This window comes from Haloferax marisrubri (assembly GCF_001469875.2).
Classification (GTDB): domain Archaea; phylum Halobacteriota; class Halobacteria; order Halobacteriales; family Haloferacaceae; genus Haloferax; species Haloferax marisrubri.
In genome coordinates this window covers 762,026-856,547 of the sequence record NZ_LOPW02000010.1, presented here as the reverse complement: position 1 = coordinate 856,547, position 94,522 = coordinate 762,026, and the positions used below count along the sequence as shown (strand labels likewise).

The 94,522-nt window shown below is 67.6% G+C and carries 115 protein-coding genes and 3 tRNA genes (1 of these 118 only partly in view); 76 read left to right on the top strand and 42 right to left on the bottom strand.

What is annotated here, in order from left to right; all coding sequences use genetic code 11:
* Window positions 1-543 precede the first annotated feature (543 nt).
* On the bottom strand, window positions 544-1,434 hold the full coding sequence (map, locus tag AUR65_RS11415; RefSeq protein ID WP_058566992.1) for a type II methionyl aminopeptidase: 891 nt from the start codon (window positions 1,432-1,434) through the stop codon (window positions 544-546).
* Between the two features lie 183 nt (window positions 1,435-1,617).
* On the opposite strand from map, the gene AUR65_RS11410 reads away from it, so the two are divergent.
* Both AUR65_RS11410 and ppk1 read left to right on the top strand, forming a co-directional pair.
* On the top strand, window positions 1,618-2,319 hold the full coding sequence (locus AUR65_RS11410) for a metallophosphoesterase family protein (protein WP_058566991.1): 702 nt from the start codon (window positions 1,618-1,620) through the stop codon (window positions 2,317-2,319).
* A 78-nt stretch (window positions 2,320-2,397) separates the two neighbouring features.
* Window positions 2,398-4,644 carry a polyphosphate kinase 1 gene (gene ppk1, locus AUR65_RS11405; protein WP_058566990.1) on the top strand — a complete coding sequence of 749 codons (2,247 nt, stop codon included), beginning with the start codon at window positions 2,398-2,400 and terminating at the stop codon, window positions 4,642-4,644.
* 15 nt (window positions 4,645-4,659) lie between these two features.
* Here the strand turns inward: ppk1 and AUR65_RS11400 are convergent, their stop codons facing one another.
* The 3 genes from AUR65_RS11400 to AUR65_RS11390 all read right to left on the bottom strand — a co-directional run bounded on the left by AUR65_RS11400 (window position 4,660) and on the right by AUR65_RS11390 (window position 7,068).
* The gene (locus AUR65_RS11400) at window positions 4,660-4,920 is read right to left on the bottom strand and encodes a lipoyl domain-containing protein (protein ID WP_058566989.1); all 261 of its coding nucleotides are present in this window, start codon (window positions 4,918-4,920) and stop codon (window positions 4,660-4,662) included.
* Between the two features lie 73 nt (window positions 4,921-4,993).
* Window positions 4,994-6,034: an alpha-ketoacid dehydrogenase subunit beta gene (locus AUR65_RS11395; protein ID WP_058566988.1), complete on the bottom strand. Its 1,041-nt coding sequence runs from the start codon at window positions 6,032-6,034 to the stop codon at window positions 4,994-4,996.
* Window positions 6,034-7,068 (bottom strand): thiamine pyrophosphate-dependent dehydrogenase E1 component subunit alpha, encoded by a 1,035-nt coding sequence (locus AUR65_RS11390; RefSeq protein ID WP_058567001.1) that lies wholly within the window; start codon window positions 7,066-7,068, stop codon window positions 6,034-6,036. Before AUR65_RS11390 ends, AUR65_RS11395 begins: the two co-directional genes overlap by 1 nt.
* Window positions 7,069-7,234: 166 nt before the next feature.
* Here AUR65_RS11390 and AUR65_RS11385 point away from each other — a divergent pair, with 166 nt between their 5' ends.
* The gene (locus tag AUR65_RS11385) at window positions 7,235-7,876 is read left to right on the top strand and encodes a dienelactone hydrolase family protein (RefSeq protein ID WP_058566987.1); all 642 of its coding nucleotides are present in this window, start codon (window positions 7,235-7,237) and stop codon (window positions 7,874-7,876) included.
* A 49-nt stretch (window positions 7,877-7,925) separates the two neighbouring features.
* Here AUR65_RS11385 and AUR65_RS20445 read toward each other — a convergent pair whose 3' ends face one another.
* Entirely contained in the window at window positions 7,926-8,057 is a 132-nt protein-coding gene (locus AUR65_RS20445) for a hypothetical protein (RefSeq protein WP_269844093.1), read from the bottom strand.
* Window positions 8,058-8,147: 90 nt separating this feature from the next.
* On the opposite strand from AUR65_RS20445, the gene AUR65_RS11380 reads away from it, so the two are divergent.
* Window positions 8,148-9,959: a formate/nitrite transporter family protein gene (locus tag AUR65_RS11380; protein ID WP_058566986.1), complete on the top strand. Its 1,812-nt coding sequence runs from the start codon at window positions 8,148-8,150 to the stop codon at window positions 9,957-9,959.
* Between the two features lie 114 nt (window positions 9,960-10,073).
* A complete protein-coding gene (locus tag AUR65_RS11375; RefSeq protein ID WP_058566985.1) occupies window positions 10,074-10,706 on the top strand; it encodes a DsbA family oxidoreductase in 633 nt (210 codons plus the stop codon).
* A gap of 67 nt (window positions 10,707-10,773) precedes the next feature.
* Here AUR65_RS11375 and AUR65_RS11370 read toward each other — a convergent pair whose 3' ends face one another.
* The 3 genes from AUR65_RS11370 to AUR65_RS11360 form a co-directional block, all read right to left on the bottom strand.
* A complete protein-coding gene (locus AUR65_RS11370) occupies window positions 10,774-11,202 on the bottom strand; it encodes a DUF7522 family protein (RefSeq protein ID WP_058566984.1) in 429 nt (142 codons plus the stop codon).
* A gap of 69 nt (window positions 11,203-11,271) precedes the next feature.
* Entirely contained in the window at window positions 11,272-12,207 is a 936-nt protein-coding gene (locus AUR65_RS11365) for an oxidoreductase (protein WP_058566983.1), read from the bottom strand.
* 84 nt (window positions 12,208-12,291) lie between these two features.
* On the bottom strand, window positions 12,292-13,254 hold the full coding sequence (locus AUR65_RS11360) for an isoaspartyl peptidase/L-asparaginase (protein ID WP_058566982.1): 963 nt from the start codon (window positions 13,252-13,254) through the stop codon (window positions 12,292-12,294).
* Window positions 13,255-13,372: 118 nt separating this feature from the next.
* Here AUR65_RS11360 and icd point away from each other — a divergent pair, with 118 nt between their 5' ends.
* Complete coding sequence (gene icd / locus AUR65_RS11355; RefSeq protein WP_058566981.1) at window positions 13,373-14,632, top strand: isocitrate dehydrogenase (NADP(+)); 1,260 nt, start codon at window positions 13,373-13,375, stop codon at window positions 14,630-14,632.
* Window positions 14,633-14,799: 167 nt separating this feature from the next.
* Here the strand turns inward: icd and AUR65_RS11350 are convergent, their stop codons facing one another.
* The 3 genes from AUR65_RS11350 to AUR65_RS11340 all read right to left on the bottom strand — a co-directional run bounded on the left by AUR65_RS11350 (window position 14,800) and on the right by AUR65_RS11340 (window position 16,519).
* Window positions 14,800-15,255, bottom strand: a complete 456-nt coding sequence (locus tag AUR65_RS11350) for a hypothetical protein (protein WP_058566980.1) — start codon at window positions 15,253-15,255, stop codon at window positions 14,800-14,802.
* A gap of 172 nt (window positions 15,256-15,427) precedes the next feature.
* Window positions 15,428-15,931 carry a hypothetical protein gene (locus tag AUR65_RS11345; RefSeq protein WP_084816429.1) on the bottom strand — a complete coding sequence of 168 codons (504 nt, stop codon included), beginning with the start codon at window positions 15,929-15,931 and terminating at the stop codon, window positions 15,428-15,430.
* 243 nt (window positions 15,932-16,174) lie between these two features.
* Window positions 16,175-16,519, bottom strand: a complete 345-nt coding sequence (locus AUR65_RS11340; protein WP_058566978.1) for a cupin domain-containing protein — start codon at window positions 16,517-16,519, stop codon at window positions 16,175-16,177.
* Window positions 16,520-16,668: 149 nt separating this feature from the next.
* Between AUR65_RS11340 and AUR65_RS11335 the strand changes: the two genes are divergently transcribed.
* Window positions 16,669-17,208 carry a DUF5817 domain-containing protein gene (locus AUR65_RS11335; RefSeq protein WP_058566977.1) on the top strand — a complete coding sequence of 180 codons (540 nt, stop codon included), beginning with the start codon at window positions 16,669-16,671 and terminating at the stop codon, window positions 17,206-17,208.
* Window positions 17,209-17,256: 48 nt separating this feature from the next.
* On the opposite strand, the gene AUR65_RS19735 is transcribed toward AUR65_RS11335, so the two are convergent.
* Window positions 17,257-17,406 carry a hypothetical protein gene (locus tag AUR65_RS19735; RefSeq protein WP_158250836.1) on the bottom strand — a complete coding sequence of 50 codons (150 nt, stop codon included), beginning with the start codon at window positions 17,404-17,406 and terminating at the stop codon, window positions 17,257-17,259.
* Window positions 17,407-17,616: 210 nt separating this feature from the next.
* The gene (hmgA, locus tag AUR65_RS11330; protein WP_058566976.1) at window positions 17,617-18,828 is read right to left on the bottom strand and encodes a hydroxymethylglutaryl-CoA reductase (NADPH); all 1,212 of its coding nucleotides are present in this window, start codon (window positions 18,826-18,828) and stop codon (window positions 17,617-17,619) included.
* A 150-nt stretch (window positions 18,829-18,978) separates the two neighbouring features.
* On the opposite strand from hmgA, the gene AUR65_RS11325 reads away from it, so the two are divergent.
* From AUR65_RS11325 to AUR65_RS11295, 7 genes are all read left to right on the top strand, one after another.
* Window positions 18,979-20,616 carry an amidohydrolase gene (locus AUR65_RS11325; RefSeq protein WP_058566975.1) on the top strand — a complete coding sequence of 546 codons (1,638 nt, stop codon included), beginning with the start codon at window positions 18,979-18,981 and terminating at the stop codon, window positions 20,614-20,616.
* 210 nt (window positions 20,617-20,826) lie between these two features.
* Entirely contained in the window at window positions 20,827-21,984 is a 1,158-nt protein-coding gene (nadA, locus tag AUR65_RS11320; protein ID WP_058566974.1) for a quinolinate synthase NadA, read from the top strand.
* Window positions 21,981-23,573 carry an L-aspartate oxidase gene (locus tag AUR65_RS11315; protein WP_058566973.1) on the top strand — a complete coding sequence of 531 codons (1,593 nt, stop codon included), beginning with the start codon at window positions 21,981-21,983 and terminating at the stop codon, window positions 23,571-23,573. The genes nadA and AUR65_RS11315 overlap by 4 nt, the downstream gene beginning before the upstream one ends.
* Window positions 23,560-24,366, top strand: coding sequence for a carboxylating nicotinate-nucleotide diphosphorylase (nadC, locus tag AUR65_RS11310; RefSeq protein ID WP_058566972.1), 807 nt, complete (start codon window positions 23,560-23,562; stop codon window positions 24,364-24,366). The genes AUR65_RS11315 and nadC overlap by 14 nt, the downstream gene beginning before the upstream one ends.
* A 63-nt stretch (window positions 24,367-24,429) precedes the next feature.
* Complete coding sequence (gene pyrF / locus AUR65_RS11305; protein ID WP_058566971.1) at window positions 24,430-25,227, top strand: orotidine-5'-phosphate decarboxylase; 798 nt, start codon at window positions 24,430-24,432, stop codon at window positions 25,225-25,227.
* Between the two features lie 90 nt (window positions 25,228-25,317).
* Complete coding sequence (locus tag AUR65_RS11300; RefSeq protein ID WP_058566970.1) at window positions 25,318-25,896, top strand: J domain-containing protein; 579 nt, start codon at window positions 25,318-25,320, stop codon at window positions 25,894-25,896.
* Between the two features lie 142 nt (window positions 25,897-26,038).
* On the top strand, window positions 26,039-27,643 hold the full coding sequence (locus tag AUR65_RS11295; RefSeq protein ID WP_058566969.1) for a GTPBP1 family GTP-binding protein: 1,605 nt from the start codon (window positions 26,039-26,041) through the stop codon (window positions 27,641-27,643).
* A gap of 40 nt (window positions 27,644-27,683) precedes the next feature.
* Here AUR65_RS11295 and AUR65_RS11290 read toward each other — a convergent pair whose 3' ends face one another.
* The 3 genes from AUR65_RS11290 to AUR65_RS11280 all read right to left on the bottom strand — a co-directional run bounded on the left by AUR65_RS11290 (window position 27,684) and on the right by AUR65_RS11280 (window position 29,539).
* Window positions 27,684-28,175 carry a hypothetical protein gene (locus AUR65_RS11290; protein WP_058566968.1) on the bottom strand — a complete coding sequence of 164 codons (492 nt, stop codon included), beginning with the start codon at window positions 28,173-28,175 and terminating at the stop codon, window positions 27,684-27,686.
* Window positions 28,172-29,104 carry a methenyltetrahydromethanopterin cyclohydrolase gene (gene mch, locus AUR65_RS11285; RefSeq protein ID WP_058566967.1) on the bottom strand — a complete coding sequence of 311 codons (933 nt, stop codon included), beginning with the start codon at window positions 29,102-29,104 and terminating at the stop codon, window positions 28,172-28,174. Before mch ends, AUR65_RS11290 begins: the two co-directional genes overlap by 4 nt.
* Window positions 29,105-29,224: 120 nt before the next feature.
* Complete coding sequence (locus AUR65_RS11280) at window positions 29,225-29,539, bottom strand: MTH1187 family thiamine-binding protein (RefSeq protein WP_004062408.1); 315 nt, start codon at window positions 29,537-29,539, stop codon at window positions 29,225-29,227.
* A gap of 111 nt (window positions 29,540-29,650) precedes the next feature.
* On the opposite strand from AUR65_RS11280, the gene AUR65_RS11275 reads away from it, so the two are divergent.
* From AUR65_RS11275 to AUR65_RS11255, 5 genes are all read left to right on the top strand, one after another.
* The gene (locus AUR65_RS11275; RefSeq protein ID WP_233194354.1) at window positions 29,651-29,818 is read left to right on the top strand and encodes a hypothetical protein; all 168 of its coding nucleotides are present in this window, start codon (window positions 29,651-29,653) and stop codon (window positions 29,816-29,818) included.
* Window positions 29,819-29,893: 75 nt separating this feature from the next.
* On the top strand, window positions 29,894-30,952 hold the full coding sequence (locus AUR65_RS11270) for a YihY/virulence factor BrkB family protein (RefSeq protein WP_058566965.1): 1,059 nt from the start codon (window positions 29,894-29,896) through the stop codon (window positions 30,950-30,952).
* A 38-nt stretch (window positions 30,953-30,990) separates the two neighbouring features.
* Complete coding sequence (locus AUR65_RS11265) at window positions 30,991-31,275, top strand: DUF7130 family rubredoxin-like protein (RefSeq protein ID WP_058566964.1); 285 nt, start codon at window positions 30,991-30,993, stop codon at window positions 31,273-31,275.
* Between the two features lie 72 nt (window positions 31,276-31,347).
* On the top strand, window positions 31,348-31,602 hold the full coding sequence (locus tag AUR65_RS11260; RefSeq protein WP_058566963.1) for a hypothetical protein: 255 nt from the start codon (window positions 31,348-31,350) through the stop codon (window positions 31,600-31,602).
* Between the two features lie 180 nt (window positions 31,603-31,782).
* Entirely contained in the window at window positions 31,783-32,073 is a 291-nt protein-coding gene (locus AUR65_RS11255) for a hypothetical protein (protein WP_058566962.1), read from the top strand.
* Between the two features lie 260 nt (window positions 32,074-32,333).
* Here the strand turns inward: AUR65_RS11255 and AUR65_RS11250 are convergent.
* Together AUR65_RS11250 and AUR65_RS11245 are read right to left on the bottom strand one after the other, a co-directional pair.
* Window positions 32,334-32,404 (bottom strand) — tRNA-Gly (locus AUR65_RS11250).
* Window positions 32,405-32,416: 12 nt separating this feature from the next.
* A tRNA-Gly gene (locus tag AUR65_RS11245) sits at window positions 32,417-32,487 on the bottom strand.
* Between the two features lie 289 nt (window positions 32,488-32,776).
* On the opposite strand from AUR65_RS11245, the gene AUR65_RS11240 reads away from it, so the two are divergent.
* The 31 genes from AUR65_RS11240 to AUR65_RS11090 all read left to right on the top strand — a co-directional run bounded on the left by AUR65_RS11240 (window position 32,777) and on the right by AUR65_RS11090 (window position 51,997).
* On the top strand, window positions 32,777-33,619 hold the full coding sequence (locus tag AUR65_RS11240; RefSeq protein ID WP_004974908.1) for a putative RNA uridine N3 methyltransferase: 843 nt from the start codon (window positions 32,777-32,779) through the stop codon (window positions 33,617-33,619).
* A 4-nt stretch (window positions 33,620-33,623) separates the two neighbouring features.
* Entirely contained in the window at window positions 33,624-34,640 is a 1,017-nt protein-coding gene (locus AUR65_RS11235; protein ID WP_058566961.1) for a 50S ribosomal protein L3, read from the top strand.
* 3 nt (window positions 34,641-34,643) lie between these two features.
* A complete protein-coding gene (gene rpl4p / locus AUR65_RS11230) occupies window positions 34,644-35,390 on the top strand; it encodes a 50S ribosomal protein L4 (RefSeq protein ID WP_058566960.1) in 747 nt (248 codons plus the stop codon).
* Window positions 35,387-35,638, top strand: coding sequence for a 50S ribosomal protein L23 (locus AUR65_RS11225; protein ID WP_058566959.1), 252 nt, complete (start codon window positions 35,387-35,389; stop codon window positions 35,636-35,638). Before rpl4p ends, AUR65_RS11225 begins: the two co-directional genes overlap by 4 nt.
* A gap of 2 nt (window positions 35,639-35,640) precedes the next feature.
* Window positions 35,641-36,366, top strand: coding sequence for a 50S ribosomal protein L2 (locus AUR65_RS11220; protein ID WP_058566958.1), 726 nt, complete (start codon window positions 35,641-35,643; stop codon window positions 36,364-36,366).
* Window positions 36,367-36,368: 2 nt separating this feature from the next.
* Window positions 36,369-36,791: a 30S ribosomal protein S19 gene (locus AUR65_RS11215; RefSeq protein ID WP_042663557.1), complete on the top strand. Its 423-nt coding sequence runs from the start codon at window positions 36,369-36,371 to the stop codon at window positions 36,789-36,791.
* Window positions 36,792-36,794: 3 nt separating this feature from the next.
* Window positions 36,795-37,256 carry a 50S ribosomal protein L22 gene (locus AUR65_RS11210; RefSeq protein ID WP_004042608.1) on the top strand — a complete coding sequence of 154 codons (462 nt, stop codon included), beginning with the start codon at window positions 36,795-36,797 and terminating at the stop codon, window positions 37,254-37,256.
* Window positions 37,256-38,167, top strand: coding sequence for a 30S ribosomal protein S3 (locus tag AUR65_RS11205; RefSeq protein ID WP_058566957.1), 912 nt, complete (start codon window positions 37,256-37,258; stop codon window positions 38,165-38,167). Before AUR65_RS11210 ends, AUR65_RS11205 begins: the two co-directional genes overlap by 1 nt.
* Window positions 38,168-38,380 carry a 50S ribosomal protein L29 gene (gene rpmC / locus AUR65_RS11200; protein ID WP_004062417.1) on the top strand — a complete coding sequence of 71 codons (213 nt, stop codon included), beginning with the start codon at window positions 38,168-38,170 and terminating at the stop codon, window positions 38,378-38,380. It begins immediately after the preceding gene.
* A gap of 1 nt (window position 38,381) precedes the next feature.
* Window positions 38,382-38,813, top strand: coding sequence for a ribonuclease P protein component 1 (locus tag AUR65_RS11195; RefSeq protein WP_058566956.1), 432 nt, complete (start codon window positions 38,382-38,384; stop codon window positions 38,811-38,813).
* On the top strand, window positions 38,804-39,148 hold the full coding sequence (locus AUR65_RS11190; RefSeq protein WP_042663561.1) for a 30S ribosomal protein S17: 345 nt from the start codon (window positions 38,804-38,806) through the stop codon (window positions 39,146-39,148). Before AUR65_RS11195 ends, AUR65_RS11190 begins: the two co-directional genes overlap by 10 nt.
* Window positions 39,148-39,546: a 50S ribosomal protein L14 gene (locus AUR65_RS11185; protein ID WP_004042597.1), complete on the top strand. Its 399-nt coding sequence runs from the start codon at window positions 39,148-39,150 to the stop codon at window positions 39,544-39,546. Before AUR65_RS11190 ends, AUR65_RS11185 begins: the two co-directional genes overlap by 1 nt.
* 1 nt (window position 39,547) lies before the next feature.
* Window positions 39,548-39,904 (top strand): 50S ribosomal protein L24, encoded by a 357-nt coding sequence (rplX, locus tag AUR65_RS11180; protein ID WP_058566955.1) that lies wholly within the window; start codon window positions 39,548-39,550, stop codon window positions 39,902-39,904.
* Complete coding sequence (locus AUR65_RS11175; protein WP_058566954.1) at window positions 39,901-40,602, top strand: 30S ribosomal protein S4e; 702 nt, start codon at window positions 39,901-39,903, stop codon at window positions 40,600-40,602. Before rplX ends, AUR65_RS11175 begins: the two co-directional genes overlap by 4 nt.
* On the top strand, window positions 40,599-41,117 hold the full coding sequence (locus AUR65_RS11170; RefSeq protein ID WP_004974920.1) for a 50S ribosomal protein L5: 519 nt from the start codon (window positions 40,599-40,601) through the stop codon (window positions 41,115-41,117). Before AUR65_RS11175 ends, AUR65_RS11170 begins: the two co-directional genes overlap by 4 nt.
* Window positions 41,114-41,290 carry a 30S ribosomal protein S14 gene (locus tag AUR65_RS11165; RefSeq protein WP_004042587.1) on the top strand — a complete coding sequence of 59 codons (177 nt, stop codon included), beginning with the start codon at window positions 41,114-41,116 and terminating at the stop codon, window positions 41,288-41,290. Before AUR65_RS11170 ends, AUR65_RS11165 begins: the two co-directional genes overlap by 4 nt.
* Before the next feature lies 1 nt (window position 41,291).
* Window positions 41,292-41,684 (top strand): 30S ribosomal protein S8, encoded by a 393-nt coding sequence (locus tag AUR65_RS11160; RefSeq protein ID WP_004042581.1) that lies wholly within the window; start codon window positions 41,292-41,294, stop codon window positions 41,682-41,684.
* 4 nt (window positions 41,685-41,688) lie between these two features.
* Complete coding sequence (locus AUR65_RS11155; protein WP_058566953.1) at window positions 41,689-42,225, top strand: 50S ribosomal protein L6; 537 nt, start codon at window positions 41,689-41,691, stop codon at window positions 42,223-42,225.
* Window positions 42,225-42,932 carry a 50S ribosomal protein L32e gene (locus tag AUR65_RS11150; protein WP_042663566.1) on the top strand — a complete coding sequence of 236 codons (708 nt, stop codon included), beginning with the start codon at window positions 42,225-42,227 and terminating at the stop codon, window positions 42,930-42,932. Before AUR65_RS11155 ends, AUR65_RS11150 begins: the two co-directional genes overlap by 1 nt.
* Window positions 42,932-43,387, top strand: coding sequence for a 50S ribosomal protein L19e (locus AUR65_RS11145; RefSeq protein ID WP_008095301.1), 456 nt, complete (start codon window positions 42,932-42,934; stop codon window positions 43,385-43,387). Before AUR65_RS11150 ends, AUR65_RS11145 begins: the two co-directional genes overlap by 1 nt.
* Entirely contained in the window at window positions 43,387-43,941 is a 555-nt protein-coding gene (locus AUR65_RS11140; protein ID WP_004969595.1) for a 50S ribosomal protein L18, read from the top strand. The genes AUR65_RS11145 and AUR65_RS11140 overlap by 1 nt, the downstream gene beginning before the upstream one ends.
* Window positions 43,938-44,582 (top strand): 30S ribosomal protein S5, encoded by a 645-nt coding sequence (locus AUR65_RS11135; protein ID WP_058566952.1) that lies wholly within the window; start codon window positions 43,938-43,940, stop codon window positions 44,580-44,582. Before AUR65_RS11140 ends, AUR65_RS11135 begins: the two co-directional genes overlap by 4 nt.
* The gene (locus tag AUR65_RS11130) at window positions 44,582-45,046 is read left to right on the top strand and encodes a 50S ribosomal protein L30 (RefSeq protein WP_058566951.1); all 465 of its coding nucleotides are present in this window, start codon (window positions 44,582-44,584) and stop codon (window positions 45,044-45,046) included. Before AUR65_RS11135 ends, AUR65_RS11130 begins: the two co-directional genes overlap by 1 nt.
* Window positions 45,043-45,540: an uL15m family ribosomal protein gene (locus tag AUR65_RS11125; RefSeq protein WP_058566950.1), complete on the top strand. Its 498-nt coding sequence runs from the start codon at window positions 45,043-45,045 to the stop codon at window positions 45,538-45,540. The genes AUR65_RS11130 and AUR65_RS11125 overlap by 4 nt, the downstream gene beginning before the upstream one ends.
* Window positions 45,541-45,543: 3 nt before the next feature.
* Entirely contained in the window at window positions 45,544-47,013 is a 1,470-nt protein-coding gene (secY, locus tag AUR65_RS11120) for a preprotein translocase subunit SecY (protein WP_058566949.1), read from the top strand.
* Between the two features lie 165 nt (window positions 47,014-47,178).
* A complete protein-coding gene (locus tag AUR65_RS11115) occupies window positions 47,179-47,898 on the top strand; it encodes a hypothetical protein (RefSeq protein WP_058566948.1) in 720 nt (239 codons plus the stop codon).
* 102 nt (window positions 47,899-48,000) lie between these two features.
* Window positions 48,001-48,357 carry a hypothetical protein gene (locus AUR65_RS11110; RefSeq protein ID WP_058566947.1) on the top strand — a complete coding sequence of 119 codons (357 nt, stop codon included), beginning with the start codon at window positions 48,001-48,003 and terminating at the stop codon, window positions 48,355-48,357.
* A complete protein-coding gene (locus tag AUR65_RS11105; protein WP_058566946.1) occupies window positions 48,354-49,295 on the top strand; it encodes an alpha/beta hydrolase in 942 nt (313 codons plus the stop codon). The genes AUR65_RS11110 and AUR65_RS11105 overlap by 4 nt, the downstream gene beginning before the upstream one ends.
* 70 nt (window positions 49,296-49,365) lie before the next feature.
* Window positions 49,366-49,857: a hypothetical protein gene (locus tag AUR65_RS11100; RefSeq protein WP_058566945.1), complete on the top strand. Its 492-nt coding sequence runs from the start codon at window positions 49,366-49,368 to the stop codon at window positions 49,855-49,857.
* Window positions 49,858-49,941: 84 nt separating this feature from the next.
* Window positions 49,942-51,183 (top strand): ornithine cyclodeaminase, encoded by a 1,242-nt coding sequence (locus AUR65_RS11095; RefSeq protein ID WP_058566944.1) that lies wholly within the window; start codon window positions 49,942-49,944, stop codon window positions 51,181-51,183.
* A gap of 121 nt (window positions 51,184-51,304) precedes the next feature.
* Window positions 51,305-51,997 carry a hypothetical protein gene (locus tag AUR65_RS11090; protein WP_058567000.1) on the top strand — a complete coding sequence of 231 codons (693 nt, stop codon included), beginning with the start codon at window positions 51,305-51,307 and terminating at the stop codon, window positions 51,995-51,997.
* Between the two features lie 30 nt (window positions 51,998-52,027).
* Here the strand turns inward: AUR65_RS11090 and AUR65_RS11085 are convergent, their stop codons facing one another.
* Window positions 52,028-52,429, bottom strand: a complete 402-nt coding sequence (locus AUR65_RS11085; RefSeq protein ID WP_058566943.1) for a universal stress protein — start codon at window positions 52,427-52,429, stop codon at window positions 52,028-52,030.
* 50 nt (window positions 52,430-52,479) lie between these two features.
* Window positions 52,480-52,638, bottom strand: coding sequence for a DUF1059 domain-containing protein (locus AUR65_RS11080; protein ID WP_158250835.1), 159 nt, complete (start codon window positions 52,636-52,638; stop codon window positions 52,480-52,482).
* A gap of 163 nt (window positions 52,639-52,801) precedes the next feature.
* Here AUR65_RS11080 and AUR65_RS11075 point away from each other — a divergent pair, with 163 nt between their 5' ends.
* Genes AUR65_RS11075 through AUR65_RS11065 form a run of 3 tightly spaced genes read left to right on the top strand, consistent with a single transcriptional unit; the run spans window position 52,802 to window position 55,527 of the window.
* Window positions 52,802-53,809, top strand: a complete 1,008-nt coding sequence (locus tag AUR65_RS11075; protein WP_058566942.1) for a DUF7490 domain-containing protein — start codon at window positions 52,802-52,804, stop codon at window positions 53,807-53,809.
* On the top strand, window positions 53,797-54,156 hold the full coding sequence (locus AUR65_RS11070) for a hypothetical protein (RefSeq protein ID WP_103429259.1): 360 nt from the start codon (window positions 53,797-53,799) through the stop codon (window positions 54,154-54,156). The genes AUR65_RS11075 and AUR65_RS11070 overlap by 13 nt, the downstream gene beginning before the upstream one ends.
* A 60-nt stretch (window positions 54,157-54,216) precedes the next feature.
* Window positions 54,217-55,527 (top strand): phosphoribosylamine--glycine ligase, encoded by a 1,311-nt coding sequence (locus AUR65_RS11065; RefSeq protein WP_058566941.1) that lies wholly within the window; start codon window positions 54,217-54,219, stop codon window positions 55,525-55,527.
* Between the two features lie 35 nt (window positions 55,528-55,562).
* Here the strand turns inward: AUR65_RS11065 and AUR65_RS11060 are convergent, their stop codons facing one another.
* Both AUR65_RS11060 and AUR65_RS11055 read right to left on the bottom strand, forming a co-directional pair.
* Complete coding sequence (locus AUR65_RS11060) at window positions 55,563-56,384, bottom strand: ZIP family metal transporter (protein ID WP_058566940.1); 822 nt, start codon at window positions 56,382-56,384, stop codon at window positions 55,563-55,565.
* Window positions 56,385-56,459: 75 nt separating this feature from the next.
* Window positions 56,460-57,152 (bottom strand): SDR family NAD(P)-dependent oxidoreductase, encoded by a 693-nt coding sequence (locus AUR65_RS11055; RefSeq protein ID WP_058566939.1) that lies wholly within the window; start codon window positions 57,150-57,152, stop codon window positions 56,460-56,462.
* A 95-nt stretch (window positions 57,153-57,247) separates the two neighbouring features.
* Here AUR65_RS11055 and AUR65_RS11050 point away from each other — a divergent pair, with 95 nt between their 5' ends.
* Genes AUR65_RS11050 through cruF form a run of 3 tightly spaced genes read left to right on the top strand, consistent with a single transcriptional unit; the run spans window position 57,248 to window position 60,573 of the window.
* Window positions 57,248-58,750, top strand: a complete 1,503-nt coding sequence (locus AUR65_RS11050) for a phytoene desaturase family protein (protein WP_058566938.1) — start codon at window positions 57,248-57,250, stop codon at window positions 58,748-58,750.
* A complete protein-coding gene (locus AUR65_RS11045; RefSeq protein ID WP_084816427.1) occupies window positions 58,747-59,667 on the top strand; it encodes a prenyltransferase in 921 nt (306 codons plus the stop codon). The genes AUR65_RS11050 and AUR65_RS11045 overlap by 4 nt, the downstream gene beginning before the upstream one ends.
* Before the next feature lie 24 nt (window positions 59,668-59,691).
* Complete coding sequence (gene cruF / locus AUR65_RS11040; RefSeq protein WP_058566937.1) at window positions 59,692-60,573, top strand: bisanhydrobacterioruberin hydratase; 882 nt, start codon at window positions 59,692-59,694, stop codon at window positions 60,571-60,573.
* A 25-nt stretch (window positions 60,574-60,598) separates the two neighbouring features.
* Here cruF and AUR65_RS11035 read toward each other — a convergent pair whose 3' ends face one another.
* Window positions 60,599-61,546 (bottom strand): DMT family transporter, encoded by a 948-nt coding sequence (locus AUR65_RS11035; protein ID WP_058566936.1) that lies wholly within the window; start codon window positions 61,544-61,546, stop codon window positions 60,599-60,601.
* Between the two features lie 35 nt (window positions 61,547-61,581).
* Here AUR65_RS11035 and AUR65_RS20440 point away from each other — a divergent pair, with 35 nt between their 5' ends.
* Window positions 61,582-61,713, top strand: a complete 132-nt coding sequence (locus AUR65_RS20440) for a hypothetical protein (RefSeq protein WP_269844092.1) — start codon at window positions 61,582-61,584, stop codon at window positions 61,711-61,713.
* A gap of 4 nt (window positions 61,714-61,717) precedes the next feature.
* Here the strand turns inward: AUR65_RS20440 and AUR65_RS11030 are convergent, their stop codons facing one another.
* The 3 genes from AUR65_RS11030 to AUR65_RS19990 all read right to left on the bottom strand — a co-directional run bounded on the left by AUR65_RS11030 (window position 61,718) and on the right by AUR65_RS19990 (window position 63,904).
* Window positions 61,718-62,503: a helix-turn-helix domain-containing protein gene (locus tag AUR65_RS11030; RefSeq protein WP_058566935.1), complete on the bottom strand. Its 786-nt coding sequence runs from the start codon at window positions 62,501-62,503 to the stop codon at window positions 61,718-61,720.
* 60 nt (window positions 62,504-62,563) lie between these two features.
* Entirely contained in the window at window positions 62,564-63,583 is a 1,020-nt protein-coding gene (locus AUR65_RS11025) for a phytoene/squalene synthase family protein (RefSeq protein WP_058566997.1), read from the bottom strand.
* A gap of 168 nt (window positions 63,584-63,751) precedes the next feature.
* Entirely contained in the window at window positions 63,752-63,904 is a 153-nt protein-coding gene (locus AUR65_RS19990; RefSeq protein ID WP_199180592.1) for an HVO_2523 family zinc finger protein, read from the bottom strand.
* A gap of 233 nt (window positions 63,905-64,137) precedes the next feature.
* Here AUR65_RS19990 and AUR65_RS11020 point away from each other — a divergent pair, with 233 nt between their 5' ends.
* From AUR65_RS11020 to AUR65_RS11010, 3 genes are all read left to right on the top strand, one after another.
* Window positions 64,138-64,413, top strand: coding sequence for an ArsR/SmtB family transcription factor (locus AUR65_RS11020; protein WP_007275375.1), 276 nt, complete (start codon window positions 64,138-64,140; stop codon window positions 64,411-64,413).
* Window positions 64,414-64,415: 2 nt separating this feature from the next.
* Window positions 64,416-64,712: a hypothetical protein gene (locus AUR65_RS11015; protein WP_049905074.1), complete on the top strand. Its 297-nt coding sequence runs from the start codon at window positions 64,416-64,418 to the stop codon at window positions 64,710-64,712.
* Between the two features lie 214 nt (window positions 64,713-64,926).
* Window positions 64,927-65,709, top strand: a complete 783-nt coding sequence (locus tag AUR65_RS11010) for a spondin domain-containing protein (RefSeq protein WP_058566934.1) — start codon at window positions 64,927-64,929, stop codon at window positions 65,707-65,709.
* A gap of 477 nt (window positions 65,710-66,186) precedes the next feature.
* Here AUR65_RS11010 and AUR65_RS11005 read toward each other — a convergent pair whose 3' ends face one another.
* Window positions 66,187-66,660, bottom strand: coding sequence for an Lrp/AsnC family transcriptional regulator (locus AUR65_RS11005; RefSeq protein ID WP_058566933.1), 474 nt, complete (start codon window positions 66,658-66,660; stop codon window positions 66,187-66,189).
* 164 nt (window positions 66,661-66,824) lie between these two features.
* Between AUR65_RS11005 and AUR65_RS11000 the strand changes: the two genes are divergently transcribed.
* Complete coding sequence (locus AUR65_RS11000) at window positions 66,825-67,874, top strand: CNNM domain-containing protein (RefSeq protein ID WP_058566932.1); 1,050 nt, start codon at window positions 66,825-66,827, stop codon at window positions 67,872-67,874.
* A 119-nt stretch (window positions 67,875-67,993) separates the two neighbouring features.
* Here the strand turns inward: AUR65_RS11000 and AUR65_RS10995 are convergent.
* Window positions 67,994-68,142: transfer RNA gene (locus tag AUR65_RS10995), tRNA-Met, on the bottom strand.
* Between the two features lie 128 nt (window positions 68,143-68,270).
* Between AUR65_RS10995 and AUR65_RS10990 the strand changes: the two genes are divergently transcribed.
* The gene (locus AUR65_RS10990; RefSeq protein WP_058566931.1) at window positions 68,271-69,392 is read left to right on the top strand and encodes a DUF7115 domain-containing protein; all 1,122 of its coding nucleotides are present in this window, start codon (window positions 68,271-68,273) and stop codon (window positions 69,390-69,392) included.
* Between the two features lie 36 nt (window positions 69,393-69,428).
* On the opposite strand, the gene AUR65_RS10985 is transcribed toward AUR65_RS10990, so the two are convergent.
* Window positions 69,429-69,800: a DUF5830 family protein gene (locus AUR65_RS10985; protein WP_058566930.1), complete on the bottom strand. Its 372-nt coding sequence runs from the start codon at window positions 69,798-69,800 to the stop codon at window positions 69,429-69,431.
* A 90-nt stretch (window positions 69,801-69,890) separates the two neighbouring features.
* Here AUR65_RS10985 and AUR65_RS10980 point away from each other — a divergent pair, with 90 nt between their 5' ends.
* The gene (locus AUR65_RS10980; protein ID WP_058566929.1) at window positions 69,891-70,523 is read left to right on the top strand and encodes a TVP38/TMEM64 family protein; all 633 of its coding nucleotides are present in this window, start codon (window positions 69,891-69,893) and stop codon (window positions 70,521-70,523) included.
* A gap of 66 nt (window positions 70,524-70,589) precedes the next feature.
* Here AUR65_RS10980 and gpmI read toward each other — a convergent pair whose 3' ends face one another.
* Window positions 70,590-72,182: a 2,3-bisphosphoglycerate-independent phosphoglycerate mutase gene (gene gpmI, locus AUR65_RS10975; protein WP_058566928.1), complete on the bottom strand. Its 1,593-nt coding sequence runs from the start codon at window positions 72,180-72,182 to the stop codon at window positions 70,590-70,592.
* 174 nt (window positions 72,183-72,356) lie between these two features.
* Here gpmI and AUR65_RS10970 point away from each other — a divergent pair, with 174 nt between their 5' ends.
* Together AUR65_RS10970 and AUR65_RS10965 are read left to right on the top strand one after the other, a co-directional pair.
* Complete coding sequence (locus AUR65_RS10970) at window positions 72,357-73,058, top strand: DUF1405 domain-containing protein (RefSeq protein WP_058566927.1); 702 nt, start codon at window positions 72,357-72,359, stop codon at window positions 73,056-73,058.
* A 65-nt stretch (window positions 73,059-73,123) separates the two neighbouring features.
* Window positions 73,124-73,777 carry an ArsR/SmtB family transcription factor gene (locus tag AUR65_RS10965; protein ID WP_058566926.1) on the top strand — a complete coding sequence of 218 codons (654 nt, stop codon included), beginning with the start codon at window positions 73,124-73,126 and terminating at the stop codon, window positions 73,775-73,777.
* Between the two features lie 3 nt (window positions 73,778-73,780).
* Here the strand turns inward: AUR65_RS10965 and AUR65_RS10960 are convergent, their stop codons facing one another.
* Complete coding sequence (locus AUR65_RS10960; protein ID WP_058566925.1) at window positions 73,781-74,275, bottom strand: hypothetical protein; 495 nt, start codon at window positions 74,273-74,275, stop codon at window positions 73,781-73,783.
* An 81-nt stretch (window positions 74,276-74,356) separates the two neighbouring features.
* Window positions 74,357-74,566, bottom strand: a complete 210-nt coding sequence (locus AUR65_RS10955) for a PLDc N-terminal domain-containing protein (protein WP_058566924.1) — start codon at window positions 74,564-74,566, stop codon at window positions 74,357-74,359.
* 236 nt (window positions 74,567-74,802) lie between these two features.
* On the opposite strand from AUR65_RS10955, the gene gatD reads away from it, so the two are divergent.
* Both gatD and AUR65_RS10945 read left to right on the top strand, forming a co-directional pair.
* Window positions 74,803-76,050: a Glu-tRNA(Gln) amidotransferase subunit GatD gene (gene gatD / locus AUR65_RS10950; protein WP_058566923.1), complete on the top strand. Its 1,248-nt coding sequence runs from the start codon at window positions 74,803-74,805 to the stop codon at window positions 76,048-76,050.
* A gap of 4 nt (window positions 76,051-76,054) precedes the next feature.
* Window positions 76,055-76,963: a GNAT family N-acetyltransferase gene (locus AUR65_RS10945; RefSeq protein ID WP_058566922.1), complete on the top strand. Its 909-nt coding sequence runs from the start codon at window positions 76,055-76,057 to the stop codon at window positions 76,961-76,963.
* 42 nt (window positions 76,964-77,005) lie between these two features.
* Here the strand turns inward: AUR65_RS10945 and AUR65_RS10940 are convergent, their stop codons facing one another.
* Both AUR65_RS10940 and carA read right to left on the bottom strand, forming a co-directional pair.
* A complete protein-coding gene (locus AUR65_RS10940) occupies window positions 77,006-78,043 on the bottom strand; it encodes a PAS domain-containing protein (protein ID WP_058566921.1) in 1,038 nt (345 codons plus the stop codon).
* A 172-nt stretch (window positions 78,044-78,215) separates the two neighbouring features.
* A complete protein-coding gene (gene carA, locus AUR65_RS10935; RefSeq protein ID WP_058566920.1) occupies window positions 78,216-79,298 on the bottom strand; it encodes a glutamine-hydrolyzing carbamoyl-phosphate synthase small subunit in 1,083 nt (360 codons plus the stop codon).
* A 97-nt stretch (window positions 79,299-79,395) separates the two neighbouring features.
* Here carA and AUR65_RS10930 point away from each other — a divergent pair, with 97 nt between their 5' ends.
* The 4 genes from AUR65_RS10930 (at window position 79,396) to AUR65_RS10915 (ending at window position 81,703) form a co-directional block, all read left to right on the top strand.
* Window positions 79,396-79,809 (top strand): Lrp/AsnC family transcriptional regulator, encoded by a 414-nt coding sequence (locus AUR65_RS10930; protein ID WP_004042482.1) that lies wholly within the window; start codon window positions 79,396-79,398, stop codon window positions 79,807-79,809.
* Between the two features lie 75 nt (window positions 79,810-79,884).
* On the top strand, window positions 79,885-80,454 hold the full coding sequence (locus AUR65_RS10925) for an NUDIX hydrolase (protein ID WP_058566919.1): 570 nt from the start codon (window positions 79,885-79,887) through the stop codon (window positions 80,452-80,454).
* Window positions 80,441-80,860 (top strand): desampylase, encoded by a 420-nt coding sequence (locus AUR65_RS10920; RefSeq protein ID WP_058566918.1) that lies wholly within the window; start codon window positions 80,441-80,443, stop codon window positions 80,858-80,860. Before AUR65_RS10925 ends, AUR65_RS10920 begins: the two co-directional genes overlap by 14 nt.
* An 87-nt stretch (window positions 80,861-80,947) precedes the next feature.
* Window positions 80,948-81,703, top strand: coding sequence for an SDR family NAD(P)-dependent oxidoreductase (locus AUR65_RS10915; RefSeq protein WP_058566917.1), 756 nt, complete (start codon window positions 80,948-80,950; stop codon window positions 81,701-81,703).
* 27 nt (window positions 81,704-81,730) lie between these two features.
* Here the strand turns inward: AUR65_RS10915 and kynU are convergent, their stop codons facing one another.
* Window positions 81,731-83,002, bottom strand: a complete 1,272-nt coding sequence (gene kynU, locus AUR65_RS10910) for a kynureninase (RefSeq protein WP_058566916.1) — start codon at window positions 83,000-83,002, stop codon at window positions 81,731-81,733.
* Window positions 83,003-83,086: 84 nt separating this feature from the next.
* Here kynU and AUR65_RS10905 point away from each other — a divergent pair, with 84 nt between their 5' ends.
* Complete coding sequence (locus AUR65_RS10905) at window positions 83,087-84,133, top strand: alpha/beta hydrolase (RefSeq protein ID WP_058566915.1); 1,047 nt, start codon at window positions 83,087-83,089, stop codon at window positions 84,131-84,133.
* Window positions 84,134-84,139: 6 nt separating this feature from the next.
* Here AUR65_RS10905 and AUR65_RS10900 read toward each other — a convergent pair whose 3' ends face one another.
* The 7 genes from AUR65_RS10900 to AUR65_RS19730 all read right to left on the bottom strand — a co-directional run bounded on the left by AUR65_RS10900 (window position 84,140) and on the right by AUR65_RS19730 (window position 91,056).
* A complete protein-coding gene (locus tag AUR65_RS10900) occupies window positions 84,140-85,180 on the bottom strand; it encodes a HypE family hydrogenase expression/formation protein (protein ID WP_058566914.1) in 1,041 nt (346 codons plus the stop codon).
* A gap of 315 nt (window positions 85,181-85,495) precedes the next feature.
* Window positions 85,496-86,446 (bottom strand): alpha/beta fold hydrolase, encoded by a 951-nt coding sequence (locus AUR65_RS10895; protein ID WP_058566913.1) that lies wholly within the window; start codon window positions 86,444-86,446, stop codon window positions 85,496-85,498.
* 92 nt (window positions 86,447-86,538) lie between these two features.
* Window positions 86,539-88,758 (bottom strand): amino acid permease, encoded by a 2,220-nt coding sequence (locus AUR65_RS10890; protein WP_058566912.1) that lies wholly within the window; start codon window positions 88,756-88,758, stop codon window positions 86,539-86,541.
* Window positions 88,755-89,216 (bottom strand): universal stress protein, encoded by a 462-nt coding sequence (locus AUR65_RS10885; RefSeq protein ID WP_058566911.1) that lies wholly within the window; start codon window positions 89,214-89,216, stop codon window positions 88,755-88,757. Before AUR65_RS10885 ends, AUR65_RS10890 begins: the two co-directional genes overlap by 4 nt.
* Before the next feature lie 194 nt (window positions 89,217-89,410).
* Window positions 89,411-89,806, bottom strand: a complete 396-nt coding sequence (locus AUR65_RS10880) for a hypothetical protein (protein WP_058566910.1) — start codon at window positions 89,804-89,806, stop codon at window positions 89,411-89,413.
* A gap of 87 nt (window positions 89,807-89,893) precedes the next feature.
* Window positions 89,894-90,913: a YeiH family protein gene (locus AUR65_RS10875; RefSeq protein WP_058566909.1), complete on the bottom strand. Its 1,020-nt coding sequence runs from the start codon at window positions 90,911-90,913 to the stop codon at window positions 89,894-89,896.
* On the bottom strand, window positions 90,910-91,056 hold the full coding sequence (locus tag AUR65_RS19730) for a hypothetical protein (RefSeq protein ID WP_158250834.1): 147 nt from the start codon (window positions 91,054-91,056) through the stop codon (window positions 90,910-90,912). The genes AUR65_RS10875 and AUR65_RS19730 overlap by 4 nt, the downstream gene beginning before the upstream one ends.
* Window positions 91,057-91,264: 208 nt before the next feature.
* Between AUR65_RS19730 and AUR65_RS10870 the strand changes: the two genes are divergently transcribed.
* From AUR65_RS10870 to AUR65_RS10855, 4 genes are all read left to right on the top strand, one after another.
* Window positions 91,265-91,891, top strand: coding sequence for an adenylate kinase (locus tag AUR65_RS10870; RefSeq protein ID WP_004969862.1), 627 nt, complete (start codon window positions 91,265-91,267; stop codon window positions 91,889-91,891).
* Between the two features lie 121 nt (window positions 91,892-92,012).
* Window positions 92,013-92,936 (top strand): DUF106 domain-containing protein, encoded by a 924-nt coding sequence (locus tag AUR65_RS10865; protein ID WP_058566908.1) that lies wholly within the window; start codon window positions 92,013-92,015, stop codon window positions 92,934-92,936.
* Window positions 92,937-93,126: 190 nt separating this feature from the next.
* Entirely contained in the window at window positions 93,127-93,705 is a 579-nt protein-coding gene (gene cmk, locus AUR65_RS10860; RefSeq protein ID WP_004969859.1) for a (d)CMP kinase, read from the top strand.
* A 2-nt stretch (window positions 93,706-93,707) separates the two neighbouring features.
* A protein-coding gene (locus tag AUR65_RS10855) for an RNA-guided pseudouridylation complex pseudouridine synthase subunit Cbf5 (RefSeq protein WP_058566907.1) crosses the window boundary here: on the top strand, window positions 93,708-94,522 show its 5' portion. It continues 55 nt past the right edge of the window; the window shows 815 of its 870 coding nt (coding positions 1-815); its start codon is at window positions 93,708-93,710; its stop codon lies off the right edge, out of view.

Genomic DNA, 94,522 nt, shown 5'->3' with positions numbered 1-94,522 from the left:
GGTTGTATTATCTTCCATGATGCAAGTTGGTAAACATGTACCAACTATATATATATATATATATATATATATATATATTCTGATAATTTATTCATACATGACTGATATTAAAATCAAATCTGCATTTTCAATTGACAATTTCTACATTCACAAACAAGTGGCTCTGTTGAAATCCTCTTCACGTCTTGCGATTTGCTGAGAGGCTAGTTTCTAACCGGGTCGACGAAAGCCGGTGGGTAGAGTCGCTCTTCTCAATGTCAACGGTGAATGATTTCAACAGAGCCAAACAAGTATTTCATTGAATTAATCCTCCGTGGACTACGGAGGAATTATCCTCAAAAAAGGCAGTGGCACACTAGTAGCAATGGATTAACCGAGATGAGAATTCAGTTTGGGATTCAAAAGCTAATGAGCGAACCGTGTAGTACCACGTTAGAACCACATGAGACGCGTTTCCAATTTTTTCGCCCAAAGGCACGTACTCTGGGCTTAGTACGACTTCAAAAATCAGTTCCAAGTGCCAATAGCAGCAACCACCCCAACCTATCTGGTCAGGTTCTCGTAGCCGTCTTCGGTGACGATGATGGTGTCTTCGGCCTGGCCGACCAGCGCGCCCTCCTCTTCTTTCAGGACGGGGTAGCCGCGGAGGATGCCCTGCTGTTCGAGCCGTCGGATGGCCATCTCGGAGCGGCCGCCCTCGAACCAGCGACCCGCGAAGGGGAGCAGTTTGTACTTCTCGCGCACCTCGTCGAGCAGTTTGCGCGACATGCGGTCGCGGACCGACCGGTCGTTGACGAGGCTGTAAATCTCGTTTTTCGAGCCCTCGGTGACCTTGCCGGAGCCGTCGGTGGCGAACGGTTCGATGGCGACCACGTCGCCGACTTCGAGTTCGACGCCGCGGTCCGCGCCGCGGTTCGGGATGGTCGGGTCGGTGTGGGCGTCCCACTGTTCGACGCCGTGGCCCGAGAGATTGAGGACGGGCGTGTAGCCGTAGCCGCGAATCACGTCCTCGATTTCCGCGCCGATTTTCCCGGTGTGCGCGCCCGCTTCGACCATGTCGAGGGCGGCGTCGAGCGCCTCCTCCGCGGACTCGACGAGTTCGTCGTTGCCCGAGAGGTCGACGGTCACGGCGGAGTCGGCGATGTAGCCGTCGACGTGGACGCCGACGTCGAGACAGACCATGTCCTCGCCGAACACGGTGTCGTCGTCGCGGCCGGGGCTGGCGTGCGACGCCTCCTCGTTGACGCTGATGTTGACCGGGAAGGCGCAGCCGTCGGCGAGTTCGCGGATGCGGGCTTCGGCGTGTTCGGCGACTTCGAGGTGGGTGACGCCGGGTTCGACCATCTCGGCCGACTCGTCCAACACCGTGCGGAGGACCTCCCCTGCCTCTCGATACTTCTCGACCGTCTCGTCGTCGAGGGGTCCGATGCTCATGGCCGCGACTTCGCGGCCGCGCCGGAAAGCGATTGCGGGATGGCCGGCGGTCGGAGGCGGGCCCTCGCCTCCGGCTCGTTCGGTGTGCGTGAGTGTCACTACCGTGTCTATATAGCACAACAGTCCGAAACTAGCAACCCTTTCTTAGGTAGCCGTGTTCAGGAACAGGAGAGAACGTTTCCAATGAGTGTCCCATCCTTCCACCCCGACGTCGCCGAGCAACACCTTCGAGTCGACATCGACGACTGGGACGACGTGTACGTCGTCGGCGACGTACACGGGTGTCTGCCGGCGCTCGAACGCCTCGTCGACCGGCTCGACCCGTCCGAAGACGACCTCGTCGTCTTCGTCGGCGACCTCGTGCGGAAGGGCCCCGACAGCAAGGGCGTCGTGGACTACGTCCGCGAGCGCGACAACTTCCTGACCGTCCGCGGCAACAACGAAGAAAAGCTCATCCGCGGCACGAAGGAGATAGACGCGCTGACCGACGACGACCTCGAGTGGATTTCGAACCTCCCGGTCGCCATCACGTGGGAGGACGCCATCGTCGTCCACGGCGGCATCCACCCCGAAAAGCCGCTCGACGAACACGACGTGGACGCCCTCGAAAACACCCGGGCGATGAACCCCGGCGACAGCTACGACGGCCCGTTCTGGTTCGAGTACTACGAGGGCCCCGAGCGCGTCTTCTTCGGCCACACGGTCATGGCCCACCCGGCCGTGTTCGAGCACGCGATGGGCCTCGACACGGGCGCGGTCTACGGCGGCGCGCTCACGGCCTACGACCTCCACGCCGACGAACTCGTCGCAGTCGAATCCGAGGTCACCCACGAGTCCCGGAAGGACTCGAAGATTCTCGAACCCCGCCAGCCCGCGCTGGTCTGAGCCTCGCCGCGGCGCAGGTGGAGGCGACGGCCGAGGCGGCGAACTAAAGGCCGCCGCCGAACCATCTCCTCTCAGCACATGTCCGACGACGAGGCTCGCGGCGGCGACTCGCAGACTCGACACGCCAGTCAGCGGACCGCGCCGGTCCGCGCCCGCGAGCGCGGTGACGAGTCGGCCCCGGCCGACGCCGACCTCACCGACCCCACGCTGTATCTCAACCGCGAACTCAGCGAACTCGCCTTCCACGAGCGCGTCCTCCACGAGGCGATAGACGACCGCAACCCGCTTTTCCAGCGCGTCAAGTTCCTCTCGATTCTCACCTCGAACCTCGACGAGTTCTTCATGAAGCGCGTCGGCGGCCTGAAACAGCAGATGGCCGCGGGCGTGAGCGAACTCTCGCCCGACGGTCGGACCCCGAACCAGCAGTGGTCGCTCGTCCTCGACCGCGCCCGCGACCTGCTCGACCGGCAGTCCGACTGCTTTCACGACCTCGTCCGCCCCGCGCTCGCCGACGCCGGCATCGAAATCGTCGGCTACGACGACCTCGCCGCCGACGAGCAGGCGGCTCTGCGCGACTACTTCGAGGCGTCGGTCCTGCCGACGCTCACGCCCCTGACGTTCGAGCCGGCCCATCCGTTCCCGTTTATTTCGAACCTCTCGCTGTCGCTCGCGGTCCGCACGACCGAGGGCACAGAGGAGCCGACGAAGTTCTCGCGGGTCAAGGTCCCCGGCAACCGCCCGCGACTCGTCAACGTGGACGAGCGCGTCGGCGACGCGGGCGGGAAAGAGGAGTCCGCCGACTCGTCCGTGTCCGCCGCCGGCCCCGTCAGGTTCGTTCCGCTCGTGGCCGTCATCGAGCGCAACATCGACCTGTTGTTCCCGAACGTTGAGGTCATCGACACCTCCGCGTTCAGGGTGACGCGGAACGCCGAGGTCCGCCGCAACGAGGAGGTCGCCGAGGGGCTCATCACGATGATAGAGGACGTGCTCCGCCAGCGCCGGTTCGCCACGGTGGTCCGCTTGGAGGTCGAGTCGGGCACGCCCGAGGCGGTCCGCGACCTGCTCGCGGAACAACTCGACGTGGACGACCCCGAGGTGTTCGAGCGCGACCTACCGCTGGACTACGGCGCGCTGGCGTCGCTTTTCGACCTCGACCGCCCGGAACTCGAAGTCGCGCCGTGGACGCCCCAACCCCACCCGCGGTTCGCCGGCCGCTCCGCGGACGACCCCGACTCGGTGTTCGCCGAAATCGCCCGGAAGGACGTGCTCGTCCACCACCCGTACCACTCGTTTACGGGCACGGTGGGAACGTTCCTCGCGGCCGCCGCGGCCGACCCCGACGTGCTGGCCATCAAAGCCACCATCTACCGGACCGCGCCGGACTCCGAGGTCATCGAGACGCTCATCGAGGCCGCCAAGAACGGCAAGCAGGTCGCGGTGATGGTCGAACTCAAAGCGCGGTTCGACGAGGAGAACAACCTCCGGTGGGTCCGCCGTCTCGAAGAGGAAGGTATCCACGTCGCCTACGGAACCATCGGCCTCAAGACGCACACGAAGACGGCGCTCGTCGTCCGCGAGGAGGACGACGAGGTGCGGCTGTACTCCCACGTCGCCACCGGCAACTACCACTCTCAGACCGCGAAGCTCTACACCGACCTCGGGCTGTTCACCGCCGACCCCGACATCGGCCAGGACCTCGTGCGCCTGTTCAACTTCTTCACCGGCCACTCGCGTCAGGAGACGTACCGGAAGCTACTGGTCGCGCCGACGAACCTCCGCGAGGAGATGACCCGCCTCGTCCGCCGGGAGGCCGACCACGCCCGCGCCGGCCGCGACGCCCGCATCGTCGCCAAGATGAACGCCCTCGAAGACCCCGCGATGGTCCGCGAACTCTACGAAGCGTCGATGGCCGGCGTCGACATCGACCTCGTAGTTCGGGGCATCTGCCGGCTCAGACCCGGCATCGAGGGGCTCTCGGAGAACATCTCTGTGTCGAGCGTCGTCGGTCGGTTCCTCGAACACTCGCGTATCTTCTACTTCGAAAACGCGGGCGACCCGGACTACTACGTCGGTTCCGCCGACTGGATGACCCGCAACCTCGACCGCCGGGTCGAGGCCGTCGCGCCCGTCGAAGACCCCGAACACCGCGCCGAGCTCGACGCCGTCCTCGACGCGCTCCTGTCGGACAACCGCCGGCGCTGGGTGATGGACGCCGAGGGTCGGTACGAACAGCGCCGACCTGGTGACGGCGAACCGGTCCGCGAGGCCCACCGAGAACTGATGGACCGGGCGCTCGGCGAGGCGTACCGGGCGGGCGACGACTGACGAAAAAAGACCGATTCAGGCGCTCGGTTGCACCCGCGCGAGCACGTCGCCGCGGTCGAAGTCGTTGCCCTCGGCGACGAGTATCTCCGTGACCGTCCCCGCGGTCGGCGCGGCCACGTCGATGCTCACCTTCTCGACCTGTATCTCGCAGAGCGTCTCGCCCTCGTCGACCGCAGACCCCTCGTGGACGAACCAGTTGGCGAGGTAGCCCTCGGCCACGTCGTCGGCGTCGTCGGGCCACGAATCCGCCGAGTTCACGTCGAGGGCGTCGCTCACCGTCCGCCTCCGTCTCTGTCTTCGCTTCCGCTTCCGGCCTCGATTCCGTCTCCGTCTGCTTCGGGCGCTCGTCTCATTCGTGGAGTTCGCGGACGGCCGCCGCGATGTCGTCGGTGCCGGGGTTAACCTCGTCTTCCAGCGAGCGGGCGTAGGGAATCGGCACGTCGGGAATGGCGAGGCGCTTGACGGCCGAGAGGTCGTCCAGCGCGCCCTCGGCGGCCCGCGCGACGATTTCGCCCGTCACGCCGAACGACTGGTAGTCCTCGTCCACGACGAGGAGTTTCCCGGTCTTGCGGACCGAGTCGAGCACCGTCTCGGTGTCGAGGGGCACGAGCGTCCGGAGGTCGATGACCTCGGCGTCGATGCCGTCGTCGTCGAGTTGCTCTGCGGCCTCCATCGCCCGGTGGACGTGCAGGCCGAGGGTGACGACGGTCACGTCGTCGCCGGGGCGCTTCACGTCGGCCTCGCCGAACGGAATCGTGTAGTCCTCTTTGGGGACGCCGGTCTTCGGGCCCGAGGGCGACGGCATCCAGCCGAGACCCATCAGGCGCTTGTGGAACATGTAGACGACCGGGTCGTCGTCGCGGATGGCGCTGTGCATCAGCCCCTTGGCGTCGTAGGCCGTCGAGGGGACGACGACTTTCATCCCCGGCAGGTGGGCGAAGGTCCCGTAGAGCGTCTGGGAGTGCTGGCCGGCGTCGTTGTAGGTGCCGCCGACAGCCGTGGTCAGCACCATGGGGACGGAGAACGACCCGCCGCTCATGTAGGTGTTCTTCGCCATGTTGTTGTAGATCTGGTCCATGGCGACGCCGAAGAAGTCGACGAACATCAGTTCGGCAATCGGGCGCATACCGGCCTGTGCGGCCCCGACGGCCGCGCCGAGGTAGGCCGTCTCGCTGATGGGTACGTCCATCACGCGGTCGCGGCCGAACTCGTCCAAGAGACCGGTCGTACTGGAGAAGATGCCGCCGTAGTCGGCGACGTCCTCGCCCATGTAGAACACCTCCTCGTTCTCGCGCATCTCCCACGCGATGGCCTCGACCATCGCCCTGCTCATGGTCAGTTCGCGGTCCGTCTCGGTCGCTTCCGTGTAGTCTCGTGATTCGGTCGCCATCAGTTGTCACCTCCCGTCTCGTCGGCATCACCCGACGCGTCCGCCGCGCTCCCGCCGTCGGTCGCCGCCTGCGTCGGCGGGTTCGTAAACACGTTCTCGTACGCCTCCTCCGGGCCCGGTTCGGGCTGTTCTTTCGCCCACGAAATCGCCTCCTCGACCCGCTCGTGGGCGCGCTCTCGAATCTCGTCGAGTTCGTCGTCGGTCACGCCGTGCGAGCGGAGGTCCTCGGCGAGTCGCTCGATGGAGTCGCGCTGTTTCGCGCGGTCGATGTCGGCCTCCGAGCGATAGGCCTCGGCGTCGCCCATGAAGTGACCCATCCGGCGGTGGACCTGTACCTCGATGAGCGTCGGCCCGTTGCCGTCGCGGGCGCGCATCACGGCCTCGCCCGCGGCTTCGTAGACCGCCGTGGCGTCGTCGGAGTCGATTCGGACCCCCGGCAGGTCGAAGCCGGCGGCGCGCTGTGCGCCGTTCTGCACGTCGGTCACGCGGTCTTTCGGCATGCTGATGGCCCAGTCGTTGTCCTCGACGACGAAGACGACCGGGAGGTCGTGGACCGCCGCGAGGTTCAGCGATTCGAGGAAGCCGCCCTGGTCGATAGCGCCCTCGCCGAGGAAGGCGACGGCGACCGAGTCGGTGTTCCGCTTTTTCGCGGCCATCGCCGCGCCGACCGCCGGCGGACAGCCCTGGGCGATGATACCCGAACACGCGAAGTTCACGTCGGGGTCGAACAGGTGCATGTGGCCCCCCTTCCCGCGGCACAGCCCCGTCTTTCGACCGAAAATCTCGGCTGTCATGCGCTTGAGGTCGACGCCTTTCGCGATGGCGATGTGGTGCGGTCGGTGCGGCGCTGTCACCGTGTCGTCGTCGCGGAGGTGCATGCAGACGCCCGCTCCGGACGCCTCGTGGCCGGCCGCGAGGTGCAGTTCGCCGGGAATCGGCCCCGCCGAGATGTCGAACGCCGGCTGTTTGCCGACGAGGTACTCGTCCACCAGTCGCTCCTCGTAGTGCCGAGCAGTCACCATCTGCTCGTACATCGTCTGTAGGTCGGTAACACTCACCATGGTTGGCGTGCGGGTGTACTCTCGTAGAACTATTAACATTAATTGTGTAAGTCATGACCATCAGAACGAGCGGACTACGAATTCAGGAGAATCGACGGGTCGAGACAGGCCTAAGCCGCAGTCCGCCGTATCGTCTCGTATGAACGACACGACCGCGAACCTCGTCTCGATACCCGTCGGCGACGCGGTGCTGGAGGGCGACCTCCGGGTTCCGGACGGCGCGTCGGGACTCGTGGTGTTCGCCCACGGCAGCGGCAGTAGCCGCAAGAGCCCGCGGAACAACTTCGTCGCCGAGGTCATCCGCGACCGCGGGGTCGGGACGCTCCTTTTCGACCTGCTCACGGAGGTGGAAGACGAGACGTACGAGACGCGGTTCGACATCCCGCTTCTGACCGAGCGACTGCTCGGCGCGACCGAGTGGCTCCGCGGCCGCGACGACACCGCAGACCTCGGTTACGGCTACTTCGGGTCGAGCACCGGCGCGGCGGCGGCGCTCCTCGCGGCCGCCGACCTCGGCGACGACGCCGGCGCGGTCGTCTCTCGCGGCGGGCGCGTCGACCTCGCGGCGTCCCGACTCGGCGACGTGACGGCACCGACGCTGTTCGTCGTCGGCGGTGCCGACGAGCCGGTTCTGGGGCTGAACCGCGACGCGTTCGCGGAACTCGACTGCGAGAAGTCGCTGGAAGTCGTCGAGGGCGCGGGCCACCTGTTCGAAGGGCCGGGCGAGTTGGACGAGGTGGCCGACCTCGCCGCCGACTGGTTCGAGAGTCACCTCGGCTGAGGGCGTCGCCCGCGGGACCGACTGCGGGGCGACCGGGACGGGACGAGAGTCAGCGCGAGAACTTGCGGTCTCTCGCGGGGTCTTCGACGACGACCCACCAGCGAACGTCCTCCTTGGGGTGGCGGCGCTCGACGTGTTCGTCGAGTCGCTCGCCGGTGTCGAAATCGCGGCCGCAGAGCATAGACGACTACCCACATCCGACGCGGCCGAACTGTTGCAGACGGCCTGAACCGGTACGTTTAGAACGGTTTGTTCGAAAACCACCGCATCAATGACAGAACCCGAGTCGACGGAACTCGACGAATCCGTTCGCGAGGCCGTCGAACGGTCACGAAGCGGTGCGCCGGCGGTCGGTTCGGTGGTTCGCGACCGGTTTTCGTCCGACGAGGTGTTCCAGCGCATCGTCGCGGCCGCGGACGAGGAGATAACCTCCGGCGCGCGGGAACTGTTCTTCAGCGCCCTCGCGGCGGGGTTCGCGATTACGATTACGTTCCTCCTCTACGTCTCGATGAAAGCGTCGACCGGCGGCGACCCGGTGTTAAGCGCGATGCTCTACCCGCTCGGGTTCATCTACATCATCATCGGGGGCTATCAGCTCTACACCGAGAACACGCTCCCGCCGGTCGCGCTGACGCTGGAGCGGTTGGCCAGTATCCCCGCGCTCTTGCGTAATTGGGTGGTCGTCCTCGCGGGGAACCTCTTCGGCGGGACGCTCGGTGCGGCCGCCCTCGCCTTCGGCGGCGTCCTCTCGCCGGAAGCCGCGAACGCGGCGCTCGAACTCGCCCAGAAGGGCGTCGAGACGCCCTGGTGGAGTCTCTTTTTCAAGGCCGCGTTCGCCGGCCTCATCGTCGCCGGCGTCGTCTGGGTCACCTTCGCCGCCCGCGACACCATCTCCCGTCTCGCCGTCGTCTACCTCGCGTTCCTCGCGGTTCCGCTGGGCGGGCTCTTCCACGTCGTCGTCTCCTACACCGAGATGGTCTACCTCGTGATGAACGGCCAGTTGGCGTTCCTCGTCGGACTGACCGAGTTCGTCGTCCCCGTGCTCTTGGGCAACACCTTCGGCGGCGTCGTTCTCGTCACCGTCGTCAACTACTTCCAGACGACGGAAAACCGGTTAGAATCCGCTCGTTTCGAGGGCGCGAAACGGCAGCTCTCGATTCGCGAGTGGGTGCTGGGTGGACTCGTCGGTCGGTCGTACGTCCCGCTCATCGAGACCGAAGAGGGAACCGATGACCACCCGGACTCCTACCGGGTCGTCGTCCCCATCGCGAACCCGCGGACCGAGTCGCACGTCGTCGAACTCGCCTGCGCGCTCGCGAAGTCGAAAGAAGACGCCATCGTCGATATCGTCCACGTGGTGCAGGTCCCCTCGCGCGTCTCGCAACGCTACGGTGCCGCACAGAACCAACGGATTATCTCACACTCCAACGAACAGCTCGAAGACGCCCGCGAACGCGCCGCCGGCTACGACATCGAAGCCCGGACGTCGACCGTCGTCTCGCACCGCTCGTTCGAGGAGATATTCACCGTCGCCCGCCGCAAAGACGCGGACCTCGTCGTCATGGGCTGGAGCAACGACCGAATCTGGGCGGGAGGACGTGCGGAACGGACGATGAGCGAGTTGACGAGTCGCCTCCCCTGTGACTTCCTCGTCCTCAACGACCGAAACTACGACACCAGTCGGCTCCTCTTGCCGACGGTCGACAGCCCCCACTCGGCGCTCAGCGCCGAGGTCGCGAAATCCCTCCACTCGGTCGTCGGGTCGGAGGTGACGCTCCTCCACGTCGCCGACGGTCCGGACGACCGCGAACGGGGCGAGGCGTTCCTCTCCGACTGGGCGACCGAACACGACCTTGAGGACGCGGCGCGAATCGTCGACGATTCCGGCGACATCGAACGAGCCATCGCCGACCGGGCCGACAGCCACTCGATGGTGCTGATGGGCGCGACCGAACAGGGACTTCTCACTCGACTCCTGACCGACTCGCTGCACCTCGACGTGGTCAACGACACCGACCACGCGGTTCTCTTGGTGGAGCGCGCCACCGACCGAAGCCTCAGGCAGCGCCTGTTCGGCCGCTGAGACGGTCGGCTCCTCTCCTCGCGGTCGCTCACGCCCCGCTCTCAGTTCCGACGGCGTCCGAACGTGTCGCCAGCGACCGCGTCGTTTTTGTAACCGTAGGAGAGACGAATACGCATGAGTTCAGACGCCGACCAGGCGATAACGGTCTACTCGGACTACGTGTGTCCCTTCTGCTATCTCGGGAGGCAGTCCCTGTCGCAGTATCAAGAGACGAGAGACGAGGAACTCGACATCGACTGGCATCCGTTCGACCTGCGGAGTCAGAAGCGCCGCCCCGATGGAAGCATCGACTTCTCGGTCGACGACGGGAAAGACGAAGACTACTACGAGCAAGCGAAGCAGGGAGTCCGTCGGTTACAAGAGCGGTACGACGTCGAGATGACCCTGGACCTCGGGACCGACGTGGACTCGCTTCCGGCGCAAATCGTCTCGTACTACCTGAAGGAACACGCCGACTACGAAACGTGGCTCGCGTTCGACGAGTCGGTTTTCGAGGCGCTCTGGCAGGACGGCGAAGACATCGGCGACGAGGCGGTGCTCGTCGAACTCGCCGAATCGGTGGGTGTCGACGGCGAGGAAGTCGCGTCCGCGCTCGACGACGAAACGCTTCGGACCGAAGTGCGCGAACGATTTCGTGAGGCCCAGCAGCACGGCGTCACCGGTGTTCCAACCTTCGCATACGAGGGCTACGCCGCGCGAGGAGCGGTTCCGCCGGAGCAGCTAGAGCGACTCGTCGAGGGAGTGTAGACACGGGACGAGCGACGAACGGGACCGACAGCGCTCGAAGAGTCGTTGCGCCAGTCGGCGAGTCGGTTCACCCGGCGGTGTTCGTTTCGAGCATTCGACGGAGCGCGACTTCCATCTCCTCGAACTCCGAGAGTTCGAGTTCGTCGGTGGTGACGATGACGCCGCGGTCGCCGCTGACGACGCGGCCGACGAAACCGTCCGAGAAGACGCGGAGGGTGAATTCGTACTCGCCGACCCCCGGACGCTCGCCGTTCCTGCCGGCGTTGTATGTCTCCTGCGGCCCGAACCCGGTGCGCTCGCTCTCGACGAGTTCGGACTTGGCGGCGCGCGCCGCGGCCTCGTCGCCGTCGTAGAGGTCCCGTCGGACGTACAGCACGTCGAAGTCGTCGCGGGTGAAGTGGACGACGCTGCGGAGGGAGTCTCCGAGGGTCGTTCGGCAGGTGGAGACGAGAGCGTCGGCGACGCTCTCGGTGATTGTCGGCATTGATTCGGTCACGGGGGTAGATAGCACGCCGCAGTATTTGGCCGTCTCGCCTCCCGGCGCTCGTCCGAGACGGGTCGAGCGTCAGGCCAGTCGGAACCGCGTGTCGGTGAGTTCCTCCGACACGTCCCAGAGCCGGGCGGCGGTTTCGGGGTCTCTGGCTCGGTCGTTCGGTTCCGCGATGCCGGGGTTGCCGCGCATGCCGAACAGCCCCTGCGGGCCGACGTACTCCCCGCTTTCGACGGCCGGCGAGGTTGCGGCGTACAGGAGCGGGAGCGCGCCCATCTCCGCCGACTGGGCGAATATCGCGTTGCCGAGTTTACTCATCCAGTACCGGAGCGTCGACCCGGACGCCTCGGGGCCGCGGAACTGGAGGTTGGTGGCGGCGTAGCCGGGGTGTGCGCCCACGCTCAGCACGTCGTCGATGCCCGCGGCGGTCAGCCGGCGGTCGAGTTCGAACGCGAAAAGCAGGTTCGAGAGCTTGCTCTGGGCGTAGGCGTCCCACTCGTCGTAGTCGCGTTCGCCCTGCAGGTCGTCGAAGTCCATCCGGCCGCGCTCGTGGAGGCCGCTCGACATCGTGACGAGGCGCGTCTCGCCGGGCGTGTCGCGGAGCGTCGGGAACAGGCGGGCGCTCAGGGCGAAGTGGCCGAGGTGGTTCACGCCGAACTGCGTCTCGAAGCCCTGTGCGGTCTCTCGCCGGGGAATCGCCATCACGCCGGCGTTGTTGCAGAGGACGTGCAGCGACCCGTGTTCGGCGGCGAACTCGTCGGCGAACCGCCGGACTGAGTCGAGGTCGGCGAGGTCGAGTTCCGAGAGGGTCAGCGAGGCCGCCGGCACCGAGTCGCGGATGTCGGCCATCGCGTCCTCGCCGCGGTCGAGGCTCCGGCAGGCCATGACGACGTGCGCGCCTTTCTCGGCGAACATGCGCGTCGCCTCGAAGCCGAGGCCGCTGTTCGCGCCGGTGACGACGACGGTCTTCCCCGAGAGGTCGGGGGCGTCGGCCGCGGTCCAATCGCTCATGGGGTGTTTCATGGACCGAACCGAGTAAACCGTGGCGGCGACGGCCAGCGCGACCGGAACGCGGCGGCGACCGCCGCGACGACCTCACTTCGACGCGGTGCTGGTCTGCATCCCGTCGGAGTTGTACGCCGAGCCGAAGCCCTCGTCGTCGAGGAGGATGATGCCCGCCGACGAGCCAGTGAGTTCGCCGAACTCCTCGATGGCGAGGTCGGCCGCGGTCTGGGCGTCACAGCCGCGTTCGAGGTGGCCGACGGCGCGGCGCGCGAGCGTCACGCGCGCGATGTCTTCGCCCGCTCCCGTGGTCGACGCCCCGCCGGCCGGGGAGGCGTAGAAGCCCGAGCCGATCTGCGGCACGTCGCCGACGCGGCCGGCGAGGGCGAACCAGCGGCCGCCGGTCGAAGTCGCGGAGGCGAACGTCTCGCCGTCGGTGGCGACCGCGCCTACTGTGTCGTGACCGGGAAGGCGAGCATCGCGAGCCGAGCGGTCACTGCTTGCTGAGGTTTCGTCGGAGCTGTCGTGCGCCGGGAGGTAGCCGTCTCCCGCCTCGGCCGTCGGGTCGCTCGTGCTACCGCCGAACCGGTCGGCGAGCCACGCGAGGTGTTCGCTGGGCGAGCCATCGGGGGCGTCCGCGTTCTCCCAGCGCTCGCGGGTCTCGTCGGTGAAGAGGTCGACGCCGGTCTCGACGCCCGCGTCGGCGGCGAACTCGACCGCCGGTTCGCCCGTCAGGAGGACGTGCGGAGTGTCTTCGAGGACCGCCCGCGCGACGGAGACGGCGTGTTCGACGCCCTCCATGCCGGAGGCCGCGCCGGCGCGTCGGTCGCTGAGCATGACGCCCGCGTCGGTCCGGACGACGCCGTCGGACTGGACCGCGCCGCCGACGCCGGCGTTGAACCGGTGGTCGGATTCGAGGACGCGGACCGCGGTCTCGACCGCCGAAAGCGGGTCCGACTCGCTCGCGCCCGCGTCGGCCGCGTCGTCCAAGACGGCCTGTCTGGGTTCCGGTTCGCCGGGGATGCCGCCGGCACCGCCGTGGAGGATAATTCGCATACGATGGTGTCTTCGGAGCGCGAGCCTAAACGTATCGACCGCCGAATGCAGCGAGATTTGCGTCTCGCCGTCGATAACGGCAGGACTTTTACACCGCACTGGAAAACCCTGATTGTTCATGAGCTACGACCAGATTGAGGTTCCGGACGACGGCGAGAAAATCACGGTCGACGAGGAGACGGGCGAGCTCTCCGTCCCCGACAACCCGATTATTCCGATCATCCACGGCGACGGAATCGGAACGGACGTCGGCCCCGCCGCGCAGAAGGTCCTCGACGCCGCCGCCGAGGCGACCGGCCGCTCTGTCTCCTGGATGCGCGTCTACGCCGGTTCGTCCGCCCGCGACAAGTACGACGAGAATCTCCCGGAAGACACGGTAAGCGCCATTCGCAACCACCGCGTCGCCATCAAGGGCCCGCTCACGACGCCCGTCGGCGCCGGCTTCCGCTCGCTCAACGTCGCGCTCCGTAAGAAGCTCGACCTGTACGCGAACGTCCGCCCGACCTACCACCTCGACGGCGTCCCGTCGCCCGTCAAGAACCCCTCGGCGATGGACATGGTCACGTTCCGCGAGAACACCGAAGACGTGTACGCCGGCATCGAGTGGGAGGCCGGCACCGACGAGGTCCAGCAGGTCAAGGAGTTCGTCGAAGAGGAGATGGGCGCGACGGGCGTCATCCACGACGGCCCCGTCGGCATCGGCATCAAGCCCATCACCGAGTTCGGGACGAAGCGCCTCGTCCGCGAGGCCATCGAGTACGCCCTCGAAAACGACCGCGACTCCGTCACCCTCGTCCACAAGGGTAACATCATGAAGTTCACCGAGGGCGCGTTCCGCGACTGGGGCTACGAACTCGCCGAAGAGGAGTTCGGCGACGTCACCATCACGGAAGACGAACTCTGGGAGGAGTACGACGGCGAGAAGCCCGAGGACAAGGTCGTCGTCAAGGACCGCATCGCGGACAACATGCTCCAGCAGCTTCTGACCCGCACCGCCGACTACGACGTCATCGCCACGATGAACCTCAACGGCGACTACATGTCCGACGCCGCCGGCGCGCAGATCGGTGGCCTCGGCATCGCCCCCGGTGCGAACTTCGGCGAAGGTCTCTGTCTCGCAGAGCCCGTCCACGGCTCCGCGCCCAAGTACGCCGGCGAGGACAAGGTCAACCCGACCGCGATGATTCTCTCCGGCCGCCTCATGTTCGAGTACATGGGCTGGAAGGACGCCGGTAAGCTCATCCGCGACGCCGTCGAGAAGACCATCTCGGACGGCGACGTGACCTACGACCTCGAACGTCAGATCGAGGGCGGCAACAAGCTCGCCACGAGCGAGTACGCCGACAAGGTCGTCGAGAACATCAACGAACTCGCGTAGAGCGCTTCTCTAACTCGCGCGGTTACACCGCGCGAACATCAACGAACTGGCCTAAGCCAGTTCGTTGAGCAGCCAGAAATCTTCGATTTCTGGATACATTCAGGAACTCGCGTAAGCGAACACACCACTTCTCTCGTGGCACCGACGCCGCACTCGTTTCGCGCCGACTACAGTCGATTCGGGTCCCGCCAGCGCTGAATCCGGTTCCACAGGGGTCTGACGACGCCGAAGACGACCGCGCCGGCGGTGTCGGCGACGATATCGACGCCCGTGTCTTCCAAGTAGACCGAACGCGGCCATTCGACCCAAAAGCCGGTGAACAGACGCTCGTACACCTCGAACCACGTGCCGATGGCGGCGACGGCCATCGGGAGGACGACGAGGAGCGCGAGGCGCGAGTGGAGTAAGCGGGGGTTGAGGACGTAGAGGACCGCCGCGACTCCGAACCCGGAGGCGGCGTGGACGAGGATGTCCCACCACCAGATGCGCGTGTAGAGAAACAGCGCCATACTCGTGAAGTGCGTCGCGGTGACGACGCCTCCGAACACGGCGACGGCGGCCATCTCTCGGGGGCGCTCTTCCCACCCGGCGAGCACCATCTCGTCCCAGGTGCGCCTCAGCATGCGCGGGGCGGTGCGCGGCTCGCGCCGAGTGCGGTGAAGGGGGTCGGTGCCGGGGCTGCTGCGAGCGGAAGCATAGACGAGAGATAGGACATCATCGATATGTACGTTATCCCGACGGAGCAACACGTTTGGGGTTAAATTAACCCCGCCGACGGGGGTATCACGGTCGAACTCAGCGGTTCTTCGGGCGGTCGTCGTCCGCCTTCTCGCCGCCGTCGGAGCGGAGGTGACCGGCTGAGGGCGGCGAGTCGCCGCGGGGGGCGTCCGACCGCGCCCGCGACCTGAGGACGCCCTCGACGAGGACGAAAAAGCCGAGGCCGCCGACCACGTCGACCACGAGGTCTATCGCGGTGTCCTCGGCGTAGTAGGCCATCGACCAGCCCCACCAGAAGTCCTTGAACAGGTACTCGTACACTTCGAAGCCCGCGCCGATGGCGAGGATGACGCCGGCGACGACGACTGGAGCGCGGTCGCCCCGGAAGGTCCGCGGGAACACGAGGAACAGCACGCCCGCGACGCCGAAGCCCGAAAGCGAGTGGGTGAGCACGTCCCACCACCAGATTCTCGTGTAGATGTCGTACGCGAGCCCGCCGAAGTGGAGCGCGCTGACGACCGCCGCCCAGACGCCGACGAACACCCACAGCCACGGCTCGCGTGCGAGCTTCGAGTGACTCATGGTCGCCCGCCGCTCGGCGGGTGATTCGGGGCGTTCGGCGCGCTGGGCGCTATCCATGGAGGAAGTACGCGGGGGGAGGGCATAGTTAGGGACTACCGTCTACCGAGTGGTGACACCGGATTGATAAATGCTTTCTCCTCATATGTTTTGACTGAACTATCTAGAGAAGTCGTTCGAGATGCACTCAACCCCGGCAGAATCACCGATACGGAGTCTCTAACGAGTGGCGGTTCGCGCTCGGCGTCAGTCCAGCCACGGCGGGTTGTCCCGCGGCGGCGAGAACACGTCGATGCCGACGACGGTGTCGTCGCCGCGGTTCTCCGCGCCGTGGGGTTCGCCGCCCGCGAGCGAGTAGGAATCGCCGGGGCCGACGACGACTTCCTCGCCCTCGTCGCCGACGAGGAACGTCAGTTCGCCGGCGACGATGTAGCCGACCTGCTCGTGGGGGTGGTCGTGAACCGGGACGGCCGCGCCGGGTTCGATGCGGAAGTGCTGGACGTTCATCTCCTCGCCGCCCGCGAGGAGCGAGAGAAACACGTTGTCGGCCGCCTCGGCGGACGGCGCGTCGTCGACAGAAACTCGGTCCATGGTGACACGCCACGGGGAGCGAAGATAAATCCGCTGGAGCGTCTGCGAGGGGTCCCGATGGTTTCGGAAAGGACGCCGCCTACCCGTTCGCTCTCTCCCTTTCGGCGCGCTCCCGAACGTTCAAATCCGACGCCGCGGAACATCGGCGTATGTACGCGGTCGTGGGATGTACGGACTGCGCGAACATGTGGCTGCTTTCTGACCCCGACGGGTCGAAGACGGCGACGTGTCCGCGGTGCGGCAGGCGACACCAGACGAAGAAGCTCCGGCGCTTCTTCGAGTCCGACGACAGGGACGCGGCGCGGCAGGCGCGCTCGGCGCTGTTGGCGAAGAAACACGGCGACAGCGAGGCGTTCGCGCAGGTCGAACACGTCTCGGAACTCGACCGGCAAGTCGAGGAGTCGGGCATCGACGACCGCGAGTATCTCGAAGGCTCGGGGCTCGACGCCGACGAGGTGTTCGAGGCGGGTGAGTCCGCCTCGCACGGTCGGAACTCGTCGTCCGGGTCGCCCGACCGCCTGACGGTCGTCCGCGAGGCGATACGCGATGGCGACCGGCCGACCGAGGAGGAAATCGTCGCGACCGCGGTCGAACGCGGCGTCCCGGAGGACCGCGCCCGCGACCTGCTCGATAAGCTCCGGCGGCGCGGCGAGGTGTCGGAGTCGCGGGGTCGACACCGACTAGTCTGAGCGTCGCGGCGAGCGACCGGCAGCAAAGGGGCCGCGAGCGTGAGCGTCTCAGAGCGCGCCGAGCAACTTCGCTACTGTCAGCGCGGAGGCGACGACGCCGAGGGCCAACTTCACCAGCCTGAGCGCGAGCGCCAACCGCCGCGCGTCGTCGTACTCGTCGGGCGATTCGGGGTCGGTACTGCGTGTGGAGACGGGCATGGGAGGGGATGGGTGTGGACACGCCCGCGGGTGCTCCCCGACGGACGCGTTTTCATCGTTCCCGCGGAAACGGAATAAACGCGAGCCACGGGTGCGGAGTGAAAGTGAAAGTAAACGGAGAGGCGCGAATACGCTGGTATAGTCCGAGAACACGCTGAGAAACGCAGTTCAGCTGTGTCCGGTGCCGGCGAAACTGAAACCGGATTCGAGTTACCGGCCGAGTTCGGCGTGGGCGCTGGAGAGGTGCCGCGAGGCGAGCGCGGAGAGCAGCGAGAGTTCGCCCGCGAGCGAGCCGACGGCGATGCACTCGGCGAGGGCGTCGGCGTTGGAGCCGGCGGGGTCGCCGCCGCCGCTGACGCCGAGGATGTCGAGGCCCTCGGACTGCGTCGGGAGCTTCGTGCCGCCGCCGACGGTGCCGACTTCGAGGGAGGCGATGGAGACCGAGACGTAGAGGTCGCCGTCCTGCACCTCGGCGGTCGTGATGGCGTTCGCGCCCTCGACGACCTGCGCCTCGTCCTGCCCGGTGGCGAGGAACATCGCGGCGACGACGTTGGCGACGTGGGCGTTGAAGCCGAGGCTCGCGGCCTTCGCGGAGCCGACGAGGTTCTTGCGGGTGTTGAGTTCGGCGACCGCTTCGGGCGTGGTGTGCAGGCGCTCTTCGACGACTTCGCGTGGGATGCGCACGTCGGCGGTGACGCTCCGGCCGCGGCCCTCGACGGCGTTGATGGCGGCGGGCTTCTTGTCGGTACAGAGGTTGCCCGACAGGGCGACGAGCGAGGCGGTCGTCTCTGCTTCGACGACGCCGCAGGCGGCCTCGGTGGCGATGGTGGCCATGTTCATCCCCATCGCGTCCTTGGTGTCGTAGCGGAATCGCAGGTACACCGAGTTGCCGACGACGTACGGCGTCACGTCGAGGAGTTCGCCGTGGTTCGTCGTCTCCTCGGCGGCCTCCTTCAGCGCCGCGAAGTTGTCGCGAGTCCACGAGACGAGCGCCTCGGCCTCGGCCACGTCGGCGACGCGGAACACCGGCGCGCGGGTCATCCCGGACTTGAGGACGCGAGCGGTCGCGCCGCCGGCGCTGTTGATGACCGAACAGCCGCGGTTGACCGACGCGAGGAGCGCGCCCTCGGTGGTCGCGAGCGGGAGGTACTTCTCGCCGGCGACGGAGCCGCCGTCGACGCTGACGGGGCCGGCGACGCCCATCGGCACCTGAATCGCGCCGACCATGTTCTCGATGGCCGACTCGGCGGCCTCCGCGGGGAAGCCGTAGTTCCCGACCGCGTCGAGCGACGCGCCGGATTGCGATTCGACGAGCAACCGGCGCGCCTCGGCGGCGGTGTCGGCGTCGGCGTGCGCTTCGAGTTCGTGGAGGCGGAGTTCGCCCTCCCGAACGCGGTCGGCGAGGGACGCGGCGTCTGTCATGCTCCGACGTTTCCCGCGCCGGCCCTAACGCGTTCCGGTTCTTTCAACGCGCCCACCGACCCGGCCAACGTCAGCCGCGGCGACCGACCACCGACCGGCCACCCCGCCGCCTCCCGAACCGTTTTGCCCTCCCGCGTCGGGGTCGAACGTATGACCGCGGCAGCGGACCTCGTACTGACGAACGCGGAGGTACACACCCTCGGGTCGCCCGACGAGACGCACGAAGCCGTCGCCGTTCGCGACGGCGAGGTCGTCCGCGTCGGCCGCGCGTTCGACGTGGAACTCCTCGCCGGCGTCGAGACGCGGGTCGTCGACTGCGGCGGCCGCGTCGTCCTCCCCGGCTTCATCGACGCCCACACGCACCTCCCGATGGTCGGCCGGTCGCTCGTCCACGCCGACCTCTCAGAGGCCGACTCCGCGGCCGAGGCGGTCGAACTGCTCCGCGAGCGGGCCGCCGAGGTCGAACGCGGAAACGAGGGTGATGGCGACGGGGCGGGCGACGACGAGACCAGCGACGACACGGACTGGGTGCTCGGCTACGGCTACGACGAGAGCACGTGGGACGACTCAAGATATCTCACCCGCGACGACCTCGACGCCGTCTCCGAGTCGCGCCCCGTGGTCGCCTTCCGCGAGGACCTCCACACCGCCGGCGTCAACTCGGTCGTCCTCGACCGCTACGCCGACGAGATGCCCGACTCGGGCGTCCAGACCGCCGGGAACGGCGGCGATGGCGACGCCGGCGAGCCGACGGGTGTCGTGGTCGAGGGCGCGGTCGACGTGCTCCGCGAGGCGACCGAGCCGGGCCGCGAGGAGATGGGGGAACTCGTCCGCGCGGCGCAGTCGTACGCGACCGCCCGCGGCGTCACCGGCGTCCACGACATGGTCCGCGGCTCTCGCGCGCCCGAGGTCTACCGCGACCTCGCCGACGCCGGCGAACTGGCCCTCCGCGTCCGAATCAACTACTGGTCCGACCACCTCGACGCGCTCCGCGAGGTCGGCCTGCGGACGAACCACGGGGGCGGGAGCCGCCGCGACCTCGTCACCGTCGGCGCGATAAAGACGTTCACCGACGGGAGCTTCGGCGGGCGGACCGCGAAGCTCACCGACCCCTACGCCGACGCCGCGGCGGACCCCGACGCGGCCGACGACGAGACGGGCCAGTGGGCCGTCGCCCCCGAGGAACTCCGCGACCTCGTCGCCGACGCGGACGAGTCGGGCTATCAACTCACCGCGCACGCCATCGGCGACGCGGCCATCGACGCGGTGCTCGACGCGTACGAGGAGACCGACGACCCCGGCGCGGCCCGCCATCGGGTCGAACACGTCGAACTCGCGTCCGACGAGGCCATCGAGCGCTTCGCCGAGTTGGGCGTCGTCGCCTCGGTCCAGCCGAACTTCCTGAAGTGGGCGGACGAGGGCGGCCTCTACGACGCCCGCCTCGGCGAGCGACGCCTGCGGACCAACCGCTACCGCGACCTGCTCGACGCTGGAGTCGACCTCGCGTTCGGGAGCGACTGCATGCCGCTCGGGCCGCTGCTCGGCGTCGACCTCGTCACCGACCATCCGAACCCCGACCAGTCGCTCACCGTCACCGAGGCGCTTCGGGCGTACACCTCCGGCGCGGCCTACGCCGGGTTCGACGAGGACCGACTAGGGACCGTCGCGGTCGGGAGCGCCGCCGACCTCGTCGTCCTCGACGAGTCGCCGTGGGAGACCGACTCGATTCGTGACATTGCAGTCTCGATGACCGTCGTGGACGGTCGCGTCGTCTTCGAACGCGACTGAACGAGTAATCGCCATCGACACCGGCGGGATTTCGAAGAAAATTATTCTTCAACAGAGTAGCGACTGCTTTCGGCTTCTAACATTCGATCGGGTGTAAGTACCACCGGCCAATCGGCTATGTAGAGAATCTTTACGGGTAAGTGGCGAGTATTGAAGAAAAATATTTTTCAATAAGGCCCGATGATTGGACTTCCACCGTGGTGACCAATCGTGGTTGAATTACAGTCGGTCGGGTTCGAGTCGGAGCTCAGCCTGTTCAAATACGACACGCTCGAACAGCTTCCGGAGAGCCACCGCGACCTCGACGAGGCCGCCCGCTCCCGGCGAATCGCCGCCGCCCGCGAGGAACTCGGCGACCGAGTCATCGTGCTCGGACACAACTACCAGCGACGCGAAATCGTCGAGCACGCGGACTTCATCGGCGACTCCTACGAACTCTCGAAACGCGCCGCCGAGTCGGACGCCGAGTACGTCGTCTTCGCCGGCGTGACGTTCATGGCCGAGAGCGCAGACATCATCACCGACGACGACCAGACGGTGATTCTCCCGTCGATGGAGGCGTCGTGTCCGATGGCCGGGATGGCCGAGGCCGTGCAGGTCGACTCCGCGTGGGAGACGCTCGTCGAGGAGTCCGGCGGCAAGGACATCATCCCCGTGACGTACATGAACTCCTACGCCGACCTGAAGGCGTTTTGCGCCTCCCACGGCGGGCTCATCTGCACCTCCTCGAACGCCGCCGACGCCTTCGAGTGGGCCTTCGAGCGCGGCGACGCCGTGCTGTTCCTGCCCGACAAGCACCTCGGGCGCAACACGGCCGACGAACTCGGCATCGACGAGGTCGTCGAGTGGGACCCGTGGGCCGGCGACGTGGCCGAGTCGATGGGCGCTGCCGACGAGGTGGAACCCGATATCCCGGACCTCGGCGACGCCGAAGTCATCCTCTGGGACGGCTACTGTCAGGTCCACGAGCGCTTCCGCGTCGACCACGTCGAGGAGGCGCAGGCCGACGGCGCGAAGGTCGTCGCCCACCCCGAGTGCCGCCCGAGCGTCGTCGCGGCCGCCGACGAGGTCGGCTCCACGAGCCACATCTGCGACGTCATCGAGAACGCCGACCCCGGCGAGACGTGGGCCATCGGCACCGAGGTCCACCTCGCGCGACACCTCGCGCGCTGGCACCCCGAGGTCGACGTGCGCCCCCTCTGCGGCGACGCCTGCATGGACTGCAACGCCATGCGGCAGGTCGACCCCAACTACCTGACGTGGGTGCTCGAAGAACTCGCCGCGGGCCGCGAACCCAACGTCGTCGAGGTCGCGCCCGAGGAGAAGGAACTCGCCGCGGTCGCGCTCGACCGTATGCTCGAACTATGAAGGCCGACGTGCTCGTCGTCGGCTCCGGCATCGCCGGCTGCGCCGCGGCCCTCGCCGCCGCCCGCGAGGGGGCCGACGTGCTCGTCGTCACGAAGGCGACCGAACCCGAGGACGCCGCGTCCGACTGGGCGCAGGGCGGCATCGCCGTCACCCAGTCCGCGCCCGAGGAGTTCGCCGCCGACATCCGCCGGGCGAGCGACGGCACCGCCGACCCCGAGGCCGTCGAGACGCTCGTCTCCGAGTCCCGAGCCGTCGTCGAGGACGTGCTCTTGGACACGCTCGAAGTCGAGTTCGACGCGGTGGGAGACGGCACCGACGCCGCCGACTTCGACCTCGCCCGCGAGGCGGGCCACTCCAGCCGCCGCATCCTCCACGTCGACGCCAGCACCGGCGCACACGTCCTCCGGCCGTTTCTCCAGCACCTCTCGGCCCGCGACGGCGTGCGCATCGTCGAGGACGCGACGGCCCTCGACCTCCTGACCGAGGAGGGGACCGTCCGCGGCGCGACCGTCCTCGCCGACGGCGAAGTCGAACCGGTGTTCGCCGGGGCGACCGTCCTCGCCACCGGCGGCATCGGCGACTGTTACGCCCGGTCGACCAACCCCGCGGGCGCGACCGGCGACGGCGTGGCGATGGCCGCGCTCGCCGGCGCGACCGTCTCGGACATGCAGTACGTCCAGTTCCACCCGACGGCGTACGACCCTCGGACTGACCAACGGGCCGACGACGACGCGCAACCGTTCCTCGTCAGCGAAGCCGTTCGCGGTGAGGGCGCGGTCCTGCGCGACGCCGACGGCCACCGCTTCATGCCTGACGTGCACGAAGACGCCGAACTCGCCCCCCGAGACGTGGTCGCCCGCGCCGTCTCTCGCGCCCGCGACCGAACCGGCCGCGTCGTCCTCGACGTGTCCGACCTCGACTTCCGCGAGGAGTTCCCCGACCTCGCGGCGCTGTGCGACGACCGCGGCGTCGACCTCGACGCCGGCATCCCGGTCGCGCCGAGCGAGCACTTCCTCTGCGGCGGCGTCGCCGTCGACGACCGCGGCAGGACCTCGCTGTCCCGCCTGTTCGCCGCCGGCGAGTGCGCCCGCACCGGCGTCCACGGCGCGAACCGACTCGCCTCGACCAGCCTGCTCGAAGGCCTCGTCTGGGGCGTCCGCGCCGGCGAGACCGCGGCCGAACGCGGCCGTGGCGAAGCCGAGACCGTCGAGTACGCGCCGCCGCGCGACTCCGACCCGGCGCTCCCCGACGCCTTCGCCGACACGAAGTTCGACCGCCTCGGGCGGACGATGGACGAGTTCGTCGGCATCGAACGCACCCCCGACGGCCTCGGCACCGCGCGGGCTCGGCTCCGCCGCCTGAAGGGCGAGGTGGACGCCTACGCCCGCACCCGCGTCTCGCGGTCCATCTACGAACTCCGGAACGCCTGCGTCTCGTCGCTCCTCGTCGCCCGCGCGGCCGCCGACGCGCCGTCGGCCGGCTGTCACTCGCTCGTCGACTCGGACGGAAGCGAGGGAAGCGAGGGAAGCAAGGAAGACGAGCAAGGCGACGACGCCGAACAGGGGGTGACCCCGAGTGCTGACGACTGAGACGGTCGAGCGCTGGCTGACCGAGGACGTCGGCCACCGCGACGTGACGAACGACGTGCCCGGCGACACCACCGGGCGACTCGTGGCGAAGGAGCCGGCTGTCGCCGCCGGTCTCGACGCCGCCGTCGCGGTCTTCGACTCCCTCGGCGTCGAGGCCGAGAACGCGGTCGAGGTCGGCGACGCGGTCGAGGCGGGCGACGTGGTTCTCCGCGTCGCAGGCGACGCCCGGAACGTCCTCCGCGGCGAGCGCGTCGCCGCCAACGTCGTCGGCCACGCCTCCGGCGTCGCCACCACGACCCGCGAAGCCGTCGACGCCGCCCGCGAGGTGTCGGACTCGGTTCGGGTCGCCGCGACCCGCAAGACCACCCCCGGCCTCCGCGGCGTCGAAAAGCGCGCCGTCGTCGCCGGCGGCGGCGACACCCACCGCCTCACGCTCTCTGGGATGGTGATGGTCAAGGACAACCACGTCGCAGAACTCGGGCTGGAGGAGGCGGTCCGCCGCTTCGCCGAGCGAAAGTCGTTCGCGACGAAGCTCGAAGTCGAAGTCGAGACGCCCGAGATGGGCGAGCGCGCCGCGGCCGCCGGGGCCGACATCGTCCTGTTCGACAACCTCCCGCCCGAGGCGGTCCGCGAGGGCGTCTCCCGACTCCCCGAAGGCGTCATCTCGGAGGCCAGCGGGGGCATCACGCTGGAGACGCTCCCCGCCTACGCCGACACCGGCGTCGACGTGGTCTCGATGGGGTGGCTCACCCACAGCGCGCCGAGTTCCGACTTCTCCTTCCGGACCGGGTGAGCGGGGCAGTCCACCCACGCCGAAGGGAAAACCCCTTACTGCCGGTCGTCGCACTCGCGGGCAATGGGCTTCTTCGACGACCTCCGCGAGCGCATCGAGGCGACAGACAGCGTCGTCTCGGTCGGCCTCGACGCCGATATCGACCGCATCCCCGAACACCTGCTCGACAAGGACCTGCCGCGCTGGGCGTTCAACCGCCGCATTATCGACGCGACTCACGAGCACGCCGCGGCGTTCAAGCCGAACGCGGCGTTCTACGAGGACGAAGACGGCTGGCGCTCCCTGCGCGAGACCATCGCCTACGCCCACGGGAAGGGCGTGCCGGTCCTGCTGGACGCCAAGCGCGCCGACATCGGCAACACGACCCGCAAGTACGCCGACCTGCTCGACGACGCCGACGCCATCACGGTCAACCCCTACATGGGCCGCGACTCCATCCAGCCGTTCCTCTCGCGGGCGGACAAGGGCGTGTTCGTCCTCTGCCGCACCTCGAACCCCGGCGGCTCCGACCTCCAGTCGCTCGAACTCGACTCGGGCGAACCCCTCTACGAGCGCGTCGCCGCGCTCTGCGACCTCTGGAACGAACACGGGAACGTCGGCCTCGTCGTCGGCGCGACCGGTCCCGACGAACTGGAACACCTCCGCGAACAGGTGCCCGACCTGCCCTTCCTCGTCCCCGGCGTGGGGGCGCAGGGCGGCGATGCCGAGGCTGCCGTCGAGTTCGGCCTCGCCGACGGCGTCGGCCTCGTGAACTCCTCGCGCGGCATCATCTTCGCCGGTGAGGACGACGGCGAGCAGTTCGACAAGGCCGCCGGACAGGCGGCGAAGCGCCTCAAAAAGCGGCTGAACCAGTATCGCTGAGCCGACGCCAGCGGTCGGTTTTCCCGGCCGAACCGTCCGGCAGTCGCCGCCCGGCGAGACGTTTACCACCGTGCGACCCTAACTGCGCCCGTGGACCGAGACCGACTCGTCATGGGGCTCGCGGCGGTGTTCGCGGGTATCACCATGCTCCTCGTCGTGTTGGCGTTCGCCTACCGACAGCTCTTGTTGCTGTTCGTCGCCGTCCCCTTCGGCGCGACGACGTACTTCATGTACGCCCACGTCAGCGGCCGCCTCCACGAGCGGTTCCGCCGGACGCGCGTCCGCGCCGACGCCGGACGCGGCGGGTTCGGCTTCCGGTCGGAGCGACGGCGAGGCGACCGCCGGGAGACCGGCGGCTTCGGTGCGGGCCCCCGCGGCGACCCCCAAGAGGGACCACGAGCCGGTCGGTTCGGTCCCGACGGCGGATTCGCCGGCGACCGCCGTCGCCGACAGCGAACTGGCGGCGACGGACCGAGCGTCCGCCCGCCGCGGCGCGGCATGAGCCGACAGCAGGCCCTCGACACGCTCGACCTCGACGCCGACGCCTCCGAGGACGACGTGAAAGCGGCCTACCGCGAGCGGGTCAAAGAGACCCACCCGGACTCGAAGACCGGCGACGAGGAGGCGTTCAAGCGCGTCAACCGCGCCTACGAGCGCCTGACCGAGTAACGCGTTTCCCTTTTTACTCGCATCCGACCGCCACGAGTCCCGACGAGCGCGTCCGCGTCGGTCTCCGTCTCGATTGCGGTATGTTCTCATGGTAATCGCTACCGCGGAAAGCGTTTTCACGGTCGGTTTCCTACCCGCTTCCATGAGCGCGGATCGGGCTCTCTTGGACGAGGCCCTCGAGCGCGGTGAGGAAGAAGGCGGAAACGTCGAGTTCAAAGAACGCCTCACTCGCGCCGTTCACCTGTCCGACGGCCGGATGGAGTCGCTCGCGGCGCAACTCAGACACCGAGTGCTCTCCGGCGACGGCGTGGCGACCTACGTGGTCGGCGTCACCGACGACGGCGGCATCGCCGGCATCCCGCCGGACGACTTCTCCGAGACCATGGACGTGCTGTCGCTTCTGGCCGAAGAGGCCGGGGCGCACATCGAAGACGTGGAGACGTGGGGCGTCGGCGACTCGGCCGAACGCGGCCTCGTCGGCGTCGCGACCATCCGCGAGGGCGCGATGCTCGACGTGGACGACGACCACATCGTCGTCGGCACCGCGGGCCACGTCGACCACGGCAAGTCCACCCTCGTCGGGTCGCTCGTGACCGGACAGGCCGACAACGGCAACGGCGGCACGCGGTCGTTCCTCGACGTACAGCCCCACGAGGTCGAACGCGGCCTGTCGGCGGACCTCTCGTACGCCGTCTACGGCTTTTCCGACGACGGTCCGGTCCACATGCGAAACCCCCACCGGAAGTCCGACCGGGCGCAAATCGTCCAGGAGGCCGACCGGTTGGTCTCGTTCGTCGACACCGTGGGCCACGAGCCGTGGCTCCGGACGACGATTCGCGGCCTCGTCGGCCAGCGCCTCGACTACGGCCTGCTCGTCGTCGCCGCCGACGACGGCCCGACGCGGACGACCCGCGAACATCTCGGCATCCTGCTCGCCATGGAACTGCCGACGGTCGTCGCCATCACGAAGATCGACGCAGTCTCCGAGGAGCGCGCCGCCGAGGTCGAACGCGAGGTCGAACGGCTCCTCCGCGACGTGGGCCGGACGCCGCTGAGCGTCGAGCGCCACGGCGTCGACGCCGCGGTCGAGGAGATAAGCGAGTCCGTCGTCCCGCTGTTCCTGACGAGCGCGGTCACGATGGACGGTCTCGACGACCTCGACCGGCTGTTCGAGTCGCTCCCGAAGCGCAGCGCCGCCGAGGGCGACTTCAAGATGTACATCGATCGGATCTACTCGGTCACGGGCGTCGGCGCGGTCGCCTCCGGCACGGTCAACTCCGGGGCGGTCGAAGCCGGCGACAAACTGCTCTTGGGGCCGATGTCCGACGGCGAGTTCCGCGAGGTCGAGGTCCGCTCCATCGAGATGCACTACCACCGAGTCGACCGGGCCAACGCCGGCCGCATCGTCGGCATCGCCCTCAAGGGCGTCCGCGAGTCCGAAATCGAACGCGGGATGGTGCTCCTCCCGGCCAACTCGGAGCCCACCGCCGTCCGCGAGTTCGAAGCCGACGTGATGGTGCTCAACCACCCGACTCGGATTCAGGAGGGCTACGAGCCGGTCGTCCACCTCGAAACCATCTCCGAGGCGGCCGTCTTCCACCCCGACGGCGGGCGACTCCTGCCCGGCGACACCGGCACGACCCGCGTGGAGTTCAAGTTCCGGCCGTACTTCGTCGAGGAGGGCCAGCGATTCGTCTTCCGCGAGGGCCGGTCCAAGGGCGTCGGGACCGTGACGAAGGTCGATTAAAACAGCACGGGCGGCGACTCCGCTTCGTTCCCGCCGACTGTCAGTCCGCGTCCTCGACCGCGACGTAGCCGTCCGATTTTCTCGCCGCCGCGCCGAACAGCACCGCCCAGTCGAGTAGGCGGGCGACTCTGTCGCGCCAGCGCGACTCCCACCCCTCCGGGTCGCGGTGGCGCTCCCAGTTCGGGACGGTCGGCTCGAACGCGTCGAACACCGCGTCCACCGATTTCGGCTCGTCGCCGAGGGCGTCGAGCGCCTCGCGCGCGCCGAAGACGTTCGACTCGAAGGCGGCCCGCAAGTCGTCCTGTGTCGGGTCGTCGCGGACGCGCTCGAAGCCGCGGCTCACTTCGCGGGCGAGCCCGAGCGACTGGCAGAACACGAGCCAGTCGCGGCCCTCGTCGGGCGTTACGTCGAGTCGCTCGGCGACGCGCCCGCAACAGTCGTCTTCGGTCCCCGGAACCAGGGGGACGGCGCGGTGGGCGTCCCACAGCCGGTCGAGGGAGTCCGGCGCGGGCGGGACCGGCTTGCGCCTCACAGTCCGAACGAGTCGGCGAGCACGTCCTCGTCGGTCTCGCCGAGGGTGTACGTCGGGCCGTTGACCACGTCGACCGTGACCTGCGCGGGGCCGAACACGTCGGGGTCGACCTCGCCGAAGTCCCAGTCGGCGTCTTCGAACAGCTGCTCGAACGGGACGCCGTAGTCGGACCCGGCCGTGGAGACCGCGCGGTCGAAGTCGTCGAAGTCCTCGCTGACCGTGACGTGGACGCGCCCGCCGTAGGCGACGGCGTCGTTCGTCCGGCCCATGGCGACGCTCTCGTCGTAGCTGACGGGCGCGAGCGGGGCGGAGCCGTTGATAGAGAGGATGCTCGACGGGTCGTAGCCCGCCTCGAAGAGGTTGAACACGGCGAGTTCGGCCGCGCGGGCCGCGCCCGTGACGCTCCCGACGAGCGAGCCGGTCGCGTAGGTCGGCAGGAAGATGGCGCTCGGTTCGAGGCCGGTCGTCTCCGCGACGTGTTCTGCGACCTCGTCGGTCGGGAGGTCGATGCTCTCGACCGAGAGGACCGTCAGGTCGAACTCGTCGTAGTAGCCGAGGTGGTGGAACTCCTCTTCTTCGCCGACCAACGCGCGGGCCGGGCCCGAGCCGAGGCCGTCGAAGTCGTCGAAAGCGAGCTCCCAACCGGCCTTCTGCGAGCAGAGGAGGGCGAGCGCTGGGCGGTCGGTGGAGAGTTCGACGTACGGACGGGGCGTGCCGGCGACGTCGCCCATCCGCGTCTGTACCGTGGCGAGACCCGCGGTCTGAATCTCCGCGAGGAGCATCCCCGCTTCGACACCGCCGTCGGCGTCGACGCCGAAGTCGATGACCGTCGCGCCCGAGTCGAGTTCGTAGCCCTCGATGCCGAGTACCCCGGCGAAGTCGAGCGCCTCGTCGACCAGTTCGATGGCCATCCGATTGATGCTGTCCATGCGAGGCGATTGCGCGCCTTCGGCTAAAGGGTTTGTCAGTCACCCACCGCTACGGGTTGCGTGGACGTGTCTCGTGTCTCGCGTGGCGGAAACGCACGCGGGCCACCGCGGCCCGCGAATCTACTCGCGGTCGCTTCTGGCTTCTCGCCCGAGGTGGGCTTCGACGGCGTCGACCTTGTCGGCGGCCGTCTGGTCTTTCGTGCGCTTGTCGTCTATCTTCAGGAACGTGCTCACGCGGTCGCCGTCGACCGCCTTGTGGGCCGCGCCGACCGCAGCGAGCAGTTCGTCGATGTCGTCGGCCTCGATGACCGTTCCCATCGGGTTCGTCTCGTAGGACACCTCGAAGTCGTCGAGGGCCGCGACGGCCTTGGCGACCTCGCCCGACATGCTCCCTTCGACGACCGGTGCGACGCTCAACATGGCGATGACTGTCATGGTCGAACCCACGCGCCACGCGGTAGTAAAACGCGGTGGGCCCGTCGCCCGTCGGTCGGTTCGATGACGGAACCGACGAGGCTATCTTCTCGAACAGCCAGAGAGTTCGATATGTTCCAGAGCGAACTCACTCGGATGGCGCTCGTTGCGGGGGCGAACGTCGTCGGCGGGGTGACCCTCGGCTCGGCCATCGGTGGAACGGTCGGCTACGCGGTGGAGTGGACCGCGACAGGAGCCATCTTGGGGCTGGCGGTCGCCGTCTTCGCCGCCCGTCGGTAGCCGCCATCACCGCCAGCCGCCACCGCCCACCGACCGCGCATCGCGCTTTTCTCGTCGGCCGACGTATCAGCGTCCATGAATCCGCGCGTCACGAGAGCGCTCACGCTCGGCCGGGCCATCGTCTACGAGGTGCGCACCGAGCGGCTCACCTTCATGGCGGGAAGCATCGCTTACGGGGCGTTCGTCTCGCTGTTACCGCTGTTCCTGCTCGTCCTCGCGGCCGTCTCCGCCACCGGCGACAGCGGCCTCCGCGAGGGCGTCATCGCCGTCATCCAATCCGTCTTGACTCCCGGCGCGGGCGACGTCATCGTCGCCGAACTGGAGTCGTCGACCCAACTGGCGAGCCTCTCTGTCGTCGGGGTGCTCGTGTTGGTGTGGGGGACGCTCCGCATCTTCCGCGGCCTCGACACCGCCTTCTCGGACATCTACGAGTCGGAGGCGGCCAACACCTTCGCCGACCAGCTCTCCGACGGCATCGTCGTGCTCGTCACCGTCTCGCTCGCCGTCGTCGCCGGCGCGCTCATCGAGTCCGTGCTCCCGGCGCTCGACGGTGCGCTCGGATGGGTCGTCTACCGCGGCCTCCTCGTCGCCGTCCTGTTCGTGACGTTCTACCCGATGTACTACATCTTCCCCGACGAGGACGTGACCTACCTCGAAGTCGTCCCCGGCACCCTCGTCGCCGCCGTCGGACTGACGACCTTCGAGTCGCTGTTCCGGCTCTACGTCGAGTTCAGTAGCCGCGCCCCCGAGTCGAGCGTCGTCGCCGGCATCCTCGTCCTCCTGACGTGGCTCTACTTCAGCGGGCTCGTCATCCTCCTCGGCGCGGCCGTCAACGCGGTGCTGTCGAACCGCTCGCGCGACGTGAACGTCCGCCCGGTGTTCGGCGGCGTCCCGCTCGACTCGCAGACCGACATCGTGACTCGCCGAGAGGTGACTGCGGCCATCGAGCAGTTCGACCGCCTCGTGGCGGCCGCTCCGGACGAGGACCTGACGGTTCGGGTCGGCGACGAATCCGTCACGCTCCCCCGTCCCGAACGGGTCGTCAGCGACACCGAGACCAGTCGGTTCCTCCCGGAGGGACCGGTCAGACTGGAACTCAGATGGTCCTCGTGGCCTGACAGTCAAGAGAAGTGACGACGGGCGTTATGGAGCTCGCGTGCGTATGTGACACTATGGCAATAAAGACACCCGCGCGACCGACTCAGCCGGCGCGACCGCTCGAACAGGACCGACCGCGGTGGGAGACGGTGGAGACGACCGACGAGACCGCCTCGCGCGCGGTTCGGCCTCCGACCGTCGTCGAACACCGGCGACTGCCCGAGAAGAACTTCGGCGAGGCCCGACTCGTCTGGCGCTGCGACGACTGCGGCGAACTCGGCTCGTTGACCGCGTTCCCGTCGGCGTGTCCCGACTGCGGCGCGAGTCGCGAGGCGCTGTTCTACTTCACCGAGGACTGAACTCCCTCGGTCGAGCGCGGTCCGCCACCGGCCGACCGCGACCGTTTTCCCGCCGGCCGACGACCCCCGGGTATGTATCTCTCTCACCCCGTCCGTCGCATGCGCGACGACCCCCTCGACGACGAGGTCGCGGAACTCCGCGTCGAACCCGCGGACGACGACGCCCGCGCCGCGCTCGAAACCCGCGTCGAGTCGCTCGACGGTAGCCTCGAACGCGAACTTCGATTCGGCGGCGTCGTGGTCTCGCTCGCGGAGTCGGCCGTCTCCGACCTCTGCGAACTCGACGGTATCGAGCGAATCGAGACGGTCGACACGCTCGGATACTGATTCTTCGCCCACGCGTGCGAGGCCGGCGGTCCTCGTGGCGACTGGTGTCAACTGTTTAGTGTGTTCTCTGCGGAGGTGGCGTATGGTCCCTCTCCCCTCCCGCGCCGCACCGTCTGGATTCGGCGTACCGCTCGCCGGCTTCGGGACTGTGAGTCCTCTCGCGGCGTTGTCGACGGAACCGTGAGCGTGCCCGCCGACCTCGGGGGCGTTCCCCTCCTCGTCGCGTACCTGTTGCTCCTCGCGGGCACGGCCATCCAGTACCGGCGCGGGAAACTCCCGGGCACGCGGGCGGTTCTCCTCGTCGGGATGTGTCTCACGTGGCTCTCGTACGCCCTCTTGCAGGTGACGCAGTCCGGGACCGTGCCGACGGGCACGCCGCTCAACTACGCTCTCGACGCGCTCGCCGTCGTCGTCCTCATCGTCGGCGTGGCCGCGATGGGCTGGTGGTGGCGGGTGCGGGACGAACGGTGAGTTCTCGGAGCCGCGTCGCTGACCGAGTTGCGTTCAGAGAACTGCGTCGGCTGGGAGTTCACCGAACGCCGTGAGGTGAACTCAGGAGCACCGGCGAGACGGCGGTCGAGTCGGTGAGACGGGATTTGAACCGAGCCGAGACGGTTCCCTCGCGCTGCTCGGGACTGCGTCTCGTCGGGTTCAGAATCCCAGCGTCCCGCACGCAGCCTCGCAAGACCGAGAGATACAGAGGTCTCTCGGAGGTTTGTGTTCGGCAGAAGTGCGTCGGCTGGGATTTGAACCCAGGTTGTGACCATGGCAAGGTCACGTGATACCACTACACTACCGACGCATGTGGTGGAAGTGCGCTGGCTGGGATTTGAACCCAGGTTGTGACCATGGCAAGGTCACGTGATACCACTACACTACCAGCGCATTCCGCGTGTATCGTGGCGTGCTGCTGCGTTACTCGATAGTGTCGGGTTGATAAATAAGACTTGCGAAACGGGGGAGAAATCGGGCGACGGCGCGCCACCTGCTACCACGTGAGATTCGTCTTTGCCGACCTGTCGGCGACCGTGTAATTATGTACCATGCGACGTTCGCCAATCCCCCGCAAACTGGGTCGTGGGACGCTCTATCACCCCAGAATGGATTCGCTACTCTTTTAGGTAGGCCCCCGGTAGAAACGCCACAGTCTAGACGAGACGAGGATGAATCCGGCATGAAACTCAGCGTACTCGTGCCGTCCTCACTCGTCCGGGAAGCCGAAGATCAACGCGAGGCAACTCGCAAACTCGGCTACGTCGCCCGCGCGGCGGCGGTCTTCCGGGCGAACGAACTCGTCGTCTTCCCCGACGAAGACGGCGAGAACAAGTGGGGCGGCGAGTTCGTCGAAACCGTACTTCGGTACGCCGCGACGCCCCCCTACCTCCGAAAGGAGGTCTGGGGCAAGCGCGACGAACTCCGCTACGCTGGTATCTTGCCGCCCGTTCTCGTCGCGTCTACGACCGCGGACGACTCCGACGAGTCGCCCGCGTTGCGAGAAGGAATCGTGACCGAGGTCGGACCTGACGACCGCGTTCGGGTCAATTGCGGAATGCAACACCCGATCTCCCTGTTCGTCCCTCCCGGGATGGACCTCACAGAGGGAGAGCGCGTCGCTGTCAGGATCTCTTCGCGAGAACCGGTCCGTGCGCGGATCGTCGACGAGCCCCTTCCGGGCTTCGACGTATCCCGCATGGACCTCACGGAAGCACTCGGCAGGCCAGATGCGGGCGTGCGAATCGCCACGTCTCGCTATGGCGAACCGCTGTCGGTCCCCACATTGGGCGACTTGACGGCCCGCATCACCGATGCCGGCGGCATGACCGTCGTCTTCGGGTCGCCGGGCCGTGGGCTTCCGGACATGCTCGGGATGTCTCCCGAGGATGTTGCAGACGTCGAACCTTCCGTTGGTCCGGGGTTCGACCTCTGGCTCAATACGATTCCGCGACAGGGCAGCGAGGTCGTGCGAACGGAGGAAGCGATGTTCGCCTCCCTCGCCTCCCTGACACTCACGGAGTGAATCCATGCCACAACCAAGCAGACCACGAAAAGGCTCGATGGGCTTCAGCCCGCGCAAGCGAGCAGTCAAGGAGGTTCCACGCATCAAGTCGTGGCCGTCCGACGACGGCTCCCCCGCGCTGCAGGGCTTCGCCGGTTACAAGGCCGGTATGACCCACGTGATGATGGTCAACGACGAGGCAGACTCCCCCCGCGAAGGAATGGAGGAGTCCGTCCCGGTGACCGTCGTCGAGACGCCGCCGATGCGCGCCGTCGCCCTTCGCGCCTACGAGCAGACGCCGTACGGTATGAAGCCGCAGACCGAGGTCTGGGCGGGCGAGTTCCACGACGAACTCGACCGCGTCCTCGACCTGCCGGCAGAAGACACGTTCGACTCGGACGCCGACGCGCTTCGCGAGGCCGTCGAGGCCGGCGAAGTCGATGACCTCCGCGTCATCACGCACACGGTGCCCTCCGAGCTCGCGAACGTGCCCAAGAAGAAGCCCGACGTGATGGAGACTCGCGTCGGTGGCGGCTCCATGGTGGAGCGCGCCGACTTCGCCCTCGACCTCGTTGCCGAGGGCGGCGAACACGAGATGTCCGACGTGTTCCGCGCCGGCGAGTACCTCGACGCCGCGGGTGTCACGAAGGGTAAGGGTACGCAGGGTCCCGTCAAGCGATGGGGCGTCCAGAAGCGTAAGGGCAAGCACGCCCGCCAGGGCTGGAGACGCCGTATTGGCAACCTCGGCCCCTGGAACCCGTCCCGTGTCCGCTCTACGGTTCCGCAGCTCGGTCAGACTGGTTACCACCAGCGCACCGAGCTCAACAAGCGCCTCATCGACCTCGGTGAGGGTGACGAGGCCTCCGTCGAAGGTGGCTTCGTCAACTACGGCGAGGTCGACGGCTCCTACGCGCTCATCAAGGGCTCGCTGCCGGGCCCCAACAAGCGCCTTCTGCGGTTCCGCCCGGCCATCCGGCCGAACGACCAGCCGCGCCTCGACCCCGAGGTGCGCTACGTCTCTACCGCATCGAACCAGGGTTAAACCATGCAGGCAACTATCCGAGACCTGAACGGCGACGACGCGGGCAGCATCGACCTGCCCGAGGTCTTCGAGACGGCTTACCGTCCGGACCTCATCAAGCGTGCCGTCATCGCCGCGCAGGCAAACCGAAAACAGCCGTACGGTGCCGACCCCTACGCCGGACTTCGAACCCCGGCAGAGTCCATGGGCAGCGGCCGTGGTATGTCCCACGACCCACGCCAGAACGGCGTCGCCCGACGCGTTCCGCACGCCGTCTCCGGCCGTCGCGCTCACCCGCCGAAGGCCGAGAAGGACCAGGGGAAGGAGATCAACACGAAGGAGCGTAAGCTCGCCGTCCGCTCGGCGCTCGCCGCCACGGCGGACCCCGAGCTGGTCGCCGAGCGCGGTCACCGCTTCGACGACGACGCCGAGCTCCCCCTCGTCGTCTCCGACGACTTCGAGGACCTCGTCAAGACGAAGGAGGTCGTCGACCTCCTGCAGTCCCTCGGCGTCTACGACGACATCGAGCGCTCCGAGGAGAACAAGAAGGTCAAGAGCGGCCAGGGCAAGCTCCGCGGTCGCAAGTACACCCGTCCGAAGTCCATCCTCTTCGTGACGGCTGACGAGCCCTCGAAGGCGGCTCGCAACCTCGCCGGCGTCGACGTCGCCACCGCGGCGAACGTCTCCGCCGAAGACCTCGCGCCCGGCACCCACGCCGGTCGCCTCACGCTCTTCACCGAGAGCGCGCTCGAGGAGGTCGCAGAACGATGAGCATCATCGAACACCCGCTGGTCACGGAGAAGGCGATGAACCAGATGGACTTCGACAACAAGCTCCAGTTCATCGTCCACATCGACTCGACCAAGTCCGACGTCAAGGAGGAAGTCGAGTCGCGCTACGACGTGGCCGTCGAGAAGGTCAACACGCAGGTCACGATGAAAGGCAAAAAGAAAGCAACAGTTCGTCTCTCTGAAGACGACGACGCGCAGGAAGTCGCGTCGCGTATCGGGGTGTTCTAACCATGGGACGCCGAATTCAGGGCCAGCGTCGCGGTCGCGGTACGTCCACGTTCCGGGCGCCGTCGCACCGCTACAAGGCCGAACTGTCGCACAAGAAGTCCGAAGACAAAGACACCATCTCGGGTACGGTCGTCGGCATCGAGCACGACCCCGCACGCAGTGCGCCCATCGCCCTCGTCGAGTTCGAGGACGAACAGCGCATGATTCTCGCGCCCGAGGGCATCTCCGTCGGCGAAGAGCTTCAGATCGGCGTCTCCGCCGAAATCAAGCCCGGCAACACCCTGCCGCTCGCCGAGATTCCCGAAGGTGTCCCCGTCTGTAACGTCGAGCACCAGCCCGGCGACGGCGGGAAGTTCGCCCGCGCCTCCGGCGTGAGCGCGCAGCTTCTCTCGCACGACCGCAAGGTCGCTATCGTGAAGCTCCCCTCGGGTGAGGTCAAGCGCCTCAACCCCAGCTGCCGAGCCACCATCGGCGTCGTCGCCGGTGGCGGCCGCACGGAGAAGCCGTTCGTCAAGGCAGGCAAGAAGTACCACAAGATGAAAGCGCGCGGTATCAAGTGGCCGCGCGTGCGTGGTGTTGCTATGAACGCCGTCGACCACCCGTTCGGTGGCGGCGGCCGGCAGCACCCCGGTCAGCCGAAGTCCGTCTCGCGGAACGCTCCGCCGGGCCGGAAGGTCGGTGACATCGCCTCCAAACGCACCGGTCGCGGTGGCAAGGGAGGTAAGTAACCATGAGTACGCAATACCGCACCGGCCGCGAAGGTGAGTTCACCTACCGCGGCTACACGCTCGACGAGCTGCAGGATATGGAGCTCGACGAGGTCGCGGAACTGCTCCCCGCTCGTCAGCGGCGAACCATCACCCGAGGCCTGTCGGCCGAGCACGAGAAGCTGCTCGCGAAGGCTCAGGACAAGACGGAAGAGGAGACGGCTAACGCGCCCATTCGAACGCACCTGCGCGACATGCCGATTCTCCCCGAATTCGTCGGTCTCACCTTCGCCGTCTACACCGGTCAGGAGTTCGAGCGCACCCAGATTCAGCCCGAGATGATCGGACACTACCTGGGCGAGTTCCAGCTGACCCGTAGCTCGGTCGAGCACGGTCAGGCCGGTATCGGCGCGACCCGGTCTTCGAAGTTCGTGCCCCTCAAGTAAACCATGGGAATCAACTACAGCGTCGAGGCCGACCCGGACACCACGGCCAAGGGTATGCTCCGGGACCGGCCCATCAGCATCAAGCACAGCAAGGCCATCTCCCGAGCCATCAAGGGGATGCCCGTCGCCGACGCAGAGGAGTACCTCGAAGCCGTCATCGACGGCGAGCGGTCGGTTCCGTTCAAGCAGCACAACTCCGGTGTCGGTCACCGAAGCGACATCGACGGCTGGGACGCGGGACGGTATCCCGAGAAGGCGTCCAAGGCGTTCCTCGAACTCCTCGAAAACGTTCGCAACAACGCGACCGAACAGGGGTTCGACGGACCGGCCATGGAAATCAAGCACGTCGCCGCCCACAAGGTCGGCGAACGTCAGGGTCGCAAGCCCCGCGCCTTCGGTCGGGCGGACCCGTGGAACACCCCAATCTGTGATGTCGAACTCATCATCGAAGAGGTCGAGGAATAATGGCTGACGAACACCAATTCATCGAGAACGGACTGCAGCGGTCCCAGATCGACGAGTTCTTCGCAGAGGAACTCGGTCGAGCGGGCTACGGCGGCATGGACGTCGCCAAGACGCCGATGGGCACCCAGATCGTGCTCAAGGCCGAAAAGCCCGGGATGGTCATCGGGAAAGGCGGGAAGAACATCCGTAAGGTCACCCGCGAACTCGAAGAGCGATTCAACCTCGACGACCCCCAGATCGACGTGCAGGAAGTCGACGAGCCGGACCTCAACGCCCGGATCGTCGCCGACCGCCTCGCCAACGCGCTCGAGCGCGGTTGGTACTTCCGTAAGGCGGGCCACACGACCATCGACCGTATCATGGACGCCGGCGCCCTCGGTGCCGAAATCGTCCTCTCCGGGAAGGTCACGGGTGCTCGCTCCCGCGTCGAGAAGTTCAACCGCGGCTACATCAAGCACAACGGTGAGCCCGCACAGGAGATCGTCGACGAGGGTCAGGGCGTCGCAGTCATGAAGCTCGGCACCATCGGCGTGACGGTCAAGATCATCCCGCCGGGTGCGAAGCTCCCCGACGACTTCGAGGTCGCGGAAGACGCGAACCCCGAAGCGGTCGAACAGATCGAAGAGACCGAGAGCGTCGAGGACCTCCTCGAAGAGGAGCCGGAGGAAGTTCCGGACGTCTCCGAGGAGGCCGACGCCGAGACGGACGCAGTCGACGAAGACGTCGTCGAGGAAGCGGCCGTCGAAGCGGTCGAAGAAGAAGTCGTCGACGACGAAGCCGACGACGACGAGGACGAAGCGGTCGAGGAAGTCGTCGACGACGACGAAGAACTCGACGAAGACGTCGCCGAAGAGGCGGCCGACCTCGTCGCGGAGATGGAAGACGACGACGAAGAAACGGAGGAAGAATAAATGGCGATCCTCTACACCGAAGAGATTCGCGACATGACGCCCGCAGAGCGCACCGCCGAGCTCGAAGAGCTCGAGACGGAGCTGCTCAACGCGAAGGCCGTGCAGGCCGCGGGTGGCGCGCCGGAGAACCCCGGCCGCGTCTCTGAACTGAAGAAGACCATCGCCCGAATCAAGACGATTCAGGGCGAAGAAGGCGACCTCGACGAAGAATAAAATGCCACTTACACCCGAGACCCTCACGCGACACGAGCTCAACGGCCTCCACGTGGAGGTCGTCGACGCGGCGAACCCCGACCTCGTCGGGATAGCCGGTCGCACCGTCGTCGAGACGATGCACACGCTCATGGTCGACGACGGGTCTCGGGTGCGGCAGGTGCCGAAACGAGGGGCGACCTTCGAATTCGAGATTCCGCGTACAGATGAAGCCGCCGGCGCTGCGAAGGCGTCGGGGACCGCGTCCAAACTTCGGTCGGATACTACTGGCGGATTTGATGCCAGTCAGTCTGATCGGCTCGCCGACTCATCATCGGCGGCTTCCCGTTCCGGGAATTGCGAGGGCGTGGCCTACGTTACGGTGGATGGCGCACAACTGCTCTCACGACCCGCCCTGCGCACCGAAACTACAGGTGACTCGAAATGGCGATAGGACTTGACGTTCCAATGCCTCCGGAACCTGACGATTCCGAGGCTTACGACTACGAAAAATGTCCGTTCTACGGCTCGCTCTCCGTCCGGGGTCAGACCCTGGAGGGGACAGTCGTCTCGACGGACATGGCAAAGACCGTCATCGTCGAGCGGGAGTACGACGTATTCGTTCCGAAGTACGACCGCTACATGAAGCGACGTTCCCGCATCCCGGCACACGTGCCGGGCGTGCTCGACGACGTCGCTGTCGGTGACGAAGTAACGATTGCGGAGACCCGACCTCTCTCGAAGACGAAATCCCACGTCGTCGTCGAGATTATCGGAGGTGACGAGTGATGGAAGCGCTCAAAGCGGACATCACCAAGGGTGTCGCCCGTGGCTCGCTGGTCACGTGCGCCGACAACACCGGCGCTCGTGAACTGAAGATTATCAGCGTCGCGGGTTACTCCGGCACGAAGAACCGCCACCCCAAGGCAGGCATCGGGGACAAGGTGACCGTCTCGGTCACCAAGGGTACCCCCGAGATGCGCCGCCAGGTGCTCGAAGCGGTCATCGTCCGCCAGCGGAAATCCATCCGCCGGCCCGATGGCACGCGTGTGAAGTTCGAGGACAACGCCGCCGTCATCATCGACGAGATGGAAGAGCCTCGCGGGACCGAGATCAAGGGTCCCGTCGCACGCGAAGTCGCCGAGCGCTTCGGGAGTATCGCATCGACGGCTACGATGATTGTATAGTATGACTCGACAACCGCGCAAACAGCGAACCCAGATTCGCGACGCGCCGCTCCACGAGCGGCAAAAGCAGGTCCGCGCACCGCTGTCGGCCGACCTCCGCGAGGAGTACGGCAGCCGTAACGTCCGCGTCAACGCGGGCGACACGGTCGAGGTGCTCCGCGGCGACTTCGCCGGCGAAGAAAGCGAAGTCACCGAGGTCGACCTCACCGACGCCGTCATCTACGTCGACGGTGTCACCGTTGAGAAAGCCGACGGCGAGGAGGTCCCACGCCCCCTTCAGGCCAGTAACGTCCGCGTGACGGAACTGGACCTCGAAGACGACGTGCGCGAGGCCCGACTCAAGGAGGATAACGAATGACTCGACACCAGAAGCGACTGTCCGTACCGAAGTCCTGGCCGGTCGAGCGCAAGACAGGCACGTTCACGGTCAAGGCCGGAGCGGGTCCGCACGGCGAAGAGGGGGTTCCCCTCCTCATCGTCCTGCGCGACGTGCTCGGCTACGTGGACTCGAAGAAGGAGGCCCAGTACGCCCTCAACCACCAGAGCATTCTGGTCAACGGCGACGTGGCCTCTGACGTCCGCCGTCCCATCGGGATGTTCGACATCCTGGCGTTCGTCCAGCGAGAAGAGTACTACCGCGTCTTCCCCGACGAGGGAGGCCGCCTGGCGCTGACGCCCATCGACGCCGACTCGGCATCCAGCCGTCTCGGCAAAATCGTGAGCAAGACGCAGGTCACCGGCGGTGACTTCCAGCTGACGCTCCACGACGGTGCGACCCTCATCGTTGAGGACGCCTCGGAGTACAGCGGCAAGGACTCCATCGTCGTCGACAACGAGACGAAGGACGTCGTCGCGCACTTCCCCTACGAGGAAGGCGCGCTCGTCACGGCCGTCAACGGGCGGCACTCCGGCGAGATCGGCGAAATCACCGAGATTATCGTCACGCCCGGCAGCGGGAACAACTCCGTTGTCGTCGAGACCGAAGACGGCGAGTTCGAGACGGTCGAACAGTACGTCGTCGTCATCGACGAGAACTTCACGGGTGATGACGAATGAGCGAGGCTGACTTCCACGCGATGCGCGACCCGCGCATCGAGAAGGTCGTCGTCCACATGGGCGTCGGCGAAGGTGGTCGCGAACTCGCCAAGGCCGAGGACATCCTCGAGGAGATTACCGGCCAGGAGAGCGTTCGCACGATCTCCGGCCGCGCCTCGCAGGACTTCGGCGTCCGCCGCGGCGAACCCGTCGGCGCGAAGGTCACCCTCCGTGGTGACACCGCCGTCGAGTTCCTCGAAACCGCACTCCCCATCGCGGACCTCTCCGTCTCGTCGTTCGACCAGACGGGCAACTTCGGCTTCGGCGTCGAAGAGCACACGGAGTTCCCGAGCCAGGAGTACGACCCGCAGATCGGTATCTACGGGCTGGACGTGACGGTCAACCTCGTCCGCCCCGGCTACCGAGTGAAAAAGCGCGACAAGCGTTCCCGTCAGATTCCGTCGTCCCACCGGATGACCGTCGAGGACGCCGTCGCGTTCATCGAGTCCACGTTCGACGTGGAGGTTGAAGAATGAGCGATAGCGAAACAGAACAGACGGGCGAGCACGCGTCCCGCCGCACCGGCCAGGAGAACGAGTGCCGGCGCTGCGGTCGAAAGCAGGGACTTGTCAGCAAGTACGACATCAACCTGTGCCGCCAGTGCTTCCGAGAGATCGCCCGCGAGATGGGATTCAAGAAGTACCGATAACATGGCTGACAACGACCCACTCAGTAGCGCGCTTTCCGGTGTGGACAACGCCGAGAGCGTCGGACACCTGTCCCACGAGATCCAGCCCGCCTCCAACATCATCGGCTCCGTCCTCGAGGTCTTCTACGACCGCGGGTACATCGACGGCTTCGAGTTCGTCGACGACGGCAAGGCCGGTCTGTTCGAGGTTGAACTGAAAGGCGCAATCAACGATTGTGGCGTCGTCAAGCCCCGGTATTCCGCCGGAGCCGACGACTTCGAGAAATGGGAGAAGCGATTCCTCCCCGCCCGTGACTACGGTGCGCTCATCGTCACGACGAGCCACGGCGTCATGAGCCACTACGAGGCCCGCGAGAAGGGCATCGGTGGCCAGATCATCGCCTACGTCTACTAGAACAATGAGCCGAATAGAAATCGAAATCCCGGACGAGGTATCCGCCGAGGTCAAGAACCTCGAGCTCACCATCGAGGGCCCCAACGGAAGCGTCACCAAGCGCCTCTGGTACCCGAACGTCTCGGTCTCCGCCGAAGACGACGCTGTCGTCATCGAGAGCGACGTCGAGAACGCGAAGACCAACGCGACCATCGGTACCTTCGAGAGCCACGTGAACAACATGCTTCACGGCGCGACCGAGGGGTGGGAGTACAAGATGGAAGTCCACTACGCTCACTTCCCGATGCAGGTTAGCGTCGAAGGGAGCGACGTGGTCATCAAGAACTTCCTCGGCGAGAAGTCCCCGCGACGAGCGCAGATTCGCGGCGACACGGACGTACAGGTCGACGGCGAAGAACTCACCCTGACGGGCTCCAACAAGGAGGACGTCGGGCAGACCGCCGCCGACATCGAACAACTCACCCGCGTCAAGGACAAGGACACTCGCGTGTTCACCGACGGCGTGTACATCACCCAGAAACCGCAGACTGGTGATGCCTAATGTCGGAAGAAATCACCGAACTCGAAGACATCAGCGGCGTCGGCCCGTCGAAGGCCGACGCACTTCGCGAAGCCGGCTTCGAGAGCGTCGACGACGTACAGGCCGCGAGCCAGTCCGAACTGGCCGAGGTCGACGGCATCGGGAACGCGCTCGCCGCGCGTATCAAAGCCGACGTCGGTGGCCTCGAGGTCTCCGACGAGGCCGAGGCCGAAGTCGAAGACGAGTCCGAAGCCGAGCCTGAGGAAGAGGAAGCCGAAGAGGTCGAGACGGAGCTTCAGCCCCGCGGTCACGCGGACAAGAAGCCCCAGCTCGACGACGAAACCGCGGAAGCCCTGGCGCAGAAGCGTCGCGAGGGCAAGCCGCAGTTCAACCGGCAGGACTACCACAAGAAGAAGCGCACGCCCACGTCGTGGCGTCGCCCCCGTGGTGGTCTCTCCAAACAGCGTATCGGTATCAAGGGCAAGGGCCCCAAGGTCGAGGCGGGCTACCGCACGCCGAAGGCCGCCCGCGGCCTTCACCCGTCGGGCTTCGAGGAGGTCCGCGTGTTCAACACGGACGACCTCGAAGGCATCGACGGCGATACGCAGGCAGTTCGCATCGCCTCCTCGGTCGGCGCGCGCAAGCGCGAGCGCATCGAGGAAGCGTGTGAGGACCGCGAGATTCGCGTCCTCAACCCCACCTACGTCGAAGTCGAGGTGGATAACTGATGACGGACCTCAAAGCGCAGAAGCGAATGGCGGCCGACGTCCTCGACGTCGGCAAGGGTCGAGTTTGGTTCGACCCCGAGGAACAGGCCGAAATCGCGGAGGCCATCACGCGCGAAGACATCCGTGAACTCGTCGACGAGGGCACGATTCGCGCCAAGGACGCCAAGGGCAACTCGAAAGGTCGCGCACGCGAGCGCGCCGCCAAGCGTTCCTACGGTCACCGCAAGGGTGCCGGCTCCCGCAAGGGCCGTTCCGGCGCTCGACAGAACAAGAAGGACGCATGGGTCAGCCGAATCCGCGCCCAGCGCCGTCGCCTGAAGGAGCTTCGCGAGGACGGAACGCTCGACCGTTCCCAGTACCGCTCGCTCTACAACAAGGCGTCCGGTGGCGAATTCGATAGCGTGGACCGGCTTGAAGCGTACATTCAGAACAACTACCAGGTGGAGATTCAATAATGGCGACCGGACCACGATACAAGGTTCCGATGCGGCGTCGCCGCGAAGTCCGGACCGATTACCATCAAAGGTTGCGCCTGCTGAAATCGGGCAAGCCCCGCCTCGTTGCTCGCGTGAGCAACAAGCACGTCAGGGCGCAGCTGGTCACTCCGGGCCCGCAGGGCGACGAGACCCACGCTGCAGCGACCTCTGCTGACCTCGACGAGTACGGCTGGGAAGCCCCCACGGGCAACCTCCCGAGCGCGTACCTCACGGGGTATCTGGCAGGTAAGCGGGCGCTGGCCGCCGGCGTCGAGGAAGCGGTCCTCGACATCGGCCTCAACACGGCCACGCCCGGAAACAAGGTCTTCGCGGTGCAGGAGGGTGCTATCGACGCTGGCCTCGAAATCCCCCACAACGACGCAGTACTCGCCGACTGGGACCGCAACCGCGGTGTCCACATCGCCGAGTACGCAGAGCAGCTCGATGAGCCGCTCTACAGTGGAGACTTCGATGCCACGAACCTCCCCGACCACTTCGACGAAGTGCTCGGGAACCTTCAGGAGGACGAATGAGCAGCAATAACAACGGCTGGGAGCCGCGAACGCGGCTCGGCCGCATGGTGCAGAACGGCGACGTCACGTCGATGGACCAGGCGCTCGAGACGGGACTTCCGCTCAAGGAACCCCAGCTCGTCGACCAGCTCCTTCCCGGACTGGACGACGAGGTGCTCGACATCAACATGGTCCAGCGCATGACCGATTCCGGCCGCCGGGTGAAGTTCCGGTGTGTCGTCGCAGTCGGGAACCGTGACGGCTACCTCGGCTACGCTGAGGCCCGCGACGATCAGGTCGGCGGTGCCATCCAGAAAGCCATCGAGGTGGCGAAACTGAACATCATCAAGGTAGACCGCGGCTCGGGCTCGTGGGAAGACCGCGCAGGCGGCCTCAACTCCCTCTCGCGCAAGGCAGAGGGCAAGGCCGGCTCCGTGACGGTCCGTATCATCCCCGCCCCGCAGGGTCTCGGCCTCGCGGCCGCAGAGACCGTCCGGAACATCCTCGAACTCGCCGGCATCCAGGACGCCTGGACCAAGAGCGACGGGAACACCCGGACCACGGTCAACCTCGCGAAGGCGACCTACAACGCGCTCAAGAACGCGTCGCAGTCCCGCACGCCGCGGCGCGCTCGTGAAGTCCGTCAGGAGGTGCGCGAATAATGCAGGCTATCGTTCAGCTTCGCGGTGAGGTCAACATCGCACAGGACGTCCGCGACACGCTCACGATGCTCAACATCCACCGCGTGAACCACGCGACGTTCGTGCCGGAAACGGACGCCTACCGCGGGATGATCTCGAAGGTCAACGACTTCGTCGCGCACGGCGAGCCGAGCGTCGACGTCGTCGAGACGCTCATCAGCACGCGCGCCGAGCCCGAGGAGGGCGACGGCGACATCACCGACGAGTGGGTCTCCGAGAACACCGACTACGACGACGTGGCTGCGCTCGCGCAGGCCATCGTCGACGAGGAGACGACGCTGCGAGACCAGGGCGTCTCCCCCGTGCTCCGTCTGCACCCGCCGCGTGGCGGTCACCGCGGACAGAAGCACGTCACCAAGGAAGGTGGCCAGCTCGGTAAGCACAGCACCGATCAGATCGACGAACTCCTGGAGGACATGCGATGACGTCCAAGAAGCGACGCCAACGCGGTTCCCGCACGCACAGCGGCGGTACGCACAAGAACCGACGCGGTGCCGGTCACCGCGGCGGTCGCGGCCGCGCCGGACGCGACAAACACGAGTTCCACAACTACGAGCCGCTCGGCAAGCACGGCTTCAAGCGACCGGACGTCCTGCAGGACGACGTCGCCGAAGTCAAGATTCAGAAGCTCGACGAGGACGCGGCGCTCCTCGCGGCCGACGGAGTCGCCGAGAAGGACGGCGACACCTACACCATCGACGCCCGCGACGTGGCCGAGGACGGCTGGGAAGCGGACGTGGTGAAGGTGCTCGGTGGCGGGCAGGTCCGCAACGAACTGCACGTCGTCGCCGACGCCTTCACGGCCGGTGCCGTCGAACTCATCGAAGAGGCAGGCGGCAACGCCGAACTCTCCGAACGCGCTGAAGAAGCGGCAGAGGCCGAAGAAGCGGCCGACGCCGACGAGGACGACGAGGAATAAATCATGGGATGGAAGGACGCCGCCGAACCAGTGCTGGCGCGGATGCCCGCAGTCGCCCGTCCGGAGGGACACGTACCGTTCCGCCGGAAGCTCGGGTGGACTGGCGGCATCCTCGTTCTGTACTTCTTCCTGACGAACGTGACGCTGTTCGGCCTCGACGCCGCGACCGCGAACGACCTGTTCGGTCAGTTCCGGTCCATCTTGGCCGGCCAGCAGGGCTCGGTGCTCCAACTGGGCATCGGTCCCATCGTCACGGCGAGCATCGTCCTACAACTGCTTGGCGGTGCTGACCTGCTCGGGCTCGACACGGACAACAACCCGCGCGACCAGGTCCTCTATCAGGGACTGCAGAAGCTGCTCGTCGGGGTCATGATCGTCCTGACGGGCGCGCCGATGGTGTTCGCCGGCAACTTCCTGCCGGCCGACCAAGCCGTAGCGGCGTCGCTCGGCATCGGTACGCTTGGCGTGAAGGGACTCATCTTCGCGCAGATCGCCGTCGGTGGTGTCCTCATCCTGTTCATGGACGAGATCGTCAGCAAGTGGGGCGTCGGCTCCGGGGTCGGCCTGTTCATTATCGCCGGCGTCAGCCAGCAGCTCGTCGGTGGGCTGTTCAGCTGGCAGGGCCTCGGCGGTACGTCCGGGTTCTTCCCGACGTGGATCGGCATCGTCACCGGTGCCGTCGAACTGCCGGCCTCGCCGACCGACCTGCTGTCGACGATCTTCCTCGGTCAGGGTCAACTGCTCGCGCTTATCACGACGGTGCTCATCTTCGGCATCGTCGTCTACGCCGAGAGCGTCCGCGTCGAGATTCCCCTCTCGCACGCCCGTGTGAAGGGTGCCCGCGGTCGCTTCCCGGTCAAGCTCATCTACGCGAGCGTCCTGCCGATGATCCTCGTTCGCGCCCTGCAGGCGAACATCCAGTTCCTCGGGCGCATCCTCAACAACTCGTGGGCGGCCATGCCAGCGTGGCTCGGCCAGTACACGAGCGGACAGGTCACCGGTGGCCTGTTCTACTACCTCGCGCCCATCCAGTCGCGGTCCGACTGGATGTGGTTCCTCGGACTCACGTCGGCCGACCCGCTCGACATCGCCATCCGCGTGCTCATCGACCTGGTCTTCATGATCGTCGGTGGCGCGGTGTTCGCGATATTCTGGGTCGAGACGACGGGCATGGGTCCGGAATCGACCGCGCGACAGATTCAGAACTCCGGGATGCAGATTCCCGGGTTCCGACGTAACCCGCAGGTCATCGAGAAGGTCATGGAGCGGTACATCCCGCAAGTGACCGTCATCGGTGGCGCGCTCGTCGGCCTGCTCGCCGTCATGGCGAACATGCTCGGCACCATCGGCGCAGTCTCCGGGACGGGGCTGCTCCTTACGGTCTCCATCACGTACAAACTGTACGAGGAGATCGCGGAGGAACAGCTCATGGAGATGCACCCGATGATGCGCAACATGTTCGGCTCCGAATAGCGAGCGCCGACGCGCTCGGCTGTCGCCGCACGCCCGCGGCGAACGTCACTTCCACTTCACTTCATTTCTGACCCGCTCGAACCGTGAGCGGTGCGTCCGTCTCGGACCGTTCGAATCGCCGAACAATCCGGCCACTTTTGACTCCCGCCGGCGGAACAGCGGGGTATGCACGAGGGGCGACTCGCACTCGACATCGAGACGGCCAGCCCGAACGGTCCGCCGAGCGACTTCCGAAACACCGACGACTTCGAGTTGGTCGCCGTCGGCCTCGGCCACCGCGCCAGCGACGACGCCGAGGTCGAAGTCGAGGTGCTCCTCCGCGACGGCGACTGGTCGCTTGAACACACCGCCGACCTCCTCCGGCGGGTCGTCGAGTGGTGCGAGGCCCGCAGCGGGGCCGTCGTCACCTACAACGGCGAGTACTTCGACGAACACCACCTCCGCGCGTGGGCCGACCGAGTCGCGGACGCCGGCGTCTGGGCGGACGCGCCGAGCCGAATCGACGCGCTGTTCGCGGACCACGTCGACCTCGGGACGCTCGCCGCCGAGGCGTACCCGGAAGCGGTCCGTCCGAACCGCGACATTCCGGCGCTGTGGAAGGCGTGCAAGGAAGCCGGCGTGGACCAGCCCTCGGTCTGGTACGACGACTACGACCTCCCGGCGGGCTACCTCGAACGCCTCGGCGTCGAGGACGACCACGTCAAGGGCGCGCACGTCGGCGAGGCGCTGGGCGAGGCGTACGTCGAGGGGGTCGTCGCGGGACTCGACCACACGCGGACGCACGCCGAACTCACTCGACTCCTCGTGGATTACGCCGCCGGCGACATCGAGCCGCTGTTTTCGCTCCGCGACGCGCTCCGCCGGGCCGACGCGAGCGCGGACTGAATCGTTTCGTCCCTGCCGAGCCGACTCGACGCCGTCGGTCGGACCCGTGCGTCGTCCTGTCTCGCGGCAAACGTTTAGCCGCCGGCAGTCGTATCGCGTGGTATGAACGACCTCGAACCGGCGGCCGCCGTCGAGGAGGCGCTCCGCGGCAACGGCATCAGCGTCGAGTCGATCTCCCTCGACGAGTCTGTCTCGCTGACCTATCTCACGGCGTTCCCGGACGTCGAACCCGACCACGGCGAAGTCGGCCGCGCCGTCACGGCGTTCCTCGACCTCGCCCGCGACGACGAGTTCGTCCCGAGGACCGTCGAGGCGACGGTGCTCCGAAGCGAGGGCGACGTGCAGGCGACGTGGACGCTCGAAGCCGACTGGATTCGCGCGTACAACGACTACTCGCTGGACGACGAGGAGCTATCGCAACGCGTCCTCGACAGCCTCTACGAGGAGGGTGACGCGTGAGCGCGTGGCGTCACCGCGGCGAGCGCCCCGCCGCGCGCGGCCCGCGTCGGCCCTCGCACTTCGAGTACTCGCGCGTCTCGCTGACGTTCGAGAGCGAGGGGACGAACTGCGCGGGCTGGCTCTACCGCCCCGACGGCGTCGAGTCGCCGCCGGTGGTCGTCATGGCGGGCGAACTCGCCGCGGAGCGTCGCTTCGGGCTCCGACCCTACGCGGAGCGGCTGGCCGAGGCGGGCTACGCGGCGTTCCTCTTCGACTATCGGCACACCGGCGACTCCGACGGCGAACCCCGGAACCTCGTCGCGCCCGACTCGCAGGTCGCCGACTGGCACGCCGCGCTCGACGGCCTCCGCGGACGCGACGAAATCGACTCGCGCTCGCTCGTCCTCTGGGGGTCGGGGCTCTCCGGCGGTTACGCGCTCCGCGCGGCGGCCGAAGACGGTCGCGTCGCCGCCGTCGTCGCCCAGAACCCGATGCTCGACGGAAAGGCAGTCACGCGGGGGCGAGGCGTCAAAGGCACGCTCGCGGCGGTCGCCGCCGGCGTCCGCGACAGGCTCCAGTCGCGGCTCCTCGGCCCCTATCGCGTCCCGGTCGTCGGCGACGGCTCGTCGATGGCCGTCTTCGAGGACCCCGGGGTCCGCGCCGCCTACCGCGACCTCGTGCCGCCGGGGAGCGCGTGGCGAGACGAGACGCCCGCTCGGTTGTTCCTCTCGTTACTTCGCTACCGGGCGCTTCCCGACCCTGAGGCGGTCACCTGCCCGACGCTCCTCGTCTCGGGGACGCGCGACGACCTCGCGCCCGCCGACGCGGTGGCCGACCTCGCCGACGAGCTTCCGGACTCGACGCTGGTCGAACTCCCCGCGGACCACTTCGACCACTACGGCCGGGCGTTCGAACAGACGTTCGGCCATCTCCTGTCGTTCCTCGGAACGGTTCGCTGACGGGAACGAGTCATCCCGTTGAACGCTCGCGGGAACCATTATGTCCTCGCCCGGCATATACCACACAGAAATGTCCACATCCACCCGTTTCGTCTCGTTGTTCCTCGCCGTCGCGCTCGTCGCGGTGGCCGCGTCCGCGCCGGTGTTCGCACAGGAGTCGGAGGCACCGAGCGACGAGGAGATGCAACAGCTCCTCGAAGAGGGCGTCGCGCTGTACAACGATAACGTCGAACAGCTCGACGTGTCGTTCGCCCGAAGCCTCATCGCGGGGAAGACGGTGAACGTCTACATCGAAGACGGCGACGAGACGCACGTGTTCTCGGCGTCGGTGCAAGACGACATGCGCATCGACGACATCTCGACCGGCGCCAACGACGAGGCGTCGACCCGAATCACGACGGACCGACAGACCCTCGAAACCATCGCCGACTCGTCTGACCCGCTCGCCGAGGTTCAAGACGCCCTCGCCGACGACCGCATCCGCGTCTCCGGCGAGCGGGGTCACCCCGTCGACCAGGTCGTCTGGACCGTCGCCAACACGTTCAAGAGCTTCTTCCTCTGAGCGGACCGACTCCCTTCGAATCCGTCTTTTCTCCGCGTCGTCGTGTCCGTAACCCACTTTGCCGCCTCCCCCGTCTCTCCGTCGATGACGTTCACGCGCACGGTCGAACTCGAGGGCCACATCATCGACTCGGGGATGATGCAACAGGCCATGGGTATCGTGATGGACCTCGGCGGCGACTTCGACGTCGAGCAGTTCGACGTCGGACGGCAGAAAGACCAGACCTCCTACTGCCGGATGTCGGTGACCGCGGACGACCGCGAGACGCTCCAGGAGATACTGCACGAACTCCACCAAATCGGCGCGAACCTCACGGACCCCGTGGACGCCCGCGTCGAGGCCTCGCCGGCCGACCGGGTCGTCCCCGTGGGCTTTTACTCGACGACGAACCACCCGACCGACGTTCGGTATCAAGGGGAGTGGCTCCCGGTCGAGGACATCGAGATGGACTGCGCGATAGTCGTCGAGGAGACTGACGACGGCCCGCGGGCCTACACGAAGGTCCTCAACGGCATCGAGGAGGGCGACCTCGTCGTCACCGACGAGGCGGGGATTCGCGTCAAGCCGCCGGAGCGGCCCCGCGACGCCTCCGGCCCCTTCGGGTTCATGCAGGGCGGCGTCTCCTCGGAACGCCCCTCGGAGTCGCTCATCGGCGAGGTCGCCGACGCGCTCCGCGAGACCAAAGCCGACGGCGGGAACGTCCTCGTCGTCGCCGGGCCGGCGCTCATCCACTCGGGCGGCGGCGACGCCCTCGCCGAACTCGTCCGCGAGGGCTACGTGGACATGATTTCGGCCGGGAACGGCTTCGCCACCCACGACATCGAACGCGGGCTGTACGGCACCTCTCTCGGGATGGACATGGAGACGATGGAACACCCCCGAAAGGGTCACAAACACCACATCTACACCATCAGCGAGGTCATCCGCGCCGGCGGCATCGCCGAGGCGGTCGAGGAGGGCCTCATCACGGAGGGCGTGATGTACGAGTGCGTGAAAAACGACGTGCCGTACGTCCTCGCGGGGTCGATTCGGGACGACGGCCCGCTTCCGGACACCATCACCGACACCATCGAGGCGCAGAACGCCATCCGCGAGCAGGCCCACCGCGCCGACATGGTGCTCATGCTCTCGACGCTTCTGCACTCGGTCGCCGTCGGCAACTGCCTGCCCTCGACGGCGAAGACCGTCTGCGTGGACATCAACCCCGCGACCGTCACGCAACTGCTCGACCGCGGCTCCTCGCAGGCCATCGGCATGGTCACGGACATCGGGACGTTCGTGCCGACGCTCGCCGAGAAGGTCCTCGAGGCCGACGGCGAGAACTGAACGGTTCGTCTCGGTTCGCCCCGTGCGCCCTCGTCCCGTCTGACGTGTCTATTATGTCCCCGGGTGGCCTCTCGTGTCTTGTATGCAACCCACAGTAGCGCGAGTGTTCCTCGTCGCACTCATGGTTCTCCTCGCCGGGTGCGGGGGCGGCGTCGGCGGCGACGCCACGACCGCGACCGACTCGTCGGCGGGCGCGACGGACGCGACCGCGACCGCCGCCGACGGCGACTCGGCAGACCAGAGCGGCGACGGCGACGCAACCGAGAGGACGTCTTTCGACTTCAACGGGACGTGGGACCAGCGGTACCGGACCGGGCAGTACTACCGCTACGACATCACGAGTCCGAGCATCGACGGCACCGCCACCTACGAGTGGGAGGTCGTCTCCGCGACCGACGACGAGGTGACGATTCGGACGAAACTGGTCACGCCCAACACGACGAGCGAGCAGACCGTGAGCGCGCCGCCGGACGAGATTTACGGCGAACTCGCCGGAAGCCCGTCGGGGTCGGTCGCCACGATTGGCTTCGATTCGCCGTACTACAGCGGGGTCGACGGCGAGACGCTCAGCGTCGGCGACGGCTGGGAGGCCTCCGGCGCGAACGGCAACGTGAGCTTCAGAGTCGAGGAAATCTCCGCCTACGCCGGCTTGGAGTGCGCGAACTTCGTCGTCCGGACGAACGGGAGCGTCTTCTGGGAGAGCTGTGTCACGCCGGAGAGCCCGCTGCCGGGCTACATGGCGTTCTACGAGGAGGAAGGCGACGAGGAGCCCGCGTTCGAGATGGTTCTCGTCGAGTACCGGGCCGGAGACTGAGTCGGCCGCGACCGGTCTCGGACGCGTCGATTAGACTTTTTCCAGCGGGACGACCGCCATCGGGACGTTCGAGTTCAACAGCACGTCCTGTGCCGTGCTGCCGAAGACGATTTTCGAGGTCGGATTGCGCTTTCGGATGCCGATGACGATTTCGTCCGCGTCCTGTTCGTCGGCGCACTGGAGGATGTCCTCGGCGGCGTCGTTACCGCGGATGTACTGGTGTGTCTCTACGTCCACGAGGTCGCCGAGTCGGGAGACGACGACGTTCAGGGCGTCCTCGCCGTCGCGGGCGTCCTCGCTGTCGGTCTCGTCGCCGCCGGGGTGGGAGTTGACGACGTGGAGCACGTCGCCGGCGTCGATTCGCCGCGAGAGATAGTCGCAGACTTCGGCGCTCGTGTGGACCGAGTTCGTCCCGATAACGTATGTTGCCATGCCACATATCGCTACGCCGTCCTATAAAAATCCACGCCCGACCACGCTCGTCAGGCCTGCTTCATCATCGCCAGCACGTCGTCTCTCGTCATCTCTTTTCCGTGTTCGTCGTGGGCGTGTTCCTGAATCACTTTCACGACCTCGTTTCTGTTCTCGGATGTCACGCTGAACCCGCACGAACACGTCGCCTGCTGCATTGCCTTCGACATAGCAGTAGAGATACGCGCTCCGGGACGAAAGCGTGTGTTCACACTTACCATGACACTCCCGGTCGCGAGCGGGTCCCCACGGCCGCGGCGTCGCCGCCGCGTCGCTCGCTCCGTCAACCCGTCGGGGACAAAACATATACCCGACCGTAAATGTCAGTCGGGTATGGAAAGAAACGCCCTCCTCACCGCCGGGGCGGTCGGCGTCGTCGTCGTGGCGCTGGTCGCCGCCGCCGTCGTGCCGGGGGTCATCGCGGACCCGACCGACGACGGGCCCGTCCGACCCGGACCGGTGGACGTCGCCGGCGTCTCCATCGCGGCCGGGCAGGCGACGGGGGAGACGGTCACCCTCGAAATCGAGACGCGAATCGACCACCGAGGCAACCCCACGCGGAACGTGAGCGTCCTCGTTCGCGCCGTCGACGCCGAGTCGGGGCTGTTGACGACGACGCGGGAACTCGACGTGGGGACGCTCTCGAAGGACGGTGAGACGGCGACGACGACCAACCTCACGGTCCCCCGCGAGGGCGGCTACGACATCGAGGTCGTACTCTACAGCGACGACGAGCGGGTCGACGAGGCGCGAAAGAGCGTCCGCGGCGTCTCGGCCATCAAGCCGCCGTACCTCCGGTCGACCACCTCGTTCACCGACAGCGAGGCGCTCCCGCCCGTCTCCTTCGCCATCGCCGAGGCCGACGAGGACCGGACGACGCTGGACCTGACGGCGACGCTGACGAACGCCGGCGACGACCCGGCCGAGGAACTCTCCGTGCTGTTCGTCCTCCGGCAGGCCGAATCCAACATCGTGGCCTCCCGGACGACGGTGGACGCGGGGACCATCGCGGCCGGCCGGACCGAGACGGTGGGCGCGTCGGCGAGCGTCCCGAACGACTACAACTACTACATCGACGCCGTGTTGCTCCGCGACGGGGTCGTCATCGACACCGCCCGCGGCGCGGCGAACCTGAACCCAACGAGGACGATTAGCGTGAACCAGACCAGAGAGGACGTGGAACTCCGCGTCGAAGACTTCGAGAACGGCGACGGCGACGCACCGCGAGAAACCGCGTACGAGCAGACCGAGACCTCCTCGGCGGCACCCGGATTCGGCCCGATAGTGGCGGTCGTGGGACTGCTCGCGGCCGTCTTCGTCGCCCGGAGGTGGTCGAAATGAGCGACGACTCGACGACTGCCGACGAGGCCGACACCGAGACGACGGTATCGACTGACGCGACCCCGGAGCCGACCGAGAGTGCCGACGACGCGGGAGACGACGAGGAAACCGAGAACCGCGAGTTCGCGGAGCGGATGCGTCGTTACCTCGACTACGCGGTGCTCGCGGGACTGCTGTTGCTCGCGCTCATCGCGGCGCTCCAGTTCTACCTCAACGCCAGCCAGACCATCACGACGTGGGTGAACCCCGAGTACCGCGCGCCGTTCCAAGCGGCGTTCAACCTCGTGTTGCTCCTCGGGGCGGCGCTCGGCGTCTCCGTCCAACTTCGCCGGCTGACGAGCGACTGAGCGGCCCGCGCTACCTCTCACCACGCATACAGTTTTCAGGTCGCGCCCGAGTCCTCGGCTATGAACTTCCTCTTCGTGTCGGCGGACGCCGCGCTCATCACCGACCTCGCGTGGCAGGTCCACAGGGAGGGCCACGACGTGCGGTACTACATCGAAGCCGAGCGGGACAAGGAAATTGGCGACGGCTTCGTTCCGAAGACCGACGACTGGCGCGCGGAGGTCGAGTGGGCCGACGTCATCGTCTTCGACGACATCTGGGTCGGCTCCGATATCGGCACCGGGGCGCTGGCGCAGGAACTCCGCGAGGAGGGGCACGCCGTCGTCGGCGGGACGCCGAACACCGACCGCCTCGAAGAGGACCGCGGCTACGCCATGGACGTGCTCGAAGAACACGGCGTCAACACCATCGAACAGCGCATCTTCCGCGACTTCGACGAGGGAATCGAGTACGTCCGGCGGAACCGCGCCCCCTACGTCATCAAGCCGCTCGGCGAGGTCCAGAACGTCAAGCGACTCCTCTACGTCGGCAACGAGGACGACGGGAGCGACGTGGTCGAGGTGCTCCGCGCGTACAAGCAGGCGTGGGGCCACCGGATGAAGGGCTTTCAGCTCCAGCGGAAGGTCGAAGGCGTCGAAATCGCCGTCTGCGGCTTCTTCAACGGGGAGACGTTCGTCGACCCGGTGAACTTCAACTTCGAGCACAAGAAGCTCTTTCCGGGCAACATCGGCCCCTCGACCGGCGAGATGGGCACGTCGATGTTCTGGGCCGGGCGGAACCGGCTGTTCGAGGAGACGCTGGGCCGGCTCGAACCGTGGCTCGCCGAGGAGGGCTACGTCGGGAGCATCGACATCAACTGCATCGTCAACGAACACGGCATCTACCCGCTGGAGTTCACGCCGCGGTTCGGCTACCCGACGATTACGCTCCAAGAGGAGTCGTTCGAGTCGTCGACCGCGCAGTTCTTCTACGACCTCGCCCACGGCAACGACCCCGAGCTATCGGTCCACAGCGGCTACCAAATCGCGGTCCGCATCGTCCTGCCGCCGTTCCCCTTCACCGACGAGAAGACCTACGACGAGAACTCGCGGAACGCGGCGGTCGTCTTCGAGACCGACAGCCGCGAGGGCGTCCACATCGAGGACGCGAAGCTCGTCGATGGACAGTGGCGCGCCGCCGGTGAAAGCGGCATCCCGCTCGTCGTCACCGGGAAGGGCGAGACGATGCAGGAGGCGAGAAAACAGGCGTACGACCGCGTCGACGACATCGTCATCCCGAACCTGTACTACCGCGACGACATCGGCGAGCGGTGGATAAGCGGCGACGGCGACCGACTGCTCGCGTGGGGCTACCTCGGGCCGGCCGGCGAGTAGTCGAGTCGTCGAGTCGTCGAGTCGTCAAGAGTCGATTAGTTGAGCACCAGCCACGCGGCGAAGACGGCGAGGCCGCCGACGCCGGTGCTCAGCGCGGCGTGGACCCGGAGGCGGTCGAGAATCGCGTGGGCGTGGCCGTCTTCGACCGACAGGAGTTCGTGAATCTCGCTGCCGATTTCACAGCGCGGGAGGAAGTCCATGGCGACGTGGAGGAAGACGCCGGAGGCGAACCCGAAGACGAGTCCGCGGAAGGCGTCGGTCGCCGGGAGCGAGACGGCGCTGGAGACGATGGCGGCGATGCCGAGGCCCGCCGCGGGGAGGAGAAGCGGGGCGACCGACTTGTCCTGTCCCGAGAGCCGGCGGGCGGCGGCGTAGCCGGCCGGTCCCTTGTGCGAGACGATGGCGAGGCCGAGACCGACGCCCACGTCGATGTTGCCGTAGACGATGCCGATAATCGCGCCCGCGGAGATGGCGTGCGCCGAGAGTTCGGTCACGGTGCGGTCCACGGGGAAGTTCATGTGAGCGAAGCGGTGGCCGACGGTGTGGGCGGCGAAGCCCGCGAGGATGCCGAACGCGATGCCGAAGCCGCCGAACTGAGGGTGGTGGCCGAGCGCCTGCGGGACCAGAAACACCGCGGCGCTCGTCACCATCGCGCCGCTGGCGAGGCCGTAGCCCCACACGAGTCCCTCGGCGTGTTCGGTCCGGCTCCGCGCGCCGAAGGGCGCGGCGAGCGCCATCGCGCCGAAGGCGGCCCACGAGACGATAAGGAGGTTCCACGCCTCGGCGCTCGCGGCGTATCCGGAGAGCGCGACGAGTGCCACGACGCTCCCCGCGCCGATGGCCGTCGAACGGTTCATATTATGAACGAAATGGTTCGGATTAATAAGGGGCGCGATTCCGGCGGAGCGCGGGGGTCGAACCGACGAGAGACCTCACCGCGTCGCCTGTTTCCACGCCTTGAGGTCCGCGATGTCGCCGTCGAACTCGGCGGGGTCGGCGTCGGTCGCCGCCCAGACGAACAGATCGGCCACGTCGTCGGGGTCGCGGCCCTGTCCGCCGGTGAGGTCGGTGGCGACGAGGCCGGGGTCGACGACCGTCACGGTCTGGTCGCAGTCGGCGGCGAACTGCCGGCCGAGCGCCTCGGCGGCCGCCTTGGAGACGGCGTACGCGCCCATCCCCGGCTTCGCCTCGCGAGCGATAGCGCCGGAGGGCACGAGGATGCGTCCGTCGTCGGCCATGTGCGGGAGCGCCTCTTTGACCGCCGCGAAGACGCCGCGGACGTTGGTCCGGAGCGTGTCGTCGAACGCCGCGTAGGACTCCTCGGGCGCGGGCATCTCGCCGGGCGTGCCGTGGGCGACGGCGGCGTTGGCGACGAGCACGTCGATGCGCCCGCCGGCGCGGGCCGCCGTCTCCATCAGGCGCTCCATGTCGAGTTCGTCGCGCACGTCGGCGCGGACGGCGCTGGCGGTCCCGCCGCCGGCCTCGATGTCGTCCACGACCGACTGGAGGGCGTCGCCGTCGCGGGCGCAGGCGACGACAGTCGCACCGGCGCGACCGAGAGCGCGCGCGACCGCCGCGCCGATTCCGGAACTCGCGCCTGTGACCACCGCGGTGGTGTCGTTCATGCGGGGCCGTAAGGAGGGACCGAGCCTAAAGCTACCCCCCGACGGCAGTCGATTCGGTCAGTCGATTTATGTCCTCTACGTCCTTACGAACGGACATGAATTCTGTCTCGGCTCTCGACTCTCTCGCCGGCGAGTCCGTCGTCGTCGTCGGCGGCGGCTTCGGCGGCCTCTCGACGGCGTGCTACCTCGCGGACGCCGGTGCCGACGTGACGCTGTTGGAGAAGAACGAACAGCTCGGCGGCCGAGCCAGCACGCTCGAACGCGACGGCTTCCGGTTCGACATGGGGCCGTCGTGGTACCTCATGCCCGACGTGTTCGAGCGCTTCTTCGCCTACTTCGGCAAGCAACCGGAGGACTACTACGGGCTGACCCGGCTCGACCCGCACTACCGCATCTTCTTCAAGGACGGCGACCGGGTCGACATGCTCCCCGACGTCGCGGCCAACAAGGCCACCTTCGAGTCGTACGAACCCGGCGCGGGCGACCGGCTCGACGACTACCTCCGGAAGGCCGAGCGGAACTACCGCATCGGGATGGAGCACTTCGTCTACACCGACCGCCCGGACCTCACCGACTACATCGACCTCGACGTGTTCCGGTACTCGTGGGGGCTGTCGCTCGTCGGGTCGATGCAGGACCACGTCGAGAACTACTTCGACCACCCGAAGCTCCAGCAGATAATGCAGTACACGCTGGTGTTCCTCGGCGGCGCGCCGAACAACACGCCGGCGCTCTACAACCTCATGAGCCACGTGGACTTCAACATGGGCGTCTACTACCCCGACGGCGGCCTCGCGGGCGTCGTCGACGCCATCGTCGACCTCGCCGAGGAGTTGGGCGTCGAGTTCCACACCGACTCCCCGGTGGCCGAAATCGCCGGTCGCCGCGGCGGGTTCGCCGTCCGCACTGAGGACGGCCGCGAGTTCCTCTGCGACCAGGTCGTCTCCGACGCCGACTACGCCCACACCGAACAGGAGCTCCTCCCGGAGAAGAAGCGCCAGTACGACGCCGACTACTGGGACTCCCGAACGTACGCCCCCTCGGCGTTCCTGCTCTATCTCGGCGTCGAGGGCGACGTGGACGAACTCGCCCACCACACGCTCGTGTTACCCACCGACTGGGACGACCACTTCGAGACGATATTCGAAGACCCGGCGTGGCCCGACGACCCCGCGTACTACCTCTGTGTGCCGTCGAAGACCGACGACTCGGTCGCACCCGAGGGTCACAGCAACCTGTTCGCGCTCGTCCCCATCGCGGCCGGGTTGGAGGACACGCCGGAACTCCGCGAGAGCTACCGCGACCTCGTCCTCGACGACATCGCCGACAACACCGGCGTCGACCTCCGCGACAGAATCGTCGTCGAGGAGTCGTTCTGCGTGAACGACTTCAAGGAGCGCTACAACAGCACGCAGGGCACGGCGCTCGGCCTCGCGCACACGCTGTTCCAGACGGCGCTGCTCCGCCCGCCCCACGGCTCCGACGCGGTCGACGGCCTCTACTTCACCGGGTCGTTTACCACGCCGGGTATCGGCGTCCCGATGTGTCTCATCAGCGGCCAACTCACCGCCGAGGAGATGGCCGACGACGCGAGGTGAGCGCCGACATGGCCGCAGAGACCGAGGTCGGGGAGGGCGGCGACGGTGGACGAGAGAGCAACGCCCGGGCAGACGGCGGTCTGCGGGACCGCCTCGTCTACCTCGCGGTCCTCTCGCGGCCCCGCTTCTGGCTCTACCTCGCCGGTCCCGTCGTCGTCGGCGTCGCGGCCGCCGCGAGCGCCCCCGCCGACCTGTTCGGCCTCGAAGCGGTCGCCCTGTTCGCGTACTTCCTCGTCCCCGCGAACGTCTTCCTCTACGGCGTCAACGACGTGTTCGACGCCGACGTGGACGAGGCGAACCCGAAGAAAGACGACCGCGAGGCCCGCTGGCGCGGCGACCCCGTGAACACCGCCGTCGTCGCCGGGAGCGGCCTGCTCGGCGTCGGCCTGTTCGTCCTCGTCCCGCGGGTGGCGTGGCCGTGGCTCGCCGCGCACTTCTTCCTCGCCGTCGAGTACAGCGCCCCGCCGCTTCGGTTCAAGACGACGCCGCTTCTCGACTCGGTGTCGAACGGCCTGTACGTCCTGCCGGGCGTCGCCGCCTACGCGGCCGTCTCGGGGTCGAACCCCCCGATGCTCGCCGTCGCGGGCGCGTGGCTCTGGACGATGGGGATGCACACGTTCTCCGCGATTCCGGACATCGAACCCGACCGCGAGGCCGGTATTCGGACGACTGCGACAGCCCTCGGCGAGCGCCGGACCTACTGGTACTGCGCCGCGACGTGGGGTCTCGCCGCCGTCGCCTTCGCCGCGGTCGACCTCCGACTCGGCGCGCTCTTGGCGGCCTATCCGGTCGTCGTCCTCGGCATCGTCGCCGCCGGCGTCGACGTGGACCGGGCGTACTGGTGGTATCCCGTCATCAACACCGTCGTCGGCATGCTCATCACCCTCGGGGCTCTCTGGAGGCTCGTCAATGGGTAACGGCGAGTCCCCGGAGGTGCGTCCGTGAGCGCGAGCGACCTGCGAGCGCGCCTGCCGTCCACCCGGAGCGAGGCGGAGGCGTCGCTCGACCGGCTGGTGCGCGACAACCGCTTTACCATCTCGGTGTTCTTCCCGCTGAACGGCGCGGTGCTCCTCGTCGCCAGCGCGATGGGCTGGCTCCCCGACCCGCTCGCGTTCAACGCGTTTCTCATCCTCCTCGGGACGCTCGTGATGCGCTCGCCGCTCATCGTGGGCGTCCTCCCGCTCGTGACACGTCGGGCCGCCCTCGGCGTCGGCGCGCTCACCGCCTACGCCTACGCCATCGAGTACACCGGCGTCACCACGGGCTGGCCCTACGGCTGGTTCCACTACGGCGTCGACCTCGGGCCGACGGTCGCCGGCGTCCCCGTCGGGCTCCCGGTGTTTTTCATCCCGCTCGTGATGAACGCCTACCTGCTGTGTCTGCTCCTGTTGGGCGACCGCGCCCGCAACGGGGCCGTCCGCCTCGGCGTCGTCATCGCGGCCGTCCTCGCCATGGACGTGGTGCTCGACCCCGGCGCGGTCGCGCTCGGCTTCTGGGAGTACTACCGCCTCGCCGACGACGCGCGCCTGTTCTACGGCGTCCCGCTTTCGAACTACGCCGGCTGGGTCGTCAGCGCGACCGTCGCCGTCGTCGCGCTCGACCGGTCGTTCGACCGCGAGGCGCTCCTCGCGCGACTCGACCGCACGGAGTTCATGCTCGACGACCTGGTGAGCTTCGTCATCCTCTGGGGCGGCATCAACGCGTGGTTCGGCAACTGGATTCCCGTCGCGGTCGCGGCGCTGTTCGGCGTCGGACTGCTCAAGACGGACCGGTTCGACTCGCGGCTCCTGCGGCTTCCGCGGCGGTTGCCGTGGCGCTCCTGAGCGTCGGTGCTCGCCGGCGGCTGTTTCAGTCGGACTCGACGCCACGACGCCGACCTCGATAGACTGCCCCAAGTCGTTTCCACTTGAGCAGGCCGAAGCCGAGAAGGATGAGCCCGAAGCCGAGGAGCGTGGCCGCGGTCACGGGTTCCGTGAACAGGAGCCAACTGTACACCGCTCCGAAGCCGGCGGTGGCGTAGGTGACGAGGTTGAGTTCGACCGAGCCGAGGCGGGGGAGAAGCGAGAAGTACAGCAGGTAGCTGACCGCGCTGGCGAAGACGCCGAGATAGACGAGGCCAGCGAGCCCCGCAAGCGACACGTCGACCTGCGCCAGCGACTCCGTCGGACTCGCGGCGCTGGCGAGGTGGGTCGCGATGGCCGCGACGACCATCGCCCACGCGGTGCGGGCGGCGAAGGGTATCTCGGCGTCGATTCGCTGAGTGAGCACGCCGCCGAGTGCGAACGAGGCCGCGGCGAGCACCAGCACCACCTGCCCTGCGGTGTTCGCCCCGAGGAGGTTCGCCGGGTCCGGGTCGGTGATAACGACCAATCCGAGGAAGCCGACGACGACGCCGAGCAGTTCGACAGGGCCGAACCGCTCGTCGGGGAGAAACAGCTTCGCGAAGCCGACGGTCAGTATCGGAATCAGCCCCGCGAGCACCGACGCGACCGCGCTCGGGACGGTCTGCTGGCCGACGTTCTGGAGGATGCTGTAGCCTGCGAGCGCCAAGAGCCCGGCCGGGGCGACGACCGCCCAATCGCGCCTCGTCCGGGGCCGCCAGTAGTCGGCGCGCCACCCCACGTACGCCAACAGGAGGGCCGCACCGAGGTCGAGTCGAAGCGCGGCGTACAGAATCGGTGGGAACGACTCCAGACCGACCGTTATCGCGGGGTACGCCCCACCCCACAGGGCGGCCAAGAGGACGAACAGGGCGGCGTTTCGGTACCGACCGTCGAGACGTGACTCACCGAGCATGGCGTGAGCGGTCGGGAGACAGCGGGGTCGCGGGCGTGAGCGAGTCGGCAGTCTGCGGGAGCGTATCGGGAATCGGTCTCGGTCCGTCGGCGGTCGAGAGCGGTTCGTCGGCGTGTGCGCTCATCACCGAGACCTACGCCGGCGACCCCGGAGAACCGGTGGGTTAGGATGCTAACCCCCGCCGTCGGGTCGCGCGTTCGCCGAGTTGGAGTCGGTGTGGGGTGTGGAGTCGGAACCGGGGCCGGGGGCGGTGTCGAAACCATCGAGGCCGGCGAGCGCGGAGACGGCGGCACCGAGGAGCTTTCGCTCAGCGCGGCGGAGCGTCTTCGAGATGGCCACGTCGGAGACGCCACAGCGGTCGCCGAGAGAGGCGAGCGACTCGCTTCGCGGCGTCTCGTAGTAGCCGTGTTCGACCGCGGTGCGGAGCACCTGCGCCTCCGTGTCGGTGAGTCGCTCACAGCCGTCGAGGAGCGTCGCGGCCTCGTGGAAGTGCCGGAAGACGTCGGTCGGAATCGAGTCGTCGAGCGGCGTCTGCTCGACGACGGCGAGTTCGTAGCGACGGTCGAGCGAGTCGAGGGTGGCGGCTGCGGCGTCGGCGTCGGCGAAACCGAGATGCCACCGCTCCCAGCCGTCTCTGTCGCGGAGCGGGGCGATGACCGCGCCGCCGTTGGCGAGGACCGTTTCGATGGCGACGGTCTCTTCGAGCACCACGTGGGCGGTCGCGTGCGAACCGCGCTTCCGCTTGAGTTCGAAATAGCTGACCCCGTCGGCGTCTCTGAGCGCCCGGATGCCGGACTCCAACTGCGACCGCCCCGGCGACGAGGCTTCGACCCAGAGGTCACACCGGCCCGTCTCGGGCGAGAGATTCCAGTACGGCGTGGTCAGCGTCACGTCGTGCGCGGCGGTCACCCGTCCCAGCGGACAGTCTAACCGGGTGTCGAGGGTGACGCGATACATGGTGAGGTCTCTAGCGGCCACCCAGTAAATCGTTTCAGTCGCGGAGAAATTGTGCGGCGCTCAGTCCGAGCCCCAGCGGCTCAGAGAGCGGAGCCACCCGGAGACGCGTCCGCTGCGGCGGGCGCGGCCGACCGGCGTCGAACCGGGGCCGAACTCCGCGTCGAGTTCGTCGTCTTCCGGGTACGGGACGACGCTGACGGCCTTGAACACGGCGACGGGGTCGCGCCAGACGGCCCAGTACGCCGCGGTCTTCGCGAGGAGCGTGACCTTCCGGCCGAAGCCGAGTTCGGGCGTCGTCGTGAGGGTGTCGTAGTCGAGCTTTCGAATCGACCGGTGGTGGTCGGCGTACAGCACCGCCGAGAGGAGCACCGGGAACCGGCAGTCCGCCGGGAGGTATTCGATGCCGGCGACGCCGTCGCGGTACAGCGATTCCGTTCGGCGGAGTTCGTCGCGCATCACGTCGGCGACGCGCTCGTCGAACTCCAGCGCGAGAATCTGTTCGGTGTCGACGCCGTGGCGGTCGAGCGTCGTCTGCGGGAGGTACACCCGGTCTCGTTCGACCACGTCTTCGCCCACGTCGCGGAGGAAGTTCGACATCTGGAACGCCTGCCCGAGCGCCGTCGCGTGCGGGAGCGCCGCCTCGGGGTCGTCGGGGCGCATGACGTCCGTCATCATCCGGCCGACCGCGGAGGCCGACCCGTCCATGTACGTCTCTAACTCCTCGTAGGTCTCGTAGCGGTCCTTTTCGATGTCCGACTCCATGGCGTCGATGAAGACGTTCACGTCGTCGGGGTCGATACCGTAGCGTTCCCTGAGTTCGGCGAACGCCGACAGGACGGGGTCGTCGGTCTCGACTTCGCCGAGCGCCTCGGCGCGGAGGCGTTCGAGACGCTCGCGCTGTTGTGCCGGCGGCGCGGTCTCCTCGGCGTCGACGACCTCGTCGGCGACACGGAAGAATGCGTACAGCACGTACGTGGCGTGTCTGACGCGCTCGGGGAGCAGCCGCGTTGCGAAATAAAACGTCTTTCCCGTCCGCTGTTGGATGTCTTTTCCCGCCTCGACCTGTGATTCGTTGAGCATCGTTTCGTGTGCGTGGCCGCGTCCGACTCGGGACCAACTGAGCTGACCGGGGAGGACAGTCATTCGTTAGGCCTCCGCCGACATAACGCTTCGTGCTGTCGTGAAATCAACCGGCGAACCCGCCGACTTCGCGGTGGTACCGGCGCGGGCGTCATCTGTCAGTTTTCGTTACCAGAACGTGTCGCTACAGTCGTAGACGACCCCGTGTTCCGGGCAGACGTACTTGCAGTGGCGGTGGTCCATCGACGTGCCACAGAAGGGACACGGTCTGCCCTTCGGCGACTCGATGGTGCACGCGTTCTGCCCGGCGTCGTCGTCCATACGAGTTTTCGTAGGACGCGACCGACATATCCCTTACTGCCGTTGGCGGCGTCCCCTGCCGGTTCGGTTCGATTCGGTGACGAGGCCGATTCGGCGCGCCCGGAGACTCCACCCGAATTTGGTACGGAACTGGAACAACGCTCATGTGCGGTCGTCGCCGAGTCGAACCCGTCGCGTCGAAGGCACCCGCGAGAATATTACCGCGCTCGACCAATCAGTCAAACGAACAGTCGATGGAGAAGGCGCTCTGGTATCTACTCACGGCGACCCGCGGCGGCGAGAACCGCGTCCGCATCATCCGCGTCCTCTCGGAGCGGCCGCAGAACGCGAACCGCCTCGCCGACGAACTCGACGTGGGCTACAAGACCGTCAGACACCACCTCGACGCCCTCGAATCCCACGGGGTCGTCGAGGCCGGCGGCGACAAGTACGGGCGACTGTACTTCCTCACCGACCAGTTCGAACGGTACCGCGACACCTTCGAAGAGATCGCGACACACCTCGATTGACCATGGCAATGGACACCCAAATCATGGCGGCGAGCGCCCTCTCGGGCGCGAACATCGTCTTCCTCGCGGCGCTGACCGCCGTGTGGATTCGCAACTACCGGACGTTCCGCACCTCGCTCGTCCTCGGCCTGCTCGCGTTCGCCGTCGTCATGCTCGTCGAGAACGCCGTCGCGCTCTACTTCTTCTTCACGATGCAGAGCCTCTACTCCGGCGACCCCCACGTCCAGCAGGCCGTGTTGGTCCTCCGCGGCCTCCAACTCGTCGCGCTGGCGTTCCTGACCTACGTGACGGTCCGGTGAGCGACCAGATACCCGCGCGCGCCGTCCCTCTCTGACCTTCCCACACGCGCTCGCGCCTCGTTTACCCGTCCGAACCTCGGTTCTCCTGTCTTTTCCGTCCGAATTTGGTACAGAGTCGACCCCGATTCGTCACGGAGTCACCCCGAATCTCGAAAAATCGCCTTTAGCCGGCCTCGCGTCTTCGTTCTCGTGGAACCGACCACACGTGAGACCAATGAGAGACACGACGACTCCGACGACGCGACGAACCGTACTCGGGCTGACCGGCGCGGGCGTGCTGACCGCCCTCGCCGGCTGTCTGGGTAGTGCGAGCCTTCCGGGCCAAGCGGCCGGAAACGAAAACGGCCAGTCCGCGCGGACCTACCGCGTGACGGTGGCGAACCTGACGACTGGACAGCCGTTCACCCCGCCGGCGGTGGTCGCCCACCGCGCCAGCGTCGAACTGTTCGCCGTCGGCGACCCGGCGAGCGACGCCATCAGGGAAGTCGCCGAGAACGGGAACCTCGGCCCGCTCGGCGAGTTGGCCGAGGAGAGCGACGACGTTCGCGGCGTCGCAGTCGGCGATACGCCGCTCGTCCCCGACGAACTCCCCGCGAGCGAGATGTTCCCCGCGGCCGCGACGCTCGAACTGGAAACTGACGCCAGCGGCGCGTACCTCTCGTTCGTCAGCATGCTCATCGGCACGAACGACGGCTTCGCCGGCCTCGACACCGTGCCGCTCCCGGAGCGGGTCAACGAGTCGCGGTCGTACTTCGCGGCCAGCTACGACGCCGGAACCGAGGTCAACACGGAGGCGTACGGCGACATGGTCCCCCCTGCGCAGGCCCTCTACGGCATCGATTCCGGCACCGAGGGAACCGGCGCGAGCGACCCGGATCTCGCCGAGGGCGGCGTCGTCACGCCGCACGCCGGCATCGTCGGCGACGGCGACCTCGACCCCGCCGTCTACGGCTGGGACGACCCCGTCGCGCTGATTCAGGTCGAGCGACTCGACTGAGTCAGCCCCGGCTCGACCGCTCGACAGCGGTGTCCCGTCGCTCACAAGTCACGGGCGGCGGAGAACGAAAAACCGAGGCGTGGACGCCGTCGGAAGCGAACGACCGGGGGAGGTCGTCCGATGAAACCACGTAGCGTACCACGCGGCGAGTGCGGGGGACCCGACCGCGCGATGCTGTTGCAGCTTGCGTCTACCCGTTGTCGGAGCGCGTTGAACCGCTCTGGTGGTGATGGTGGTGGTGGTGGGGGGCGTCCGGTCGGCGAGAGACCGACGCGAACGGGAGGGTCTCTGACAACGGCGATTACCAGTTCGTTATCACCTGTCAAAGCTGTACCGGTGGTTCGGGAACCGCATCACCAGTCGCGTGAGCGTTCGAATATTGCCGTGTGTCCTGTCCTCGGGGCTCGTGAAGCCGGTTTTACCTATCGGTCGCACGCGAACCACGGTTGCGGTCGACCGGCGACGTCCCCACGTGGCTCACTCGCCGTCGCCGTCGCCGAACTTCGCGTACGGTCGGCGGTGGGTGTTCCGAATCAGGTCCTCGTCGGAGACGCGAAGCCCCAGTTCGTCTAACTCCTCGCCGATTCGGCTGAGATCGTCGCCGTCGACGCCGATGGCCCGGACCATGACGTTCCGCTCGCCGGTCATCACCTCCTGTACCTCGACGACGCCGGGGACCGCGGCGGCGGCCTCGGCTAACTCCGCGCGCTCCGGAATCGGTGCCGTACAGACGATGAGGGTGTACAGTTGGTAGCCCGCGCGCTCGTAGTCAACGTCGGCGTGATAGCCGCGGAGCACCCCGTCGGCTTCGAGCCGCTGGATGCGGTTCCGGACGGTACTCGCCGAGGCGTCGAGTTCGTCGGCGATGTCGGTCGACGACGTGCGGCGCGCCTCCGCCTGCAACGTGTACAGTATCTGCCTGTCCAGCGCGTCGAGTTCTCGACTCGTCATTCGTCCGGCCGTCTGTCGCCTGCGACATTAACCTTCCCGGCATCGTTGTCAGAACCTCATCTCAAATTAAATAATACTCAACACCCGATAACCGACTACATATACTCCCGGACGGCCGATGCTTTCTAACGGGTCGAACGCGAACGAACGGGACACCGACACAGATGAACCCAACAGAGATTGGTATACGCCTCGTCGCAGGGGCGCTTCTCATCCTCGCGAACGGTTTCTTCGTGGCTATCGAGTTCGCGCTGACGCGCGCACGACAGTTCACCGAGTCCGAGTTCGTCGACGGCGACTCCCGACTCGAGCGGGCGTGGGAGATGACCCAAGAGCTCGAACTGTATCTCACGACCTGTCAGGTCGGGATTACGGCGTCGAGCATCGCCGTCGGTATCGTCGCCGAACCCGCGCTAGCGGCGCTGTTCGAGCCGCTTTTCGCCGGCACGACGCTCGCAACCATCGGGGCCGGCGCGCTCATCGCGTACATGATTATCAATCTCCTCCACCTCACCCACGGCGAGCAGACGCCGACGTACCTCGGCGTCGAGCGCTCCCGGATGGTCTGTCGCTACGGGGCGGCGCCGCTGCACTGGTTTTACCTCGCCATCTCGCCCATCATCAAGTTCGGCGACTGGGTCGCCAAGTGGACGCTCAAGCTCTTCGGCATCGAGATGACGGGCGCGTGGCTCGAAACCGAGACCGACGTCATCGAGTCCCGCGGCCAACTCCGCGAGCGTCTCGACTCGCTCCTCCAGGAGGGCGAACTCCCCGAGGAGCGCCGCGACGAGGTGCTCAACGCGCTCGACGTGGACGAACTCTCCATCAGCGAAATCATGATTCCCAGCGACGACATCGTCTCGCTCTCGACGACGGCGACGCCCGGCGAGAACTTCGACCGGATTCGGAACACGCCGCACACCCGCTTCCCGCTCGTCGGCGAGTCGCTCACCGATTTCCGCGGCGTCGTCTACGCGCCCTCCATCATCGACAACTTCGAGGCGCTCCGCGCCGGCGAGCGCTCGTTCGACGAAATCGCCGCGCCGACGATGACGCTCGCCGCCGACACGAACGTCAGCGACGCGTTCGACCAGTTCCAAGCGGAAGACCAGGAACTCGCGCTCGTCCTGCGGGACGGCGAGGTCGTCGGCCTCCTCACCGCGACCGACGCCCTCGAAGCGGTCATGGGTGAACTCGACGACCCGCTCGACTAGCGTCACCGACGCACCTTCGACTGTTTCGGCGCGTGGCCGCGGCTCACAGCGGCGGTTCTCAGGAAAACGAGCGTCGTCGTGACTCACGGACGACTCTCGGTGTGCGACGAACCGAAGAATGCCCGGGGTGGGCTCCGAACCCACGATCTCCGCATGTCCCAGGTGCGAGGCCGGCGTGACCTCGCGAGGGGCGGAGGCTTCCAAGGCGTTCCGCACCGATTGTGAAACCCTATGAGTGCGGCGCTATGTCCAGCTAAGCCACCCGGGCTCAACTTCCCGTTGTGTGCTGGTTGTATTTAAGCTTCTCATCTCAGCCGACCGCGGGGCGAGTCACCACGCCACTCGATTCGCGCAATCACCCGCGGATTTATGTCCCAACACCGGGTGCACACACGCATGAGCCAACCGGAGATCGTCCAGTCCGTCCTCGGAGAGGAAGACGTGGTGACGCGCGTCCACCTCGGGGGCGAGGACGAACTGTTTGTAACTCCGACGCGGACGCTCGTCTATCGGGCCGAAGGCCTCCTCTCGGACGAGTCCGTCGACGAATTCTCGCACGCCGCCGAGCGACTGTCCGTCAAGGAAGGGCGACGAAAAGCGAAGATATCGCTCGACTACGGTCTCGACGGAAGCGAGACGTTCTCGCTGTCCTCGAAGCGACTCGACGACGCGCTCCAGCCCATCGTCGAGGGCGTGCTCGCGGCCGCCGGCGTGACCGACGAGGACGGCGAGCGCGTCGTCCAGACGTTCCGCTTCAGCGAACTCACGTTCGTCGTCACCGACGCCCGCGTCGTCCGGCACATCGGCAGCGCGGTCTGGGACGAAGACTACGAATCGTACCACTACGCCAACGTGACCGACCTCGAATTCGAGTCGGGGAGCGTCGCCACGACGGTCGTGCTCACCGTCGACGGCCGCCAAGAGCGGTTCAAGATTCCCAACGAGGAGGCGCGACTCGTCCGCGAGAAACTCGCGCGGGCGCTGTGTGACTACCACGGCGTCGGCAGTCTCGAGGAGTTCCGCGTCCAGATGGAGAAGGCGCAGGCGAACGCCGAGTCCGCCGCCGACGACGCCGGCCGCGACAACACCGACTTCGGCGCGGGGCCCGACCCGCTGAGCGCGAACCCCGGCGAACTGTCCGACGAGCCGGCGAACGCCACCCGCGCAGAGAGCGACGCGCCTGCCGAGCCGAGCCAACAGACCGCCCGGACGCAGTCGGTCGAGGCCCCGTCCGCGACCGGCGCGGTGGCCGAGGCGAAGCAGGCCGCCGAATCGACGGCGACCGAGTCGGCGTCGGACAACGTCGCCGACGCCGCGGACCTCGGATTCGAAGGCTCCGGCTTCGAGTCGGCCGCCGAGTCCGAGGCGGCCGACGCCGGTGCTGTCGATGCCGACTACGCCGAACTCGCCGCCGAAATCGAGTCGCTCCGCGAGGTCGTCGAGGCCCAAAGCGAGCAGATTCGCTACCAGCAGGAGCTGGTCGAACAGCTCATCGAAGAACTCCGCCGCGGGCGGTAAGCGAGCCGTTCCGGCCGGTTGCGGCGGTCGCGACCGCTACTCCCGACCGAGCACTTTTCTGATACACGACGAGCCGAACGGCCCGAGTTCGCCGGACTCGAACTTCACGAAGTGACCCGTCGAGATGGACGCGCCGCACCGGCGGCAGTCGAAGTCGCCCTCGCGCTGGACGACCTGACTCTCGAACCTGACGAACGTGCCGCCGCGGTTGTGACGGATGCGGCCGCCGTCGCGCTCGATGATGCCCCGTAGCTCCGCCGTATCGAGGATGTCGCGGGTGAGCGTCGGGTCCGTGGTGACCGTCTCGATGCGGTCGACAACCTCGGCGAGGGAGAGTTCGTCGGCTTCGAGGTGCGCGAGGAGGTCGAGCGCGAGTTCGACGCGCTCGTCGCGTGTGGGCTCGGTCACGGTTCGGGAGCCAATCGAACGGGGTCGGGCTAAAGCCCTCCGAAGCACAAAGCGTTTGATCGCGGCGCGACGACGGACCCCAGAGCTTCCGTGCCTCGTCCGCGCCTCGCCGCCGGCCTCGCGCTCGCGGCCGTCGTCGCCGGTTTCCTGCTCGCGTCGCCAGACGCCGTCATCGCGCACGCGGCGTGGGTCGCCGCCGACCCCGTCCGGCTCGTCGTCGTCGTGAGCGCGTTGGCGCTCGTCCGCCCGCTTCTCGCGTGGCCGACGACGCTCCTCGCGCTCGTCGTCGGCTACGGGCTCGGCCCGGTCGGCGTCCCGTTCGCGCTGGCGCTCATCGTCCTCACGAGCGTCCCGCCGTTCCTCTTCGCGCGGCGCTACCGGGGCGCGACCAGACTGGCCGCCGTCGGCGAGCGAACCGTCGAACAGACGGGGTCGGTCAGGGGCGTGGCCGCGAGCCGCCTGCTTCCGGTCCCCTCCGACGTGGTGTCCGTCGCGGCGGGCGTCGCCAACGTCCGACTCGGCGCGTTCGCGCTCGGGACCGCCGTCGGGGAACTCCCGTGGGCCGTCGCGGGCGTCATCGCCGGCGCGTCGGTCGAGACGCTCACGACGGAGTCGCTGGCCGCAGCCGTCCGCCCGGAGTTCGTCGTGCTCGCGGCGGTCGCGGGCGTGTCGATGCTCGTGCCGACCGCGTACCGCCGCTACCGAGGCGAATCCGGCGCGTAGAAACGGAGACAGGGACGGAGACGGGAAACTAAGTTCGCGAAAATCGAGTCTGTGAGCGACGGCGACTTACTCTAACAGCGACTCGCCGGTCATCGCGGACGGCTGGTCGACGCCGACGAGTTCGAGGATTGTCGGCGCGATGTCGCACAGCGACCCGCCCTCGCGGACGGTCCGACCGCCCGAAAGCGGGTGGTCGGGGTCGACCTCGGCGGCGTCTTCGGCGGCTTCGTCCTCGGCGTCGTTCTCCGCGGCCGCCTCGTCGTCGCGGTCGGCCGCGAGGTAGACGAACGGGACGGGGTTGAACGTGTGGGCCGTGTGCGGGTCGTCTTCGGTGCCCATGTCGTCGGCGTTGCCGTGGTCGGCGGTGATACAGACGTGGCCGCCGTGGGCGCGGACGCGCTCGACGAGCCGCCCGAGCTGTTCATCGACGGCCTCGACCGCCTCGATGGCGGCCTCGTAGTCGCCGGTGTGGCCGACCATGTCGGGGTTGGCGTAGTTGAGCACCATCACGTTCGGGTCGTCGGTCTCGATGATGTCGATGGCCGTGTCGGTGAGTTCCGTCGCGGACATCTCGGGCTGGAGGTCGTAGGTCGGCACGTCGGGGCTCTCGACGATGTTCCGAATCTCGCCGTCGAACTCGACCTCTCGACCGCCGTTGAGGAAGTAGGTGACGTGGGGGTACTTCTCGGACTCGGCCATGCGCAACTGCGTCATGTCTGCCCCGGCGAGCACCTCACCGAGCGTGTCTTCGGGCTGTTCCGGCGGGTAGGCGACAGAGACGTCGAACGTCTTGTCGTACTGCGTCATCGTCGTCATGAGAACCTCCGGCGGCGTCGTCTCGAACTCCCAGACGGGCTCGATGTCGCAGAGCATCCGCACGAGCTGTCGCGCGCGGTCGGCCCGGAAGTTGAAGAAGACGACCGAGTCGCCGTCTTCGAGGGCGGGCGCGTCGTCGACGACGGTCGGCTCGACGAACTCGTCGGTGTCGCCGCGGTCGTACGACTCGGTGACGGCGTCGACGGCGGTGTCGGCGGACCACTCCGCCTCGCGCTCGACGATGGCGTCGTAGGCGCGCTTGGTGCGCTCCCAGTTCTGGTCGCGGTCCATCGCGTAGTAGCGCCCGGAGACGGTGGCGACGCCGCCGGTTCCCTGCTCTTCGGCGACGGCTTCGAGGTCCGAGAGGTATTCCTCGCCGCCGGTGGGGCTGGTGTCGCGGCCGTCGGTAAAGGCGTGGGTGACGGCCTCGACGCCGCGGTCGGCGGCGAGTTCGATGAGCGCGTGGAGGTGCTGTTGGTCGGAGTGGACGCCGCCGTCGGAGACGAGGCCCATGAGGTGCACGCGGCCGTCGTGTTCGTCGGCGTGGTCGTAGGCGGCCGTGATGGCCTCGTTCTCGAAGAACGAGCCGTCGTCGATGCTGTCGCCGATGCGGGTGTACGCCTGCTTGACGACGCGGCCGGCCCCGATGTTGAGGTGGCCGACCTCGCTGTTGCCCATCTGGCCGTCCGGGAGGCCGACGCGCCGGCCGTCGACGATGAGCGTCCCGAAGGCTCCCGCGTCGCGGTAGCGGTCGAAGTTCGGCGTGTCCGCCGCCTTGATGGCGTCGCGGCGGTCGTGGTCGCCGAGACCCCACCCGTCGAGGATGATGAGTGCTGCGTCCATACGTCGCCGTTCGGCGTGCCGGGCTAACTGTCCTTTGCTCCCGACATGGGATGACAACGTGTCGCGTACGGAGATGAGAGGACGGCGTTCGCGCCCTGACGACGGGGGTGCGCCGCTCCCGCCCCCGCTCCCACCCCGACGGCCTTTTCTTTCGGCGCGCCGTCCGACTCGGCGATGGGTCTGCGCGACTTCGACCTCGACGCCGCGGTGGACGACTGGACGGAGTACTACCTCGGAAACGGCCCGAGCCTCGTCGTCTTCCTCGTCCTCAACGCCGCCGCGTTCCTCGTCGGGGTGAGCTTCTACGTCCACTCCGACCCCGCGCTCTCGGACCTGCCGACGTTCCTCTACCCGCTTTTCGGTGACTCGCCGACCGCCCTCGCGCTGATGACGCTGTCGGCCGCGACGCTGCTTCCGAACCTCGGTCGCCGCGTCGCCGACGCCCCGGTCAACCGACCGCTCGCGTACCTCCACACGCTCGCGTTCGTCTGGCTCGTCAAGTACGGGGTCTGGACGGTCGTGGCGCTCAACCTCCGGCCCGACCTCTACATCGGCTTCTCGGGGGCCGCGCTCTGGGACTACTGGGGCATCATGCTCACCCACGCGGGCTTTCTCGCGCTCGCCCTCGTCGTGCCGCGGTACGGCGCGACCACGAAGGGCGCGCTCGGGTTCGCCCTCACGCTCGCGCTCGTCAACGACGTGTTCGACTACGGCTTCGGCTACTACCCGCCGCTGAAGTACGAGGCGGGGGCGCTCCTCGCGGGTATCACGGTCGCCCTCTCGTTCCTCGCGGTGTTCCTCGCGTCGCGGGCGTTCGACCGCCTCCCGGACTCCCCAGAGGGGACCCGTGAGCGCCCCGCGAGCCACAATCGCTAATCGCACGACGGCGCGGAGTATCACATGAGTCAGGCTTTTCCCCGCCCGCAGTCTATGACCTCGTAATGGACTCCGCGGTACTGCTCGACCTACTCGGGAACGAAAACCGCCGGCGTATCCTGCGGTTGCTCTCGCACAAACCGTGCTACGTCACCGAGATCAGCGAGTACCTCGGCGTCAGCCCCAAGGCCGTCATCGACCACCTCCGAAAGTTGGAGGACGCGGGGCTCATCGAGTCGCGCACCGACGACCAGCGACGCAAGTACTTCCACATCTCACGGAACCTCCGACTGGAGGTGAACGTCTCGCCGTACGGGTTCGGCGCGAAGAGCGCCTACCCGCCGAGTCCGAGCCTCGACATGGCCGGGCGCTGTCCGCACGTGACGCTCGAAGTCGAGAACGCCGGGAGCGACGACGTTTCCGAGTTGGCGCGCGAACTCGGGAAACTGGAGGAACTCGACAACGAACTCTCCTTGGCCCAGCGGTGGGTGCAGGGCCGCATCACCGACGTGCTCGACCGCCTCAACGACCGTCTCGGCGTCGACGCCGACAGCCGGTTCTACGCGGAGATTCTCGCCGCGCTCGCAAACGGCTCGAACACCGTCCGCGGCATCGCGAAGGACCTCAACGCGGACCCCGCGGTCGTCGACAGCGCGCTTCACCACCTCGCTGAAGGCGACCTCGTCGCCCACAACGGCGATAGCTGGCGAATCGACTGACGCCTACAGCTCCTGTGTCAGGCCGTTTCTGAGGTCGCGGCCGAAGTAGTGCCCGACCAGCCCCGCGAGCCCGCCGCTCGCCGCACCGACGCCCGCGATGGCGACGCCGTAGTCCGCGAGCAGTTGGACCGCGAAGGGCGCGAACACGGCGAACAGCGTCGAGAGGACGAACGCGAGACCGGCGGCGATTGCGCCGGCGAGCACGACCTCCGTGTAGTGTCGCTTCGACCCGACGAGGCCGAGGAGGAAGCCGGCGGCGGCGATGCCGACGAACCGACCGATGAAGCCGACGATGGGAATCGCGCCGCCGACGAGCAGGCCGCCGACGGAAAGCAAGAGCGCCGCGAGGAACACGCGCGGGGAGAACAGCCCGCTGAGGCGACCGCCGCCGGACGACGCCGACCGACCCGTCTCCGCCGCCTCGTCGCTCTCGCGGCTCACTCCGGAGAGCAGGTCGTCGACGGACTGCTCAGACTCTCGTTGGTCCGACCGTTGCATGTGTACAGGGTCGCGGGCGAGCCTGATGGCTCTTGTGCCGGCGCGATAGATTCTCGTCGAAAAGGAGGCGCGACGCGGTGGTTACGAACCCCGACCCAAGATGAGGTACAGGACGATTCCCAGAAGCGGGGCGAGAAAGACGACGACGGCCCAGAGGAACGCCGGGTGACTGCTGTGTCGCTTCGCGTCGCGGTACGTCCACACCACCATCCCGAGGTACAGGAGGAAAAACAGCAGGCCGATTACGAGCGCGCCTGCGCCGCGCGACTGGAGGAGTATCGTGGGAAGCATACGCTGGCAGACACCCGGTCGGCTAAAATGTCTTGTGTCCGTTATGTCGTGGGCGCAGACAGCTCATTCGTTGCGCCCGTGCGATTCGGTTCTCCCTCAGTTGTCGTCCCGAGTCGCGAGCGAAGCGAGCTACTCGGCGTTTTTCCCTCCAGGTTTTTACCGTGAGTGGGTCGCCTCCGGCGACCCCGAACGGTAAAAAGGTGGGTTTGAAGTCTGCCCCCACGGTATCCCGCGATATGAACGCAGGGGACCGCGTCCGCGTCACCCGCGCGGACGTCACGAACGAAGGCGTGCTCATGCCGTCTTCCACCGAGGACCACCTCGTCGTCAAACTCGACGGCGGGTACAACGTCGGCATCGCCCGCGAGGGAGCCGACGTGGACGTCCTCGAAACCGACGTGTACGACATCGAAGACGCACAGTCCGAGGGCGACGGCACCTCCGAAATCGAGTTCGACGACGACCTCCCGACCGTCTCGCTCATCTCGACCGGCGGGACCATCGCCTCGACGGTCGACTACCGCACGGGCGCGGTGACCGCGCAGTTCGACGCCGAGGACGTGCTCCGGGCCGTCCCCGACCTCGCGGGGCGGGCGAACTACCGCGGCCGCGTCGTCGCCAACATCCTCTCGGAGAACATGACGACAGACGTGTGGGTCGACCTCGCCGAGGCCATCGCCGAGGAAATCGAGGCCGGGGCCGACGGCGTCGTCGTCATGCACGGCACCGACACGATGCAGTTCTCCGCGTCGGCGATGTCGTTCATGCTCGACACGCCCGTGCCCATCGTCTTCACGGGCAGTCAGCGCTCGGCGGACCGACCCTCCTCGGACAACGTGATGAACGCCGTCTGCGCCGTCGAGGCCGCGAAGGCAGACGCCGCCGAGGTCATGATCTGCATGCACGGCTCGGAGTCCGACGACGTCTGCGCGCTCCACGAGGGGACGCGCGTCCGCAAGAATCACACCTCCCGGCGCGACGCGTTCGAGACCGTCGGCGCGAAGCCGCTCGGCGAGGTCGACTACGAGGCCGAGGAGGTCACGTTCCGCCGCGATTACGCCCCCCGCGGCGAGGCCGACCTCGCGCTCCACGCCGACATCGAATCCGAGGTGGAACTCGTGAAGTTCACGCCCGGGATGGACCCCGCGGCGCTCGACTACCTCGACGGGAAGGCCGGCGTCATCATCGAGGGGACGGGCCTCGGCCACGTCCACACCGACCTCATCCCGCGGTTCGAGGAACTCGTCGACGACGGCACGGTCGTCGCCATGACCTCGCAGTGTCTCGAAGGCCGCGTCTGCGACCGCGTCTACGACACCGGGCGCGACCTGCTCGACGCCGGCGTCGTCGAGGCGGGCGACACGCTCCCCGGCACGGCGAAGGTGAAGCTCATGTGGTCGCTCGCCAACCTCGCGGACCCGACCGACGCGATGGGCCGGAACCTCGAAGGCGAGCTGACCCAGCGCTCCGTCCCGTGGGAGTGACCTGATGGAGATTCGACCCGCGCGACCCGAGGACTACGACGCGGTCGCCGCGTTCACCCGCGACACGTGGGCCGACCGCGGCGGGTCGGACTACATCCCCGACATCTACCACGACTGGATTTCCCCCGGCGAGTTGGAGCAGGCGACGCTCCTCGTCGATATGGGCGAGGAGACGCCCTCCGACGACGTGGCCGCCATCGCGCAGGTCGTCATGCTCTCGGAGTACGAGGGCTGGGCGCAGGGTATGCGCGTCGCGCCCGACTACCGCGAGCAGGGCCTCGCCACCCGGCTGTCGCACGCGCTTCTCGACTGGGCGCGCGAGCGGGGGGCGCGCCGCGTCCGCAACATGATTCACTCGTGGAACGTCCCGAGTCTCGCCAACGCCCGCACCGTCGGATTCGACCCCGGCATCGAGTTCCGCTGGGCGACGCCCGAGCCGGACGCGACCGCCGAACCGGACGCGGTGGTCGGCGACGACGCCGACGCCGCGTGGGCCTACTGGACCGGGAGCGAGGCGCGGACCGAACTGTCGGGGCTCGCGCTCGACCCCGTCGAGTCGTGGGCGCTCTCCGAACTGACCCGCGACCGCCTCCACGACGCCGCGGCCGACGACCGGCTGTTCGTCGTCGGCGACGACCGTGCGACCGGCTTCACCTATCGAAACCGGACCTACTCGCGCGAACTCGACGGCGAGGGCGAGGTGACGTGGGCCGAGTACGCGGTCGCCGCGTGGGACGACGCGTCGGCCTGCGGGTCGCTGTTGGACGCGGTTCGACGCGACGCCGCCGCGGTCGGCGCGGACCGGACGCGCGTCCTGCTCCCCGAGCGCATCGAGTGGATTTCCGATGCGTCGCTCGCCCGGAGCGACCTCGCGGAGGAACCGACGTTCGTCATGGAAGCGGACCTCTCCTGACTGGCGCGCGGTTCGCCGTTTTCGACGACGACCGAACGTCGGTCAGTTCCACTCGACGCCGCGGACTTCGAAGCGTGCCCCGCCGAGTTCCGAGTCTCCCACGTCGAACTGCCAGCCGTGCAGGTCGGCGATTCGTCGCGCCGTCGGGAGATGCGGGGAGGCGTAGTCGACGCCGAGCAACTGGCTCGAATCCGCGGTCGCCGCCGCGCGCTCTTCCGGAGACGGATGGGGGCCGTCGTCGTCGACGTAGAACCCATCGGCAGTCGTTCCCACGACGACGCTGAACGACGCGCCGGGTGAGTCGTTCCGCTCGAAGCAGTTCGTGAGCACCGCGACTAAGAACAGCCCGAAGAGGTGGGTGTCGGCCAAGAGCGACCCGTCGCCGACGACCCGAATCGAGGCGCCGCTCCCGCCGTCGAGCGACGCGACGGCCCGCGCTTGCGCGACGTGCTCGCGGAAGTCCACCGGCGCGAGGTCGATTGTGCTCGGTTGCTCGGCGATGCCGATGCTCCACTCGACGAGCGAGTCGATGCGCGAGAGGCTCTCCGAGAGCGCCACCGCGTCGTCGCCGTCGACCGCGGCGAGGCGCTCGGCGGACGCGGTGGCCGACGCGAGTTGGGCTTTGAGTTCCGAGGCGAGCACGCTGACGAGCGCCGCGAGGTGCTCGTTCTTCTCGTTGACCTGCAGTTCCGCGAGCCGTCTGTCGGTGATGTCGAAGTGAGCGACGAGCGCGAAGTTCCCGTGTCTCGGCGTGTCTATCGGGACGACGCGGAGGGCGAACCACCGGTAGACCGTGGGCGAGTGACACGGGTACTCAACGGTAAAGAGGTCGCGCTCACCGCGGAGCACCGCGCGGATGCCGTCGGCGACGACGCCCGCGATTTCGTCGGTCTCGCTGGCCGCGTCGCACACGTCGAGGTAGTTGACGCCGGTCGAATCGAGGTCGCCGACGTAGTCGTTCGCGTCGGCGAACGTCCGCCACGCCCGGTTCGTGTAGACGATGTCGCCACGCCTGTCGAGGAGGGCAATCGTCGCCGGGAACTCCTCGAACCCGCGTTCGATGAGCGATACGTCGTCCATTATAGGTTATAATACGCCGTGAAACCGTTTGACAGTTTCTCTCATGGACGGGTTACGACGCGTCGCTCGCGGGGTGACAATCGGAGAAAATCGGTGTTCGGACGCCGACGGTCGGGGTGCAATCGACCGGGGCGTCTAGAGTCGGAAATCGGGTCGGTCGGGGTCGCGGTGGTCAGTCCGAGGCGACGACTCGGGGCTTATGCTCGTTTCCCTCTGTACCCGCCATGGCGAGCACGTCGTCGAAGAAGCCGAGCGAGTCGTGGGGGCCGGGGTGGGCTTCGGGGTGGTACTGGCGCGTGATGACGCTCAGTTCCTCGCTGGCGAGGCCTTCCGCGGTGTCGTCGTTGACGTTGACCTGCGTCACGTCGAGTTTGTCGCCGGGGTCGGCGACGGTGTAGCCGTGGTTCTGGGTCGTCATGACGACTTTGCCGGTCTGGAGGTCGCGGACCGGCTGGTTGACGCCGCGGTGGCCGAAAGCCATCTTCTCGGTGGTGCCGCCGAGCGCGCTGGCGACGATCTGCTGGCCGAGGCAGATGCCCGCCAGCGGTACCTCGCCGGCGAACTCCTCGACGAGTTCGCGCGTTGCGGTGTAGTTCTCGGGGTCGCCGGGGCCGTTCGAGATGAACAGCACGTCGGGTTCGAGCGCGGACACGTCCTCGGCGTCCGCGTCGTAGGGGAGCACGTGAACCGTCGCACCGCGGTCGACGAGGGAGTCCACGATGGAGCCCTTCGCGCCGCAGTCGACGAGCGCGACGGTGGTGTCGCCGTCGCCCTCGTACGTCGTCAGTTCGGTCGTGGTGACCTGTGCGCCGATATCGACGTGCTCGCTCATGCCCTTGCACTGCGCGAGTTCCTCCTTCGCGTCCTCGGGAGTCACGTCCTCGCCGACGGCGATTCCGACCTTCATCGCGCCCTCCTCGCGGATGGACGTGACGAGGTCGCGCGTGTCGAGGTGGTCGACCGCCGGGACGCCCTCGTCTGCGAGCCACTCGACGACTTCCTCGGTGAACTCACGTGCGACGGCCGCCCGAGGGTGGACCCGGTCGGACTCGAATCGCTCGGCTCGGACGCCGTAGTTCCCGATGAGAGGGTACGAGAAGGTGAGAACTTGTTCTTCGTACGAAGGGTCGGTCAGACTCTCTTCGTATCCCGTATATGCGGTTGTGAACACCAGTTCACCGCGTGTGCGGCCCGGAACACGGCCACGCGCTTCGACCACGCGTCCGTCTTCCAGCGCCAGGTAGGCGTCCGACATTACGAGAAACGAACGGAACACGGGTGCATAAGTGTTACTTTCGAAGTCGAGTTACGAAATTCGTAATCGGTAAGTCGCTGGGCGCGGCACGTGAGATATGGACGAGCTTGACCGACGCATCCTCGACATCCTTCGACGGGACGCTCGGACCCCCAACACGGAGATTGCGGCCGAAGTCGGGACCTCCGAGGGCACCGTCAGAAACCGCGTCGAGCGGTTGGTCGAGGAGGGCGTCATCGAGCGCTTTACCATTTCGACCCGCACGGGGAACCTGAAGGCGATGATAGAGGTGACCGTCGCGGTCGACGTGGACACCAACGACGTGTCCGAGCTGATGGCCGACTGGAAGGACGTCGACTTCGTCTGGCAGGTCTCCGGCGAGGAGGATATCGTCCTCGTCGTCGACGCCGCCGACACCCGCGCCGTCAACGACCTCATCACCCGCGCCCGGGAGCACGACGACGTGAAGAGCACCAAAACCCGCCTGATTCTCGACGAGCGTCTCGGGTGACGGTGCGCCGCCGTCGGCCCGTGGGCCGCGGTTCGCATCGAAGCTTAGTTGACCCCCGACTCCGACGGAAGGCACATGAGCAACGCAGCAGCCGACGAGGCTACTGAACTCCACAAGAACGCAGCGCAGGACGTCATCGCCGTCGACTCCGACGACAACGCGGAGGGGACGGTCAACCGACTCGACGCCCACACGGGCGACGGCATCCGCCACCGCGCCTTCACCTGCCTCGTGTTCAACGAGGAGGGCCAGATACTCCTCGCCCAGCGCGCGCCCAACAAGCGCCTGTGGGACACCTCCTGGGACGGCACCGTCGCGTCTCACCCCGTCGAGGGACAGACCCAAGAGGAAGCCACCGAAGAACGCCTCGAAGAGGAACTCGGCATCTCGCCCGACCAGTACTCCGACCTCCGCGTCACGGACAAGTTCGAGTACAAGCGCTACTACGAGAACGCCGGCCTCGAATGGGAGGTCTGTGCCGTCCTGAAGGTCACCCTCGAAGACACCACGCTCGACCCCGACGAAGAGGAAATCGCGGGGATGCTCTGGGTGGACTACGAGCACCTCCACGACCACCCCGAGTGGTACCGTCAACTGCGCCTCTGCCCGTGGTTCGAAATCGCCATGCGCCGTGACTTCGAGTAGGCTCGCCCTCGCAGACGACGCGCGACGCTCGATTCTCTCGCACGCCCGCGAGGGTGCCGCCGCCGACCCGCCCGCGGAGGTCTGCGGCGTCCTCGCCGGCGACAGCGACGCGCGCACCGTCACCGCCGCTCACCCCGTTTCGAACGTCGCCGACGAGCCGCGGGTCGCCTACGAACTCGACCCCGAGGAGACGGTTTCGATTATCGAAATCGTCGAGTCCGCGGGCGACGACGCGGTCGGCTTCTACCACTCGCACCCCGAGTCCGACCCGGTCCCGAGCGCGACCGACCGGGAACAGGCGTCGTGGCCGGGCTACGTCTATCTCATCTGCTCGCCCGACGGCGGGATGACCGCCCACGAGTGGACCGGAAACGAGTTCCACGAACTCACTATCGCGGTCGAGTGACTCGTCGGCCTCCCAACCCTCGCCGGTACGCCGCGACCGCCGGCACGCTTCGGTGAGAATATCCTTTCTCAGTTCGCAGACGCATCCATGGAACCCGACCGCTACGACGACCTCGACGGACAGGTCGCGCTCGTCACCGGCGCGAACCGAGGTATCGGCCGCCAGATAGCCGAGAACCTCCGCGACCGCGGCGCGACGGTGTACGCGGGGTCGCGCAGCGTCACGAACGAGACGCCCGAGGGGACGGAACGCGTCCTCCTCGACGTGACCCAAGAAGGCGACATCGAGGAGGTCGTCGACGGCATCTTCGCCGACCAGAGCCGCCTCGACATCCTCGTCAACAACGCCGGCATCGCCGAGGGCGGTGACGTTCGTGAATCGGATACCGATTCACGAGCCAACCAGAACGCGACGCGTTCTGGTGACGACATCGTCGCCGAACCGACAGAGCGAATCGACCGCACCCTCGGCGTCAACCTCCGCGGGCCGATGCTCCTGTGCAAGCACGCGGTTCCCCTCCTCCTCCAGTCCGACGGCGGCCGCGTCGTCAACGTCTCGTCCGGCATGGGCGCGCTCGGCGAGGAGCAGTCCGGCGGGTCGCCCGCGTATCGAATCTCGAAGACCGGTCTCAACGGCCTCACCGCCTACCTCGACGGCCAGTACGGCGACGACGGCCTCATCGCCAACTCGGTGTGTCCCGGCTGGGTCCGCACCGACATGGGCGGCGAGGAGGCGAACCGACCGGTCGAGAAGGGCGCGGAGACGCCGACGTGGCTCGCGACGTTCAAGCCCGGCGCGCCCGCCGGGAAATTCTGGCGCGACAAGGAAGTCATCGACTGGTAAGCGACCGACGCCCCGCCGCCGCGACCCTCACGTGACGCCGCCGCTTTGCTTCTCGAACGTCTCGTAGTCTTTCCCGTCCAGAATCTCGCGGAACTGCTCGACCGCCCGGTACACGTCCTCGAAGCCGACGTACGCCGGCGCGGGGGCCACGCGAACGACGTTCGGCTGGCGGAAGTCAACGATGACGTCCCGTTCCTTGAGCGCGAGGCTGATACGGTAGGCCTCGGGGTGTTCGACCGCGACGTGGCCGCCGCGGGCCGCGGGGTCACGCGGCGTGCCGACCTCGCACTCCGGGAGCCGCTCGTCCACGAGGTCGATGAGGTAGTCCGTGAGCGCCAGCGACTTCTCGCGGAGGGCGGCCACGCCGCCGGCGTCCTCGACGATGTCGAGCGCGCCGTCGAGAGGGGCCGCGGACAGCACCGGGACCGTCCCGGACTGGAACGCGCCGGCCGACTGGGCCGGCTCGTAGGTCATCGCCATGTCGAACTGCGTCTCCTTGTCGTTGCCCCACCAGCCGGCGAGCGCGGGCGTGACGCCGAAGTGGCGCTCGTTGACGTAGAGGCCGGCGATGGAGCCGGGGCCGGCGTTGAGATACTTGTAGTGACACCAGACGGCGAAGTCCGCGCCCACCTCGGAGAGCCGGTGCGGGACCGCGCCGACGGAGTGCGCGAGGTCGAAGCCGGCCAGCGCGCCGGCCTCGTGCGCCGCCTCGGTGATGGCCTCGATGTCGAACAGTTGGCCGCTTCGGTAGAGGACCGAGGGGAGAAACACCATCCCCACGTCGTCGTCGATGGCGTCGAGCACGTCCTCGGTCTCGATGGTCCGCCCGTCGCGGCTCTCGACCACGCGGAGCGCCTCGTCGGGGTCGCGGCCGGCCGCCCGGAGTTGCGCGCGAATCGCGTAGTGGTCCGTCGGGAAGTCGAGGTCGTCGACGACGATTTTCTCGCCGCGGGCGGGGTCGTAGAACGTCCCGACGAGCGCGTGGATGTTGACGGTGGTGGAGTTGGCGACGACGACCTCGTCGGGGTTCGCGCCGACGAGCGGGGCGAGTCGCTCGCCCAGTCGCTCGCCGTAGGTGAACCACTCCGGGTCGGCGTCGGTCCACCCGCGGATGGCGAGGTCGCGCCACTCGTCGATGACGCGTTCGAGCGCCGCTTCGGCGTCGACGGACAGCGGGCCGAGCGAGTTACCGTCCATGTACAGTTCGCCCTCGGGGACCAAAAAGCGGTCACGGAGGTCCGAAAGCGGGTCCGCCGCGTCCATCTGGCGGGCGGCCTCGACGGTGAGGTCGTCGGTCATACGCGTGTCGAAGCGCCGGCGCGACAAGTAGATTCACGACCCGCACGGCGTGGTGTTTTTCACGGTCGCCCGCGGCCCACCGGTATGGTTCGCTCCGACGGCGACGACCGACCTGATGGCGAGTCCCGGCCCGACGCCGACGACGCCGACAATAGCGATTTCGACGCCGCGGTCGCCGACCGCGCGACCGACCTCGACCCGCAGGCCCGCGCGGCCGTCGCCGAGGTCGAGCGACTGGGGCTCCCCGAGTGGTCCGCGCTCGGCGTCGAGAGCGTCCGCCGGGTCGAAGACGAGGTGTTCTCGGCCGGCGACGCCCCCGAGGTCGCCCGCGTTACGAACTTCGCAATCGACGGCGAGAGCGGCGAGAGAGCCACCTCAACCCACGAGATTCCGCTCCGCATCTACCACCCCGCGCCCGGCGAGACGCGCCCCGCGCTCGTCTTCTTTCACGGCGGCCTCTGGGCGATGGGCACGCTGGATTCAATCGACGGTGTCTGCCGACGGCTCGCGGTCCGTTCGGGTCGCGTCGTCGTCTCGGTCGACTACCGACTCGCGCCCGAACACCCGTTTCCCGCCGGCCTCGACGACTGCGTGCGGGCGGTCGAGTGGGTCGCGGAACACGGCGCGTCCGTCGGCGCAGACGCTGACCGCCTCGCCGTCGCGGGGACCAGCGCCGGCGGCAACCTCGCGGCCGCCGTCTGCCTCCACGCCCGGGAGTTCGGTGGCCCCAATATCGAGAGACAGGTTCTCCTGTACCCGATGACCGACTGCTCGGCCGACCACGACTCGCTCCGGGAGAACGCCGACGGCCCGCTTCTCACCCGCGACGACGTGCTGTGGGCCCACGACACCTACCTCCGGGAACCGGTGGACCGTTACAACCCCTTCGCCGCGCCGCTCCGGGCCGACTCGCACGCCGACCTCCCGCCCGCGTACGTCGTCACCGCCGGCTTCGACCCGCTTCGGGACGAGGGGGCGGCCTACGCGTCGGCGCTCGACGCCGCCGGGGTCGAGGTCGTCCACGACCACGAGGCCGCCATGCCGCACGGCTTTCTGATCCTCACAGCCGACGTCGACGCGGCGGACGCGGCGCTCGGCCGGGTCGCGGAGGCGCTGGAAAACGAGGGCTGAGTCCGCTTATTCGTCGGCGTCCGACCGCTCGGCCTCGCGGGCGAGTCGGTCGTAGGCGGCCCACGAGGGGTCCACGTCGGGGTGTTCGATGCGCTCGCCGTCGACGACGACGCCCTCGCCCGCGACGACGGTGCCGGCGACGCCGACGGGGGTGCCGCGGGCGTCGAGCGCGGCGACCACGTCGTCCGTGACGGCGGGGTCCGTGGCGACGACGAGCGACCCGGCGGTGGTCGAGCGCCACGGGTCGATGCCGAGGAAGTCGCAGGTCTCGCGGACGCCGGGGCGAAGCGGGATGCTCGACTCGTCGATTTCGAGTTGGACGCCCGCGCTCTCGGCGATTTCGTTGAGCGCGCCGTGGACGCCGCACTCGGTGGCGTCGTGCATGGCGTGGACGCCGCGGCCGCCGGCCGCCGAGACGGTCATCGCGTCGCGGACGGCGTCGGTCTCGTCGAGTCGCGCCTGCGCGGCGTCGAGCACGTCGGCGTCGAGGTCGGCGAAGGCGCCCGGGAACAGCGTCGTCAGGAGCCCGGTCGCCTCGACGCCCGGCCCCTTCGTCACGAGCACGTCGTCGCCGGGTTTCGCGCCGTCCGGGCGGACCACGTCGTCGTGGTCGCCGACGGCGAGCGCGGTCGCGCCGCCGACCCACGGGTACGAACAGCCGGCGTAGCGGGCGGTGTGGCCGGTGACGATGCTGACGCCGAGGTCGTCGGCCTCGTCGTGCATCGCTTCCCAGAGTTCGGCGAACTGCGCGTCGGTCATCTCGGGCGGGAGCGTAAAGGAGACGGCGAGGTGCGAGGGGTCCAGCCCCGAGACGGCGATGTCCGAGAGGACGATGTCGATGGCGAACCGGCCCGCGCGCTCGAAGCCGAGCGCGGGAAGCACGGAGACGGGGTCGGTCGCGATGGCGACGGCGGTCCCGTCAATGTCGAGGAGGCCGAAGTCGACGCCGTGGGTCGGGCCGAGCGCCACGTCGTCGCGGGCCGCGCCCAACCGCGGGTAGATGTACTCGTCGAAGAACTCGCGGTCGACCTTTCCGAGGTCGGTCATACGCGACCTGCGGGGGCCGCCAGTAAGAACGTACTCATCCGCCGCCGACGGGGCCGACCCGGTCGCGTTCGAGGCCGTTCGTCGTCGCCGCCGCTCGCCGGTCGAAAGGTGGGACGGTCCCCCGTCCCTGCTCATGAAGAGACGCGGAGACGGTTCGAAGGGGCATGGAAAGTCCCACCACCGGACTGCTCCCGCGTCGGTTCAACCTGAACGCCGGACGTACAAGAACCTCGCTAAGTTCCCTCGATGGACCTATATATCTCCACGGAGGATGCGGAGAATACTGCCGCTTCGAGAAAATCGACTCCCCGGCGGTCAGACGGGTCGGTGGCCCGCTTCGTCGGGGGTGTTGTTCGGGGTCCGCCACGCGTCGTCGAGGTGTTCGACGACCGTACGGGCGACGGCCACCGGCTCCTCGTGGTGGACCCAGTGGGTCGCCTCGTCGAACGTCTTGAGGTGGCCGTCCTCACAGAACGCGAGGCTCTCGCGCGCCATCTTCGGTCGGAGGAACCGGTCGCGGCTCCCCCAGACGACGAGCGTCGGCACCTCGACCGTCTCCGCCCGGGGGCGCGGGCGCTCGCGGACGACCGCGCGGTACCAGTCCACCATCGAGCCGTAGGCACCGGGCACCGACCACGCGGCGCGGTAGCGGTCGAGGTCGGTCGCCGAGAACGTGCCGGGGAGCGCGGAGCCGGTCATCGTCCGCTCCAGGACGGCCCAGTCGCCGACGGGAGTGAGGAGTTCGGGGAGCTTCGGCAGTTGGAAGAACAGGACGTACCAGCTTCGGAGCTGTTGGCCCGGGTCGCGTCTGAGGTGGCGGGCGAGCACCGCCGGGTGCGGGAGGTTCATCGCGGTCAGCGAGCGCACCCGGTCCGGGTGGTGAAGCGCGGTCCACCACGCAACCGCGCCACCCCAGTCGTGGCCGACGACGTGGGCCTTCTCGCGGCCGAGCGCGTCCGCGACGCCGACCACGTCGTCGGTGAGCTCGTCGATGCTGTACCACTCGACGCCCGCGGGGCGGTCGCTCAGGTTGTAGCCGCGCTGGTCGAGCGCGACGACCCGATAGCCCGCCTCGGTCAACGGGCGGAGGTAGTCCGCCCACGCGTACCAACACTCCGGGAAGCCGTGGAGGAGGACGACGAGTTCGCCGTCTTCCGGTCCGGCTTCGACCGCGTGGAGCGTGACCTCGCCCACCTCGATACGACGGCTCGTCGCCTCGACGGCCAGCTCCACGTCGTCGCGCGACAGCCCCGATTGCTTCGCCATACCCCTCGCTACGGCGGCGAAGAAGAAATGTGCCGCGGCGACGCGTGGCCGTCGTCTGCGAGAAAACGGGTCGGTTTCGCGGCCCGGTTCGGCTACCCGAACAGGCGCTCTCTGATGCTCCGAGAGCGACTCCGTTCGGCTAAGAGGACCGAACACTCCACGTCGTCGACGACGTCCATGACGACGGTGCCGCTGACGAGCCGCGAGAGCAGGCCGCGCTCCGTCGCACCGACGACGAGGAGCGACGCGTCGGTCGCGTGGGACTCGATGGCACTCTCGACGTCGCCGGTCTCGACGGTGAGCGTGGCGTCGCCGAGCCCGCGCTCGTCGGCCCACTCGCGGAGGAAGCGCTCACCCGCGTCTCTGTCGTCGGCGACGTGGAGGAGCTCTATCTCCGCGTCGCAGAACTCGCGTAAGACCGAGGCGATGGACGCCGAAAGGTCGGAGTCCGGGCCGCCGGCGGTCGGGACGAGCACGTGCGAGGGGTCGAAGCCGCGGTCCTTCAGCACCAACACGTCGTAGGGGAGCGCGTGCGTTATCTCCTCGTACGCGCTCTCGGCGCGGCCGGGCGACCCGTGGCTGTCGGGGCCCCAGCCCATGACGACGAGGTCGGCGTTGTAGGTCTCCGCCGCGTCGAACACTTCCTCGAACGACCGGTGGGAGAGAACGGTGTGCGTCTCCATGTCCACGCCGAGTTCGTCGGCGTCGACGCGGGCCTGTTCGAGCAGGCGGTCGGCCTCGGCGAAGTCGTACTCCTCGCGGGCCGATTCGAGAGCGGTCTGGTCCGGCACCTTCACGATGTGGACGCCGACGAGCGTCCCGTCGTTGGCCTTGGTGACGGCCCCGGCCAGCGAGATGAGGTCGCGCTCGCTTTCGGGGTTCGAAAGCGGGACCATGACGCGGTAGCCCCCGTCGGGCTGGACCGACGTGGCGGCCGAGACCGCGGCGTCCGGGAGCTGCTCCGACTGCTGGAGCAGGTACTTTCCGAGGATGCCCTGCTTCGTCGCTTTCGTGCGGGCGTAGGCGGCGTACCACACCATGGCGAACACCACGAAGCCGGCCGCGAGGAGGACGATGGTGTCGGCGAAGAACGCGATGAGTGCGAACGACGTAATCGCCCCGAGGACGGGAACAATGGGGTACAGCGGAACCCGGTAGTCCGGCTGGTAATCCTCGGGGTCGGACACGCGCATCACGATGAGCGAGACGTTGAGCAGCCCGTAGATGATGAGGTGGAGGACGCTCCCGGCGTTCGCGAGGGTGTTGACGTCAGCCAGCAGGATAAACAGGAGGATGAACCCGCCGGTGATGGCGATAGAGCGGTACGGCGTGCCGAATCGGGGGTGAATCTCGTTGAGTGCCGTGGAGACGATTCGGTCGCGCCCCATGGCGAAGTTAATCCGCGAGGAGGCGAGAATCGAGGCGTTCGCGGACGAGGCGGTGGCGAGGAGGCCGCCGAACAGCATCGCGCCCGCACCGACCGGACCGATGAGGAGCCGGGCGACGTCGACGACGGCGGTCTCGTTCCCGGCGACGAGGCTGTTGTCCACGGCGGCCAGCACGGTCAGGAGGACGAGCGCGTACACCAGCGTCACGATGACGACGCTGCCGAGGACGGCACGCGGGAGGTTCTTTCCGGGGTCCTTGATTTCCTCCGCGACGGAGGTAATCTGGACGAACCCGAGGTACGAGACGAAGATGAGGCCGGTCACGGGCAGGAGCGGCGACACGCCCCTGTCCGGCGGGACGAACGGCCGGAGTTTGGCGAGGTCCGCGTTCAGGAGTCCGAAGACCGTGAACACGGCGAGGATGGCCAGCAAAATGAGTACGATGGCGTTCTGTAGCTTCCCCGTCTCCTTCGCACCGACGTAGTTGATGAACACGAAGAGGAGGCCGCCCGCGAGGGCGACGAGCTTCACGGCGGAGACCGTGATACCGCCGAGGACGAGGCTCGGAATGGGGAGGAACGTCACCACGTACTGACCGAACCCGGTCATGTAGAACGCGGAGGCGAACGCGAGTCCCATCCAGTTGCCCCACCCGGCGACGCTGCCGAACAGCGGCCCGAGGGCGTGGTTGATGTAGTAGTACGCGCCGCCGGACTTCGGCATCGCGGTGCCCAGTTCGCTGGCGGACATGGCGGTCAAGAGCGCGATGACGCCGCCGAGGACGAACGCGGCGGCCGAGAGCGGCCCAGCCTGTTGGACCGCGGCCCCCGGAAGCACGAAGATACCCGCGCCGATCATCGTCCCGATACCGATGGTCAACGCCGCGAGCGGGCCGAGGTCTTTCGCGAGTTCCTCGTCTGTCATGTTTCACCGCCTTCGTCGGCGTTGTCCGCCGGTAGCACGACCACGGGACGGTCGCTGTGCCGAATCAACTCCTCGCGGACCGCGCCCGAAAAGAGGTCCCACCACGAGTGGCCGCCGCGCGGGGTGAAGACGATGGCCGACGCGTCGGTCTCGCGAGCCGCTTCGAGAATGGCGTCGCCGACGTCGGTCGCGAACCGGAGGTCGGTCTGGAGTTCGATACCGGCGTCGTCCGCGGCGCGGCGGGCGATATCGAACAGTTCGTCTGCGACCTCCTCGCGCTGTTCGACGCCGGCTTTGTCCGGCGCGCCGCCCGCCTTCTCGATGACGTGGACGACGGAGGCTCGACCGTCGGCCGCGGCGATGCGCGGGAACGCGGTGGTACAGGTGAGTTCGGCGTCGTCCGCGTTCGCGAGCGGCAGCAGGGGACGCGAGAACAGCGGTTCGACGTGTTCAGTCATGTGTCGAACCTGTGAGAGTGGAGTGAGAGAGGCGATTCCACCCGGCGGAACGGGATTGTGCCGGGGCGAGCGAGCCCAATTCACAACGTGACCGTCGGGAATTCATGCGCGGAAGTTGTGGGGCAATAGATTTAGAAGTTCGCAAACCGGGGCACGGCGTCGAAGCAAATCGAACGCGGAGAGAACGCGTCCGCTCAGACGGCGGTGACCCACGCCCGGTACGCCTCGTCGCGGCCGTAGACCGCCTGAAAGACCCGGTCAGCGAATCCGGCGAGGCGGTTAGCGTCCGAGCGAGCGGTGATGCGGACGTTCGTCCCCTCGGCCTCCTCGGGGCTCTCCAGTTGGTCGATGCGGAACTCGGGGAACTCCGAGAGGAGCGTCTTGAGCCGGTCGAGTTCGTCTTCGGTCACGTCCATGTTGAACGTCTGGTCGGCGAACTGAATCCACGGGCCGGGGCCCTCGCCGTCGAGGTCGTCGAGGCGCTCGGCCTCGATAGTGAGAAAGGCGCTGCCGCGGTCGCGGTGTGCCGACACGGCGTCGGCGAAGAGCTTCCGGCGCTCGCGGGTGGTGTCGGCCTCGAATCGAGTCATGCGGGTTGCTACACCCGGGCGGTACAAAAGCGGCCCGCGTCGGGGCGGGTGCGGCGTCAGTCGGACGGCGAGGCGGCCGCCGGCGCGTCAGAACAGCACGAGGACGGCGGCGAGCGCGAGCGCGCTGATGGTGAGCAGTTGCAGTCCGAGGACGGCGAGCGGAGCCGCCCCCGTCTGTCGCATCGCGTCGAGACGGACGTCGAGGCCGAGACCGACGAACGCGAGAGCGAACAGGGCGTCGCTGGCGGTGCCGACGGTCGCGAGCGTCGCGTCCGAGAGCAGGCCGAGGTTGGCGACGGCGGCGACGGCGACGAAGCCGACGAGGAACCGCGGGACCCCGTCGAAGACGGCGCGCAGGCCGGTCGCGGCCTCCTCGGCCCGGCCGGCGTAGCGAATCGCGTAGGCGACGGCGACGAAGCCGAGCATGGAGTTGCGCGCGAGCTTGGTCACCGTCGCCCAACGGCCCGCCACTTCGGAGTGAGCGAAGCCGGCCGCGGTGACGGGGCCGGTGCTGAACATGCTCAGGCCGGCCCAGATGCCGAACTGGCGGCCGGACAGCGGGAGCAGGTCGCCGGCGATGGGGAACGCGGCGAGCGTGAGGGCGTCGAACAGGAGGACCGCGGCGACGACGTGGGCGAGCGACTCGCCGTCGGCGTCGATGGTGCCGGCGATGGCGGTGGCCGCGGAGACGCCGCAGACGCTCGCGCCCGCCGCGAGGAGCGACCCGGTCTTGTCGGCGAGGCCGAACACGCGCCCGGCGACGGCCTCGACGAGGAGGACGCCCGCGGCGACGGTCACGACGACGAGCGCGACCAGCACGGGGCCGGAGGCGACGAGTTCGTCGACGGCGATGCGAGCGCCGAGCAGGACGATGCCCGTCTCGAGGAGGAGCTTCTGCGTGTCGACGCCGGGGCGCGCCCAGTCGGGAACGCCCGCCGTGTTGGCGACGACGGCCCCGAACAGCACGCCGAGCAGGAGCGCGTTGACGCCGGGGACGAAGCCGGCGACGAGCGTGGCCGCCCCCGCGAGGGCGACGAGGAGGCCGACGCCCGGTGCGAGTCGCGCGAGCCGGCCGACGCCGGCAGCCGAGTTCTCCCCGGCGCTCACGGCCCGAGCGTCGCGAGGACGGTCACGACGACGAGACCGAGGGCGGTCGCGCGCCAGCCGCGTTCGAGCGTACACCACAGACTGTACGCGCGCTCGACGGTGGCCGCGCCGAGCGCGTCGCGCATGAGGGACGAATCGCGCATCTGTCGGTGCCACGAGGGCCGCGCCGTTGAACGTGTCGCTTCCGTCTGCGAAACCGGCAACAAATCCCTCGAATACCGCGGTGGGACGGCCGTGGGAGCTGTAGGTCCACGAAGAAAGTGCAATAATTTCTGGTTCCTCTGACCGTCTCCGTCGCAGAACTCAGTACGTATCTTCAACACTATATGCTCTCGCCGGATGGGGTCAGATATGGGAAAGCGCATCCTTCTGCTCGGAGCTCCGGGCGCAGGTAAGGGCACACAGTCGAAGCGACTCGCCGAGACCTACGGCGTCGAACACGTCACCACCGGCGACGCGCTGCGCGCGAACAAGGACATGGAGACCGAGTACGGGACGCCCCGCTCGTTCATGGAGAAGGGCGAACTCGTCCCCGACGCGGTCGTCAACGAAATCGTCGAGGCCGCGCTGGCAGACGCCGACGGCTACGTCCTCGACGGCTACCCGCGGAACCTCTCGCAGGCGGAGTACCTCACCGAAATCACCGACCTCGACGCGGTCATCTACCTGCAGGTCGCCGAGTCCGAACTCGTCGAGCGCCTCACCGGCCGCCGCGTCTGCGACGACTGCGGCACGAACTTCCACGTGAAGTTCAACCAGCCCGAGGAGGAGGGCGTCTGCGACGACTGCGGCGGCGAACTCGTCCAGCGCGACGACGACACCGAAGAGACCGTCCGCGAGCGCCTGTCGGTGTTCGAGGAGAACACCGAGCCCGTCATCGAGCACTACCGCGACGAGGGCGTCCTCGTCGAGGTCGACGGCGAACAGACCCCCGACGAGGTCTTCGAGGACATCCAGTCCGTCGTCGACGACGCGTAAACGCGCGCCGACGCGACGTTTTTTCACCGACTGCGACGGGAGCGCCAGCGCCGCCGGCGGCGCGCTCGCTCTCGTCCCCAGAGTAAAACCTTGATAACAGCCGGTTGCTAAAGAGCCGGTAATGGCACGAATCGAATCTCGGGTGCGCGACCTCGTCGGCTCCGACGCCGACATGCGCGCCGCCGTCGAAACCGTCCTCGACCGGGCGGACGACGGAGAAGTCGAGTGGGCCGACGTTCGCGACGAGCTCACGAGCGGCCAGTGGGGTCGCCTCATCGAGAAGGGTATCCTCGTCGACGGCGACGAGGGGTTCCGGCTCGCCGACGCGGCGGAGACCCGCGCCGGCCTCGAAGACGACACGTCCGGCTCCGGCGGCTCGTCGTCGTCCTCGTCGGCCGACATCGACACCGGCGACTCCTCGTGGTCGAAGTACGACAAGGGCGCGGCCGTCGTCACGGTCGGCCTGTTCCTCGGCTACTCGGTCGCCGAGGTCCGCAACGTCATCGGCGGCGTGATGGACGTGGCGCTCGGTCCGCTGGCCGAGATGCTCCCGTTCTACGCCGTCGTGATGGTCCTCGCGCTCGCGACCGGCCTCTACTCCACGCTCCTGCAGGCGAACCTCATGGACATGGAGAAGATGGGCAAGTACCAAGAGCGGATGAAGGACATCCAACAGCGGCAGAAGGACGCCAAGGAGCGCGGCGACGACGCGGCGCTCGAAAAGATTCAAGAAGAGCAGATGGAGGCGATGGGCGACCAGATGGGCATGTTCAAAGAGCAGTTCCGCCCGATGGTCTGGATCATGTTCCTCACCATCCCGGTGTTCCTCTGGATGTACTGGGCCATCGGCGTCGGCGGCGCGGACGCCCAGCCCCACGTCCAGCTCGAGAACCTCGTGCTCCCGCTCGTCGGCTCCGTCGAGTGGAAGCAGGGCGTCCTCGGGCCGATGCAGGCGTGGATTGTCTGGTACTTCCTCTGTTCGATGGGCTTCACCCAGATCATCCGCAAGAGCCTGAACATCGACATGTCGCCGTCGGCGTCGTAAGCCGACTCGGGCAGCCCAACCGACGCGGGCGACTCGAAGCAACTCGGTTTCTCTCTCCGTTTCCGACGCTCGCCAGCCGCGGGACCCGCCTCGTCTCGACGCCGCGGAGGGTCCTCCGACGCCGTGCGAAGCCTCCGCAGGGGCCGTCGGCAACGATAACACCTTTTAGCCGACCGCACACAGCATGGATATGTTACTGACCGTCTCCGGACCACCGGGCAGCGGGAAAAGCACGACCGCCGCCGCGCTCGCCGAGGCGTTCGACCTCGAACACATAAGCGGCGGGGACATCTTCCGCGAGCTCGCCGCCGAGCGCGACATGACCGCGGTCGAGTTCAACAAACTCGCCGAGGAAGACGACCAAATCGACCGCGACCTCGACCGTCGCCTCCGCGACATCGCGCTCGACCGCGACGACGTGCTCCTCGAATCCCGACTCGCCGGCTGGCTCGCCGGCGACGCCGCCGACCTCCGCTTTTGGCTCGACGCCCCCGTGGACGTCCGCGCCGAGCGCATCGCCGACCGCGAGGACAAAGCGCCCGACATCGCCCGCGAGGAGACGACGACCCGCGAGGCGAGCGAGGCCAAGCGGTACGACGCGTACTACGACATCGACATCACGGACCTCTCTATCTACGATATCGCGCTCAACACCGCCCGCTGGGGCCCGGACGAGGTCACGGCCGTCTGCATCGCCGCGGTCGACTCCTACGACCCCGAGGCCGACGAGGGCAAATACCCCGTCGAAGGCGTCCGCTACGACTTCTGACCATGCTCCGAGACCCGCCCGAACACCGGAGCGTCGACGACCTGCTCTCGTTCGGCGTCGTCAACCTCGACAAGCCGCCGGGGCCGTCGGCCCACCAAGTCACCGGCTGGGTCCGCGACATGGCCGACGTCGACCGCGCCGCCCACTCGGGCACGCTCGACCCGAAGGTGACCGGCTGTCTGCCGACCCTCCTCGGCGACGCGACCCGCATGGCGCAGGTGTTCCTCGAAGGTTCCAAGGAGTACGTCTCCGTCCTCGAACTCCACGGGCCCGCGCCGGCCGACATCGACTCGACCGTCGCCGAGTTCGAATCGAAACTCTACCAGAAGCCCCCACGGAAGTCCGCCGTCTCGCGTCGCCTCCGCGTCCGTGAGGTGTACGACCTCGACCTCCTCGAAGTGAAAGACAGACAGGCGCTCCTGCGCATCCGCTGTGAGTCGGGCACGTACATCCGAAAACTGTGTCACGACCTCGGCCTCGCGCTCGGCACCGGCGGCCACATGGGCCACCTCCGCCGGACCGCGACCGACCCCTTCGACGACGCGGACCTCGTGACGCTCCACGACCTTGCGGACGCCCTCGCGTTCGCCGAGGAGGGCGACGAGTCGTGGCTCCGCGACGTGGTCTCGCCCGCCGAGCGGGCGCTGTCGCACCTCCCGTCCGTGACCATCGCCAACAGCGCGGCCCGCGAGGTCGCCAACGGCGCGCCCGTCTACGCCCCCGGCGTCTTCGACGTCGACGCCGACGCCTCCCGCGGCGACCTCGTCGCCTGTTTCACCGACGACGGTTCGGCCGTCTGTCTGGGCGAACTCGTCGG

Excerpts from the sequence above, each read along its gene's own strand:
- map (WP_058566992.1), bottom strand. The coding sequence starts at position 1,434 with ATGAGCATCGGACCCCTCGACGACGAGACGGTCGAGAAGTATCGAGAG.
- AUR65_RS11410 (WP_058566991.1), top strand. The coding sequence starts at position 1,618 with ATGAGTGTCCCATCCTTCCACCCCGACGTCGCCGAGCAACACCTTCGA.
- ppk1 (WP_058566990.1), top strand. The coding sequence starts at position 2,398 with ATGTCCGACGACGAGGCTCGCGGCGGCGACTCGCAGACTCGACACGCC.
- AUR65_RS11395 (WP_058566988.1), bottom strand. The coding sequence starts at position 6,034 with ATGGCGACCGAATCACGAGACTACACGGAAGCGACCGAGACGGACCGC.
- AUR65_RS11390 (WP_058567001.1), bottom strand. The coding sequence starts at position 7,068 with ATGTACGAGCAGATGGTGACTGCTCGGCACTACGAGGAGCGACTGGTG.
- AUR65_RS11385 (WP_058566987.1), top strand. The coding sequence starts at position 7,235 with ATGAACGACACGACCGCGAACCTCGTCTCGATACCCGTCGGCGACGCG.
- AUR65_RS20445 (WP_269844093.1), bottom strand. The coding sequence starts at position 8,057 with ATGCTCTGCGGCCGCGATTTCGACACCGGCGAGCGACTCGACGAACAC.
- AUR65_RS11380 (WP_058566986.1), top strand. The coding sequence starts at position 8,148 with ATGACAGAACCCGAGTCGACGGAACTCGACGAATCCGTTCGCGAGGCC.
- AUR65_RS11375 (WP_058566985.1), top strand. The coding sequence starts at position 10,074 with ATGAGTTCAGACGCCGACCAGGCGATAACGGTCTACTCGGACTACGTG.
- AUR65_RS11365 (WP_058566983.1), bottom strand. The coding sequence starts at position 12,207 with ATGAGCGATTGGACCGCGGCCGACGCCCCCGACCTCTCGGGGAAGACC.
- AUR65_RS11360 (WP_058566982.1), bottom strand. The coding sequence starts at position 13,254 with ATGCGAATTATCCTCCACGGCGGTGCCGGCGGCATCCCCGGCGAACCG.
- icd (WP_058566981.1), top strand. The coding sequence starts at position 13,373 with ATGAGCTACGACCAGATTGAGGTTCCGGACGACGGCGAGAAAATCACG.
- AUR65_RS11350 (WP_058566980.1), bottom strand. The coding sequence starts at position 15,255 with ATGCTGAGGCGCACCTGGGACGAGATGGTGCTCGCCGGGTGGGAAGAG.
- AUR65_RS11345 (WP_084816429.1), bottom strand. The coding sequence starts at position 15,931 with ATGAGTCACTCGAAGCTCGCACGCGAGCCGTGGCTGTGGGTGTTCGTC.
- AUR65_RS11340 (WP_058566978.1), bottom strand. The coding sequence starts at position 16,519 with ATGGACCGAGTTTCTGTCGACGACGCGCCGTCCGCCGAGGCGGCCGAC.
- AUR65_RS11335 (WP_058566977.1), top strand. The coding sequence starts at position 16,669 with ATGTACGCGGTCGTGGGATGTACGGACTGCGCGAACATGTGGCTGCTT.
- AUR65_RS19735 (WP_158250836.1), bottom strand. The coding sequence starts at position 17,406 with ATGCCCGTCTCCACACGCAGTACCGACCCCGAATCGCCCGACGAGTAC.
- hmgA (WP_058566976.1), bottom strand. The coding sequence starts at position 18,828 with ATGACAGACGCCGCGTCCCTCGCCGACCGCGTTCGGGAGGGCGAACTC.
- AUR65_RS11325 (WP_058566975.1), top strand. The coding sequence starts at position 18,979 with ATGACCGCGGCAGCGGACCTCGTACTGACGAACGCGGAGGTACACACC.
- AUR65_RS11315 (WP_058566973.1), top strand. The coding sequence starts at position 21,981 with ATGAAGGCCGACGTGCTCGTCGTCGGCTCCGGCATCGCCGGCTGCGCC.
- pyrF (WP_058566971.1), top strand. The coding sequence starts at position 24,430 with ATGGGCTTCTTCGACGACCTCCGCGAGCGCATCGAGGCGACAGACAGC.
- AUR65_RS11295 (WP_058566969.1), top strand. The coding sequence starts at position 26,039 with ATGAGCGCGGATCGGGCTCTCTTGGACGAGGCCCTCGAGCGCGGTGAG.
- mch (WP_058566967.1), bottom strand. The coding sequence starts at position 29,104 with ATGGACAGCATCAATCGGATGGCCATCGAACTGGTCGACGAGGCGCTC.
- AUR65_RS11280 (WP_004062408.1), bottom strand. The coding sequence starts at position 29,539 with ATGACAGTCATCGCCATGTTGAGCGTCGCACCGGTCGTCGAAGGGAGC.
- AUR65_RS11275 (WP_233194354.1), top strand. The coding sequence starts at position 29,651 with ATGTTCCAGAGCGAACTCACTCGGATGGCGCTCGTTGCGGGGGCGAAC.
- AUR65_RS11270 (WP_058566965.1), top strand. The coding sequence starts at position 29,894 with ATGAATCCGCGCGTCACGAGAGCGCTCACGCTCGGCCGGGCCATCGTC.
- AUR65_RS11265 (WP_058566964.1), top strand. The coding sequence starts at position 30,991 with ATGGCAATAAAGACACCCGCGCGACCGACTCAGCCGGCGCGACCGCTC.
- AUR65_RS11260 (WP_058566963.1), top strand. The coding sequence starts at position 31,348 with ATGTATCTCTCTCACCCCGTCCGTCGCATGCGCGACGACCCCCTCGAC.
- AUR65_RS11240 (WP_004974908.1), top strand. The coding sequence starts at position 32,777 with ATGAAACTCAGCGTACTCGTGCCGTCCTCACTCGTCCGGGAAGCCGAA.
- AUR65_RS11235 (WP_058566961.1), top strand. The coding sequence starts at position 33,624 with ATGCCACAACCAAGCAGACCACGAAAAGGCTCGATGGGCTTCAGCCCG.
- rpl4p (WP_058566960.1), top strand. The coding sequence starts at position 34,644 with ATGCAGGCAACTATCCGAGACCTGAACGGCGACGACGCGGGCAGCATC.
- AUR65_RS11225 (WP_058566959.1), top strand. The coding sequence starts at position 35,387 with ATGAGCATCATCGAACACCCGCTGGTCACGGAGAAGGCGATGAACCAG.
- AUR65_RS11220 (WP_058566958.1), top strand. The coding sequence starts at position 35,641 with ATGGGACGCCGAATTCAGGGCCAGCGTCGCGGTCGCGGTACGTCCACG.
- AUR65_RS11215 (WP_042663557.1), top strand. The coding sequence starts at position 36,369 with ATGAGTACGCAATACCGCACCGGCCGCGAAGGTGAGTTCACCTACCGC.
- AUR65_RS11210 (WP_004042608.1), top strand. The coding sequence starts at position 36,795 with ATGGGAATCAACTACAGCGTCGAGGCCGACCCGGACACCACGGCCAAG.
- AUR65_RS11205 (WP_058566957.1), top strand. The coding sequence starts at position 37,256 with ATGGCTGACGAACACCAATTCATCGAGAACGGACTGCAGCGGTCCCAG.
- rpmC (WP_004062417.1), top strand. The coding sequence starts at position 38,168 with ATGGCGATCCTCTACACCGAAGAGATTCGCGACATGACGCCCGCAGAG.
- AUR65_RS11195 (WP_058566956.1), top strand. The coding sequence starts at position 38,382 with ATGCCACTTACACCCGAGACCCTCACGCGACACGAGCTCAACGGCCTC.
- AUR65_RS11190 (WP_042663561.1), top strand. The coding sequence starts at position 38,804 with ATGGCGATAGGACTTGACGTTCCAATGCCTCCGGAACCTGACGATTCC.
- AUR65_RS11185 (WP_004042597.1), top strand. The coding sequence starts at position 39,148 with ATGGAAGCGCTCAAAGCGGACATCACCAAGGGTGTCGCCCGTGGCTCG.
- rplX (WP_058566955.1), top strand. The coding sequence starts at position 39,548 with ATGACTCGACAACCGCGCAAACAGCGAACCCAGATTCGCGACGCGCCG.
- AUR65_RS11175 (WP_058566954.1), top strand. The coding sequence starts at position 39,901 with ATGACTCGACACCAGAAGCGACTGTCCGTACCGAAGTCCTGGCCGGTC.
- AUR65_RS11170 (WP_004974920.1), top strand. The coding sequence starts at position 40,599 with ATGAGCGAGGCTGACTTCCACGCGATGCGCGACCCGCGCATCGAGAAG.
- AUR65_RS11165 (WP_004042587.1), top strand. The coding sequence starts at position 41,114 with ATGAGCGATAGCGAAACAGAACAGACGGGCGAGCACGCGTCCCGCCGC.
- AUR65_RS11160 (WP_004042581.1), top strand. The coding sequence starts at position 41,292 with ATGGCTGACAACGACCCACTCAGTAGCGCGCTTTCCGGTGTGGACAAC.
- AUR65_RS11155 (WP_058566953.1), top strand. The coding sequence starts at position 41,689 with ATGAGCCGAATAGAAATCGAAATCCCGGACGAGGTATCCGCCGAGGTC.
- AUR65_RS11150 (WP_042663566.1), top strand. The coding sequence starts at position 42,225 with ATGTCGGAAGAAATCACCGAACTCGAAGACATCAGCGGCGTCGGCCCG.
- AUR65_RS11145 (WP_008095301.1), top strand. The coding sequence starts at position 42,932 with ATGACGGACCTCAAAGCGCAGAAGCGAATGGCGGCCGACGTCCTCGAC.
- AUR65_RS11140 (WP_004969595.1), top strand. The coding sequence starts at position 43,387 with ATGGCGACCGGACCACGATACAAGGTTCCGATGCGGCGTCGCCGCGAA.
- AUR65_RS11135 (WP_058566952.1), top strand. The coding sequence starts at position 43,938 with ATGAGCAGCAATAACAACGGCTGGGAGCCGCGAACGCGGCTCGGCCGC.
- AUR65_RS11130 (WP_058566951.1), top strand. The coding sequence starts at position 44,582 with ATGCAGGCTATCGTTCAGCTTCGCGGTGAGGTCAACATCGCACAGGAC.
- AUR65_RS11125 (WP_058566950.1), top strand. The coding sequence starts at position 45,043 with ATGACGTCCAAGAAGCGACGCCAACGCGGTTCCCGCACGCACAGCGGC.
- secY (WP_058566949.1), top strand. The coding sequence starts at position 45,544 with ATGGGATGGAAGGACGCCGCCGAACCAGTGCTGGCGCGGATGCCCGCA.
- AUR65_RS11115 (WP_058566948.1), top strand. The coding sequence starts at position 47,179 with ATGCACGAGGGGCGACTCGCACTCGACATCGAGACGGCCAGCCCGAAC.
- AUR65_RS11110 (WP_058566947.1), top strand. The coding sequence starts at position 48,001 with ATGAACGACCTCGAACCGGCGGCCGCCGTCGAGGAGGCGCTCCGCGGC.
- AUR65_RS11100 (WP_058566945.1), top strand. The coding sequence starts at position 49,366 with ATGTCCACATCCACCCGTTTCGTCTCGTTGTTCCTCGCCGTCGCGCTC.
- AUR65_RS11095 (WP_058566944.1), top strand. The coding sequence starts at position 49,942 with ATGACGTTCACGCGCACGGTCGAACTCGAGGGCCACATCATCGACTCG.
- AUR65_RS11090 (WP_058567000.1), top strand. The coding sequence starts at position 51,305 with ATGGTTCTCCTCGCCGGGTGCGGGGGCGGCGTCGGCGGCGACGCCACG.
- AUR65_RS11085 (WP_058566943.1), bottom strand. The coding sequence starts at position 52,429 with ATGGCAACATACGTTATCGGGACGAACTCGGTCCACACGAGCGCCGAA.
- AUR65_RS11080 (WP_158250835.1), bottom strand. The coding sequence starts at position 52,638 with ATGTCGAAGGCAATGCAGCAGGCGACGTGTTCGTGCGGGTTCAGCGTG.
- AUR65_RS11075 (WP_058566942.1), top strand. The coding sequence starts at position 52,802 with ATGGAAAGAAACGCCCTCCTCACCGCCGGGGCGGTCGGCGTCGTCGTC.
- AUR65_RS11065 (WP_058566941.1), top strand. The coding sequence starts at position 54,217 with ATGAACTTCCTCTTCGTGTCGGCGGACGCCGCGCTCATCACCGACCTC.
- AUR65_RS11060 (WP_058566940.1), bottom strand. The coding sequence starts at position 56,384 with ATGAACCGTTCGACGGCCATCGGCGCGGGGAGCGTCGTGGCACTCGTC.
- AUR65_RS11055 (WP_058566939.1), bottom strand. The coding sequence starts at position 57,152 with ATGAACGACACCACCGCGGTGGTCACAGGCGCGAGTTCCGGAATCGGC.
- AUR65_RS11050 (WP_058566938.1), top strand. The coding sequence starts at position 57,248 with ATGAATTCTGTCTCGGCTCTCGACTCTCTCGCCGGCGAGTCCGTCGTC.
- AUR65_RS11035 (WP_058566936.1), bottom strand. The coding sequence starts at position 61,546 with ATGCTCGGTGAGTCACGTCTCGACGGTCGGTACCGAAACGCCGCCCTG.
- AUR65_RS11030 (WP_058566935.1), bottom strand. The coding sequence starts at position 62,503 with ATGTATCGCGTCACCCTCGACACCCGGTTAGACTGTCCGCTGGGACGG.
- AUR65_RS11025 (WP_058566997.1), bottom strand. The coding sequence starts at position 63,583 with ATGCTCAACGAATCACAGGTCGAGGCGGGAAAAGACATCCAACAGCGG.
- AUR65_RS19990 (WP_199180592.1), bottom strand. The coding sequence starts at position 63,904 with ATGGACGACGACGCCGGGCAGAACGCGTGCACCATCGAGTCGCCGAAG.
- AUR65_RS11020 (WP_007275375.1), top strand. The coding sequence starts at position 64,138 with ATGGAGAAGGCGCTCTGGTATCTACTCACGGCGACCCGCGGCGGCGAG.
- AUR65_RS11015 (WP_049905074.1), top strand. The coding sequence starts at position 64,416 with ATGGCAATGGACACCCAAATCATGGCGGCGAGCGCCCTCTCGGGCGCG.
- AUR65_RS11010 (WP_058566934.1), top strand. The coding sequence starts at position 64,927 with ATGAGAGACACGACGACTCCGACGACGCGACGAACCGTACTCGGGCTG.
- AUR65_RS11005 (WP_058566933.1), bottom strand. The coding sequence starts at position 66,660 with ATGACGAGTCGAGAACTCGACGCGCTGGACAGGCAGATACTGTACACG.
- AUR65_RS11000 (WP_058566932.1), top strand. The coding sequence starts at position 66,825 with ATGAACCCAACAGAGATTGGTATACGCCTCGTCGCAGGGGCGCTTCTC.
- AUR65_RS10990 (WP_058566931.1), top strand. The coding sequence starts at position 68,271 with ATGAGCCAACCGGAGATCGTCCAGTCCGTCCTCGGAGAGGAAGACGTG.
- gpmI (WP_058566928.1), bottom strand. The coding sequence starts at position 72,182 with ATGGACGCAGCACTCATCATCCTCGACGGGTGGGGTCTCGGCGACCAC.
- AUR65_RS10970 (WP_058566927.1), top strand. The coding sequence starts at position 72,357 with ATGGGTCTGCGCGACTTCGACCTCGACGCCGCGGTGGACGACTGGACG.
- AUR65_RS10965 (WP_058566926.1), top strand. The coding sequence starts at position 73,124 with ATGGACTCCGCGGTACTGCTCGACCTACTCGGGAACGAAAACCGCCGG.
- AUR65_RS10960 (WP_058566925.1), bottom strand. The coding sequence starts at position 74,275 with ATGCAACGGTCGGACCAACGAGAGTCTGAGCAGTCCGTCGACGACCTG.
- AUR65_RS10955 (WP_058566924.1), bottom strand. The coding sequence starts at position 74,566 with ATGCTTCCCACGATACTCCTCCAGTCGCGCGGCGCAGGCGCGCTCGTA.
- gatD (WP_058566923.1), top strand. The coding sequence starts at position 74,803 with ATGAACGCAGGGGACCGCGTCCGCGTCACCCGCGCGGACGTCACGAAC.
- AUR65_RS10945 (WP_058566922.1), top strand. The coding sequence starts at position 76,055 with ATGGAGATTCGACCCGCGCGACCCGAGGACTACGACGCGGTCGCCGCG.
- AUR65_RS10940 (WP_058566921.1), bottom strand. The coding sequence starts at position 78,043 with ATGGACGACGTATCGCTCATCGAACGCGGGTTCGAGGAGTTCCCGGCG.
- carA (WP_058566920.1), bottom strand. The coding sequence starts at position 79,298 with ATGTCGGACGCCTACCTGGCGCTGGAAGACGGACGCGTGGTCGAAGCG.
- AUR65_RS10930 (WP_004042482.1), top strand. The coding sequence starts at position 79,396 with ATGGACGAGCTTGACCGACGCATCCTCGACATCCTTCGACGGGACGCT.
- AUR65_RS10925 (WP_058566919.1), top strand. The coding sequence starts at position 79,885 with ATGAGCAACGCAGCAGCCGACGAGGCTACTGAACTCCACAAGAACGCA.
- AUR65_RS10915 (WP_058566917.1), top strand. The coding sequence starts at position 80,948 with ATGGAACCCGACCGCTACGACGACCTCGACGGACAGGTCGCGCTCGTC.
- kynU (WP_058566916.1), bottom strand. The coding sequence starts at position 83,002 with ATGACCGACGACCTCACCGTCGAGGCCGCCCGCCAGATGGACGCGGCG.
- AUR65_RS10905 (WP_058566915.1), top strand. The coding sequence starts at position 83,087 with ATGGTTCGCTCCGACGGCGACGACCGACCTGATGGCGAGTCCCGGCCC.
- AUR65_RS10900 (WP_058566914.1), bottom strand. The coding sequence starts at position 85,180 with ATGACCGACCTCGGAAAGGTCGACCGCGAGTTCTTCGACGAGTACATC.
- AUR65_RS10895 (WP_058566913.1), bottom strand. The coding sequence starts at position 86,446 with ATGGCGAAGCAATCGGGGCTGTCGCGCGACGACGTGGAGCTGGCCGTC.
- AUR65_RS10890 (WP_058566912.1), bottom strand. The coding sequence starts at position 88,758 with ATGACAGACGAGGAACTCGCGAAAGACCTCGGCCCGCTCGCGGCGTTG.
- AUR65_RS10885 (WP_058566911.1), bottom strand. The coding sequence starts at position 89,216 with ATGACTGAACACGTCGAACCGCTGTTCTCGCGTCCCCTGCTGCCGCTC.
- AUR65_RS10880 (WP_058566910.1), bottom strand. The coding sequence starts at position 89,806 with ATGACTCGATTCGAGGCCGACACCACCCGCGAGCGCCGGAAGCTCTTC.
- AUR65_RS19730 (WP_158250834.1), bottom strand. The coding sequence starts at position 91,056 with ATGCGCGATTCGTCCCTCATGCGCGACGCGCTCGGCGCGGCCACCGTC.
- AUR65_RS10870 (WP_004969862.1), top strand. The coding sequence starts at position 91,265 with ATGGGAAAGCGCATCCTTCTGCTCGGAGCTCCGGGCGCAGGTAAGGGC.
- AUR65_RS10865 (WP_058566908.1), top strand. The coding sequence starts at position 92,013 with ATGGCACGAATCGAATCTCGGGTGCGCGACCTCGTCGGCTCCGACGCC.
- cmk (WP_004969859.1), top strand. The coding sequence starts at position 93,127 with ATGTTACTGACCGTCTCCGGACCACCGGGCAGCGGGAAAAGCACGACC.